This is a genomic window from Streptomyces sp. NPDC044063 (assembly GCF_056434285.1).
In genome coordinates this window covers 1-111,703 of record NZ_JBWKFM010000023.1, presented here as the reverse complement: position 1 = coordinate 111,703, position 111,703 = coordinate 1, and the positions used below count along the sequence as shown (strand labels likewise).

The 111,703-nt window shown below is 73.3% G+C and carries 107 protein-coding genes and 2 pseudogenes (1 of these 109 cut by a window edge); 64 read left to right on the top strand and 45 right to left on the bottom strand.

Annotated elements, in window-relative coordinates; genetic code table 11:
* Positions 1 to 809, top strand: partial view of an RNA polymerase sigma-70 factor gene (locus AC07BS_RS25570; protein ID WP_478649517.1) — the 3' portion only. Its footprint begins 169 nt before the window's first position; the window shows 809 of its 978 coding nt (coding positions 170-978); its start codon lies off the left edge, out of view; it ends in the stop codon at positions 807 to 809.
* 11 nt (positions 810 to 820) lie between these two features.
* On the opposite strand, the gene AC07BS_RS25565 is transcribed toward AC07BS_RS25570, so the two are convergent.
* Together AC07BS_RS25565 and AC07BS_RS25560 are read right to left on the bottom strand one after the other, a co-directional pair.
* Positions 821 to 1,504, bottom strand: a complete 684-nt coding sequence (locus AC07BS_RS25565) for a response regulator (protein WP_478934617.1) — start codon at positions 1,502 to 1,504, stop codon at positions 821 to 823.
* Positions 1,501 to 2,769 (bottom strand): sensor histidine kinase, encoded by a 1,269-nt coding sequence (locus tag AC07BS_RS25560; protein ID WP_478934616.1) that lies wholly within the window; start codon positions 2,767 to 2,769, stop codon positions 1,501 to 1,503. The genes AC07BS_RS25565 and AC07BS_RS25560 overlap by 4 nt, the downstream gene beginning before the upstream one ends.
* 161 nt (positions 2,770 to 2,930) lie before the next feature.
* On the opposite strand from AC07BS_RS25560, the gene AC07BS_RS25555 reads away from it, so the two are divergent.
* Entirely contained in the window at positions 2,931 to 3,584 is a 654-nt protein-coding gene (locus tag AC07BS_RS25555; RefSeq protein WP_478934615.1) for a hypothetical protein, read from the top strand.
* A gap of 59 nt (positions 3,585 to 3,643) precedes the next feature.
* On the top strand, positions 3,644 to 4,207 hold the full coding sequence (locus AC07BS_RS25550; RefSeq protein WP_478934614.1) for a hypothetical protein: 564 nt from the start codon (positions 3,644 to 3,646) through the stop codon (positions 4,205 to 4,207).
* Positions 4,208 to 4,370: 163 nt separating this feature from the next.
* Here the strand turns inward: AC07BS_RS25550 and AC07BS_RS25545 are convergent, their stop codons facing one another.
* Positions 4,371 to 5,354 (bottom strand): ArsR/SmtB family transcription factor, encoded by a 984-nt coding sequence (locus tag AC07BS_RS25545; protein ID WP_478649512.1) that lies wholly within the window; start codon positions 5,352 to 5,354, stop codon positions 4,371 to 4,373.
* A 56-nt stretch (positions 5,355 to 5,410) separates the two neighbouring features.
* On the opposite strand from AC07BS_RS25545, the gene AC07BS_RS25540 reads away from it, so the two are divergent.
* From AC07BS_RS25540 to AC07BS_RS25495, 10 genes are all read left to right on the top strand, one after another.
* On the top strand, positions 5,411 to 6,685 hold the full coding sequence (locus AC07BS_RS25540) for an MFS transporter (protein WP_478649509.1): 1,275 nt from the start codon (positions 5,411 to 5,413) through the stop codon (positions 6,683 to 6,685).
* Between the two features lie 164 nt (positions 6,686 to 6,849).
* The gene (locus tag AC07BS_RS25535; RefSeq protein WP_478649506.1) at positions 6,850 to 8,793 is read left to right on the top strand and encodes an ATP-binding cassette domain-containing protein; all 1,944 of its coding nucleotides are present in this window, start codon (positions 6,850 to 6,852) and stop codon (positions 8,791 to 8,793) included.
* Between the two features lie 36 nt (positions 8,794 to 8,829).
* Positions 8,830 to 9,780 carry an NAD-dependent epimerase/dehydratase family protein gene (locus AC07BS_RS25530; RefSeq protein WP_478934613.1) on the top strand — a complete coding sequence of 317 codons (951 nt, stop codon included), beginning with the start codon at positions 8,830 to 8,832 and terminating at the stop codon, positions 9,778 to 9,780.
* A gap of 136 nt (positions 9,781 to 9,916) precedes the next feature.
* Positions 9,917 to 10,357: a hypothetical protein gene (locus AC07BS_RS25525; RefSeq protein WP_478649501.1), complete on the top strand. Its 441-nt coding sequence runs from the start codon at positions 9,917 to 9,919 to the stop codon at positions 10,355 to 10,357.
* Positions 10,354 to 11,064, top strand: a complete 711-nt coding sequence (locus AC07BS_RS25520; RefSeq protein ID WP_478649498.1) for a hypothetical protein — start codon at positions 10,354 to 10,356, stop codon at positions 11,062 to 11,064. The genes AC07BS_RS25525 and AC07BS_RS25520 overlap by 4 nt, the downstream gene beginning before the upstream one ends.
* Positions 11,065 to 11,122: 58 nt before the next feature.
* Positions 11,123 to 12,010 (top strand): LysR family transcriptional regulator, encoded by an 888-nt coding sequence (locus tag AC07BS_RS25515; RefSeq protein ID WP_478649496.1) that lies wholly within the window; start codon positions 11,123 to 11,125, stop codon positions 12,008 to 12,010.
* Between the two features lie 133 nt (positions 12,011 to 12,143).
* Positions 12,144 to 13,688 (top strand): AMP-binding protein, encoded by a 1,545-nt coding sequence (locus AC07BS_RS25510; protein ID WP_478649494.1) that lies wholly within the window; start codon positions 12,144 to 12,146, stop codon positions 13,686 to 13,688.
* A 91-nt stretch (positions 13,689 to 13,779) separates the two neighbouring features.
* Entirely contained in the window at positions 13,780 to 14,577 is a 798-nt protein-coding gene (locus AC07BS_RS25505; protein ID WP_478649491.1) for a DUF1963 domain-containing protein, read from the top strand.
* 51 nt (positions 14,578 to 14,628) lie between these two features.
* A complete protein-coding gene (locus tag AC07BS_RS25500) occupies positions 14,629 to 15,378 on the top strand; it encodes an amidohydrolase family protein (RefSeq protein ID WP_478934612.1) in 750 nt (249 codons plus the stop codon).
* A 31-nt stretch (positions 15,379 to 15,409) separates the two neighbouring features.
* Positions 15,410 to 15,961 carry an N-acetyltransferase family protein gene (locus AC07BS_RS25495; protein ID WP_478649485.1) on the top strand — a complete coding sequence of 184 codons (552 nt, stop codon included), beginning with the start codon at positions 15,410 to 15,412 and terminating at the stop codon, positions 15,959 to 15,961.
* Here AC07BS_RS25495 and AC07BS_RS25490 read toward each other — a convergent pair.
* Complete coding sequence (locus AC07BS_RS25490) at positions 15,942 to 17,066, bottom strand: FAD-dependent oxidoreductase (RefSeq protein WP_478934611.1); 1,125 nt, start codon at positions 17,064 to 17,066, stop codon at positions 15,942 to 15,944. The two genes, AC07BS_RS25495 and AC07BS_RS25490, sit on opposite strands and share 20 nt — an antisense overlap.
* Positions 17,067 to 17,227: 161 nt before the next feature.
* Between AC07BS_RS25490 and AC07BS_RS25485 the strand changes: the two genes are divergently transcribed.
* Positions 17,228 to 17,845, top strand: a complete 618-nt coding sequence (locus AC07BS_RS25485) for a TetR/AcrR family transcriptional regulator (RefSeq protein ID WP_478934644.1) — start codon at positions 17,228 to 17,230, stop codon at positions 17,843 to 17,845.
* Between the two features lie 10 nt (positions 17,846 to 17,855).
* Here the strand turns inward: AC07BS_RS25485 and AC07BS_RS25480 are convergent, their stop codons facing one another.
* The 5 genes from AC07BS_RS25480 to AC07BS_RS25460 all read right to left on the bottom strand — a co-directional run bounded on the left by AC07BS_RS25480 (position 17,856) and on the right by AC07BS_RS25460 (position 22,646).
* Positions 17,856 to 18,551 carry a hypothetical protein gene (locus AC07BS_RS25480; protein ID WP_478934610.1) on the bottom strand — a complete coding sequence of 232 codons (696 nt, stop codon included), beginning with the start codon at positions 18,549 to 18,551 and terminating at the stop codon, positions 17,856 to 17,858.
* Entirely contained in the window at positions 18,551 to 20,497 is a 1,947-nt protein-coding gene (locus AC07BS_RS25475; RefSeq protein WP_478649476.1) for a hypothetical protein, read from the bottom strand. Before AC07BS_RS25475 ends, AC07BS_RS25480 begins: the two co-directional genes overlap by 1 nt.
* Complete coding sequence (locus AC07BS_RS25470; RefSeq protein WP_478649473.1) at positions 20,494 to 21,303, bottom strand: hypothetical protein; 810 nt, start codon at positions 21,301 to 21,303, stop codon at positions 20,494 to 20,496. The genes AC07BS_RS25475 and AC07BS_RS25470 overlap by 4 nt, the downstream gene beginning before the upstream one ends.
* 152 nt (positions 21,304 to 21,455) lie before the next feature.
* Positions 21,456 to 22,112 carry a Crp/Fnr family transcriptional regulator gene (locus tag AC07BS_RS25465; protein WP_478649470.1) on the bottom strand — a complete coding sequence of 219 codons (657 nt, stop codon included), beginning with the start codon at positions 22,110 to 22,112 and terminating at the stop codon, positions 21,456 to 21,458.
* Positions 22,113 to 22,154: 42 nt separating this feature from the next.
* On the bottom strand, positions 22,155 to 22,646 hold the full coding sequence (locus AC07BS_RS25460) for a Pycsar system effector family protein (protein WP_478649468.1): 492 nt from the start codon (positions 22,644 to 22,646) through the stop codon (positions 22,155 to 22,157).
* 245 nt (positions 22,647 to 22,891) lie between these two features.
* Between AC07BS_RS25460 and AC07BS_RS25455 the strand changes: the two genes are divergently transcribed.
* From AC07BS_RS25455 to AC07BS_RS25445, 3 genes are all read left to right on the top strand, one after another.
* A complete protein-coding gene (locus tag AC07BS_RS25455; protein WP_478934609.1) occupies positions 22,892 to 23,863 on the top strand; it encodes an isopenicillin N synthase family dioxygenase in 972 nt (323 codons plus the stop codon).
* An 83-nt stretch (positions 23,864 to 23,946) separates the two neighbouring features.
* Positions 23,947 to 25,524, top strand: coding sequence for a serine/threonine-protein kinase (locus tag AC07BS_RS25450; protein ID WP_478934608.1), 1,578 nt, complete (start codon positions 23,947 to 23,949; stop codon positions 25,522 to 25,524).
* Entirely contained in the window at positions 25,521 to 27,089 is a 1,569-nt protein-coding gene (locus AC07BS_RS25445) for a serine/threonine-protein kinase (RefSeq protein WP_478934607.1), read from the top strand. The genes AC07BS_RS25450 and AC07BS_RS25445 overlap by 4 nt, the downstream gene beginning before the upstream one ends.
* A gap of 397 nt (positions 27,090 to 27,486) precedes the next feature.
* On the opposite strand, the gene AC07BS_RS25440 is transcribed toward AC07BS_RS25445, so the two are convergent.
* Together AC07BS_RS25440 and AC07BS_RS25435 are read right to left on the bottom strand one after the other, a co-directional pair.
* Positions 27,487 to 28,311 carry an SDR family NAD(P)-dependent oxidoreductase gene (locus AC07BS_RS25440; RefSeq protein ID WP_478934606.1) on the bottom strand — a complete coding sequence of 275 codons (825 nt, stop codon included), beginning with the start codon at positions 28,309 to 28,311 and terminating at the stop codon, positions 27,487 to 27,489.
* A 294-nt stretch (positions 28,312 to 28,605) separates the two neighbouring features.
* A complete protein-coding gene (locus AC07BS_RS25435) occupies positions 28,606 to 28,920 on the bottom strand; it encodes a hypothetical protein (protein ID WP_478649456.1) in 315 nt (104 codons plus the stop codon).
* Positions 28,921 to 29,186: 266 nt separating this feature from the next.
* Between AC07BS_RS25435 and AC07BS_RS25430 the strand changes: the two genes are divergently transcribed.
* Entirely contained in the window at positions 29,187 to 29,657 is a 471-nt protein-coding gene (locus AC07BS_RS25430; protein WP_478649453.1) for a DIP1984 family protein, read from the top strand.
* 229 nt (positions 29,658 to 29,886) lie between these two features.
* Positions 29,887 to 30,429, top strand: coding sequence for an N-acetyltransferase family protein (locus AC07BS_RS25425; protein ID WP_478934605.1), 543 nt, complete (start codon positions 29,887 to 29,889; stop codon positions 30,427 to 30,429).
* A gap of 7 nt (positions 30,430 to 30,436) precedes the next feature.
* Here AC07BS_RS25425 and AC07BS_RS25420 read toward each other — a convergent pair whose 3' ends face one another.
* Positions 30,437 to 30,736 (bottom strand): hypothetical protein, encoded by a 300-nt coding sequence (locus AC07BS_RS25420; protein ID WP_478649447.1) that lies wholly within the window; start codon positions 30,734 to 30,736, stop codon positions 30,437 to 30,439.
* Between the two features lie 203 nt (positions 30,737 to 30,939).
* On the opposite strand from AC07BS_RS25420, the gene AC07BS_RS25415 reads away from it, so the two are divergent.
* The 6 genes from AC07BS_RS25415 (at position 30,940) to AC07BS_RS25390 (ending at position 35,367) form a co-directional block, all read left to right on the top strand.
* A complete protein-coding gene (locus AC07BS_RS25415) occupies positions 30,940 to 31,398 on the top strand; it encodes an SRPBCC family protein (protein WP_478934643.1) in 459 nt (152 codons plus the stop codon).
* Positions 31,399 to 31,519: 121 nt separating this feature from the next.
* Positions 31,520 to 31,699 (top strand): hypothetical protein, encoded by a 180-nt coding sequence (locus AC07BS_RS25410; protein WP_478649443.1) that lies wholly within the window; start codon positions 31,520 to 31,522, stop codon positions 31,697 to 31,699.
* A gap of 33 nt (positions 31,700 to 31,732) precedes the next feature.
* A complete protein-coding gene (locus AC07BS_RS25405; protein WP_478934604.1) occupies positions 31,733 to 32,956 on the top strand; it encodes a M20 family metallopeptidase in 1,224 nt (407 codons plus the stop codon).
* A 73-nt stretch (positions 32,957 to 33,029) separates the two neighbouring features.
* The gene (locus AC07BS_RS25400; protein WP_478934603.1) at positions 33,030 to 33,377 is read left to right on the top strand and encodes a darcynin family protein; all 348 of its coding nucleotides are present in this window, start codon (positions 33,030 to 33,032) and stop codon (positions 33,375 to 33,377) included.
* Complete coding sequence (locus AC07BS_RS25395; protein WP_478934602.1) at positions 33,374 to 33,811, top strand: hypothetical protein; 438 nt, start codon at positions 33,374 to 33,376, stop codon at positions 33,809 to 33,811. The genes AC07BS_RS25400 and AC07BS_RS25395 overlap by 4 nt, the downstream gene beginning before the upstream one ends.
* Complete coding sequence (locus AC07BS_RS25390) at positions 33,808 to 35,367, top strand: multicopper oxidase family protein (RefSeq protein ID WP_478934601.1); 1,560 nt, start codon at positions 33,808 to 33,810, stop codon at positions 35,365 to 35,367. Before AC07BS_RS25395 ends, AC07BS_RS25390 begins: the two co-directional genes overlap by 4 nt.
* Positions 35,368 to 35,369: 2 nt before the next feature.
* Here AC07BS_RS25390 and AC07BS_RS25385 read toward each other — a convergent pair whose 3' ends face one another.
* Positions 35,370 to 36,839 carry an MFS transporter gene (locus AC07BS_RS25385; protein ID WP_478934600.1) on the bottom strand — a complete coding sequence of 490 codons (1,470 nt, stop codon included), beginning with the start codon at positions 36,837 to 36,839 and terminating at the stop codon, positions 35,370 to 35,372.
* 122 nt (positions 36,840 to 36,961) lie between these two features.
* A complete protein-coding gene (locus AC07BS_RS25380; protein ID WP_478649426.1) occupies positions 36,962 to 37,375 on the bottom strand; it encodes an organic hydroperoxide resistance protein in 414 nt (137 codons plus the stop codon).
* A gap of 138 nt (positions 37,376 to 37,513) precedes the next feature.
* Here AC07BS_RS25380 and AC07BS_RS25375 point away from each other — a divergent pair, with 138 nt between their 5' ends.
* Positions 37,514 to 38,014, top strand: a complete 501-nt coding sequence (locus AC07BS_RS25375; protein ID WP_478649424.1) for a MarR family winged helix-turn-helix transcriptional regulator — start codon at positions 37,514 to 37,516, stop codon at positions 38,012 to 38,014.
* 36 nt (positions 38,015 to 38,050) lie between these two features.
* Here AC07BS_RS25375 and AC07BS_RS25370 read toward each other — a convergent pair whose 3' ends face one another.
* From AC07BS_RS25370 to AC07BS_RS25360, 3 genes are all read right to left on the bottom strand, one after another.
* Positions 38,051 to 38,614, bottom strand: a complete 564-nt coding sequence (locus AC07BS_RS25370) for a sugar O-acetyltransferase (RefSeq protein ID WP_478934599.1) — start codon at positions 38,612 to 38,614, stop codon at positions 38,051 to 38,053.
* Between the two features lie 39 nt (positions 38,615 to 38,653).
* Positions 38,654 to 41,440, bottom strand: a complete 2,787-nt coding sequence (locus AC07BS_RS25365) for a helix-turn-helix transcriptional regulator (protein ID WP_478649419.1) — start codon at positions 41,438 to 41,440, stop codon at positions 38,654 to 38,656.
* A 194-nt stretch (positions 41,441 to 41,634) separates the two neighbouring features.
* Positions 41,635 to 42,984: a xylan 1,4-beta-xylosidase gene (locus tag AC07BS_RS25360; RefSeq protein ID WP_478649417.1), complete on the bottom strand. Its 1,350-nt coding sequence runs from the start codon at positions 42,982 to 42,984 to the stop codon at positions 41,635 to 41,637.
* Between the two features lie 195 nt (positions 42,985 to 43,179).
* Between AC07BS_RS25360 and AC07BS_RS25355 the strand changes: the two genes are divergently transcribed.
* The 7 genes from AC07BS_RS25355 to AC07BS_RS25325 all read left to right on the top strand — a co-directional run bounded on the left by AC07BS_RS25355 (position 43,180) and on the right by AC07BS_RS25325 (position 47,635).
* Positions 43,180 to 43,353, top strand: coding sequence for a hypothetical protein (locus tag AC07BS_RS25355; RefSeq protein WP_478649415.1), 174 nt, complete (start codon positions 43,180 to 43,182; stop codon positions 43,351 to 43,353).
* Positions 43,350 to 43,781 (top strand): MrpF/PhaF family protein, encoded by a 432-nt coding sequence (locus AC07BS_RS25350; protein WP_478934598.1) that lies wholly within the window; start codon positions 43,350 to 43,352, stop codon positions 43,779 to 43,781. The genes AC07BS_RS25355 and AC07BS_RS25350 overlap by 4 nt, the downstream gene beginning before the upstream one ends.
* Positions 43,774 to 44,031, top strand: coding sequence for a Na(+)/H(+) antiporter subunit B (locus AC07BS_RS25345; RefSeq protein WP_478649409.1), 258 nt, complete (start codon positions 43,774 to 43,776; stop codon positions 44,029 to 44,031). Before AC07BS_RS25350 ends, AC07BS_RS25345 begins: the two co-directional genes overlap by 8 nt.
* Positions 44,028 to 44,786: an MnhB domain-containing protein gene (locus AC07BS_RS25340; protein ID WP_478934597.1), complete on the top strand. Its 759-nt coding sequence runs from the start codon at positions 44,028 to 44,030 to the stop codon at positions 44,784 to 44,786. Before AC07BS_RS25345 ends, AC07BS_RS25340 begins: the two co-directional genes overlap by 4 nt.
* Entirely contained in the window at positions 44,783 to 45,127 is a 345-nt protein-coding gene (locus AC07BS_RS25335) for a sodium:proton antiporter (RefSeq protein ID WP_478649405.1), read from the top strand. Before AC07BS_RS25340 ends, AC07BS_RS25335 begins: the two co-directional genes overlap by 4 nt.
* A 5-nt stretch (positions 45,128 to 45,132) precedes the next feature.
* The gene (locus tag AC07BS_RS25330; RefSeq protein WP_478934642.1) at positions 45,133 to 46,896 is read left to right on the top strand and encodes a complex I subunit 5 family protein; all 1,764 of its coding nucleotides are present in this window, start codon (positions 45,133 to 45,135) and stop codon (positions 46,894 to 46,896) included.
* Positions 46,897 to 47,089: 193 nt separating this feature from the next.
* Entirely contained in the window at positions 47,090 to 47,635 is a 546-nt protein-coding gene (locus tag AC07BS_RS25325; protein WP_478649402.1) for a type 1 glutamine amidotransferase domain-containing protein, read from the top strand.
* A gap of 17 nt (positions 47,636 to 47,652) precedes the next feature.
* On the opposite strand, the gene AC07BS_RS25320 is transcribed toward AC07BS_RS25325, so the two are convergent.
* On the bottom strand, positions 47,653 to 48,165 hold the full coding sequence (locus AC07BS_RS25320) for an EF-hand domain-containing protein (RefSeq protein WP_478649399.1): 513 nt from the start codon (positions 48,163 to 48,165) through the stop codon (positions 47,653 to 47,655).
* Between the two features lie 250 nt (positions 48,166 to 48,415).
* On the opposite strand from AC07BS_RS25320, the gene AC07BS_RS25315 reads away from it, so the two are divergent.
* The 4 genes from AC07BS_RS25315 (at position 48,416) to AC07BS_RS25300 (ending at position 50,607) form a co-directional block, all read left to right on the top strand.
* On the top strand, positions 48,416 to 48,940 hold the full coding sequence (locus tag AC07BS_RS25315; RefSeq protein WP_478934596.1) for a hypothetical protein: 525 nt from the start codon (positions 48,416 to 48,418) through the stop codon (positions 48,938 to 48,940).
* Positions 48,941 to 49,025: 85 nt separating this feature from the next.
* Positions 49,026 to 49,487: a hypothetical protein gene (locus AC07BS_RS25310; RefSeq protein WP_478934595.1), complete on the top strand. Its 462-nt coding sequence runs from the start codon at positions 49,026 to 49,028 to the stop codon at positions 49,485 to 49,487.
* Positions 49,488 to 49,628: 141 nt separating this feature from the next.
* A complete protein-coding gene (locus AC07BS_RS25305; RefSeq protein WP_478934594.1) occupies positions 49,629 to 49,970 on the top strand; it encodes a hypothetical protein in 342 nt (113 codons plus the stop codon).
* 151 nt (positions 49,971 to 50,121) lie between these two features.
* Positions 50,122 to 50,607, top strand: coding sequence for a MarR family winged helix-turn-helix transcriptional regulator (locus AC07BS_RS25300; RefSeq protein ID WP_478934593.1), 486 nt, complete (start codon positions 50,122 to 50,124; stop codon positions 50,605 to 50,607).
* A 26-nt stretch (positions 50,608 to 50,633) separates the two neighbouring features.
* Here the strand turns inward: AC07BS_RS25300 and AC07BS_RS25295 are convergent, their stop codons facing one another.
* Entirely contained in the window at positions 50,634 to 51,968 is a 1,335-nt protein-coding gene (locus tag AC07BS_RS25295; RefSeq protein WP_478649387.1) for a cation:proton antiporter, read from the bottom strand.
* 184 nt (positions 51,969 to 52,152) lie between these two features.
* Positions 52,153 to 53,559 (bottom strand): chloride channel protein, encoded by a 1,407-nt coding sequence (locus tag AC07BS_RS25290; protein ID WP_478934592.1) that lies wholly within the window; start codon positions 53,557 to 53,559, stop codon positions 52,153 to 52,155.
* 539 nt (positions 53,560 to 54,098) lie between these two features.
* Here AC07BS_RS25290 and AC07BS_RS25285 point away from each other — a divergent pair.
* Positions 54,099 to 54,431: a hypothetical protein gene (locus AC07BS_RS25285; protein ID WP_478934591.1), complete on the top strand. Its 333-nt coding sequence runs from the start codon at positions 54,099 to 54,101 to the stop codon at positions 54,429 to 54,431.
* 30 nt (positions 54,432 to 54,461) lie between these two features.
* Here the strand turns inward: AC07BS_RS25285 and AC07BS_RS25280 are convergent, their stop codons facing one another.
* Positions 54,462 to 55,127 carry a neutral zinc metallopeptidase gene (locus tag AC07BS_RS25280; RefSeq protein WP_478649378.1) on the bottom strand — a complete coding sequence of 222 codons (666 nt, stop codon included), beginning with the start codon at positions 55,125 to 55,127 and terminating at the stop codon, positions 54,462 to 54,464.
* A 351-nt stretch (positions 55,128 to 55,478) separates the two neighbouring features.
* On the opposite strand from AC07BS_RS25280, the gene AC07BS_RS25275 reads away from it, so the two are divergent.
* The 3 genes from AC07BS_RS25275 to AC07BS_RS25265 are packed head-to-tail and all read left to right on the top strand — an operon-like array spanning position 55,479 to position 58,328.
* Complete coding sequence (locus AC07BS_RS25275) at positions 55,479 to 56,483, top strand: GlxA family transcriptional regulator (RefSeq protein WP_478649376.1); 1,005 nt, start codon at positions 55,479 to 55,481, stop codon at positions 56,481 to 56,483.
* The gene (locus AC07BS_RS25270; protein WP_478649373.1) at positions 56,480 to 57,301 is read left to right on the top strand and encodes a DJ-1/PfpI family protein; all 822 of its coding nucleotides are present in this window, start codon (positions 56,480 to 56,482) and stop codon (positions 57,299 to 57,301) included. The genes AC07BS_RS25275 and AC07BS_RS25270 overlap by 4 nt, the downstream gene beginning before the upstream one ends.
* 28 nt (positions 57,302 to 57,329) lie before the next feature.
* A complete protein-coding gene (locus AC07BS_RS25265; protein WP_478649371.1) occupies positions 57,330 to 58,328 on the top strand; it encodes an AraC-like ligand-binding domain-containing protein in 999 nt (332 codons plus the stop codon).
* Positions 58,329 to 58,366: 38 nt separating this feature from the next.
* Here the strand turns inward: AC07BS_RS25265 and AC07BS_RS25260 are convergent, their stop codons facing one another.
* Entirely contained in the window at positions 58,367 to 60,616 is a 2,250-nt protein-coding gene (locus AC07BS_RS25260; RefSeq protein ID WP_478649368.1) for an endonuclease, read from the bottom strand.
* A 66-nt stretch (positions 60,617 to 60,682) separates the two neighbouring features.
* Complete coding sequence (locus tag AC07BS_RS25255; RefSeq protein WP_478649365.1) at positions 60,683 to 60,883, bottom strand: hypothetical protein; 201 nt, start codon at positions 60,881 to 60,883, stop codon at positions 60,683 to 60,685.
* 251 nt (positions 60,884 to 61,134) lie between these two features.
* Here AC07BS_RS25255 and AC07BS_RS25250 point away from each other — a divergent pair, with 251 nt between their 5' ends.
* From AC07BS_RS25250 to AC07BS_RS25240, 3 genes are all read left to right on the top strand, one after another.
* On the top strand, positions 61,135 to 62,280 hold the full coding sequence (locus tag AC07BS_RS25250; protein ID WP_478934590.1) for a PP2C family protein-serine/threonine phosphatase: 1,146 nt from the start codon (positions 61,135 to 61,137) through the stop codon (positions 62,278 to 62,280).
* A gap of 495 nt (positions 62,281 to 62,775) precedes the next feature.
* Positions 62,776 to 64,719 carry a RiPP maturation radical SAM C-methyltransferase gene (locus tag AC07BS_RS25245; protein WP_478934589.1) on the top strand — a complete coding sequence of 648 codons (1,944 nt, stop codon included), beginning with the start codon at positions 62,776 to 62,778 and terminating at the stop codon, positions 64,717 to 64,719.
* Complete coding sequence (locus AC07BS_RS25240; RefSeq protein ID WP_478649357.1) at positions 64,716 to 65,399, top strand: DUF5825 family protein; 684 nt, start codon at positions 64,716 to 64,718, stop codon at positions 65,397 to 65,399. Before AC07BS_RS25245 ends, AC07BS_RS25240 begins: the two co-directional genes overlap by 4 nt.
* Here the strand turns inward: AC07BS_RS25240 and AC07BS_RS25235 are convergent.
* Entirely contained in the window at positions 65,385 to 66,143 is a 759-nt protein-coding gene (locus AC07BS_RS25235) for a TetR/AcrR family transcriptional regulator (RefSeq protein ID WP_478649354.1), read from the bottom strand. The genes AC07BS_RS25240 and AC07BS_RS25235 overlap by 15 nt on opposite strands.
* A gap of 173 nt (positions 66,144 to 66,316) precedes the next feature.
* Here AC07BS_RS25235 and AC07BS_RS25230 point away from each other — a divergent pair, with 173 nt between their 5' ends.
* Positions 66,317 to 66,541 (top strand): hypothetical protein, encoded by a 225-nt coding sequence (locus AC07BS_RS25230; RefSeq protein ID WP_478649351.1) that lies wholly within the window; start codon positions 66,317 to 66,319, stop codon positions 66,539 to 66,541.
* Positions 66,542 to 66,544: 3 nt separating this feature from the next.
* On the opposite strand, the gene aac(3) is transcribed toward AC07BS_RS25230, so the two are convergent.
* Positions 66,545 to 67,393 (bottom strand): aminoglycoside 3-N-acetyltransferase, encoded by an 849-nt coding sequence (aac(3), locus tag AC07BS_RS25225; RefSeq protein WP_478649349.1) that lies wholly within the window; start codon positions 67,391 to 67,393, stop codon positions 66,545 to 66,547.
* A gap of 75 nt (positions 67,394 to 67,468) precedes the next feature.
* Here aac(3) and AC07BS_RS25220 point away from each other — a divergent pair, with 75 nt between their 5' ends.
* Entirely contained in the window at positions 67,469 to 68,044 is a 576-nt protein-coding gene (locus tag AC07BS_RS25220; RefSeq protein WP_478649346.1) for a hypothetical protein, read from the top strand.
* Positions 68,045 to 68,212: 168 nt separating this feature from the next.
* Complete coding sequence (locus AC07BS_RS25215; RefSeq protein WP_478649344.1) at positions 68,213 to 69,835, top strand: alkaline phosphatase D family protein; 1,623 nt, start codon at positions 68,213 to 68,215, stop codon at positions 69,833 to 69,835.
* Positions 69,836 to 69,923: 88 nt separating this feature from the next.
* On the opposite strand, the gene AC07BS_RS25210 is transcribed toward AC07BS_RS25215, so the two are convergent.
* The 4 genes from AC07BS_RS25210 to AC07BS_RS25195 all read right to left on the bottom strand — a co-directional run bounded on the left by AC07BS_RS25210 (position 69,924) and on the right by AC07BS_RS25195 (position 76,714).
* A complete protein-coding gene (locus AC07BS_RS25210) occupies positions 69,924 to 70,874 on the bottom strand; it encodes a zinc metalloprotease (protein ID WP_478649341.1) in 951 nt (316 codons plus the stop codon).
* Between the two features lie 180 nt (positions 70,875 to 71,054).
* Positions 71,055 to 73,706, bottom strand: coding sequence for a class III lanthionine synthetase LanKC (gene lanKC, locus AC07BS_RS25205; protein ID WP_478649338.1), 2,652 nt, complete (start codon positions 73,704 to 73,706; stop codon positions 71,055 to 71,057).
* Between the two features lie 218 nt (positions 73,707 to 73,924).
* Entirely contained in the window at positions 73,925 to 76,249 is a 2,325-nt protein-coding gene (locus tag AC07BS_RS25200) for an ATP-binding protein (protein ID WP_478934588.1), read from the bottom strand.
* A gap of 147 nt (positions 76,250 to 76,396) precedes the next feature.
* A complete protein-coding gene (locus tag AC07BS_RS25195) occupies positions 76,397 to 76,714 on the bottom strand; it encodes an ArsR/SmtB family transcription factor (protein WP_478934587.1) in 318 nt (105 codons plus the stop codon).
* Positions 76,715 to 76,823: 109 nt separating this feature from the next.
* Between AC07BS_RS25195 and AC07BS_RS25190 the strand changes: the two genes are divergently transcribed.
* From AC07BS_RS25190 to AC07BS_RS25170, 5 genes are all read left to right on the top strand, one after another.
* Positions 76,824 to 77,819 (top strand): zinc-dependent alcohol dehydrogenase family protein, encoded by a 996-nt coding sequence (locus tag AC07BS_RS25190; protein ID WP_478934586.1) that lies wholly within the window; start codon positions 76,824 to 76,826, stop codon positions 77,817 to 77,819.
* A 195-nt stretch (positions 77,820 to 78,014) separates the two neighbouring features.
* A complete protein-coding gene (locus AC07BS_RS25185) occupies positions 78,015 to 78,164 on the top strand; it encodes a hypothetical protein (RefSeq protein ID WP_478649327.1) in 150 nt (49 codons plus the stop codon).
* A gap of 185 nt (positions 78,165 to 78,349) precedes the next feature.
* Positions 78,350 to 81,631, top strand: a complete 3,282-nt coding sequence (locus tag AC07BS_RS25180; RefSeq protein WP_478934585.1) for a lantibiotic dehydratase — start codon at positions 78,350 to 78,352, stop codon at positions 81,629 to 81,631.
* Entirely contained in the window at positions 81,631 to 83,043 is a 1,413-nt protein-coding gene (locus tag AC07BS_RS25175) for a lanthionine synthetase C family protein (RefSeq protein ID WP_478934584.1), read from the top strand. Before AC07BS_RS25180 ends, AC07BS_RS25175 begins: the two co-directional genes overlap by 1 nt.
* A 41-nt stretch (positions 83,044 to 83,084) precedes the next feature.
* Positions 83,085 to 85,094, top strand: coding sequence for an ABC transporter ATP-binding protein (locus tag AC07BS_RS25170; protein ID WP_478934583.1), 2,010 nt, complete (start codon positions 83,085 to 83,087; stop codon positions 85,092 to 85,094).
* Positions 85,095 to 85,104: 10 nt separating this feature from the next.
* On the opposite strand, the pseudogene AC07BS_RS25165 reads toward AC07BS_RS25170, so the two are convergent.
* A pseudogene (locus AC07BS_RS25165) lies at positions 85,105 to 85,705 on the bottom strand (SDR family NAD(P)-dependent oxidoreductase); the annotation flags it as partial.
* Positions 85,706 to 85,930: 225 nt separating this feature from the next.
* On the opposite strand from AC07BS_RS25165, the gene AC07BS_RS25160 reads away from it, so the two are divergent.
* Positions 85,931 to 87,376, top strand: coding sequence for a glyceraldehyde-3-phosphate dehydrogenase (locus AC07BS_RS25160; RefSeq protein ID WP_478649315.1), 1,446 nt, complete (start codon positions 85,931 to 85,933; stop codon positions 87,374 to 87,376).
* Positions 87,377 to 87,454: 78 nt separating this feature from the next.
* Here the strand turns inward: AC07BS_RS25160 and AC07BS_RS25155 are convergent, their stop codons facing one another.
* From AC07BS_RS25155 to AC07BS_RS25135, 5 genes are all read right to left on the bottom strand, one after another.
* On the bottom strand, positions 87,455 to 87,955 hold the full coding sequence (locus AC07BS_RS25155) for a MarR family winged helix-turn-helix transcriptional regulator (protein ID WP_478934582.1): 501 nt from the start codon (positions 87,953 to 87,955) through the stop codon (positions 87,455 to 87,457).
* 106 nt (positions 87,956 to 88,061) lie between these two features.
* Positions 88,062 to 89,000, bottom strand: a complete 939-nt coding sequence (locus tag AC07BS_RS25150; RefSeq protein WP_478649310.1) for a GDSL-type esterase/lipase family protein — start codon at positions 88,998 to 89,000, stop codon at positions 88,062 to 88,064.
* A gap of 99 nt (positions 89,001 to 89,099) precedes the next feature.
* Positions 89,100 to 89,666: a GNAT family N-acetyltransferase gene (locus AC07BS_RS25145; RefSeq protein ID WP_478934581.1), complete on the bottom strand. Its 567-nt coding sequence runs from the start codon at positions 89,664 to 89,666 to the stop codon at positions 89,100 to 89,102.
* Between the two features lie 57 nt (positions 89,667 to 89,723).
* Positions 89,724 to 90,278, bottom strand: coding sequence for a MarR family winged helix-turn-helix transcriptional regulator (locus tag AC07BS_RS25140; RefSeq protein ID WP_478934580.1), 555 nt, complete (start codon positions 90,276 to 90,278; stop codon positions 89,724 to 89,726).
* Complete coding sequence (locus AC07BS_RS25135; RefSeq protein ID WP_478934579.1) at positions 90,275 to 91,708, bottom strand: DHA2 family efflux MFS transporter permease subunit; 1,434 nt, start codon at positions 91,706 to 91,708, stop codon at positions 90,275 to 90,277. Before AC07BS_RS25135 ends, AC07BS_RS25140 begins: the two co-directional genes overlap by 4 nt.
* A 220-nt stretch (positions 91,709 to 91,928) precedes the next feature.
* On the opposite strand from AC07BS_RS25135, the gene AC07BS_RS25130 reads away from it, so the two are divergent.
* Positions 91,929 to 93,041 carry an AI-2E family transporter gene (locus AC07BS_RS25130; RefSeq protein WP_478649300.1) on the top strand — a complete coding sequence of 371 codons (1,113 nt, stop codon included), beginning with the start codon at positions 91,929 to 91,931 and terminating at the stop codon, positions 93,039 to 93,041.
* A gap of 100 nt (positions 93,042 to 93,141) precedes the next feature.
* Here AC07BS_RS25130 and AC07BS_RS25125 read toward each other — a convergent pair.
* Together AC07BS_RS25125 and AC07BS_RS25120 are read right to left on the bottom strand one after the other, a co-directional pair.
* Positions 93,142 to 93,807, bottom strand: a pseudogene (locus AC07BS_RS25125) (dioxygenase family protein); the annotation flags it as partial.
* 136 nt (positions 93,808 to 93,943) lie between these two features.
* A complete protein-coding gene (locus tag AC07BS_RS25120; RefSeq protein ID WP_478649297.1) occupies positions 93,944 to 94,846 on the bottom strand; it encodes a helix-turn-helix domain-containing protein in 903 nt (300 codons plus the stop codon).
* 167 nt (positions 94,847 to 95,013) lie between these two features.
* On the opposite strand from AC07BS_RS25120, the gene AC07BS_RS25115 reads away from it, so the two are divergent.
* Entirely contained in the window at positions 95,014 to 95,856 is an 843-nt protein-coding gene (locus AC07BS_RS25115) for an SCO4651 family lipoprotein (protein WP_478934578.1), read from the top strand.
* Positions 95,857 to 95,917: 61 nt separating this feature from the next.
* Here AC07BS_RS25115 and AC07BS_RS25110 read toward each other — a convergent pair whose 3' ends face one another.
* On the bottom strand, positions 95,918 to 97,258 hold the full coding sequence (locus tag AC07BS_RS25110) for an SUKH-4 family immunity protein (protein WP_478934577.1): 1,341 nt from the start codon (positions 97,256 to 97,258) through the stop codon (positions 95,918 to 95,920).
* Positions 97,259 to 97,544: 286 nt separating this feature from the next.
* Here AC07BS_RS25110 and AC07BS_RS25105 point away from each other — a divergent pair, with 286 nt between their 5' ends.
* Complete coding sequence (locus tag AC07BS_RS25105; protein ID WP_478649289.1) at positions 97,545 to 98,711, top strand: aminotransferase class I/II-fold pyridoxal phosphate-dependent enzyme; 1,167 nt, start codon at positions 97,545 to 97,547, stop codon at positions 98,709 to 98,711.
* Between the two features lie 49 nt (positions 98,712 to 98,760).
* On the opposite strand, the gene AC07BS_RS25100 is transcribed toward AC07BS_RS25105, so the two are convergent.
* Entirely contained in the window at positions 98,761 to 99,819 is a 1,059-nt protein-coding gene (locus AC07BS_RS25100; protein WP_478934576.1) for an aldo/keto reductase, read from the bottom strand.
* A gap of 110 nt (positions 99,820 to 99,929) precedes the next feature.
* Between AC07BS_RS25100 and AC07BS_RS25095 the strand changes: the two genes are divergently transcribed.
* A complete protein-coding gene (locus tag AC07BS_RS25095) occupies positions 99,930 to 100,571 on the top strand; it encodes a TetR-like C-terminal domain-containing protein (RefSeq protein ID WP_478649283.1) in 642 nt (213 codons plus the stop codon).
* An 18-nt stretch (positions 100,572 to 100,589) separates the two neighbouring features.
* Here AC07BS_RS25095 and AC07BS_RS25090 read toward each other — a convergent pair whose 3' ends face one another.
* The 3 genes from AC07BS_RS25090 to AC07BS_RS25080 all read right to left on the bottom strand — a co-directional run bounded on the left by AC07BS_RS25090 (position 100,590) and on the right by AC07BS_RS25080 (position 102,970).
* The gene (locus tag AC07BS_RS25090; RefSeq protein ID WP_478934575.1) at positions 100,590 to 101,096 is read right to left on the bottom strand and encodes a DUF1275 family protein; all 507 of its coding nucleotides are present in this window, start codon (positions 101,094 to 101,096) and stop codon (positions 100,590 to 100,592) included.
* Between the two features lie 174 nt (positions 101,097 to 101,270).
* Positions 101,271 to 102,293: a hypothetical protein gene (locus tag AC07BS_RS25085; protein ID WP_478934574.1), complete on the bottom strand. Its 1,023-nt coding sequence runs from the start codon at positions 102,291 to 102,293 to the stop codon at positions 101,271 to 101,273.
* 89 nt (positions 102,294 to 102,382) lie between these two features.
* On the bottom strand, positions 102,383 to 102,970 hold the full coding sequence (locus tag AC07BS_RS25080; protein WP_478934573.1) for a PadR family transcriptional regulator: 588 nt from the start codon (positions 102,968 to 102,970) through the stop codon (positions 102,383 to 102,385).
* 96 nt (positions 102,971 to 103,066) lie between these two features.
* Here AC07BS_RS25080 and AC07BS_RS25075 point away from each other — a divergent pair, with 96 nt between their 5' ends.
* On the top strand, positions 103,067 to 103,456 hold the full coding sequence (locus AC07BS_RS25075) for a hypothetical protein (RefSeq protein ID WP_478934572.1): 390 nt from the start codon (positions 103,067 to 103,069) through the stop codon (positions 103,454 to 103,456).
* A 56-nt stretch (positions 103,457 to 103,512) separates the two neighbouring features.
* Here the strand turns inward: AC07BS_RS25075 and AC07BS_RS25070 are convergent, their stop codons facing one another.
* Complete coding sequence (locus AC07BS_RS25070; protein ID WP_478934571.1) at positions 103,513 to 104,205, bottom strand: TetR/AcrR family transcriptional regulator; 693 nt, start codon at positions 104,203 to 104,205, stop codon at positions 103,513 to 103,515.
* A 147-nt stretch (positions 104,206 to 104,352) separates the two neighbouring features.
* Here AC07BS_RS25070 and AC07BS_RS25065 point away from each other — a divergent pair, with 147 nt between their 5' ends.
* The 3 genes from AC07BS_RS25065 (at position 104,353) to AC07BS_RS25055 (ending at position 106,375) form a co-directional block, all read left to right on the top strand.
* Positions 104,353 to 105,057: a DUF5701 family protein gene (locus AC07BS_RS25065; RefSeq protein ID WP_478934570.1), complete on the top strand. Its 705-nt coding sequence runs from the start codon at positions 104,353 to 104,355 to the stop codon at positions 105,055 to 105,057.
* A gap of 98 nt (positions 105,058 to 105,155) precedes the next feature.
* On the top strand, positions 105,156 to 105,575 hold the full coding sequence (locus AC07BS_RS25060; protein WP_478649263.1) for an ATP-binding protein: 420 nt from the start codon (positions 105,156 to 105,158) through the stop codon (positions 105,573 to 105,575).
* A 32-nt stretch (positions 105,576 to 105,607) separates the two neighbouring features.
* Positions 105,608 to 106,375, top strand: a complete 768-nt coding sequence (locus AC07BS_RS25055; RefSeq protein WP_478649260.1) for an SDR family oxidoreductase — start codon at positions 105,608 to 105,610, stop codon at positions 106,373 to 106,375.
* A 6-nt stretch (positions 106,376 to 106,381) separates the two neighbouring features.
* Here AC07BS_RS25055 and AC07BS_RS25050 read toward each other — a convergent pair whose 3' ends face one another.
* Positions 106,382 to 107,395, bottom strand: coding sequence for a PLL family lectin (locus AC07BS_RS25050; RefSeq protein WP_478934569.1), 1,014 nt, complete (start codon positions 107,393 to 107,395; stop codon positions 106,382 to 106,384).
* Between the two features lie 308 nt (positions 107,396 to 107,703).
* On the opposite strand from AC07BS_RS25050, the gene AC07BS_RS25045 reads away from it, so the two are divergent.
* The 3 genes from AC07BS_RS25045 to AC07BS_RS25035 all read left to right on the top strand — a co-directional run bounded on the left by AC07BS_RS25045 (position 107,704) and on the right by AC07BS_RS25035 (position 111,055).
* Positions 107,704 to 108,366 (top strand): DedA family protein, encoded by a 663-nt coding sequence (locus AC07BS_RS25045; protein ID WP_478649255.1) that lies wholly within the window; start codon positions 107,704 to 107,706, stop codon positions 108,364 to 108,366.
* A 212-nt stretch (positions 108,367 to 108,578) separates the two neighbouring features.
* Positions 108,579 to 109,817 carry a 5-aminolevulinate synthase gene (hemA, locus tag AC07BS_RS25040; RefSeq protein ID WP_478934568.1) on the top strand — a complete coding sequence of 413 codons (1,239 nt, stop codon included), beginning with the start codon at positions 108,579 to 108,581 and terminating at the stop codon, positions 109,815 to 109,817.
* The gene (locus tag AC07BS_RS25035; protein ID WP_478934567.1) at positions 109,814 to 111,055 is read left to right on the top strand and encodes an MFS transporter; all 1,242 of its coding nucleotides are present in this window, start codon (positions 109,814 to 109,816) and stop codon (positions 111,053 to 111,055) included. Before hemA ends, AC07BS_RS25035 begins: the two co-directional genes overlap by 4 nt.
* 37 nt (positions 111,056 to 111,092) lie before the next feature.
* Here AC07BS_RS25035 and AC07BS_RS25030 read toward each other — a convergent pair whose 3' ends face one another.
* Complete coding sequence (locus tag AC07BS_RS25030) at positions 111,093 to 111,542, bottom strand: DnaJ family domain-containing protein (RefSeq protein WP_478934566.1); 450 nt, start codon at positions 111,540 to 111,542, stop codon at positions 111,093 to 111,095.
* Positions 111,543 to 111,703 lie beyond the last annotated feature (161 nt).

Sequence of the window (111,703 nt, the reverse complement as noted above, 5' to 3'; positions counted from 1 at the left end):
GTTCGGCCGCCGACGCGGAGGACGTCCTGCAGGAGACCTGGCTGCGGTGGGCGGGTGTCGACCTCGGCACGGTACGGGACCGGCGCGCGTACCTGGTCCGGATCACCACGCGCCAGGCGCTGACCCGGCTGCGGACGCTCGGCCGCCGCAAGGAGTCGTACGTCGGCTCCTGGCTGCCCGAACCCCTCCTGACCGCGCCCGACGTGGCCGAGGACGTCGAACTGGCCGACAGCGTCTCGATGGCGATGCTGATGGTGCTGGAGACGCTCGCGCCGACCGAGCGGGCGGTGTTCGTGCTGCGCGAGGTGTTCGACCTCGGGTACGACGAGATCGCCGAGGCCGTCGGCAAGAGCCCGGCAGCGGTTCGTCAGATCGCGCACCGGGCACGGGCACACGTCGCGGCACGCCGGCCGCGCGGGGTCGTCTCGCCGACCGAGAGCCGCCACGCGCTGGACGCGTTCCTGCGGGCGACCGAGACGGGCGATCTCCAGGGCCTGCTCGACATCCTCGCGCCGGACGTCGTTCTCCTGGGCGACGGCGGCGGCATCAAGAAGGCCGTCCTGCGGCCGGTCGTCGGGGCCGACAAGGTGGCCCGCCTGCTGGTCGGCGGGCTGGCCAAGGTCCCTGCCGCCGTGTCGCTGCTGCCGGCACAGGTCAACGGCTGCCCGGCCCTGATCTGCCGGCTCGACGGCGAGCTCGACACCGTCCTGGCGGTGCGCATGGACGACGGCCTCATCACCGGCCTGTACGCCGTACGCAATCCCGAGAAGCTGTCGCACATGCTGCGGGAGACCCCCCTGAGCCGCTGAGCGGACCGGTTTCACGGCTCGGGAACGGCCAGGCCCGTCTGCCAGGCCCATGCCGCGATGCCGACGCGGTTGGCGGTCCCGAGCTTGGTCTGGATGTTGGCGATGTGCGTCTTCACCGTTCCGGGGGAGATGAAGAGCTCGTCGGCGATCCGGGCGTTCGTCCGGCCGCGCGCGACGAGGCGGACGATGTCCTGCTCGCGATGGGTGAGGGGGCCGGCGGCGGCAGCCGGTCGGTCCCTCGCGGGGGCCGGCGGCGCGGGCGTGGCGAGCCGGCGCAGGAGCCGGACCGTGATCTGCGGGCTGATGAGCGCGTCGCCGGCCATGGCCGCCCGCACGCCCTCGATGAGCAGGGTGGGGCCTGAGCGTTTGAGGAGGAATCCGCTGGCGCCGTTGCGGAGGGCGGTGTGGACGTAGTCGTCGAGGTCGAAGGTGGTCACGACGATGACGCGGGTGGGGTGCGCGACGCCGGGTCCCGCGAGGAGCCGGGTCAGTTCGAGCCCGTCGACGCCGGGCATGCGGATGTCGGCCAGGACGATGTCCGGCCGCAGCCGGCGGACGAGGTCGAGGGCGTCGGCGCCGTCGGCGGCCTCGCCGACGACGCTCATGTCCGGCTGCGAGTCGAGGACGAGACGGAAGCCGCTGCGGATGTCGTCCTGGTCGTCGGCGAGGACGATGCGGGTGGGGGTGGTGTTCATGAGGGGGTCTCCGACCGGGTCAGTGGCAGGTGTGCCGCCAGCCGCCAGCCCCCGTCGTGCGGTCCGTGGCTCAGCGTGCCGCCGGTCGCCCGTACGCGTTCGCGCATGGCGGTCAGGCCCCGTCCGCCGTGTCCGTCGCGGTCGCGGCGCAGGGCGGCGCGGGGGCCGTTTCCCGTGGTGGCGGCCTCGGAGTTGACGACCGTGACGTCCAGGGCGGGTTCGCCGTCGGGGGTACGGGCCCGGGCGAGGGTCACCTCGACGCGGGAGGCGTCGGGGGCGTGGCGGCGGATGTTGGTGAGGGCCTCGACGACCACGCGGTAGACCGTGGCGCCGACGGCTCGCGGAAGGCCCTCCATCACGTCGGGCGGCATGGTCAGCCGGGCGTCCTGGCCGGTGCCGGTGGAGGAGAACCGTTCGACCAAGCCGGGCAGTTGGTCCACCCCCGGCAGGGGTTCGACGGTGGCGGCCTCGGACGGGGCGGCCTCCGTTCCCTCCGGTTCGGGCTCGTGCAGTGCCCCGATCATCCGGTCCATGGCGGCGAGCGCGTCGAGTCCGGCCCTCTCGATGCGCTCCAGGGCCGGCAGGGCCTGGAGCGGGTCGGTGCCGGCCACGAAACGGGCGGCTTGCGCCTGGGCCACGATGCCGCTGACGTCGTGCGCCACATAGTCGTGGAGGTCCCGGGCGATGCGCAGCCGCTGGGAGCGGCGGATCTCGGCGATCAGTCGGGACCGCCGGTACTCCATCAGCCGGGGATAGCCGCCGATGACGCACGCGCCCAGCACGGGCAGGGTCCAGAACGCCGCCGCGCCGGCCAGGGTCAGGAGCGACGGGTCCGGCAGCAGCGGCAGGGTCCAGGCCGCCACGGCCGTGCCCGTCACGGCACCGGCCGCACCGGCCGCGGCGGCTCGTCGCGGCGGAGCCCACCGGACGACGACGGTCAGCAGCACCAGCAGGCTGCCGATCTCCACAAGGCGGGCCCACGACCCCTCGGACACCGTGGGCGGCACGGCGATCGCCGTAGTGAGCAGGGAGATCGTTCCGGCGCACGCGAGGGGGACGGCGAGGCGTTCCCGGGAGCGCGGCCAGCCGGCCAACGTCCACAGGAGCAGCGCGAGGGCGGCGGTCGCCGACGGCGCCCCGTACGGCCGCGACAGGCCGTGCCGGCCGAAGGCGGTGGCACAGAGCATCGCGCAACCCGCCATGGCCACGGTCGCGGTGATCACCGCGTCCCGGCGTCCCATGCTCTTGATCGTCACGAGCTTCACGCCGTGATCCTACGGGCGGACCGCGGGCCTGTTCCTCTGCCGAACGGCAGAGGAACAGGCCCTGCGCGGCCGGAGATCCGCGGTTCGGCGGATGGCCCGGGCGCGGGGGTGGGAGCGAGAGTCGATCACACCGCATCAGGTACGAGACCGAAGGAGTTTCCATGTCGGGCAAGACCTCCCTCTCCCGTCGCAGGATCGTCACGAGAGCCGTCGGCACCGCGACCGCGTTGGCAGTGCTCTGCGGGCTCACCTCCGCCGCGAGCGCCTCCGCCGTGCGGCCCGGTACCGGAAGGACGGCGCCCCTGGCCAAGGTGTCCGGCCAGGGGCGCCTCTTCTTCGCCTACGCGCCGGACGACGACATCCGCTTCTCCGTGGAGGCGACGGCCGCGCCCTTCAGCCGGCCCCTCGACCGGCTGCCCAAGGGCATGCCCACCGATGCCCGCGGCACCGTGACGGTCTACCACTGGAAGGCCGGCGACAACGACACCCGGCGCGGGGAGGCCGCGGTGGACTGTCTGGTCACGGCGGGCGACACCGCGACGCTCAGTGCCGTCGTCACCAAGTCGGTGGATCCGGCGGAGATAGGGAAGCGGATGGGCTTCAGCGTCAAGACCGGCGGGCCCGGCAAGGGACGGTTCGGGTTCGACTGGGCCGTGAGCAACGTGGACGTCGTCGACGGCAGGACGGTGGCGCCGAGGGTCGGCACGTGCATGGCGCCGGCGCCCTTCGCCCCGGTGGTGAAGGGCGGTTTCACGGTGACCCACGCGGAGCTTCCGCCGCTGCCGGCGGGCTGGCAGCCGGGCGGGAAGGACTGACATTCACGCGTGCCCATACCCCTCTCTCTCGACACCACCGATCAGGAAGACATCCCGCCATGCCCCTTTCCGCAGCCTTCCTCGCTTCCCGCCCGCACCCGGCGCCCCCGGACCGCCCGGTCGTCCCCCGGACCGTGCGCTGGGCGGCGCACGGTGCCGCGCTGAGCCTGGTGCCCTCGGGGCTGTGGCGGTGTGCCGTCGCTCTGGGCGTGCCCTCCGGGTTCGCCGAGGGCACGCCGCTGCATCAGAGCAACTTCCCCGGCTGGACCTCCCTCTACCTGGTCGCCCTGAGCGCGTTCGCCGAGTGCCTGGGGTTGCTCACGCTGGGCCTGATACGGCCATGGGGCGAGAGGGTGCCGCACTGGGTGCCCGTCCTCGGAGGGCGGCCTATCCCGACCCCGGCCGCGGTCGTACCGGCCGCGCTGGGCGCGGTGACGGTGACCACGATCACGGTCATGGCGGCGTGCGGTGGCTGGCAGCGTGCGATGAGCGCCGCCGACGCGCCGAAGGGCGCGTCGGCGTGGTTCATGACCGCTTGCTACGCACCACTGCTGGTCTGGGGCCCGCTCCTGGGCCTGGTCACCGTGGCGTACTACCGCCGGCGCCGCGCGTCCCGTACGTGAGGAGGTGCCGGGAGGTCCCTGTCTGCTCACGGGAGCGGTTCACGCGGCGTCGAACACGTCGAGGAAATCCAGCCACTCCGGGCGGGCGCCCGTTGAAGGCGATGGACAGATGACCGTGCAGGGGATCGTGCGGCATCCGACCATGATCGCAGCGAGGTCGGGCTCACGATCCCGCCGCCACCACCAAGGTCTCTCCCGCGCGGGTGCGGGCGTACAGGACGTGGCGGCCCGCGCGGTGGGCGCTCACCAGGCCTGCTGTGCGGAGGGCCGTCAGGTGTTGGGAGACGCCGCCGGGGGTGAGGCCGGTGCGGCGGGCGAGGTCGGTGGTGGAGGCGGGGGCGGCGAGTTCGGTCAGGAGGGTGGCGCGGGAGCGGCCGACCACGCCCGCCAGGGCCTCGGGGACCGTCGCCGGACGGGCGTGCCACAGGGTGCCGATTCCGCGCGGCGGGTAGTACAGGGCGGGCTGCCACGGCTCGGTCAGCACCGAGAAGACGCGCGGCCACACGAACGCGGAGGGCACCAGCAGCAGGCCGCGCCCGTCGAGCCGGCGGGGGCCGCGGACGGTGCGGTGTTCCAGGTGCAGGGTGCCCTCGGCCCAGGCGACCTGGGGGTCGAGGTCCGCGAAGAGGTGTTGTGCTCCGCCCTCCACCAGCCGGCCGGCGCGGTAGCGGATGTCGCTCTCCAGGAAGGTGAGCACGCGTGACCAGTACGGGGCCATCGCCAGCTCCCAGTACGCCTCGATCGCCTCCGTCAGCCGGGCGAGTTCCGCCTCCGGGTCCGCGCGCAGCGCGGCCATGCGGGCGGGCGGGACGGCGGACGTGGTGCGCAGCAGCGCGTGCGGGGTGGCCCGTACCGCCGCCAGTTCCACCGACAGGGACGGCAGGGGCGTCGTGGGCGGTGGGCAGAGGAACCCCGGGACGCTGCCCGCCCACGGCGAGCGCGTCGGTACGGGCACGAGGTCGAAGAGCGGGGTCAGATCGGTGCCCGCCGCGGCCAGCCGTGGGCGCACCTGGTCCGCCCAGGGGCGGTGCAGACCCTGCTCGTCCGCGCCCTTGAGGACGCGCACGCTCGCCATCGCCTCCCAGAGCGGGGACAGCGCGAAGCGCGTACGGGCCATGTCGGCCATGCCGAACTCGATCTCGATCATTTACGCCAGGCTAAATCACTGGGTGGGGGCGGGTGGCGGCCCGCAGGGTGCACCGCATGACTCCCGCATTCGATTCCCCATGGCGTTCGCGTGACTTCCGCGCCCTCTTCGCCGCCGGCGCCTTCAGCCATCTCGGCACCCACATCGGCTACGTGGCCATGCCCCTGCTCGCGGTCACCGCGCTCGACGCGAGCCCCGGGCAGGCGGGTGCGCTGGCCGCGTTGTCGACGGCCGCCTTCCTGCTCATCGGGCTGCCCGCCGGCGCGTGGGTGGACCGGTTGCCGGGACGGCGTGTGCTGGTGGCCGCCGACGCCGCCCGCGCCGCGCTGATCGTCTCCGTGCCCGTGGCCTGGTGGCTGGACGCGCTGACGCTGCCGCAGCTGTACGTGGTGGTGCTGCTCAACGGGTGCGCCACCGTTTTCTTCGACGTCGGCTCGCAGAGTGTCCTGCCGGAACTCGTCGGCCGTGAGCGCCTCGTACCCGCCAACGCCGCGCTCGTGACCCTGATGGCCGGCGCCACCATCGCGGGTCGCGGCGCCGGCGGCTTCCTTGTGCAGCTGTGCACGGCCCCCGCGGCGCTCGCGGCCGGGGCCGTCGCCTACCTGGCCTCGGCCCTCGGTCTCACCCGTCTCACCGCCCCCGCCGCTTCCCCGGCCCCCGCCACCGCGCGGCGGCTGCGGACCGAGGTGGCGGAAGGACTCCGGCACGTCCTCGGCAGCCGCGAGCTGCGCGCCCTGGCGCTCACCGCCGCGCTCGGCAATCTCGGCGCGCAGATGGTCAACGTCATGCTGCCGGTGCTGTTCACCCGCGAACTCGGCCTGCCCGCCGGGGCGCTCGGCCTGTACTGGGCGGCGGGCGGTGTGGGCATTCTGTTGGGCGCGGCCTGTGCCCGGCGCCTGGCCGGGCGTCTCGGGTACGGCCGCGTGCTGGGGCTGGCGGGGCTGTGGTGCGCCCCGGCCGGGCTCGCCGTGGCGCTGGCCGGGCACGGGCCGTGGCTGTGGGTGGCGGGCGCCGGCTGGCTGGTCACGACGGCGAAGACCGGCGTCGACAACGTGCTCGGGGTCAGCCTGCGTCAGCGTCTGACGCCGGATGCCCTGCTCGGCCGCATGAACGCGACGTTCCGCTTCCTGCTGACCGGCGCTCTCGCCGTCGGCTCCGCACTGGGCGGCCTCATCGGCGAGTTCGCGGGCGTGCGTACGGCGATGTGGGTGGGCGCGGTGTGCGTGGCGGGCCAGTTCCTGCCCGTCTTCCTGTCCCCCGTCCGTACGTTGCGGGAGCTGCCGTCGACCACGAAAGCGACTCGTGGGACGGACCCGCATGTGAGACGGTGACCACCGCCCAAACCGCCATCACCTTGCGCCATCAACCCGTTACTTTCCGCATCTCCGGTCGGTTGAACAGTGGTTGAGGCGGCGCGTCCGCCGCCGTCCCGGGGAGGGAGACGAGGCAGGTGGAGAATTCGTCAGGGAGTACGAGGGGCCGGCGTCCGGCGCCGTTGTCCGAGAGCGAGAAGCTGCTGTTCGCCGGTGCGTTGCGGCACGACAAGTCGTGGGTCGCCCATGCCGATCCGCTGCTGCGGATGTCGTTCTGGGCGATGGCCAAGCAGTTCCCCGGCATGCTGGCGATGATCGGCCGCATCGCCTGGCGCGAGGACCCGCGCGCGCTGATGGTGCTCGCCGTCGCCGAGCTGGCCTCCGGCGCGATGTCGGCGTTCCTGCTCGTCGCGACGAACCAGGTCCTGGTCCACCTCTTCGACAACGGGCCCACCCCGGACAAGCTCCGCGAGGCCCTGCCCGCGCTGCTGCTCGCCGGGTTGTCCTCGTCGGGCTCGGTGTTGCTGGGCTGTCTGATCGTGAAGACCGAGGGGCGTCTCTACCCGAAGATCGAGCTGTCCTGCGTCACCGCGTACTACGGGATGATGACGCGGGTGGAGATGTCCGCCATGGAGGACAAGGACATCCACCGCCAGCTGGCCCTGGGCCGCTACGGCACCGACTCCGTCCAGCGCATGCTGTCCAACGCGGTCACGGTCACCAGTGGACTGATGAGCCTCGCGGCGGCCGCCGTCGTCCTCGGCGCTCTCCATCCCCTGCTGCTGGGCGCGCTGGTGCTGATCGCCGCCCCGCGCTGGTGGGGAGCCGTCGTCGTGATGCGCCGCGCCTACGCCTCCCGGCACGTGTGGAACGACCACCGGCGCGCCGTCGAGGTGCTGTTGTACCCGATCACGCGCGCGGACGCGACGCCCGAGCTGCGGGTGCACGGTGCCGGACGGCTGCTGATCCGGGCGCAGCAGGACATGGGGCGCACCGCGGCGGCGGAGAAGGCGCGGCTGGCGAGCGCGGAGGCCCGTACGGAGGTCGCGGCGGCCACGATGTCCGGCACCGCGCGCATCGGCGCGTACGGCCTGCTGTGGTGGCTGCTGGTCGCCGGGGGGATGCCGCTGGCCAGCGCCGGTACGGCCGTGCTGGCCATCCGTACCGCCACCCAGTACCTCAACCAGATCGTCACCCAGCTCAACCGCATGTGCGAGGAGTCGCTGTACCTGGCCGACATGGACCGCTCCATCAAGCTCGGCGCCCGGTACGCCATCCCGGAGCACGGCGCCCGGGTGGAGGGCGAGGGCGTCGAAGTGGTGCTGGAGGACGTGACGTTCCGGTATCCGGGCGCGGAGCGCGACGCGCTCCAGGGGGTGTCGCTGTCGATCCCCAAGGGGAAGGTGGTGGCCCTGGTCGGCGAGAACGGGTCGGGCAAGTCCACCCTGGCCGGCGTCGTCGCCGGCCTCTACCTGCCGACCTCGGGCACGGTGTGCCACAACGGGGTCGAGGTCCGCCGGGCCGACCGCGACAGCGTCTTCGACAAGGTCGCGCTCCTCCCGCAGGAGGTGGGCTGCTGGCCCATGACCGTACGGGCCAACGTGCACATCGGCGACGGCTCCCGGCCCATGGACCACGGGAAGGTGGAGTCGGCGGCGGAGCGCGCCGGCATCCGGCGGGTGGTGGAGGAACTCCCGCACGGGTGGGACTCGATCGCGCTCAAGGGGTTCGAGCGCGGGGTGCGGCTGTCGGGCGGCCAGTGGCAGCGCGTCGGGGTCGCCCGGGCCGTCTACCGGGAGCGGGACCTGCTGATCGTGGACGAGCCGACGGCCGCGCTCGACGCGAAGGCCGAGATCGACATGTTCGAGTCCCTGCGGTCCTTCACCGACGACGGCGTCACCACGGTCCTGCTCATCACCCACCGGCTCGCGGCCACCGCCACCGCCGACGTCATCTACGTCCTCGACCGGGGACGGCTGGTGGAGGCCGGGGCCCACGCCGAGCTGATGGCCATCGACGGCGGCCACTACCGCGAGCTGTACGAGCTCCAGGCCGCCCAGTACGCCACCGCCGTACCGGCACCGCGCAAGGAGCAGCCCGGGGAGGAAGCCGCCCCGGTGCATTGAACGCTCGCCACGTTGAAGATCGTCTAGTGTGCGCGGGTGAGTCTTTACATCGTCGTCGGATTCGGGCCCGCCGGGGCCGCCACCACGCGGCTGCTGGCCGCACAGGGCCACTCGGTACGCGTCGTCACCAGGTCGGGCCCCTCGGGCCGTGCCCCGGAGCCCGGCATCGAGCACATCGCGCTGGACGCGACGGACAGCCAGCGGCTGGCCGACATCGCGCGGGACGCGGCCGCCGTCTTCAGCTGCGGCGCGCCGCCCTACCACCGCTGGGCCGCGCAGTGGCCGCCGCTCGCCTCGTCGCTCCGCGCGGTGGCCGAGGCGACCGGGGCCGTCCTGGTCATGCTGGGCAACCTCTACGGCTACGGCCCGGTGGACGGTCCCCTGACCGAGGACCTGCCGCTCGCGGCGACCGGGCCCAAGGGGCGCGTACGCGCCGCCGTCTGGGAGGAGACGCGGACGCCGCACGAGCTGGGGCGGCTACGGGCGGTCGAGGTGCGGGCCTCGGACTTCTTCGGGCCCGGCGTGACCGACGGCGGGCACCTGGCCGGGCGGGTCGTGCCCCGGCTGCTGCGCGGCAAGCCGGTCTCCGCGCTCGGCGACCCGGACGCCCCGCACAGCTGGACCTACCTCCCCGATGTCGCGAAGGCGCTGGTCGAGGTCGCGGGCGAGGAGCGGGCCTGGGGACGGGCCTGGCACGTTCCCACGCTGCCCCCGCTGTCCGTCCGGGAGATGACCGACCGCCTCGCCGCCCGGGCGGGCACCGGGCCGGTCGCGGTTCGCGGCACCTCGCCCGCCCTGCTGGGCGTCGCGTCGCTCTTCTCCCCGCTCGTCCGGGAACTGAAGGAGATCCGCTACCAGTTCGACCGGCCCTTCGTCGTCGACTCGAGCGCCTACGAGGCCACGTTCGCGCTGCGCGCCACGCCCCTCGACGAGCAGATCGAGGCGACGGTGGACTGGTGGCGCGAGCGCCTGGCCGACGCCGGGTGACCTCGGCCGGCGCCTGAGGACATCCGGAAGTGCGGTGCCCTGAGAGACGGTTCGCCGAGCGTCCTCCAACGTACGGCTCACGGGGATCAAGGGGCGTACGATGCCCGCAACAACCGGATGACGGAGGGGGAGAACCATGCTCGCCGAGTCGGCGGCCGCCTTGACGGCGGCACTGGCCACCGCGATCGTCCAGTCCGCGGGTACGGACGCGTGGAGCGGTTTCCGGGCCCGGCTGGCCCGGCTTCTCGGCCGCGACGACGAGCGGCGCGAGAGCACGGAGACGGAGCGGCTCGACCGCACGGCGGCCGCTCTCGAAGGGCTGGAAGGCCGGGCGGAGGAGACCGAGCGACAGCGCCAGCAGGTGGTCTGGGAGACGCGTCTCGGAGACCTGCTGGAGGGCCTGCCCGAGGAGCAGCGCGCCCGGTTCCTCACCGAGGCGAGGGCGCTGCTGGAGGAGCGGGGGCAGGGCGCGCCCGAGGGTCCCGGAGGCATCTCCGGCAACACCTTCCACGGCCCGACCGCCATCCAGTCCGGAAACCACAACCAGCAGCGCAACTACTTCGGACGCAATGCGTGAGTGAGCCGGAGAAAGGTTCCGGCGGGGTCTCGGGGAACGAATTCCAAGGCCCCGCCGCGGCACAGAACGGCCAGTTCAACACGCAGATCAACCATTACGGCGCACCGCACAACCGATGGTGGCCGGCCGTCGTCGGCGTGGTCGCGGCGGCGGCCGCCGGGGCGGTCCTGGCCGTCTTCACCCTCGGCGGTGACAAGGGGGACCAGGAGGACGCGCGGGGGGCCGGGCCGGTGGTGCCGTCGGCGGACACCCCCGGCTCCCCCGCCACGCAGGGAGCTCCCGGCACGTCGGGGCCGACGGCCGGTTCGTCGCCGTCGGCGTCCCTGGAGGCGGTCCGGTGGACGGGCACCGTCCGCATCGGGTCGGCCGGTCCCCAGCTCGACAAGGTTCCTCCGGTGATGGACCTGAATCAGCACGACATCCACCTGTCGTTGATCAATCCGGCACGGCTCGATCCCGAGGACGTGCACCGCGAGAGAACGCTCGCCGAGTGGCAGGGATCGAAGAAGCCCACCCGCAAGGAGTGTGCCGACCTCGTCGCCTCCCAGGGCGTCAACCGTGTGGAGGTGCACCAGGGCACCGTGGTGTGCGTGCGAACGAAGGGCGGGCGCACGGCCGCACTGACCGTCACCTCGACCAGTGACAGTTTCAGCACGGGCGTCTCGGCGGAGGCCACGGTGTGGTCGGCGGTCACCGAGTCCGGCTGAGGGTCCGGGACCGGCTGAGGGTCCGGGCCCGGACCGGCGTCTCCGCGAGACTGTCGCCATGGATCTTTTGTCGTTGCGCTGTTTCCAGGCCGTGGCCCGGCACGAGCACATCAGCAGGGCCGCGGAAAAACTCCGGGTCGCCCAGCCGTCGGTGAGCCGGACCATCGCCCGGCTTGAATCGGAACTCGGAGTTCCGCTCTTTGACCGCCACGGTCGCCGGATACGGCTCAACGAGCACGGCGCGGCCTTCCTGCGCCGGGTCGAACGGGCCCTGGCCGAACTCGACGACGCCCGGCGCGAGATGGCCGACGCCGCCGGTGCGGGCCCGGGCCGGGTCGCCGTCGCCGCCGAGACCCTGCTGCAGCTGGCCGGGGTGCTGGCCGCCTTCCGCGCGCACCGCCCCGGCGTGAGCGTGCGCCTGTTCCAGGCCCCGCCGGACGCGATGCGGCACCATCTGCGCTCCGCCGAGGTGGACTTCGCGCTCGCCTCCCAGCCGCTCACCGGTCCTGGGCTGTGCTCGGTGGAGCTGGCACGGGAGGAGGTGCTGCTGGCCGTGCCGCCCGGGCATCCGCTGGCCGGCCGGGAGCGCGTCACGGTGGCCGAGCTGGCCGACGAGGACTTCGTCAGCACCCGCGCCGGTCACTGGCAGCGCGCCCTGCTGGAGCGGCTCTTCGCCCGCGAGGGGCTCACGCCGCGGGTGGTCTGCGAGGGCGACGAGGCCGCCGCCACGCCCGAGCTGATCGGCGTGGGGCTGGGCATCGGCCTGATGCCGGCCGTCGCCCGGCGGACCCTCGGCGCGCGTGCCCCGGTGTCCTGGCTGCGCCTGGACGCCGCGGACTGCCACCGGACGCTGACCCTGGTGTGGCGCGAGGGCGCCCACCTCTCCCCCGCCGCCGTGGACTTCCGCCGACTGGCCATCGAACGCCTCATGCCCGACGCGTCATGAGTACATGACGAAACTGGTCGTGGAACGCATGAGCGGGCGGCACTAGCGTCGAGGGCGACCACCGCCGTACCGGCCGGCGCCGGCTGACGCGAGCCGCGCGGGGCCCGGCACGGGCAAGCAAGGGAGCACACCGATGAGCCAGCGACCCGCCGCCGCGGAAGGCGGCTTCACCAGCTACGTGGAGTCCGTCCTCGACGCGCTGTCCGCCGAGCCGTCGCGGGCGGCCGTCACCACCGCCGAGGGGCGGGTGATCAGCGCCGGGGAACTCCGGGACCAGGTCCTGCGGCTCGCCGCCGAGCTGACGGAACGCGGGGTGGGCCGCGGCACCACCGTCACCCTGCTCACCGGCAACACCGCCGAGGCCCTCGCCGCCCGCTACGCCGCCAACCTCGCCGGAGCCCGGGTCGTCAGCCTCTACGAGGGCATGAGCCCTCCCACCATGGCCCGCATCATGGCGAGCGTGGACTCCACCCTGCTGCTGGTGGACGACCGGCGGCACGGCACCGCCGAGGAGCTGCGGCGGCTCGATGACGTTCCCCCCATGCTCTCCCTGGGGCCGAGCGCCTTCGCCGAGGACGTCCTCGCCACCGCCGCCCGGCGCCCGGCCCGGCCGATGGGCGGCCTGGTGGGCCCGGACGACGACTGGTGCGTCCGGCACACCGGCGGAACCACCGGCATCCCCAAGGGCATCCGCATGACCCACGACACGTACCGGCGGACCCTGGACCAGGGGATCGCCGACGCCGGCGACCCGCCCCGCTACCTGGCCTGCACCGCGCTCGCCCACCTCGCCGGCATCCTCGCCGACATGACGCTCCACCAGGGCGGCTCGGTCGTCCTGCGGCACGGCTTCGACCCCGGGGACGTACTGGCCACCATCGAACGCGAGCGCGTCACCCACACCTGGCTGCTGCCGCCCCTCCTCTACCAGCTGCTCGACCACCCGGACCTGGCCCGCACCGACCTGTCCGCCCTGCGCCGGATCACCTACGGCGGCACCGCCGCCTCACCGTCCAGGCTCCGCCGGGCGGCCGAGGTCCTGGGCCCCGTCCTCTACGGCTGGTACGGGCAGGCCGAGGCCCAGAACATCACCGAGACGGGCCCCGGCGAGCAGGAGGTGACCGGCAGCGGCGGACAGCTGACCGTCGGCCGGGCCCTGCCCGACGTGGAGATCGCCATTCGGGACGCCGACGGCACCACCCTGCCGCCCGGCGAGCGGGGCGAGGTGCAGGTGCGCTCGCCCTTCGTGATGCGCGGCTACTGGAAGCAGCCGGAGCTGACCGCCGAGGTCCTGCGGGACGGCTGGGTGCGCACCGGCGACGTCGGCTACCTCGACGAGGACGGCTACCTCTACATCGTGGACCGGATCAAGGACATGATCGTGGTCGTCGGCGGCCACGTCTATCCGGCGGAGCTGGAGGACCTGCTGCTGAGCCATCCCGCCGTCGCCCAGTGCGCGGTCTTCGGCAGCCGGGACGAGGAGTCGGTGGAGCACGTCCACGCCGTCGTCGTGCCCGCCGCCGGGCAGCGGCCCACGCTGGAGGAGATCCGGGACTTCGTCACCGCCCGCAAGGGCCGCCTCTACGCTCCCGAGGCCCTGCACCTGGTGACGGACCTCCCGCTGACGGCGGCGGGCAAGCCGGACAAGAAGCTGCTGCGGTCCCGGCTGTCCGGCTGAGCCACGGCCGATCCCCGGCCGAGGCATGGCGGCGGCCGGCCCGTACGACCTCCCCGACCTGCCGCCGGTGGGCCTTGAGAAGATCCCTGGCATGGAATTCGACGATCCCGCCGAACTGCGCCGGGTGTGCGACGAACGGCTCGGGGAGAAGGCGGGCCGGCAGTTCGCGACGATGGCCCGGCGCGGCTTCCGGCTGGCCCCGGCGACGGACGAAGCGCCGGCCACCGGCCGTTCCCGGCTCGGAGGCTCCGCCCTGCTCGCGCCGGGCACCCCCTGGCCCGTACTGGACGGCGTGCCGCTGTCCCTGCACGCCGTGCTCGACACCGACGCGCTGGCCACCTGGCTCGGGGACGAGCTGCCCGTCCGGGCCGGCCTGCTCAACTTCTTCCACATCGACCCGGACATCCCGTACGAGGAGTACAGCGAGCTGGACGTGTACGCGCCCGAGGCGTGGCGCGTCGTGCCCGCCGATCCCGCGCGAGCGGTCGAGACGGCGGCACCCGAGCCGGCGCGGCGCTATCCGGTGCGCCCGATCCACGCGGCCGGGGTGACCATGCTCCCCGACTGCTGGGACGTCGAGGACGACGACATCGAGTTCGACAGGGACCGGCACTGGGGTGCGACGTCGCTCCTCCTCGACACGATGGACGGCCTCGACGGGAACACCGCCGGGGGCCACCGCGCCTTCGGCTGGCCCGACACCTCGTACACGTCCGCCGTGACCGAGCGCGACGCCGACGGCCCCGCGGTGCACCTGCTCCAGCTCGCGGAGGACGTCGAGCTCGGCTGGGGCTGGGGTGACGCCGGAACGCTGTACTTCACGATCCCGGCGGGGGCGTTCGCGGAGGGCGACTTCGGACAGGCCCGGGCGGTCGGTCACTGCTGCTGAGCCGGGACGGCGCCGCGCACCCGAGCGGCGTCCGCGGCACAATGGTCGTTCATGACGCGCCGGTACTTCTTCGACGCCCACGTCCATGTGATCGACCACCGTTTCCCGCTGTTCGAGAACGATGGGTTCCTGCCCGAGGAGTTCACCGTCGAGCGGTACCGGGAGCGCACCGCCGCGCTGGGTGTCGTCGGCGGGGCGGTCGTCGCGGGCTCGTTCCAGCGCTTCGACCAGGCCTGGCTGCTCGACGCGCTCTCCCGGCTCGGTCCGGGGTTCGTGGGCGTCGCCCAGATGCCGCACGGCCTTCCCGACGAGGAGATCGTCGCACTGGCGGGGCGCGGGGTGCGGGGGGTGCGGTTCAACCTGCGCCGCGGCGGGCCCACGGCCCTCGCGCGCCTCGGCACGCTGGCCCGCCGCGTCCACGACGTGGCCGGCCTCCACACCGAGCTCTACGTCGACGCCCGCGACCTGCCCGAGCTCGCCGCAACCCTCGCCTCGCTCCCCGCCGTGAGCATCGATCACCTGGGCCTGCGCGCCGACGGACTGCCGCATCTGCTGGCGCTGGTCGAGCGCGGGGTACGGGTGAAGGCGACCGGTTTCGGCCGTGGCGACCTCGATGCCGCCGCCGCGATCCGTGCCGTACTGAAGGCCGACCCGACCGCCCTGATGGCGGGAACGGACCTCCCCTCGACGCGAGCGCCGCGTCCCTTCGCCGATTCCGACCTCGATCTCGTCGCGGAGGCGGCGGGAGAACACGCGGACGCCGTGCTGCACGGCAACGCGATCTCCTTCTACCGCACGTGACCTCCGGGGATCATCGTGCGAGGATCCGGGGATGCCCGCCGACATCCCGCGCTTCCAGCAGTTCACCGCGCCCGCCCAGGTCACGCCCCGGGTGAGGCGAGGCCTCGTCGCGTGCTGGATCGAGGTCACCAACGCGGGAGGGGCGGCGGGCTTCCCGTTCCCGCCCATCGACGAGACGCTGGCGGCCCCGGCGGTCGACCGGATCGTCGCCTCCCTCGACCCCGCCACCAGCCGCCTGCTCACGGCCACGACCTCGACCACGGCCGACGGGGACGTCGTCGGCTGGCTCAGCCTGCGCCGGGACACCGCCGGGCTGATCGCGCACTGGGGAACCGTCCACCACGTCCAGACCCGGCCGGCCGTACGGGGACGAGGTCTCGGTACCGCCCTGATGAACGAGGCCGGCAGGGTCGCCCGCGACGAGATGGACCTGGAGCAGCTCCGTCTCGCGGCACGGGGCGGCGCCGGCCTCGAAGCGTTCTACGAACGCCTCGGCTGGCGCGAGGTCGGCCGCTGGCCGGGGGCCCTGCGCTTCGGCGCGGGCGACGACCGCGACGAGGTCCTCATGCACCTTCAGCTCTGACCCCCTCCGGCGGGACGAGGTGGTCGAGCCCCTGGGCGGTGCGCGCGGCGAGGCCGGAACCGCGGGGCAGCATGACGGCCTCGTAGGCGCGGATCGCGGCGTCGATGTGCGGTTCCGTCACCAGCGCCTTGGCGAGCTGGGCGCCGTCGAGGAGCGCGAGGTTGGCGCCGACGCCGAGCGGGGGCATCAGGTGGGCGGCGTCGCCCACGAGCGTCAGGCCGGGGACGTGGTCCCAGGTGTGGGGCACGGGCAGCGCGTGCAGGGGGCGGTTGACGAACCCCTTGTCGCCCGACCGCAGCAGGTAGAGCAGGTCGTCGTGCCAGCCGTCGTACAGGCCCAGCAGGTGTGCGCGCATGGCGTCCGTGTCGGCGAGGTCGAGCCCGGCGGTGGCATGCCAGTCCTCCGGGGCACGGAAGAGGGCCATGGCGTCGATGTGGCCGTTGCTGTTGCGCTGGGCCGTCAGCACCCTGCTGCCGGACCGGGCCGACATGCTGCCCTCGCCGACCATCCGGGCGAAGGCCGGGTGGCGGGTGTCGGAGTCGTCGAAGCCGGTGCCGACGGCGGTGACGCCCGTGTAGCGGGGCATCGCGCCGGACAGGGCCTGGCGGACCCGGGACCAGGCGCCGTCGGCGCCGATGACCAGGTCGAACTCCTCGGCGGTGCCGTCCTCGAAGCGGAGCCGGTGCGTTCCGTCGACGGTCGGGGCGACGCCGCTGACCGGGCGTCCCCAGCGGACGGTTCCGGGCGCGAGGGAGTCGAGCAGCAGTCCGCGCAGCTGGCCGCGGTCGATCTCCGGCCTGGTGACCTGGCCGTCGGCGGGCCGGTCGATGTCCAGGACCTCGGCGGTGAAGGGGTCGAGCCGCCGCCACACCTCGCCCTCGGGGCGGGCCAGGGCGTGGAAACGGTCGAGCAGGCCCGCTTCGGCCAGGGCGGGCTGGCCGGTGGTGGTGTGGATGTCGAGCGTGCCGCCCTGGGTGCGTGCGGCGGGGGACGCGTCGCGTTCGAAGACGGTGACGGAGCGGCCGTGGAGTTGCAGGACGCGGGCGCAGAGCAGCCCGCCGGGTCCGGCGCCGACGACGGCGATGCGGGCGGAAGCGGAGTTCACGAAGGGCCCCTTCGAGGATGGGGAAGCGTGGAATGGAGCGTGGGTGCCGGGACGACCGGCACGCACCATCCACGGAAGCACATCTCACTACAAAAATGCAATGACTAAACTTTTGGCCTGGATCAACTCTTCGGGCTTCCGCGCGGTAGGGTGAGCCCGTGATCGAACCGACGACGACCGGACGCCGTGAGCGCAAGAAGGCCCGGACCCGCAAGTCCCTGGCCGACGCCGCCCTGACGCTCTTCCTCGACCGCGGCTACGACGAGGTCGGGGTGAAGGAGGTGGCCGACGCCGCCGACGTATCGGTGACCACGCTGTTCAAGCACTTCCCGTGCAAGGAGGCCCTGGTCTTCGACCTCGACCAGGACATCGAGACGGCCCTCGTCTCCTCGGTGCGCGACCGCGCGCCCGGCGTCTCCGTCCCACGGGCCCTGCGGGAACACCTGCTGACGGCGGTGGGCCCGCACACCCTCACCCCGGGCCCTCCCGGCGCCGACTCCGACGGCCCACGGCTGGCGGAGTTCAGCCGCATGGTGGAGAACACGCCGGCCCTGCGCGAGTACGCCCACCGGATGTGGACCCGTCACGAGACGGCCCTGGCCCGGGCCATCGCCGAGGAGGCCGGCGCGCCCGAGGACGACGTCACCTGCGCGGCGCTGGCCCGGTTCGCCCTGGACGTCCCCCTCCTGGCCCGCCGCCACCCCGACCCGCACCGCGCCGCGGAGGAGATCTTCACCCTGATCGAACAGGGCTGGGCGGCCGCCCACCCGGGCGTGTGAGCGCCCGTCGTCACAGCTCGTCGGCCAGGTCCCCCCAGTTCATCTCCCGCAGCACGACACGCGCCGTGGCCTCGAACTGCTGGTGAAGGGCCGGGTCGCTCCCCAGTCGCTCCATCACCTTCGCGAAGACGACCGCGGCGCGCATCGCCCTGGACTGCGGGTCGTCGGCGTCCCCCACGTACGGCAGCACATGGGTGTCGAACTCGTCCCACGAGATGGGGCGGTCGGCCCGCTTGTGCAGGTCGATCCACCAGGCGCGGGCGGCGTCGGCGCTGACGAGGACCCGGCGGCGCAGGTGGTCGAGCCGGTCGGCGTCGAGGTGATGCCGCAGTTGCTGCTCGCGGCGGGCGTCCTCGTACGCCTGGGAGCGCGCGCGGTCCTCGTCGGTGAGGTGGAGCGTGATGTCCGCCCTGATCTCCATCGGGCATCCCTCCGCCGCCGGCCCCCACGCGGACAGCCGGAGCGCCAGGGCGTTCCGCGCCGCGTCGAGCGCCGACGGCACGTGCGCGCCGGTGATGGGGCGGGCGATGTCGTCGAGGGCCTGCCGCGCGATGGCGCGTACGACGCCGCGGCCCCGCTCCCGGAGTTCGGGGGCGGGGCGGCAGCGCAGCACGCCACGGGCGGTGCAGTGGACGCCGAGGAGTGCGGTGGGCCAGGTGGCGGAGACGCGCAGGCGCGTGCTCCGCCGCGGCCCGAAGGAGAACATCACCCGGTCGCTTCCTCACGGCGCCTGTTGTCCCGGACGTTGTCCCGGACGATCGCCTCACGGAGGATCCGCCCCCAGAAGGAGCCCAGGAACTCCTCGTCCCTCGCGAAGAAGCGACGCCCGAAGCTGTTCCCGCGCAACTCGGGCTGGTACACGTCGGCCAGGAGGTCGATCAGCACACCGGCCGGAAGCTTCCCCTCCTCGGCGGCGGCTCCCCACCGGGTCAGCTCCGCGTCGGCGGCCTCCCGCGCGTCGTCGTCCCCGAGCAACCACTGCCAGGCCCGTACGAAGCGCGCCCGCCCCTCCGGCTCTCCCGTCGTCTCCAGCAGGAGCCGCGCGCCCGTGTCGCCGGCGGCGAGGGCCAGGAAGGCGACCAGGGCGTGCCGCTTGGGCTCCCGCTCCCCCAGCCACGTCCTGAGCGCCCTCGAGACGTCGGCGGGGCTGACCTCGACGAGCCGCGCGAAGGCCGCCACCATCGTCGGGGCGGCGTACGGGGCATGGGCGGCGGCCCTGGCCAGGCGGGTGATGGCGATCGCGGGCTGGCGGACCCCCAGTTCGCCGCCGCAGATCTCGGTGACGAGCTCGACGAGCTCGACGGGCGGCTTGCCGGCGACCATCCACTGGTACAGCCGGTTCCTGACGTACCGCCCGATCTCCGGGTCGAGTGCCGCGGTGGTGAGGGCCTCCACGGCCAGCGGGCGGCGGCGCCCGACGAGGTCCTTCCCGATGCGGTCGATGATGGTGTGGTCGTGGACCTCGGTGGCCAGGTCGAGGAGTGACCGGGTGACGAGGCGCGCGTCGTCCTCGGGCAGGCTCTGGTCGGCCGCCACGGCGACGGCCCAGGTACGCAGCAGGTCCCGCTGCGTCGGGAACTCCTCCCAGAGGTGGCGGAGCACGGCGGAGGCCAGGTCGTGCTTGCTCCTGTCGTGGAACACGCGATCGCCGTGGGACGTGAGGCGTGCGGCGTCCACGCGGCGGCTGGAGGTCGCGTCCGAGAGGATGTCCAGGGGTGCGCGGGGGACGCCGAGCCTGGCCAGCAGCGTGTCGGCCGCGTGGACGACCGACCGTCCGGTCCCGCCGTTCAGCAGCGCTCCGGCCCAGACCATGGCGCGCGTGGCCATGAGCGTGGGCTCCCCCGGCCCTTGCCGCGTCGGGCTGAGGAGGTCGCCGATGTGGCGGTGCCAGCCCAGGAACTCGTCGATGATGGCGCTGTCGTCGTGTCGCGCCGCCTCGTGGACGATGCGGGCCAGCCGGCGGGCGTCCTGAGCCGACGGGTTGGACTCCCAGATGTCGTGGTAGGCCGTGCCGTCGAGCCAGTCGGCCTTGTGGCCGGTGCCCCGCCGCCGCAGCTCCTGGGCGACCAGCGGCCTCGCGTCGGGGGACGGGAGCGCGACCGTGAACGGCCGCGTCGCCTCCGCCCACGCCCCCTGCCAGGTCTGCGGCGTGGTGAGGACGACGAGGAAACGGTCCGCGCCGCTACCGGCCTCGCCGTACCCGCGCAGCGCCTCGCCGAAGCGCGGGCCGGGCGGCTCGGGCACCTCGGAGAGGTCCAGGAGGTACCGCTGGCCCGGATCGGCCGGGAGCTTCGCCACATCGGGCCTGGACCACTCGGGTTCCAGGTCGATGGGCCGCGGGCGGGTGGCGGCGTCCGCGGCACCGACCGTACGGAGCAGGCGAAGCCCGGCCGTCCGTCGTCCGTTTCCGGGGGGCGCGGACAGGACGACGACTCCGTACTCGGCGAGGGCCTTCTGTGCCTGGGCCCATTTCTCCCCGTCGCGCGGGACGACGAAGCGGTCGTCGGCGCAGGCGCGCAGGTCGGCCAGGGGTACGGGCTGGGGCCGGACGAAGTCGGTGCCGTAGAAGTACTGCTTCTCCGCCTGGTAGCCGTGGGCGCCGGGGCCCACGTCCTGCTTGAACTCCTTGGGCGTGGGGGCGTCGTCGGTCATCGCGTTCCTCCGGTTCCGTTTCCGTTTCCGCTTCCGTCGAAGTACTGCTGCTGGGCCTGGTACTGGGTCCCGTTGCCGTGGCTGTTCTGGGTGAAGGACACCGTCGCGGGGGCGGGCGACGGCTCCTGGGCCTCGTGGGGCGGCTGTGCGGAGGCCTGCCGCACGCCGGCGTCCGCGGTCTCGAAGATCGCCGGGTCCGCCAGGCCCCAGTCGAGACCCGGCACGTGCAGCCACGCCGGCTGCTCGAAGGTCTTGACCCTGGCGAGGCTCCGCGCGTAGTGGGCGGAAAGCGTCCCGCCCGTCGCCAACCCGCTGCGGAACACGTCCTCATGGACCCGCTGCGAGATGACGACCGCCGTGTTGGTCAGCTCCGGATTGGCGCGGGCCAGCAGGTCGCGCAGCTTCTGGTGGTCCAGGAGCCGGTGGGTCTCGACCATCGGAACGCCGAGCCCGGTGGGCGGCAGCGGGCCTACGTGGATGCTGACCCGCAGTTGCAGGACCGGCTGCCCGGGGTGCCGGGTCCGGTGGTCGTGGAGGACCCGGCTCAGCGCGTCGGGGAAGCATCCGACCAGCCCCGGCAGCACCTCGGGGTCCATGCCGGCGACGTATCCGTCCCCGGTGTGCTGCGGGAAGGCGCGCTGCTCCCACCTCGCGCTCAGGCCGACCTCCGACAGCGCCCGCGCGAGGACCTGCTGGATGTCCGCGTTGACCTGCTGCATTCCGGTGCTGGTATGCGCGCTGAAGCTGCGCGCGTCGACGGCGAGGACCGCGCGGTAGGGCCACAGCGGTTCCCAGGACGGAGTCATGGAGGGTCTCTTCTCTTCGTGAGGCGTGCCGGCGACGTCGTCGCCGAAGCGGTCATCAGTGACTGTGGCGGCGGACGGCGAACGGCACCGTCCAGCGCTGGACCTTCCGGCGGTGACATGGACCACACCGGGACGTCGAGCGCCGCCGGGCGCTACTCCTCCGACAGCTCCGCGAGGGCGGCGCTGTCGTCGACCACCAGGCGGCCGCGTCCCAGGGTCAGCACGCCGGCGGTGTGGAGTTCCCTCAGCACGGCCATCACCGAGGAACGTCCCATCCCCGCCATGACGGCGAGTTCCTCCCGGTCCATGCCCAGGTGTACGTGGACGGTTCCGTCGTCCTCCCGGACGCCGACCTCGGCGGCGAGACGACCCACCACCCGCGCCACCCGGGCCCGGGGCGACAACCGGACCAGCGCGGCGCGCAGTTCCTCGTTCTCCCGCATGCGCTCGACGGCGAGCCGGTACACGGCCCCCTCCAGGCGGTGCCGGTCGAGGAAGCCGCGGAAGGCGTGCGCGGGGAGGACGACCCCCGTGCACGCGGTCACCGCGGTCACGGTGGCCGATCTGCGGTGGTCCAGCAACGCTCCCATCTCCCCCAGCACTTCGCCCGCACGACGCAGGGCGAGGGGGACGTCCCCGCCGCTCGGCGCGGACTGCGCGACCTTGACGATGCCGTCGGTGAGGGCGATGACGACGGTCGCCGTCTCGCCCTGCCGCAGCAGTACCGCACCGCGTCGGTACCGGCGGCGCTGCCCTCGGCGCACAAGGTCCGACCACGCCTCTTCCGGCACCACGTCCCGAAAGTTCATGACTCCCCCCGTCCGTACTCGCCCCTCGGCCGCGGCCGGCCCCTAGCCGAACACCGCGGCCAGCCCCAGCGCGCCCGAGCCCGTCACCGCGGCCGCGAACGACCACTGCACCCGGCGGTGCTTGGTCCAGGCGATCTCGCTCATGACCACGAGCTGCCGCGACAGCGCGCCCAGCGGGTCCCTCTCGCGCAGCGCGCCCTCCAGCTGTTCGGGCTCGAAGTGCCGCAGGTGACCGAAGAACAGGTAGTCCTCGTCGGGTTCCGGGCCCCGCCGCTCGGTCTTCAGGTTGGGGGACACGGCCGCCGCCGCGAGGCAGGCGCCCGCCAGGAGCGTCAGGACACCCACCCACCCCAGCACCTGTGCCGGGACCGGTCCCCGGCGGAATCCGTGGCCGGCTCCGGTGAGCACGCCGACCAGCGCCAGCAGGGCGGACTGCAGGCTGAGCGCGATCGACGCCTTGGTGTCCGCCTTCCCCGTCCAGTCGGCCAGGGCCGACTGGATCCTCCACGCCGCGTCCAACGGATCCGCTGCCACCTGTACTTCCGCCCTTTCACGGCTCCGGACGGCCGCAGCGGCCGACATCGGGCACCAGGATCACCCACCGTCCGCCCGAAGCCGTACGGCGTTCGTTCTTCGACCGAAAATGATCACTGGAACGTCCGTTCGTGGCCGAAGCGGTACTGGTATTCGGCGCGCGGTCGTGTGTCCGTGGTGTCCGCGTGTCCGTGTGCGGCAAGAACACAAGGTGACCCGTGACGACGAGACGAGGACACCGACACGTGAGCGACAGCACCGCGATCCCCACGATCGACCTCCGCCCCTGGCGGGAGGGCTCCCCACGAGAGCGCGCGGCACTCGCGCGGACCGTCGACGGCGCCCTTCGGAAGGCCGGGTTCCTCCTCGTCACCGGGCACGGCGTCGACCCGGCCCTGCGCACCGCCATCCGTACGGCGGCGCGGAGCTTCTTCCTGCTGCCCGAACGGGCGAAGGCCGCGTACGCGGTACGGGTCGGGGGCCGCGGCTGGCTGGGGCCGGGGGCGGAGGCGAACGGCTACGCGGAGGGCACCGAGACGCCGCCCGACCTGAAGGAGTCGTGGTCCCTGGCGGCCGACACCCCCACCGGCGACCCGGCCGTGGACGCCGCGTGGTTCCTGCCGAATGTGTGGCCCGCGGAGGTGCCCCACCTGAAACCGCTGGTGGAGACCTACGCGACCCGCATGCGCACGCTGTCGGACCTTCTTCTCGATCTGCTGGCCGGGGCCCTCGGGGAGGCGCCGGACCTCTTCACCCGTCACACCCGCAACCCCACCTGGGGCTTCAACATCAACTGGTACCCGGGGACGGACACCGTGGGAGCGCCGCGGCCGGGCCAGTTCCGGATCGGCCCGCACACCGACTTCGGGACGGTGACGGTCCTGGACCGGCAGCGGGGCAAGGGCGGGCTCCAGGTCTTCACCGACGAGCGCGGCTGGGAGGACGCGCCGTACGACCCGGAGGCCCTGACCGTCAACATCGGCGACCTGATGGCCCGCTGGACCGGCGACCGCTGGCGCTCCGGCCGCCACCGGGTGCTGCCACCGCCGTCCGACGCACCGACGGAGGAGCTGATGTCGCTGGTGTACTTCTACGAGTGCGATCCCGGCACCGTGGTCGAGTCGCTGCCCGCACCGGTGGGACGTGTGCGCCACGAGCCCGTGGACTCCCACGTCTACCTGCGGGCGAAACTCGACGCGATCTCCGTCGAACCGTAGTCGGACCGTAGCGGCCGCGGCTCCACCCGTGCGACGCGGTCCGACTAGGATCCACGTGTTTCACGGGGGAGGGTGGTCACGGCATGCGGATGCCGGAAGTGGACGGGCCGGCGCGTGTGGGGCCGTTCCGGACGGTCGGGGTGCTCGGGCAGGGTGGCATGGGCCAGGTGCTGCTCGGGGTGGCGCCGGACGGGCGGCTCGTGGCCGTCAAGCGGGTGCACGCCGACCTGGCGGAGGACCCCGGGTTCCGGTCCCGGTTCCGGCGGGAGGTGGACGCGTCGCGGCGGGTGTCCGGGGCCTACACCGCACCGGTCGTCGACGCCGATCCGGACGCGACCGTACCGTGGCTCGCCTCGCTCTTCCTGCCGGGGCCCACGCTCGGCGAGGCGGTGGAGGCGGGCGGGCCACTGCCCGAGGAATCGGTTCTCCTGCTCGCCGCCGGACTCGCCAGGGCCCTGGACGACATCCACCGGGCGGGGCTCGTACACCGCGATCTCAAGCCGTCGAACGTGCTCCTGACGGAGGACGGCGTACGGGTCGTCGATTTCGGGATCGCCCGCGCGGCCGACCACGGGACGAAACTGACGCATACCGGCGCGCTCATCGGTTCGCCCGCGTTCATGGCGCCCGAGCAGGTCCGGGGCGAGCGGCCGGGCCCAGCGGGCGACGTGTTCTCCCTCGGCGTCACGCTCGTCACGGCGAGCACGGGCCGGAGCCCGTTCGCCGGGGACTCGCCGCTCGCGCTCATGCACGCCGTCGCCCACGACCTCCCCGACCTGACCTCCGTGCCGCCCCGGCTGCGCCGGATCGTCGAACCGTGCCTGGCCAAGGACCCGGCCGCGCGACCGACGCCCGGGCAGCTCCTCGACCTCATCGGCCCGCTCGCGCCCTCCGCACGCCCCTGGCCGGAGACGGTGTACGCACGTGTCGCCGACCGCCGGGCGTGGGCGGACCGCCGGGCGGCCACCGCCGGTTCCGTACCACCGCCCGCCGCGCCGGCGGCGGTACGGGGCCCCGCGCCGCGCCGCCGTTCCCGGTGGGTGACCGCCGCGATCGCGGGGGGCGCGGTGCTCGCGGCGGTGGCGGCCGCGGTCCTGGCACTCGGACCGGCCGACCTGTACTACCGGTTCTTCCCCGAGCCCGTACCGACTCCCGGGTCGACCCCGCTCGCACGGATGCCGGACAAGTACACGAAGACGGTCCCGACCTGTGTGCAGGTACGCCGCAGCATGAAGGTCCCGGCCGGGTTCGGCGACGCCATGGGCAACTTCCCCGACCGGGTGTCGCAGCAGCCCGACGGCGACGGACTCACGCACCCGACGACGTCCTGCGTCTGGAACACCCGCTCCGGAGACGAGATCCACGTCTCCTGGGACCTCTACTCCTCCCGCGCGGGCGGCCCCACCGGCGCCGAGCGCGCCAAGCACCGCTACGAGGGCTGGTACATGCGCGGCCGTACCCCGCGCGACCCGGGGATCGGTGTCGTGGAGGAGGGCATGTGGCTGAAGGACTCCGACGACAGCAACTGTGTGCTGTACGCCCGTGACGGCAACCTGACCCTCTTCATCGCGGTCAAGGGCGTCCACTACCCGAAGGGCGGGTGCGAGGACCTCACGAAGGACATGGCCCGTCAGGGCACCGCGGCGGTGGCGGCCCTGTGAGCGCGTTCCAGCCGCTGCCGGAGAAGGCCGGACCGTACCTCCTCCTCACCGAACTCGGCCGGGGCGGCATGGGCCGCGTCCTGCTCGGGGTCGCTCCGGACGGCCGGCCGGCGGCCGTGAAGCTGGTGCACGCCCGGCACGCGGCCGACGACGGCTTCCGCTCCCGCTTCCGGCGGGAGGTGGAGGCCTCGCGGAAGGTGTCCGGCGCGTACACGGCGGCCGTCCTCGACGCCGACGCGGACGCCGAGCTGCCCTGGCTCGCCTCGGTGTTCGTGGCCGGTCCCTCCCTGGGAGCGGCCGTCGAGCGCGCGGGCGCGCTGCCGGAGGAGGCTCTCCACCGCCTGGCGGTGGGCCTGGCGACCGCCCTGGACGAGATCCACCGGGCCGGTCTCGTCCACCGCGACCTCAAGCCCGAGAACGTCCTGCTCGCCGGGGACGGCGCCCGGGTCATCGACTTCGGCATCGCGCGGGCCGCCGAGGCCGGGGACGCCACCGAACTCACCGGCACCGGCTGGGTGGTCGGCTCGCCGCCGTACATGTCGCCCGAGCAGGCGCAGAGCCGGGAGCCGACCGGGGCGAGCGACGTGTTCTCCCTGGGCTCGGTGCTCGTCATGGCGGCGACAGGCCGCAGCCCGTTCTCCGGCTTGTCCGTCCTCCAGACGCTCTACAACGTCGTCCACACCGAACCCGACCTGAGCGGTGTCCCCCGGGCCCTGTACGGGATCGTCACCCGCTGCCTGGCCAAGGACCCGGCCGACCGGCCGACTCCGGGCGAGGTGCTCGCGATGCTCGGCCCGGTGACCCCGGCGGCCCGGCCCTGGCCGGACGCCGTGCACCGGATGGTCGACGAGCAGCGGGCCCGGGTCGAGGGCCTGCTCGACGGCGACCCCGGGCGTACGGCGGTCCTGTCGCCCGGCGCCGGCCCCGCCGCCCCGCGGACGGCCGTGCTCACCGCTCCCGGCGTCCCCGCCCCGCCGGCCCTCCGCCGGCGCCCGGTGGCATGGGTGGCGGCGGGGGCGGTGCTCGCGGCGGGCATCGGCCTGGGCGCGTACCTGCTGGGCGACGACAACGACAGCGGCGGCGGCCCGCCGGACAAGTACGTGACGATGCCGGAGTGTTCGGAGGCCGTGACCAGGCTTCCGCTGCGGGAGGAGCGGAGGAAGGACAAGGACGTCGCCCGCGAGCAGGCGGGCGACGGGACGACCGAGTGCGCCTGGTACGACAGGGACCAGCCCCAGCCGGACGGCTGGAACTACTCCCCCACCGCGAGCGTCAGCTGGGAACTGCGCCGCTCGGAAGGCACCGGGAACGGCACGGAACGCCAGCGCGAGGAGTTCGCCGGCAGCGCGAAGGACGAGCGTCGCGCGACCGGCCTCGGCTTCGGCGACGCGGCGTACTGGACGACCTACAAGGACGGCGACAGGAAGGGCTGCCAGCTCAACGTCCGCGACGGCAACCTCGTGGTCCGCGTCTACCTCGACGGCACCAAGCACCCCTCGTGCGAGGCGGAGGCCCGGGCCATCGCGAAGTCCGCGCTGGCGGCCATGCCGCCGACGGCGGACTGACGCGGGCGGCGGCTGCTGTACGCCGAGGTCACCCAGTTCCCGGAGCGGCTCGACATCGCCCTGGGCAGCGGCACCCATCGCATCAAGGACGTGGCCGAGAGCGCCGTGAGCACATTCCTGCCGGCATTCTCCGCCGAGGAGTCCCGGGCCGCCTCGGCCGGCTGAATTCGACACCGAGTCGGTCGATTTCACGCGCTTTTGCAGAGACATCGATTGAAGCACCCGTGCGCAATTCAGTGGTCGAGTGGGTAGCACGCAAGGCGGTGGGGAGGTCGTACCGATGCCCAAGGTCCTTTCGCGCCGCGGACATTGGGGGCGACCCGGGGTCCGGAACGGCGAAGGCCGCCGGAACCGCCGCGATCGGCTGTTCCGGCGGTCCCGACGTCATGTCGCCCCGTCAGCGCGCCAGCATCTTCTCCGTCGCCTCGTGCAGCCGCGCGGCGTCGTCCGGGTCGAAGGACGGGTGCCCCAGGTCGATCGGCTCGGTCCGCACGTACGCGCTCAGCCGGGCCTCCGGGGGGGAGTCGATGAGGGCGGCGATCGGCACGATGCCCTCCTCCACGGGCCTGCCGGACTTCTTCATCATCTCGATGTGGGCCGCGGTCCCGGAGTCGTAGTCGCCGGAGAAGCTGGTCGACACGGTGCCCGGGTTGATCAGGACGTACCGGACGCGGCCGGCGGCGTGGCGCTCGGCGAAGGAGACGCCGAGCAGGTCGTTGGCCTTGCCGCTCTGGTTCAGGGCCTCCACACCGTGGTAGCCGCGCGTGAGGCCGAAGTCGTCCCAGTGCACCCGGCCCTCCGGGGTGCCGGGCCCGGCCACGTTCATCACGACGGGCCGCTCGGCCTTCTCCAGCTCCCCGGCCAGCCCATGACTCAGCAGGAAACGGCTCAGGTAGAAGAGCGCGAAGGTGCGCTCGAAACCCTCGGAGGTCTGCCGGCGGACGCTGCTGTAGTGCCGCGCGCACAGCACGAGGACGTCCACCACGGGGAAGTTCGCCCTGATCTCCTCGATGACCCTTCTGTTCTCGGAGACGAGGGCGAGGTCGGCCCGGAGGAAGAACGCCCGGTCGGCCGCTCCCAGTTCACGGGCGGTGTCCAGTAATGCCCGCCCCTTCTTCGCGTCGCGACCGAGGATCACCACCCTCTCACCACGTCTCAGATAGGCGAGGGCGAGCGCCCTTCCCATTCCGTCGGTGCCGCCCTGAATCACCATGGTACGCATCGGGAATCCCTCCTTGAACGGCGGCGCGCGCACGCACAACTCGCCTGCGTCAAACCTGGGTTGAGCCGACAGCCGCGTCAACGTACCACGCTGCCGAACAGGCGGTGGCGCGTGATCCGATGGGCCGGACACCGGGAATGCCATTGCTCGGCGTAATGGAGTACGGGGCACCGTCCGCGTCGGCGTGGAAATTGGCGGAAATCATTCCCGGGTGCTGTTCGGAACGTCGCCGCCCCAACAGGCCGTGCCCTCCGGGCATCGTCCGGAGGGCACGGGGTGGGGTCTACCCGTCCGTCACTGGGTGTACAGCCACCAGTAGTAGCGGTAGTCCTCGTTGTTCTGTTCGCGCTTGCACTTGTACTCGCGCCACTCGCCGTGGCTCTGGCCCTCCTTGCCGGCCTTCTTGCAGGCGTTCTCGTCGGGGTAGTGGCCGCGCTTGGTCCAGTGGCCCTTCTCCAGGTCGTTGTCCGGCTGGCTCGTGGCGCTGCTGGACGCGCTCGGCGACTCGTCCGACGGAGTCGCGGCGACCGCCCCCGCCGTGCCCGCCAGCAGCAGCCCCGCGGTGGCCGCCGCTATCGCCGGGGCAAGGCGGAAGCTCCTCGATTTCATGAGCTTTCCTCTCTCGTTGGTGCCTGCGTCGATGGTGGTCGCGGAATCCGGGCCCCAGTAGCCGGGCACCCCGGGCGTGTGGAAGCGGGATGCCCGGTCCGTCCCGCGCGGGCGGGCTCGAACCCCACGTGGCGTGGGTCCGCCGGCTCGCCCCGGCCCGCGAGCCGTGCGCTGGGGCTCCTGCGGGCGGGGGCCCCTCATGCGTTGGCAGCCCGTTTGCGTTCGTATACTCATACGAGATTCACGACGGACGGAAGGTGGGGACGGTGAAGCTCGCGGAGGCGCTGGCGGAGCGCGCGGAGGCGACGCGTCGCGTGGAACAACTCCGTGCGCGCATTGTCGGCAGCGCGCGGTACCAGGAGGGCGAGACGCCCGCCGAGAACGCGGCCGAGCTGCTGGCGGAGGCCGGTGAGGCGCTGTCCACCCTCGAGTCGCTGATCCGGCGCATCAACCGGACCAACGCGGCGGCGGACCTGGGGCAGGACGGCACGCTCACCGACGCGCTCGCGCGCCGGGACGTGCTGCGGCTGCGCCACTCGGTGATCACCTCGGCGGCGGACGCGGCGGCGGGTACGGGCGAGCGGGGCTACGGCCGCCAGCTCCGTTCCGAGCTGGTGGTGCTCTCCGCCCTCCCGGTCGCCGAACTCCGTACCCAGGCGGACGTGCTCGCGCGGGAGATCCGTGAGATCGACGTACGCATCCAGCGCGCGAACTGGGAGTTCGACCTGCTGGACTGAACGGACGATGTGGAGCGGGTAGTCGCTCCGGAGGCGTGCACAAACCGAGGGCCGGCGGTCTTCCGGCCCACACCTGGTGCGTGAAGAGCAACGCAGGGGTTCGATTCCCCATGAACACCGCAGCTCAGCAACGTGTACAGGTGACCGTGCACACCGCACAACTCATCACCATGTGCAGATCCGGGACGACGAGGGCGGGTTCGGGGTTCTCCACGTCTACCGTACGGGCATGGTGTCCGTGCGAGCGATGACAGAAGCCGACGTCGTGGCCGTGTCGGCGATCCGCGTCCGCGGCTGGAAGGTCGCGTACGCCGGGATCGTGCCCCGGTCCTATCTGGATCGCATGACGATCGAGGAGGACGCCGAGCGGCGTCGCTGCTACTTCGCGCGGTCGAGGGACAGCGTCACCAACCTGGTGGCCGTCGAGGCCGGCAGCCGGCCCGGTGTCGTGGGATGGGCCTCTCTCGGGCCCTCCCGCGACACCGGATCGCACGACCGGGCGGCCGGTGAGCTCTACGCGCTGTACGTCCTGCCCTCGCTGCTCGGGACGGGGATCGGCCGCACGCTGATCGAGGCCGTGCACGCCCAGGCCCTCGGGCGCGGCTACGACCGCCTCACGGCGTGGGTCCTCCGCGACAACGGCCGGGCGCGGCGCTTCTACGAACGGGCCGGATACGTCGCCGACGGCGCCGTTCAGACCGATGAATTCGACGGGGTGTCCGTACCCGAAGTCCGTTACCACCGGCCCCTGCAGCGTCGACGCGCGCCCTGAAGCCCGCCTAGAAGTACGACGAGAACTTCGGCTCCAGTCCGATCGACCTCAGCCAGCGCATCTCGCCGAACCTCACGATCTCCTCCCCGTTCCTGGACAGCAGCTCCAGGACGTCGTCGCCGGGCTCGCCGTCGAGGGCGGCGACGACCCGCGGGATCTCCTCCGCCTTCACGGACAGGAAGTACTCGTAGTCGCCGCGGTTGAGGTCCTGGCCCTGGATGATCAGCTGCCCCTCGCTACCGATCCGCGCGTCCACGTACAGGAGGTTCGCCGCGTACAGCCGGACCGTTCGCTCGTCCCCGTTCATTGCCGCTCCTCGCATCACATGTTCTTGATCGCTTGTTCAGCAGGAGAGTGCGTAGTGATCATTTCCGGTTCCGCTCCGGGCCCGACGGGACCGTGTGACGCGCATCACCGGCCGCGGTGTCACATTTTCGTGCCGCGACCTGTCTCCCCGGTGAAACCCAGCGCGCGAAGCCGAGAGAAGGGACCGGACGAGACATGGGGACCATGGAGACCGTGACGGTACGACGCGTCATCGCGGCGCCGATCGCCGATGTGTTCGAGTGGTGCGCCACGACCACCCACTACACCCGCAGCCCGTTCGTCCTCAGGGCGCGGCTGGCCCGGCCGGGCGAGGGCGCGCCGTACGGAGTGGGCGCCGTACGGCTGCACACGTGGCTGATCGGCTGGTTCCGCGAGCGGGTCACCGTCTACGAACCGCCGTATTCCTTCGACTACGTCGTCGAACGCAGCTTCCCGCCCGCCCGGCACGACCTCGGCCGCATGACCTTCACCGAGGTCGCCGGGGGCACCCTCGTCACCTGGACGACCAGCTTCCAGGTGCCTCTCCCCTTCGGCGCGACCGTGGCCCGCGTGCTCGCCAAACCCGTCGTCTCCCATGTCTTCGGCAGGATCCTCGACGCCGCCGGCTCGGCACTCGCGGCCGATCCCGCCGGCCGCGCCTGACACCCGCGACCGCCGGCCACCGGCCCGTTCCTCCACTTGGCCGACTCCTGCAAGCCGACCGCCGACGGAGGCTGTCCACTGTGAGGGAAGCGATCGGGCTGGATGGAAGGACGACGTCCCCGTGGCCGAGAACAAGGACGACAAGCGTCAGCAGAAACAGCTCTCCGACAACGCCAGGTTCTTCCTGAGCGGGCTGCCGAGGGCCGACCGCGACAAGGCGCTCCGCGAGCGGACGCCCGAGCAGCTCGACGAGGCCGGCAAGGAGGTACGGAGCGCCCTCGCCGAGGAGGAGAGGCGCTGACGCGGGGCGCCGGGCCCCGGCACACTGGCGCGCATGGGCGGGAACGACGAGGGTGACGCGGCGTCCGTGATCGGGCTGGCCCGGGAGCTGATCCGGCTGCCCAGCCGGGGCGGGGTCGACGACTACGGTCCCGTCCTGGGGGTGCTGGAGGCGTGGCTGACGGACCGTTCGCTGCCGCACCGCCGCCTGCGCGACGGCACGGGTGCGACGGTCGGCCTCCTGGTGGAGGTCGCCGGGGCCCGTCCCGGCCCCTGGTGGGCCCTGGACGCGTGCGTGGACACCGCTGCGTTCGGGGACGAGGCGGCGTGGTCGTTCCCGCCGACGGCGGCGGATGTCGTGGACGGCTGGCTGCGCGGCCGCGGGGCGGCCGACAGCAAACTCGCCGCCTCCCTGTTCTGCCACCTCGCCGCCGGTCTCCACGCCCGTGCCGCCGGCCTCCGCGGCGGCCTGGCGGTGCTCCTGGACGTCGACGAGCACACCGGCGGCTTCGGCGGCGCCCGCGCCTACCTGTCCGATCCGGCGGCGGCCCGCCCGGCCGGAGTGATGATCGGCTACCCGGGGCTCAGGGAACTCGTGGTCGGCGGACGGGGCCTGTGGCGGGCCGTCGTCACGGTGCACGCCCAGTCCGGACACTCGGGGGCGCGCCGCGAGGTCGTGGGCGCCGTGTCGCGCGGCGCCCGCCTCGTACGCCTCCTGGACGCGGCACCCCTGCCCGGGGCCGCCGGGGACGGTCCGGAGGGATTTCCGCTCCCGCCCAAGCTGTCGGTCACCGCCTTCCACGGCGGCCAGGGCTTCTCCGTCACGCCGGGGCGCTGCGAACTCCACGTCGACGTACGGACGACGCCCGGCTTCGGCTCCCGCGAGGCCGGGGCCCTCGTCCGTACGGCGGCGGCCAGGCTCGACGCCGAACTGCCCGGCCCCCGCCCGACCGAGGTCACTCCCGTGGCCGACTGGCCTCCCTTCCGCCTCGCGCCCCACGAACAGCCGGCCGCAGCCCTGCTGGAGGCCGCCGCCCGGGAAGGCCTGACGGTCCGGACGAAGACGGCCGGCCCGTCGAACATCGGCAACCTGCTGGCCGCCGAGGGCATCCCGGCCACCGCCGGATTCGGCGTCTCGTACGAGGGCCTCCACGGTGTGGACGAACGCGCGCGGATCGCCGACCTCCCACGGGTTCACGCCGTCTACCGCCGGGCGGTGCTCGGCCTGCTCGGGGCCGGCCGAGCCACGCGCCACGGCCCCCGCCCCCACGGCACTTGACAAAGTTAACACCTATAACTTTACCTTCTCCTCGAAAGTTAACAGCGTTAGCAATCGTCCCCGGGGAGCTCCCTTGCGCTACGGCATCGTCCTCACCTACACCGTCACCCCACGCTGGCTGGCGCTCTCCCGCGAGCAGCGCGACGCGATGCGCGCGGAGCACCTGGAGCCGGTCTTCGCCGCCCACGCGGACCGGGTGAGGGCCCGTTTCTTCGACGCCGAGGCGTTCAACGGCCGCTTCTCGGACTTCGCCGTCCTGGAGACCGAGGACCTGGGCGCGTACTACTTCCTCGTCGAGGCCCTGCGCGACACGCCGGTCATCGCCGAGGGCTATCTGACCTTCGGCGAGATCTTCCTGGGCGTCGAGGACGGCTTCCAGGCGTACGAGCGGGCCCTGCGCGACGCGGCCGGTTCCCGGTGAGCACTCGGGAGGGAGAGGGATACGAGCGCCGGTGGCCCGTACGGCTGCTGCGCGTCGCGGCCGTGCTCGTGCTCCTGGACACGCTCGTCCAGGCGGCCCTGGCCGGGCTGTTCGTCACCGGGGACCTCGACCTGCTGGCCTGGCACGCGGCGAACGCCACCGTGCTCAGCGCCCTGACCGTCGTCGAGACGGTGGCGGCGCTGGTGATGTGGCGGAGTCTGCGCGCCCCGGGCCGGCTCGCGGCGGCGAGCGCGGCGCTGGTGGCGCTGGTGAGCGTGCAGCAGGGGCTCGGCGAGGCCCGTGTGCTGGCGGGCCACATCCCGCTGGGGATGGCCGTCTTCGGCTGCGCGACGGTCCTGGCGTACTGGGCGTTCACCCATCGCGCGCCTGCCGTACGGCAGGCGGCACGGCCCGTGGCGGGAGTGGCCGAGTGAGGCGCCCGAGCCGGCGCGGGTTCCTGGGACTGACGGCGGCGGCCGGCGCGGCGGTGACGGTGGGCGCGGCGGGCTGGTCCCGGCTCGCCGGCGCGTCGACCGGCCGGGTCCTGGCCAGCGCCGGGCCGCTGCCCGAGCCGTTCGGTGTCCCGCTGCCCGTACCGCCGGTGGCCCGGCCGGTGCGCGCCGAGGGCGGCGCCGACGTCTACGAGGTCGAGCAGCGCGAGGCCCGCGTCGAGATCCTGCCGGGGCGCCGGACGACGGTGTGGGGGTACGACGGGATCTTCCCGGGCCCGACCTTCGCCGCCCGCTCGGGGCGCCGGACCGTGCTGCGGGTACGCAACAACCTCACCGTCCCGACGGTGACGCACCTCCACGGCGGCGTCACCCCGCCGGAGTCCGACGGCTACCCCACCGATCTGCTCCTCCCCGTCCGCTGCTCCCCCGCCCAGGCGCGTCAGGCGCACCAGGAGCACAGTGGCATGGCGGCCGGCCACGACGGACGGGTGGCCGTGGGCTACCGGAGCTATGAATACCCGCTGCCGCAGCGGGCCGCGACGCTCTGGTACCACGACCACCGCATGGACTTCAGCGCGCCGCAGGTCTGGCGCGGCCTGGCCGGCTTCTTCCTCGTCGGCGACGAGGAGGAGGCCCGGCTCCCGCTGCCCGGCGGCGACCGCGACATCCCGCTGATGCTGTGCGACCGCTCCTTCGAGGAGGACGGCTCCTTCCGCTACCCGGCCCACGGTCACGACGCCTTCCCCGACGGGGTCCTCGGTGACGTCCAGCTCGTCAACGGCGCGCCCTGGCCCGTCCTGGAGGTGTCCGCCACCCGCTACCGCTTCCGTTTCCTCAACGCCGCCAACGCCCGCCGCTACACGCTCCGCTTGTCGGCCGGAGGGGGCGGGAGCGGGCGGTTCGTCCAGATCGGCAGCGACGGCGGCCTGCTGGCCTCGCCCCGGCCGCTCGACGCGATCGCCATGGCGCCGGGCGAACGGTGCGACGTCCTCGTCGACTTCGCCGCCTTTCCCGTCGGCAGCCGGATCACCCTGCGCAACGAGGCGGCCGGCGGTGGCATGAGCGACGTCATGCGCTTCCACGTCGTCCGCAAGGGCAGGGACGACAGCCGCGTCCCGGCCCGTCTCGCCGCCTCCTTCGAGACGCTCGCGCCGAGCGCGGCGATGCCGGTGCGGGTCTTCGACTTCCGCCGGACCGAGGCGGAAGAGGACCGGCCGATGTGGACCGTCAACGGCAAGCCGTTCCGTACCGACACCGTGCTGGCGTCGCCACGCCTGGGCACTGTCGAGCGGTGGCGCTTCAGCAGCGACTTCCACCATCCGGTGCATGTGCACCTGGGCCGGTTCCAGGTCGTCGCCCGGGGCGGTAGGCCGCCGGCCGCCACGGACGCGGGCTGGAAGGACACCGTGGACGTCCGCCCGTACGAGGTGGTGGAGGTCCTGGTGCGGTTCGACGGGTACAAGGGGCGCTACATGCTGCACTGCCACAACCTCGAACACGAGGACATGGCCATGATGGGCAATTTCCAGGTCGTCTAGTTTCAGCGAGGCGCACGGCTCGCGGTCCGCCCCCCGAGCAGCCGTCCCGCCCGTCCCGCCGTGTCCCGTGCCCAGCGCGTGGTGACCAGGAGGCCCAGCAGGAACACCAGCACCCCGCAGCCCATGACGATCCACCACGCGGGGCGGACGGCCTCGGCGAACGCCGCCGTCCCGGGGTGGGTCGCGTTGCGCAGCCCGGCCGCCAGCACCGCGCCGATGACGGCGACCCCCAGGGCGTAGCCCATGCGGCCGCCGGTCGGGGCGATGGCCGCGGCGAGCCCGGCCTGGGCCCGCGACATCCCCGAGACGGCGAGGCCCAGGACGGGCGGCAGGACCAGCCCGGTGCCGATCCCGATGAGCACGAAGCCGCCGAGCAGCGGGGCCTGGGCGGTGGAGGCGGCGGACAGGGCCAGGACCAGCCCGCTCAGGGCGATGGCCACGCCGGCCGCGACGAGCGGCGGGCGCGGGCCGAACCTGCTCTCCAGGCGTCCGGCGACGGGCCCGCAGATCGCGTTCATCGCCGCCACCGGCAGCATGAGCAGCCCCGCGTGCAGCGGGGAGAACCCCCGGACGTTCTGGAGGTACAGCGCGCTGGTGAAGAGGAATCCGCCGTAGGCCGCGTACGCGCACAGCGCGATGGCCACCGCCCCGCTGAACGGGCAGCTGCGGAAGAACATCAGGTCGATCAGGGGCGACGCCGCCCGGCGCTCCCGCACGACGAAGCCGGCCAGGGCGACGAGGGCCGTCGCCACGCAGGCGAGGACCGCCGGCGAGTCCGCGCCCCGGTGGGGGCTCTCGATGACCGCGTAGGTGAGGGTGACCAGGAACAGCGTGATCAGCAGCTGGCCGGCCGGGTCCAGCCGCCGGGGAGCCGCGGCGCGCGAGCGCGGGACGCAGCGGAAGGTCACGGCCATCAGGGCGACGCAGACGGGGACGTTGACCCAGAAGACCCAGCGCCAGCCGACGCCGCCGACCAGCGCGCCGCTGAGCACCGGGCCCAGGGCCATGCCCAGCCCGTACCCGCTCGTCCACACGCCGATGGCCCGGGCCCGGAGCTTGTCGTCGGGGTACGCGTGCGTGACCAGTGCCAGGGACGGCGGTCCGAGCGCGGCCGCGCCCAGGGCCTGCAGGGCCCGGAAGGCGACGAGGTACTCCGTGGCGGGCGCCAGGGCGCACAGCGCCGACGCGCCGCCGAAGAGCACGAACCCCCACAGGAAGACCCCGCGGTGCCCGAACCGGTCGGCGATCGATCCCGCGAGGGGCATGAACGAGGCCAGGACGAGGTTGTAGGAGTCCAGCACCCACTGCATCCCGGTGACCGACGCGTCGAGTTCCCGTTCCATCGCGGGCAGCGCGATGGTGAGGGCCGTGAGGTCGACGCCGACGAGGAACAGCCCCGTGCAGGAGACGGCCAGGACGAGGCCGGCGCGTCCACCACCGCCGGTGGCGGGTTCGGGGCTGGGTGCGGGCATAGCTCTCCCGGGGTCTCCCGGGCTCCCGGTGGCCGCCCGTGCGAGGGGTGGGTCGAGCACGAGTGTGCCCCACGGCTACGACGACGGCGCGCCCGACGGCGACGGCACGCGGGGCCGGTGCGTCACTCGACGACGAGCTCGACGGGGACGTTGCCGCGGGTGGCGTTGGAGTAGGGGCAGACCTGGTGGGCCTGCTCGACGAGCTTGCGGCCCGTCGCGGCGTCGAGCGTGTCGGGGAGCTCCACGCGGAGCGTGACCGCCAGCCCGAAGCCCTCGCCCTCCTTGCCGATGCCGACCTCGGCGGTCACCGCGGCGTCGGAGAGGTCGACCTTGGCGTGCCGGCCGACCAGGCCGAGGGCGCTGGCGAAGCAGGCCGCGTAGCCGGCGGCGAAGAGCTGCTCGGGGTTGGTGCCCTCGCCGTTGCCGCCCATCGCCACGGGGAGGGCGAGGCCGACGTCGAGGCGGCCGTCGGAGCTGACGGCGCGGCCCTCGCGGCCGTGGGTGGCGGTGGCGACGGCGGTGTACAGGGTTTCCATGGGGACCATCCCTCTCGATCGAGGATCACGGCGGTTGGAGATCACGGCGGCCGCCTGTGCGGGCCGCCCGACGACCACCACAGTAGTACGCAATTAAGTTGTGCGCAATTAAATGCCCGCCGAGCTATCCTGGTGTCCATGACGAAGCAGCCGCCGACCGCCCCGCGCGGGAGCACGCCCCCCGAGGACTACCTCCGCCTGGACCGGCAGCTGTGCTTCTCCCTGAACGCCGCCTCCCGCGCGTTCGGCTCCGTCTACCGCACGCTCCTGAAGGACCTCGGCCTCACGTACCCCCAGTACCTGGTCATGCTGGCCCTCTGGGAGCACTCCGAGCTGCCGGTGAAGCGGCTGGGCGAGCTCCTGCGCCTGGACTCCGGGACGCTCTCCCCGCTCCTCAAGCGTCTGGAGGCGGCCGGGCTCGTGCACCGCGAGCGCAGCGCGCGGGACGAGCGCTCGGTTCTCGTCCGTCTCACGCCGGCCGGCGCGGAGCTGCGCGAGGAGGCGGCGCTCGTACCGGTCCGGATCGCCGCCGCCACCGGGTTCACCGCCCAGGAGGCCGCCGACCTGCGCGCTCTCGTGGAGAAGCTGACCCTCGCGCTCGACGGCGCGGCCCTGGACGGCACGCCACCCTGCGACTGACCCGCGCGGCGGTACGCCGGCCCCGCCGGCGACCGTTCAGTCCAGCTCCCGGACCACGCGCGCCGGATCGCCCTCGGCGAGGACGTTCGCCGGAAGGTCCTCGGCGACGACGCTGCCGGCGGTGACGATCGTATGGGCGCCGATGGTGACGCCCGGGAGGACGGTCACGCCTCCGCCGAGCCACACGCCGTCCTCGATCCGGATGGGCTTCGCGCCCCCCTGCGTGCCGGGTCGCGGCCCGGCGGCGTGGGGAGCGCCGGCCGTGTACAGCCGGCACCGGGGACCCATTCGGACCCCGGCCCCGACGGAGATCGGCGCACGGTCGAGGAAGACCGCGTCGAAGTTGATCCGGGAGCGTTCGCCGATCTCGATGAAGACCCCGAACTCGCAACGGAATCTCGGCGTCAGGCGGACGCCCGGCCCCACGCTCCCCAGCAGCTCCCGGAGGACGGTGTCTCTCTCCTCCTGGTCGTCCATGGTCGTGGCGTTGAACCGTTCCAGCAGGGCGGCACAGCGTTCGTGGTGGTGCCTCAGGGCGGGGTCGTCGGCCCGGTAGGGCTCCCCACGGGCCACCCGGCTCCTCAACTCGTCGATTTCCACGGCACAAGCCTCCTTGACGATCGATCGGAGCGGTATCAGTCAAACGACCGGTCGGACGCGGAGCGAGGACGGCTCCCCCGGCACGTCCGGCGGCATCGCGCGCAGTTGGTGCCGTGAGGTGACGCCGAGCTTGGGGAACACCTTGTACAGGTGGTAGCCCACGGTGCGGGGGCTGAGGAACAGCTGCGCGGCGATGTCGCTGTTGCTCATCCCGCGGGCGGCGAGGCGCACGATCTGCGCCTCCCGGGGCGTGAGCCGGTGCCCGCCGTCCCCGGATCCCGCGGCCGGTTCCTCCACCTGCTCGCCCGCGGCCCGCAGTTCGGCGAGCGCCATGTCCGCCCAGGGCCGGGCGCCGGCGGCCGTGAAGAGGCGCAGGGCCCGGTGGAGGTGCTCCCGCGCGGGCTTGATGCGGCGGGCCCGGCGGAGGCGTTCCCCGTGGAGCAGGTGGGTGCGGCCGGCCTCGAATCCCGACGGCGCCTCGGTGTCCAGGGCCGCCGCGAAGAGGTCGTCGGCCTCGTCGTCGGGGGCGAGGAGCGCCCGGCAGCGCCGCCACGCGGCGTGGAGGGCCGGGACGCCGGCCGGCGCGGCACCGCGTTCGAACTGTTCCAGGGCCGAGCGGGCGTCGTCCGTCCGCCCGGCGCGCACGGAGGCCTCGACAAGGTCGGGCAGGACGAGCCAGCTCATCATGAAGTGTTCCGCGGGGGCGCCGGGCGTGGTGGCCTCGCTCAGCAGCCGGGCGGCCGCCGCGGCCTTGCCCTCGGCCAAGGCGTTCAGGCCCAGGGCCCAGTGCGCGAGGGCCATGGTGGACGCGATGCGGCGCGGGGCGGCGACGTCGAGGGCCGCCTCCGCCAGTTCGGTGCACCGGTCGCGCTCGCCGCGCACGGCCGCGATCCAGGCGAGCATGGCGCGCAGGTGGGCGGCGGCGGCGAGCTGGCCGGTCTCGTCGGCGGGCAGGAGCGCCTCGGTGGCGTTGGCGGTCGCGGCGGTCCACTGCCCGGTGATGAGCTGGAGCGAGACGAGGGGCAGCACCGACAGCGGGAGGGCGCCCACCGCGCCGTTGCGGCGCAGGTCGGCGGTCGCGCGCTGGAAGGTCTCCAGGGTGGTCTCGGTGTCGCCCATCAGGTGGGGCAGGAACCCCGGCGGCCACATCCACGGCTGGGCGTGGGCGAGGCGGTGCCAGAGCGGAGCCCGGTCGTCGGCCGTCCCCGGGTCGTGGGTCCGGGCGCCGGCGCGGGGCGCCTCGCCGGACGACAGGCCGCCCAGGTAGCGCAGTTGGGCGCGGAAGTGGTCCGGGACCCAGCTCGTGGCCGAGCCGGTCCGCTCCAGCAGCGCGGCGATCCTCCCCAGCTCCTCCGGGCGGTTCGCCACCCACGCGGAGCGTGCCGCCATCACCAGCATCTCCTCGGCCAGGCAGGCGTCGCTGTCCAGGACGAGGCGGGCGCCGTCCAGGAGGGTGCGGCAGGCGGCCGCGGGGTTGCTGCTGGCGTGGATGACGGCGCCGCGCACCCTTGCCGAGCGGGCGCGCAGGGCTGGTTCCGGGGCCAGGGACTCGGCCTCGTCGAGCAGGGCGAGGGCCTGGGCAGGTTCGGAGGCCTCCCAGGCGCAGGCGGCGGCGTCGATGAGCCAGCGCGCCCGCACCCGGGGCGAGGTGGCGAACGCGGCGGCGCGGCGCAGCGCGTGGCCGGCGCTCGCCACGCCCCCGGCCCGGCGCGAGCGGTCCGCCCAGGCCGCGAGGAGTCCGGCCACGGTGTCGTCGGTGCCCATGGTGGCGGCCGCCAGGTGCCACACCCGGCGTTCGTCGTCCTCGTCCAGCACCCGGGCCAGCGCCCGGTGGGCGGCGTGGCGCGCGGGGAGCGGGGCGGACTGGTGGACGGCGGAGCGGACCAGCGGGTGGCGGAAGCGCACGCGCTGCTCGTCCAGGTCGATCAGCCCGGCCGCGGCGGCGGCGTAGAGGTCGGCGGTGGCCGTGTCCCGGTCGGCGGCGGCCGCGAGGATCGCGGCGAGGTCCCCGTCGCTCTCGATCGCCGCCAGCAGCAGGGCGTCGCTCCGCCGGCCGGAGAGCCGGCTCGTACGGCCCAGGTAGATCTGCTGGAGGCGGGCGTTGAGGGCGAGGTGCTCGGGCAGGGGGGAGCCGCCCCGGAGCTGGTCGTCGGTGAGCGCGGCGGGCAGTTCGCGCAGGGCGAGGGGGTTTCCCTCGGCCTCGCGCAGGAGGCGGTTCCGTACGGCGCGGGCGGCGTCGGGCGCCGTACGGGTCAGGAGGTCCTCGGCCGCGTCGGCGAGCAGCGGTCCCAGGACGAGTTCGGGCAGGCCGGTCGCGTCGAAGCGCCCGCAGGTGTCGCGGGCGGCGAAGACGATGGCCAGGCCCTCCGCCTCCAGCCGCCGCGCGATGAAGATCAGGGCTTCGGCGGAGGCCGGGTCCAGCCAGTGCGCGTCGTCCACGAGCACGAGCACCGGCGCCTCCTCGGCGGCGTCCGACAGCAGGGTCAGCCCGGCCAGGGCGACCAGGAACCGGTCGACGGGGGCGGTGCCCAGCCCGAACGCCGCGCGCAGCGCCCCGGCCTGGGGTTCGGGGAGCCGGTCCAGTCGGGGCAGGAGAGGTCTCAGCACCTGGTGGAGGCCGGCGCAGGGCAGCTCGACCTCGCTCTCCACGCCGACGACGCGCAGCACCCGGACGTCGGAGGGGGCGGTGCGCGCCAGGTCGTCCAGCAGGGTGCTCTTGCCGATGCCGGCGGGGCCGCGCAGGACGAGGGAGCCACTGCGTCTCCGCCGTGCGTCCCGGACCAGTCCGGACAGCCGCCGTTGTTCACGCTCCCGCCCTAAGATCATGGAATCCGTTTCCTTCCGCATCTCGCCGGTCGTTCGACAGATGCCCACGTCCCCCGCGCATCCGTGGTTTCTCTCCATGTGATCAGGACGAAGCACCGGTAGTCCGCGTTCCACCGCTCGGCCGGGTCGGGCGTCAGTGGCCGCCACTCGTCGTTCTCAGGCGCAAAGCAGCCCCCGTGCGGGCCTTCCCACCCTCAGGCGTCCAGCCAGCGGACCTCGTACGGCTCCAGGGTCAGGGGCCGGCCGTCGACCGCGGCTTCGACGTGCCGCGGCTCGGTGTTGACGACGAGCACGCCGCCCCCGCCGGCGAGGACCTCGATCCTGGCGCCGGCTCCGGCCGAGGCGGTGACCGGGCGGAAGGCGGTGCCCGGCGGGAACGCGCGGGCGAACCGGCTCAGCAGCCGTCCCATGGGCAGCTCGTGCCCTCCGTCGTCCAGCAGGGTGCTCCGCCACAGGCCGCCCGGGCAGTCGTCGCCGGGCGTCTGGGGGTTCCAGTAGAGGGCGGTGGCGGCGCCGCTCGCGGCCAGCCGCATCATCGCGGTGGCCTGGACCGCGGTACGGTGCCGCTCGCTCCAGCCGTCGCGGCCGCCCGGCCGGTCGTCGGCGGCGGGCGGTTCGACGTACCACTCGGCCCACCACACCGGGAGCCCGGTGAGGCGCCTGAGCCAGCGGGTGACGTCGGCGAACTTCTCGGTGGCGGCGAACTCGTCGGGGAGCGTCCGGTGGCCCTCACGGGTGTAGCTGGCCCCGTCCACGACGACGAAGTCCGCGCCCTCCTTGTGGTCGTTCCAGTAGCGGACGGCGTCGACGGAGCGCCGGTCGAGCGCGCCCCAGGGGCCGCGGACGTCGGGTGAGCCGTCCTCGTCGCCGGGCGGTTCGTGGTCGACCACGACGTAGGGGCCGCCGACGCGGTTCTCCGGGTTCCGCCGCTTCAGCTCGGCGTGGACGAGGTTGTACAGCTCCGTGTACCCCTCGTGGTTCCAGCGGCGCCGGTCCTCGTCGTAGAAGCCCTTCAGCTCGTTCCACACGAGGAAGTGCCGGATGTCCGGGTACCGGTCCGCCACCACGCCCGCGAGCCGCGCGAAGTCCGCGTAGTGCCGGGGGTGGGGAGCGTCCTCCAGCCGGGACCAGTCGGTGCGCCCCTTCCGCCCGCCCTTCATCCAGTCCGGGGCGCCGCACAGGGTGAGGACGGGGGTCGCGCCGGTGGCACGCATCAGCGCGACGCGTTCGTCGAGCGCCGCGAAGTCGTAGCGCCCGGGCGAGGGTTCGGGGTTCTCGGCGCCCCAGCCCATGAGGTGCTGGTTCTGCGGCATGGGCTGGGCGGCGAGCAGGGCGCCGGCCCGGCGGGTGGCGTCCGGCGCGCCGTGATCCGCGCTGTACCGGGTGTGGGTGAGGCCCATGCCCAGGTGGACGTCGTCCCCGTCGCCGTGCGTCGCGGGCGGATCGTCCCGTCCGCCTGCTCCGCGCGCGCCGGACAGCGCGTCCAGGCCCCATCGCCCCAGGCCGGACAGCGCCGACTTCCATGTCCCCTCGCCGCGCCCCACGATGGGCAAGAGTATCCGTGATCGTCCGGTTTTCCTACGGGTTGCCGTCGCACGCACGGCGCACGGCCCGCGCCGGACAGGGCAGTTGGCGCGCCCGGATGCCACCGGTGCGGCGACACGCCCCGCCGGTCCCGACGGAGCCGCCCCCCGTCGTTCGATACTGGGGCATTACGGTCATAGAGAGGTGGAGCGGGCGTGGGGAACGTCGTCAGGGCCTCGGGAGAGGTCCTCGCGTGGTGGGCCGGGCTCCTCGCGTTGTGGATCACGCTCATCAGCTCGGTCGACACGCTGGAGCTGGTCGTCGGCGCGGCGGCCGCGCTGGCGGCGGCCTGCGCCGCCCGTGGCGCGCGGCGGGCGGCCGACCGATGAACGGGTGGCTGACCGCGGCCGTCCTGCTGATCGTCGGCGGGCTGGGGCCGAGCCTGTGGGGCGCCTCGTCCGGCACGGCGGGGCGCCGGATCGTCGCCCAGAACATGGCGACGCTCCTGCTGTGCCTCGTCCTCCTGCTGCTGGCGCAGGGCTACGGGCGGCCGGCGTACGTCGACCTCGCGCTCGTCGTCTCGGTGCTGGGACCGGCCGGGACGCTCGTCTTCGCCCGCCTCCTCCTCGACCGCGAGGAGGAGGACCCGCCCGGCGCGCGGTGGCTGACCCCCGTCGTCGCGGTCGGCGTGCCGGCGACGCTCGTCCCGCTGTGCGTCGTGACCGGCCCCGGCCGGGCCATGGCCAAACTGCTCGTCATCGGCGCGCTGCTGCTCGCCGGGAGCGTGGCCACCACCCGGGCGGTGCGCCATGACTGACCTGATCGTCGACGTCTCGCTGCTCTTCGTGGCGGCGGCCGCGACGGCCGCCGTGCTCAACCGGGACCCGGCCCACCAGGCCGTGCTCCTCTCCCTGCTCGGCCTCGGGCTCGCGCTCGCCTTCACCGTGCTCCAGGCACCCGACGTCGGCCTGTCCCAGCTGGGCGTCGGAGCGGCCCTCACACCGCTGATGATCCTGCTGACCGTGCGCAAGGTGCGGCAGCGGCGGCACGGGAAGCGGCCGGGATGAGCCGCCGCGCGCGCACCTGGGTCCTGGCCGCCGGGCTGCTCGCCACCGGCGCGCTGCTCGTGGCGGCCTTCCTGGAGCTGCCGCCCTTCGGCGGCCCCTGGCATCCCTACGGCGACCGCGCGGTCGAGGCGTCCCTCCGACGGCACACCGCGAACACCGTCTCCGCCGTCAACTTCGACCAGCGCGCGCTCGACACGCTCGGCGAGGAGAGCATCCTCTTCGCCGCCGTCCTCGGCACGGTCGTGCTGCTCCGCCAGGCCCGCGACGAGCGGCGCGAGGCCCCGCGCCCCGTCCCCGTACCCCCGGCCCTGCGCCGCTACGGTCTCGTCGCCCTGCCGGTCACCCTGCTCACCGGCCTGTACGTGATCGCGCACGGCCAGCTCAGCCCCGGCGGCGGCTTCCAGGGCGGGGTCGTCGTCGCCACCGCCTTCCACCTGCTCTACGTCGGCGTCGACTACCGGGCCCTGGAGCGCGTCCGGCCCGTCGGCCTCTTCGAGATCGGGGACGCGGCGGGCGAGGCCGCGTACGTCCTGATCGGCGTGGCCGGACTGCTCGCCGGCTCGGCGTACCTGGCCAACGTCCTGCCGTACGGCACGTTCAACACCCTCTCCTCCGGCGGGACGGTCCCCCTGCTCAACGCCGCCGTCGGCATGGAGGTCGCGTGCGCGGTCGTCGTCCTGCTCGCCCACTTCCTGCGCCAGGCCCTGGAGATCGAGGGCGGCGGCGACAGGCCGCGGACGGCGCGCGCGACATGAGCCTGCTGCCCTGGCTGACGGCCGGATGGATCTTCCTGATCGGGGTGTACGGCCTGGCCACCAGCCGCGACCTCATCCACGCCGTCGGCTGCCTGTCGGTCGCCCAGTCCTCCACGTACGTGCTGCTGCTGGCCGTCGGCTACCGGCGGGGCGGCACCGCGCCCGTCTTCTCCGACACACCGGTGGACGCCCGCGTGGTGGACCCCGTCGTCCAGGCCCTGGCGCTCACCGACGTCGTCGTGGGCGCCACGGTGACCGCGCTGCTGCTCGCCCTCGTCGTCCAGACCGCCAAGCGGCACGGCACCACCGACCCCGACGCGCTCCAGGAACTGAGGGGGTGAGCCCCATGGACCGGCTGCTGCCGCTCGTCGTGGTGGTGCCGCTGCTCGGCGCCGCCCTGCTGGTGGGCACGGGCCGGCACCTGCCCCGCCCGGTCGCGGAGAGCCTCGGCTGCCTCGCCGCCGCCTCCTCCGCCGGCCTCGCCGCGGTCCTCCTCTCCCGGGGGACAGCGGTGACCTGGCTCGGCGACTGGGTGCCGGAGCACGGCCACAGCGTCGGGATCGTGCTCGTCGGCGATCCCGTCGGCCTGGGGCTGGCCACCCTGACGTCCCTGCTCGTCGTGGCCGTGCTGGCCTACTCCTGGCGGTACTTCGACGAGCCGCCGCGCGGCCACCCCGGAGCGTTCCCCGCGCTCGTCCTGCTCTTCCAGGCCGGCATGTGCGGCTTCGCCCTCACCGGGGACCTCTTCGACGCCTTCGTGTTCTTCGAACTGATGGGCGTCGTCGGCTACGCGCTGACCGGCTACCGGGTCGAGGAGCCACAGCCCGTGCAGGGCGCCCTCACCTTCGGCTTCGTCAACTCCCTGGGCGCGTACGCGTCGCTGCTCGGCATCGCCCTGCTGTACGCCCGTACGGGGGAGCTCGGCATGGCCCAGGTCGGCAGGGAGCTGGACGCGGCGCCGCGCCGGGACGCGCTCGTCGTCGCCGCGTTCGTGCTGGTCCTGACGGGGCTGCTGGTCAAGGCGGCGGCCGTACCCTTCCACTTCTGGCTGCCGGACGCCCACGCGGTGGCCCCCACCCCGGTGTGCGTGCTGCTGTCCGGGGTGATGGTGGAGATGGGGGTCTACGGCGTCGCGCGCGTCCACGCGACCGTCTTCGCCGGTCCCGGCGGCATCCCGGCGGAGGACTACCGGCGGGCCCTCGTCGTCCTCGGGGTGCTCACCGCCCTGGTCGGGGCGGTGATGTGCTGGCAGCAGCGGCACGTGAAACGCCTGCTCGCCTTCTCCACCATCGGCCACACCGGGCTCTTCCTCACCGGCCTCGCCACCGGGACCCCGGAGGGCGTGGCCGGCGTCTGCCTCTACGTGCTGGGGCACGCCGGCGCGAAGGCCTCCCTCTTCGCCTGCACCGGGGTGCTCCTCGACCGGCACGGCACCGTGGACGAGGGCGAGCTCCACGGCCGGGGACGGGACATGCCCGTCCTCGGGGCGCTGTTCGCCCTCGGGGGCCTCGTCCTCGCCGGGCTGCCGCCCTTCGGTATCGCGCTGGGCAAGGCGCTCACCGAGGAACAGGCCACCCTCCTGCCGCTCCTCTTCCTCCTCGTCTCGGCGGTCACGGGCGGCGCCGTGCTGCGCGTGGCCGCCCACGTCTTCCTGGGAGCGGGCCGGCCTCCCCGTACGACACCACCGGAGACCAGGGGCGACGAGGAACCGGAGACGAAGCGGCCGGTGCGCCGCCCGCCACGGCCGATGGTGACCGTGGCCGGGGCGCTGCTCACGGGCTCGCTGGCGGTGGGCGTGGTCCCCGCCCTGGCCCGCGGCGCCGACACCGCCGCGCGGGCCTTCACCGACCACGCGGGCTACGCCGCCACCGTCCTCGACGGCGCCCATGTGGCGCACGAGGGACCGTACGCCTGGTGGACCTGGTCCGGCGCCGGCCTCGGGCTGCTGTCGGCGGCGCTCGCCGCCGGCCTCGCAGCGGCGGCGGTGCGCGCCGCGTGGCCGGGCGGCGACTGGACCGCGCCGCTGCGCCGGCTGCACTCGGGACACATCGGGGACTACGTGGCATGGACGGTGGCGGGCATCGGGCTGCTCTCGGCACTGGTCCTGTGACCCGTGGGCCGGCCGCCCACGCCCGGCTCGGCGTGGGCGGCCCGGAAGGCCGGACGAACCGCCGTCCGCAAGGAGTAGCCCGGCTCTCCGTACGAGCGGAAAACCCCGTGGGCCGGATTCCTTCCGGGCCCGGGCGGTCACCCGTAGCAGCACGGGCCCTCCCCGTCCGCCCGACCGAAGGGACTCCACCGCCATGCGCGTCGCATTCCTGTCCGCGCCCGAGGGCGTCGAACAGATCGAGCTGACCGATCCCTGGCACGCCGTGCTGGGCCTGGGCGACAGCCCGCAGCTGATCTCCACCGCTCTCGGCCGGGTCCAGGCCTTCCACCACCTCGACAAGGCCGACACCTTCGCCGTCGACAAGGACCTGGACGACGCCCGGGCGGACGACTACGTCGCCCTGGTCCTGCCCGGCGGCGTCGCCAACCCCGACGCCCTCCGCCTGGACGAACGCGCCGTGGCGTTCACCAAGGCCTTCTTCGCCGCGGGCAAACCCGTCGCCGCCATCTGCCACGCGCCCTGGACCCTCGTCGAGGCCGACGTCGTACGCGGCCGGACCCTCACCTCCTGGCCGAGCCTGCGCACCGACATCCGCAACGCCGGCGGCACCTGGGTCGACGAGGAGGTCGTCGTCTGCACGGATGGCCCCAACTCCTTGATCACCAGCCGCAAACCCGGCGACCTGCGCGCCTTCTGCTCGGCCCTCACCGAGGCACTGGGCAGGACACCGGGCGGCTGAGGCCGGACCAGGAGGGGTCAGGAGACCGCGACGGCGTACAGCGCCTCGCCCATGGGCGAGCCCTCTCCCGTGATGTGGGCACGGATCGACGCGATGTAGTCGTCGCGGCGGACGCGCCCGTCCCCGTCGGCGTCGAGCGTCCCGAAGGCCGCCTCCGCGTTGCCGGCCGGGTTCCCCAGCGCGGTCCGCAGCACCGTGAACTCCGGCAGGGTCAGGGCGCCGTCCCGGTCGGCGTCGGCCAGGTCGAACAGCGAGCCGAGCACGGGCGCGCAGACGCCGTCGAAGGCCTCGGCCCCGGCCCAGGCCGCGTACTCGTCGAAGGTCACCTTCCCGTCGCCGTCCGCGTCCATCGCGGCCCACGCCCGCGCGCCGGCCGTGCGCGCCGTCACGACGAGGGGGTCGTCGTCGGACCGTCCGGTCGCCGCCGTCACGCGCTCGGCCCGCGCGTCGTACTCGTCCTTCGACAGGACCCCGTCCCCGTCCGCGTCCAGCATCGTGAACACGAGCCGCTTCGCCGTGATGTCGTTCACCGGTTCCTGGTTTCCCTTCCAGCCGAGGTGTGGCTGTCCACCCTCACGCCGGACCTCCGGTCCCGGCGGAAGGCTCGCCGTGGACGCCCGGTGCGCGGAGGCGCGTTCCCCGCGTACGGGTGCGACGCACGCGGTGCGGGTGCCGCCGGACGCCCGGGGGAAGCACGGCAGGCGGGGGTAGCCATGGGCCGGCAGCGCGGGGAGACGACATGTGGAGGGCTCGTTGATGCTCGGTGGTCGTGGTGCGGGAATGGCGTTGAGCGCCCTGGTCCTGGTGGGTTCGTCATGGGCCTGGGCGCCGGTCGGTCGGGCCGACGGGGGCGGGCACGCGGGGGCGGGGGGCGTCGTGTGCACCGGCCGCGGCGACGCCGTCTACGACCCGCCGTTGACGCTCAGCCCGCAGCGGACCCGCGTACGCGCGGACTCCCGGTACGTCTGCGCCGTCGCTCCCGGCCGGGCCGTCCCGGCCACGAGCCACCTCGACGCCTCGGCACCGGGCGCGACGTGCCTGGCCCTGGGCGGCGGGGCCCGCGCGAGGGAGACGATCGTGTACGCCGACGGCCGCCGGTCGCTGATCGCCTACGACCGGGCCACCACGGTCCGCGCCGCCGGCACCGCTCTCCTGCGTTTCACCGGCAAGGTCGTCCAGGGGCGCGGCGAGGGACAGCCGGCGCGGCGGACGGTGTCCGCGCGGGCCGACGGGCTGCCCACGGAGTGTCTGACCTCCGGCGTACGGGACAACAGCGGCGGGGTGCAGGTGGAGCTGGGGGTGTGAATTCCCGGGCTCCGGCGGCATGATCGGTCCCATCGCTCCGGGCCGCGTGCCCGGCCGTCCGCACGAGGGAGGCGATCACCCGACCATGGCCGGCGACGCACAACAGGGCTTCACGGCGGCCACCGGCACCGAGCGGCCGTCGCCGTGGAGTCCCGACGAGCGCGCGGCCGCCGTCCGGCAGGCCATGGACGGGCTCCGGCAGATCCGCGCCCTGATGAATCCCCCGGCCGGCAGAGACGTGTCGGTGCCCGCCGAATGGGAACGCCGGCAGCCCGTACGGGCTGCCGCCCTGGCCCTGGAGGCGGCCGGCATCCCGCCCTCCGCCACCGGGGAGGACGGACAGCCCTGCGCCACGGGCTACCGCGTCGCCGTCCACGAGGGGACCGTCCGCGTCGAATGGCTCGGCGCCCCCGGCACGGGGGCGGCCTACGAGCAGCACGAGGGCCTCCAGCGCTGCGCACGCGCGCTGGAGGCAGCGGGCTGGCAGGCCCTGGAGTACCGGGGAGCGCGCCGGCACCGGTGGCTGGAGATCGAGCCCCTCCCCTGACCGGCGCCCCCACGGCGTCCTGACGCCCACCCCCGTCACCCGTACGGCCGTACTCGATGAGCCGCTGGGAGGACGGCCGCCCTACGGTTATGGGTCCAGGTGTCCGATCGCTCGAACATCTGATCCTCGTGGAGGTCAACCATGAACCGACTTCGAGCCCACGCCCTCGCGGCGGCCCCCGTCGCCCTGCTGATCGGCCTGGCGGCCCCGGCGGCGGCCGCGGACGACCCGCTGCCGGTCCCGCCGAGGACCCCGCGCGCGGCCTGCGAGACCCCGGCCGCCGACGCCGTTCTCACCGCCCAGGAAGGCATCACGCTCAGGAACTGCGGCGAGGTGAAGGCCGCCGCCAAGACGTGGCACTGGATGGGCAACTACGGCTCGGTCTACGACGTGGTCAACACCGCGAACGGCGCGGGCATCGGGGCCGGCGAGGTCATGACCCAGTACCTCAACGGGGTGTACCCGACGTTCATGTTCTACTGAGCCCCGCGCGGCCGCTCCCGGCCTGCGGACGACGACGGAAACCTCACGCCACGGTGGCGTGAGGTTTCGGACTCCGTCCTCTTGATCTCAAGCGCGCTTGAGGTTCTACGGTGATCCCATCAGTGACCGACCCACGGGGGGGGAGAACCTCATGAACGACACCCAGGACCAGGGCCAGGACCAGCAGCAGGACCAGGAACTGGCCGCCCAGCCCGTCGCCTACTGGACCGGGGTCGCCTACGAGGAGATCATCCGGTTCATCCGCGAGCGGCAGGCCGAGCTCGGGTTCACGCAGCCTCAGTACTGGATCCTGCGGCACCTGTCGAAGGACGACATCTCCGTCGACGGACACGGCATGACCGTGCCGGAGCTGGCCGACGCCATGAAGTCCTACCTCCGGCGCGAGGACGATCTGGAGGCCGACGCCACGGTCATGGTGGACCGGGGCTGGGTCACCCGTGACGCCCAGGGGCGTCTGTGGATCACCGAGGCCGGCGACGCGGCACGTGCCGGTCTCAAGCAGCAGGCCCCCGCGTGGCGCGACACCATCCACGAGGGCATCGACGACGCGGACTACACCACCACGATCAAGGTCCTGCGGCGCATGATGCGCAACGTCGGTGCCGCGACGGCCTGAACCCGTACCCCCGCGGGACCTGTCGGTCAGTCGGCCGCCTGCGCCCCGGGGCTCGCCGTGCGCGGGCCCTTCTCCTGGGTCTCCCGCGTCTCCCGGGTGGCCTGGGCCGGCAGGAGGGCCCGGCCGGCGCGGCCGCGGGAGGTGAGGAGGCGCACCAGCGGGTTGACGGTGGCCGTGGCCAGGAGGGCCGTGATCAGGAGCGCGGTGAAGACCTCGTCGGAGATGATGCCGGCGTCGCGACCGATGCCGAGCATGACGACCTCGCTGAGTCCCCGTGTGTTGAGGAGCGTGGCCAGGAGCGCGGCGTCCGTGCCGGACATGCGGATCAGCCGTGCGCCAAGAAACGTTCCTGCGAACTTGCCCGCGCACGCCACGACGAACGCGCCGGCGATCTCGACGGCACCGGCCGCGCCGAGCCGGGTGATGTCGACGGTGAGCCCGGTGAGGGCGAAGAAGACGGGGATGAGCAGGGTGCCCGTGTGGTGCAGCGGCGCTTCGAGGGAGCGGCGCAGGTGCGGGGGCAGGTCGCGGGGCATGGCCAGGCCGAAGGCGAAGGCGCCGAGCACGGCGTGGACGCCGATCCAGGCGGTGGCGCACGCCGACAGCAGCACGCCGCTGCTGACCACGAGGATCAGCGGGAGCGGGTGTTCGCCCTCGCGGTGGCGGCCCAGGAAGCGCCGCAGCAAGGGGCGTACGACGCACGCCATGACGAGGACGTAGGCCAGGACCTGTACGAGGGACCGGAGGCAGTGCGCGAGGTCGCCGCCCCGGGCCGCGGCGAAGACCGCGGCGACGGAGCACCAGGCGGCGGCGTCGGTGATCGCCCCGCAGGCGGTGGCCGTCACACCGACGGTGCTGTGCAGGAGTCCGTTCTCCGTGGTGATGCGGATGAGGACGGACAGCGCGCCGATGGACAGGACGATGCCCAGGAAGGTCATGAAGACGCCGGTCGGTACGCCCGGCCCGGTGACGGCGGGGCGCCGCGCGACGAGGACGGCGGCGAGGAGCAGGGCCAGGGTGAAGGGAACGGCCAGGGACGTGGCGGTCACGGTGAGGACGGACCGGAAGCGGCCGCGCAGGGCCTGGAAGTCGATCTCCCAGCCGGCGATGAACATGAAGAGGGCGATGGCCACGTCGGCGATGGTGGCCAGGTGCGGCCGGACCTCCTGGGGGAAGAGGATGCCCGAGACGTCCCCGGGCAGCAGTCCCAGGACGCTGGGGCCCAGCAGCAGTCCGGCGGCGATCTCGCCGACGACGACCGGCTGGCGCAGCCGCCGCCGGACCGGGCCGATCGCCACGCCGGTGAGCAGGATGACGGCCACGCCGGCGAGCAGCGTCGTGGTGGGTGACGAGCCGTGCAAGGTCCCGATGCCTCCCCGTGTCAGGTGCGCGGACGCCGTGTGCGGATATCCGTGCCCAGTGCATGTATATGCGTCGCTTCGTCACCTTAGGGAGGGCTCGGGGTGTTCCGGGAGGGGATGCCGGGTGACCCACCCGAAAGCATGGGGGCTGAGATGACGGTGTTCTCGTGCGACAGTCGGGCGGTCATCCGGCGGTCGGCGGAGGGAGGACGACGCCCCGGCGACTGAGCTTGAGCGTGTGGATGGTGTCCCGGGACAGCAGCCTGCCGACGAGCGTCGCGACGACGACGGTGAGCGCGACGGGTGGCACCAGGACGTACTGTCCGGTGGCCTCGAAGGCGAGCGCGATCGCCGTGATCGGGGTGCCCGAGCAGCCCGCGAAGACGGCCGCCATGCCGGCCGGACCGTACACCGCGACCGTCACCGCCGACGCGGGCAGCAGCGACGCGGCCGCGCCGCCGTACGCCGCTCCGAGCGCGGTACCGACGAAGAGGCTGGGCGCGAGCACGCCGCCCGCCCCTCCTATGCCCAGGGTCACGCTCGTGGCGAGGATCTTGCCCGCCAGCAGCAGGAGCAGGAATCCCGGCAGGTACCCGTCGCCCATGACGGCCCTGATCACGGGATAGCCCGATCCGTAGAGCTGCGGCACCGCCAGCAGCAGCCCGCCCAGGGCGAGTCCGCCGACGGCCGGCTGCAACCAGCGCGGTCCGCGCCAGGCCCAGGCGCACATGTCCTCCACCCGGTACATGGTGTACGCGAACAGCACGCTGACCACCGCGGCGGCCACCCCGAGCGGGAGCAGCGACACGTACTGGACCGGCTGGACGGCGGGCAGCTCCGGCAGCGGAAGGAGGACCGGCGCGTCGAAGAGTTGCCGGGTGACGAGCGTGGCGGTGAGCGCGGCGAGGGCGACGGCGCCGAAGAGCTCGGCGGTGCAGACGCGCAGGATGAGTTCCATCGCGAAGCAGGCGCCGGTCAACGGGGCGTTGAAGGTCGCGGCGACCCCGCCGGCCGCGCCGCAGGCCAGCAGCAGGCGGCCGTGCTCCTGCCCGGCCCGGGTCAGCCGGCCGAGGAGTCCGCCGAGGGCCGATCCGATCTGGACGGCGGTACCGCTGCGGCCGAGCGACCCGCCGGAGCCGATGCACAGCGCGGCGGCCAGGGCCCGGACGGCCGCGCGCCGCACGGGAATCCGGCCACCCGGCCGCGAGGCCGCGAGCATCACCTCGGGCAGGCCGTGCCCGCGCGGTCCGGGTGCGAAGCGGTGGAGGACGGGCCCGTAGAGCAGTCCGCCGACGACGGGCGCGGCGAGGAGGACGTACGGTCCCAGGGCCGGCAGCAGAGGGTGGACGGCGGCACCGTCCACGTGGTCGGCGCCGCCGCGGAACAGCGTGGTGAGGGCGTCGGTCAACGCGCAGAAGGCGACGGCCCCGAGACCCGCGCCCGCGCCGGTGAGCGGTACGAGAACGGCGAGGATCCAGGGCGCTCGGCGTATTCGGTCGGGTATGCGCGGGCCGGGGCGGCCCGGGCGTCGTCGGGGCGGCCGGGGGTGGACGGATGCGTCGGCAGAGTGCGCAGCGGGTGTGCCGCTCATGCTCCCCTCCTCGTTCGCTTGGCAATTATGCGAACGCCGGCATGGACCGCACGGGCGTTCCGCGGAAGAGGTGCGGACCGGCTCCGCTTACAGGGGCGCACCGGCTTTTCGGTCGGATCCCGCCACGGTGCACCGCTGTGGCACTACGCTTTTGAGACACGGACTTCGGCCATCGGGGGTTGGCATGGCGCATGGGGCGGGGGACGGGCAGCCGGGTCCGGGGGGAGGTCCCGTACCGATACCCCCGGGGCCTCCGGGAGGGCAGCAGCACCGGGTGCGCAACGGCGTGATCGTCGCCGCGGTGATCACAGCGGTCGGAGGCATCGCCGCGGCGGTCATCGGGGGGGCTGCTGAAGAACGATTCGACACCCACGCCCACCCAGCAGCCGACCACGCGGGCGTCGTCCTCCGAGACGGCGTCCGGCGACAGGTCATCCGACGGTCCGATCGCGAGCAGGACCTCCTCGGCAGCCGCGAAGGTGCGGTGGCGCGGCCCCGTCACGCTGCCCCTCTCGCTCAACGTGCCGTCGCGGGAGGGGATGGAACTCGACACCGGGAATCCCGTCCTCGCGGGCGTCGACGACGACCTCCGGGGCGATTACCAGACCTCGCCCAAGATCGTGGTCTTCAGCGGTCACGCCGCGGAGATCCCCGGGGACGTCGACGGTCTGAGCCGCTCCGCGTGCGAGAAGCGGCTGCCGCCCAAGGTCCCCAAGGGGCCCGTCTGGATCGACGCGAGGCGGGGGAACGGCATGGGCGGCACCTACTGCTTCAACACCACCGAGGGGCGGGTCGCGGCGTTCTCGGTGGTCTCCGCGGATCCGATGCCCCTGCCGGAATCGATCACGCTCAAGGTGGTGCTCTGGGAGTGACACGGAGATACGGAGCGGTGTCCCGCTCCCCTATCGCACCGGGAGGCAGGCCTTCACCCCGCCCTGGCCGCCGCGGTTGAACGCGCTGATCCGTTCCTGCGCGTTGCCGTGGTCCTTGGAATTGGTCCACGGCGTCTCGTCGCTGAGCTTGGTGAGGGCGGCCGACAGTTCCTCGGTGTCGCCCGGCTCGAATCGCAGCTCGTCGGAGCCGAAGAGGGTCGCCCCCGCCAGGCAGTCGGCCTGGAGTTCCTGGGCCACGGCCTTCAGGCCCAGGACCCGGTTCTGCACGGCGTGGCCCCATTCATGGGCGATGACCAGATAGACCCAGGAGTCCCCCTCGGCGTATCCGTCGCGCATCAGCTTGGCGTCCCAGGCGAGGAAATCCCCGGCCGGGCAGTAGAAGGCATTGCCGGGAGGCGCCGGTTCACCCGCGCACGCCGGTGCGACCGGGCTCCCGGCCGTATAGGCACCGGCGACGCGTGGTGGTGCGTAGGAGCCGGTGAAGTAGGTGTTCCAGTTCTTCTTCCAGAAGTCGTTCACGGCGTTGACGGCGTCCCGGGTCTCCGACATCCACGCCGTGTCGGAACCCGGGGCGCCGGTCTGCGGTCCGCGCCTGTCGACGGCGGCGGTGACCGGCTTGTCGGCCGCTGCGTCGTCCGAACAGCCGGTGAGGCCGAAGGGAAGACATATCGTCACGGCCATAAGGCAATTGCGGTATCGGGCCACGGCTGCCTCCAACCCCCGAGCTTTGGCAGACGGACACCCATCACCGTAGCCTTCGCCGGACGCGCGGCCCCATACGAAGAAATGCGCAGCCGGAAGCTCGAAAGACGCCACGCTCCCCCGCACACACGTTCAGCGGAATTCCTTTCCCTTTGTTTCCCGCTTCCCGGCCGCTGTGGGGTGGGAGGGGGAAGCAGGACGACGACCCCCGTGCGCCGTCCTCCCCCCTTCACGGGCCCAGCATGTCCGGGGCGGGGCACCGGTGTCGTCAGCAGAGCGTCCACGATCGCTTGGCACCGCGTCCACGTGATGGGATCGGTTGTCATGGACAATCAGCGGCGCGTTCTCCTCGTGGCCTACGACGACGCGCAGATCCTCGACATCGCCTGCCCCAGCGGCGCCCTCGACATCGCCAACCGCTACGGTGCCAGCCCGCCCTACTCCATCGAGCTGGGCACCACCGGCCGCCCCACGGCCCGCAGTTCGGTCGGGATCGTGCTCGGGCCGGGGCGGGACCTGGCGGCGGTGACCGGCCGGCTGGACACGCTGATCGTCGTGGGCGGGGTCGGGTACGCGGAGGCGGCGGCCGACGAGCGGCTACTGGCGCAGGTCCGGCGGCTCGCCGGGCACAGCCGGCGCGTCGCGTCCGTGTGCACCGGCACGTTCGTCCTCGCCGCCGCGGGCCTGCTGGACGACCGGCGGGTGACCACGCACTGGGGGTACGGCGAGCGGCTCGCCTCCCGGCACCCCGCCGTGGCCGTCGACGTGGGACCGCTCTACATCCGTGACGGCCACGTCTACACCGCCGCCGGGGTCACCAGCGCGCTCGACCTGACGCTGTCGCTGATCGAGGAGGACCACGGGCCGACGCTGGCCCGCGCCGTCGCCCGCGAACTCGTCTCCTACCTCCACCGGCCCGCCGACCAGGCCCAGATCAGCATGTTCCTGGCCGCTCCCCCGCCGGAGGACCGTCTCGTGCGGGACCTCACCGGCTACATCGCCGGCCATCTGGCCGAGGACCTGACGCCGACGGCGCTCGCGGCCCGGGCCGGGGTGAGCCCCCGGCACCTGACGCGGCTGTTCACCACGCACCTCGGCACGACCCCGGCACGGGCCGTGCGCGCGGCCCGTACGGAGGCGGCCGTGCACCTCGTGCGCTCCAGCACCCTCTCGCTGTCCGCCATCGCCCGCCGCTGCGGGTTCGGGTCGGCACAGACGCTCCGGCAGGCGTTCCTCGATCACTATGGCGTCACCGGGGACAGGATTCGCAGGATGCCGGACATGCCGCGCCCAGGCCCCCCGTCGCACCAGGACACTCGGGTGCCATGAGGCATTCGATTCCCACGACGCGCAGGACCGTCCTCCGGGGGACCGCGGCCACGGCCGCGCTCGCCGCCGCGGGCCTGACCCAGGCCGGACCCGCGCAGGCCGAGAACGCGCACGCCGAGTCCGCGTCCACCGAGTCCGCACCCGCCGCCCGGACGGACGCGGGCGGCACCGGCCTGGACATCGGCATCCTGCTGTACGACGGTTACAGCCTGCTGGACCCCACCGGTCCGGCCGAGGTGCTGTCCCGGCTGCCGGGGGCCCGGGTCACCATGATCGCGGAACGCAGGGGGCCGGTCCGTACGGACACGGGGGACGTCGCCGTGGTCGCCGACCGATCGATCGCCGAGACGGACCGGCTGGACGTCCTCGTCGTCCCCGGCGCCGGCGATCGCGGCGTGGTCGCGGCGATGAAGAACCCCGCGCTCCTGAGCTGGATCCGGCGCGTGGACCGGCACACGCGCTGGACGACCTCGGTGTGCACCGGCGCCCTCGTCCTCGCCGCCGCGGGGCTGCTGAAGGGACGTCGGGCGACGACGTACTGGGCCTCGGCCGACTATCTGCGGTCCGAGTTCGGCGTGGAGTACCGCCCGGAGCGATATGTGCGCTCCGGGAAGATCATCACGGCGGCTGGGGTCTCGGCGGGCCTGGACATGGCCCTGTACCTGGCCTCCCTCATCGCCGGCGACACGACCGCGAAGGCCCTCCAGCTGGCCGTCGAATACGACCCACGGCCCCCGTTCGACTCCGGCGACGCCACGAAGGCCGACCCGGAGCTCAAGGCCCTCGCGCTGCGCCTGCTCGCGGACTCGGCCTCGTGACCGCCGCGACCGCCGCCGGGGCCGCGCCGTGCTGACCGAAACCGGCTTCCGGACCCAGGACGTGCCGGAGGCCGAACGCCTCGACAGCTGGCGCGACTACCTGTCCGGGGCCTACGCCCCCGCCGAGATCGTCAGCACCCACGCCGCCGACTTCCCCGCCGCGCAACGCGTCCTCGACCTCGGCGCCGTCCGGCTGTGGACCGTCGAGCACCCCGCGATGAGGATGCGGCGGACCCCACGGCTGATCCGCCGCTCCGACCCCGGGCTCTACCACCTGTCCCTCAACGTCCGGGGGACCAAGGGCGTCGCCCACTGCGACCGCGAGGGCACGTTCACGACGGGCGACCTGGTCCTGCTGGACACCTCGCGCCCGTACCAGCTCGACGCGGCCGCCGACCACGCCCGGGACCGGGGCCCGGGCCTCATCCGGGGAACCGGTGTCTTCCTCCCCCGGGAGCTGCTGCCGTTACCGCCGAAGGACGTCGAGAAGCTGCTGAACCGCAGGCTCCCGGGCGACCAGGGTGTCGGGCACCTGCTCGCCCAGTTCCTCACCCAGGTGGCGGCGGACCCCGGCACCTACCGGGCGTCCGACGGTCCCCGGCTCGGCGCGGTCGTCATCGACCTGCTCTCCGCGCTGCTCTCCCACGTCCTGGAGGCCGACGACGCGCTCGCGCCCGGGAACCACCGGCGCGCCCTGGTCCTGCGCGTCCGGGCGTACATCCAGCAGCACCTCTCCGATCCCGGGCTGTCGCCGCGTACCGTCGCGACCGCGCACCACATCTCCCTGAGCCACCTGCACGGTCTGTTCAAGGACGAGGAGGAGACCGTCGCGGTCCTGATCCGTCATCAGCGGCTGCGGCGGGCGCGCGAGGACCTGGCCGCCCCGGGGCTGCGGCACGTCCCCGTCCACGCCATCGCCGCGCGCTGGGGCTTCCCGCGCGCCGCCGAGTTCAGCCGTGCGTTCCGCACCGCGTACGGGGTGACGCCCTCGGAGGTGCGGAACGGCGCTGCCGACCGGCTTCCGTGACGTTCCGATGTTCCGACGTTCCGGCGTTCCGGCCCGGCTCAGGGCCAGACACCGGAGAAGTCGATCAGCGGGGCCCATTCCGGGTGGTCGATCAGGGGGTTGCGGTTGCCCTGGATCTCGGCGACGGCCGCGTTGCGGTGCCGCTCGTGCTCGTCCACCGGTTCGGCGGCGTGCCAGGTGAGGAGGAGGGGCAGCCGGTCCCTGGGGAACTCGCCCGGTGTGTCGCCGACCAGCTTGGGGTAGCGCAGCAGGAAGTACATCGTGGCCCTGGCGACGGCTCCCTTGCTGTGCTCGGGTTCGAAGCGCTCGTTCTCGCGCATGCCGCAGTCGTGCCGTACGACCTCCTGGAAGCCGGGGAAGTCGAAGTAGGGGAAGTTGCCGCGGAAGCTGTTGCAATCCGGCTCGCAGGCGAACAGGTGGTGGAGGTCCCCGCGCATCGGCTCCCGCTTCGTGAACCACGACTGCGGGACGACGTGTTCGCAGTTGAAGGGCAGCGACGCCTCCAGCGCGTCGAGTTCCGCGGTGAGCTCCGCCGGGCCCGCCGCGCTCTCGCGGCGGAGGAAGTCCTGCAGGCCCGTGATACGGGCCGCCTCGGCGGCGGCGTCGGCGCGGATCAGCTCCTCGGGGGTGAAGCCCTTGCCCGAGTAGACGCTGTGCAGCTGGCGGTCGGGGTGGAGGTCGACCCACGGGTAGAGCATCCGTGCCGGGTTGTACGAGGGCCGGCGCGCGTGGGTGCCCTCCAGCAGCCCGGTCAGCGCGCGGCGCAGGCTGTCGCCGTTCTGCCCGGGGTCGATGTGCGCGTAGTAGGCGTCCCGGGCGGCCGTGTCGGCGGTCTCGTCGTAGTAGACGCGGGTCTCGCCGAGCCGGAGGTTGACCAGGGCCGCGCTCAGGTCCCGTTCGGCCGCGTCGGCGGCGATGCCGACGCTCGTCGTGTCCGGCCGGCCGGCCGTCGGGGCCACCGGCCGGTCGGCCGGCGGTGCGGCCGTGGTGGCGCCCGCGGCCGGGGTCGTGCCCAGCGACACCGGGGCGGTCCCGGGCATGCCCGGGGACACCAGGTCCACGCTCACGTTGATCCGCAGGGGCACGGTGACCTCCACGACGCCGCCGCCGGAGGACCCGAGCCGCACCGCGCCGTCCGCCGCGAAGCCGTCGGTGGCCGGCGACGCCAGAACGGGCCGTGCCGCCTGGGGGACGCCCTCGCCGGGCGACGGGACGGCCGGCGGGGTGAGCACCTCGTCCCTGAGCCGGGCCGCGGCGCCGGTCAGCGTGACCTGGCTCAGGGCCGAGAGGACGCGGCTGATCCGCACGCCCTCGTTCGCCTTCCAGGCCAGCTGGTTCTCGCCCATCTCCCGTTGCCACAGCGTTCCGTCGACGGCCAGGGGCCGGCCCGATGCGTCCGTCTTCGGCACGGCCGAGTGGTGGAGCGCGACGATCTCCCACTGGTCGTTGAAGACCGGCGAGCCCGACGAACCCGGTGCCGTGTCGGTCTCGTAGTGGACGAAGCGGTCCAGCAGATCGATGACCTGGTTCTCGCGCAGGGCCAGTTGTTTGGGCTCGCCGTTGGGGTGCTGGATGATGTTGACGAACTCGCCGAGGATCACCTTTCCCTGCGTTCCGTCCAGCGTCAGCCAGTGGAAGTCGCCCAGCCGCGCGCCCTGCTGATTGCGTTCCGCCACCGCGACCACGCTGAAGTCCAGTTCGCGGTCGGTCACGAAGAACCGCTGGGGCTCGAGCGCGAAGGCCACCGGGGTGAGCGGGCGTCCGTCGAGTCCCGCCTGGAAGTTGAACTCGACGAGTCCGCGGCTCGCCTCCTCGGCGCTGCGCAGCACATGGTTGTTGGTCAGCAGGAGCGAGGGGGACACCATGAAACCGGTCCCGAAGTGCCCGCCCCCGGGGGAGCCGACCGCCACGCGTCCGATCGACCGGCCGGCGAGGTGGCCGCCTTCCAGGAAGGCCACTCCCGTGAGGTCGTTGCGCCCCATCAGGCGTTCCACGCCGAGCACATCGGCGCCGAAGGCGTCGGGATCCAGGGGGAGGGTGCTGCCGGTGGTCGTGGCGGGAACCGTCGGCGTCCGCTCGATGGACCTGGCCAGGGACCAGTCGGCGTTCAGCCGTGCCAGTCGCTTCCGTACGCGCTCGGGTTCGTCCGCGTAGAGCACTCCCTGGCGGGTGAGGGTCCGGCGCGTCCTCTCCCGCTCCGGCGTCCGGTTCTCGTAGCGTTCGGCGGCCCTCCTCAGCTGTGACGCGTAGTCGGTCTCCGCCTGGGACACGTATTCCGCGGTGGCCATGAGCGCGTTCCTCTCCGCTTCAGGAGATCCCTTCAGGGTTCCGGCGGGTCAGGGTTCCGGCGGGGTTCAGGGTGAGGAATCCCTGCGGTGTCCCCAGCCGAGGACGTCCGGCTCGGGTGGGTGCCGGTAGACCTCCTCGGCCGGCTCCTCCACCTGCTTCCTGGCCCGTTCCGCCTTCTTCTCCTTCCTCTCCCGCTTCTTGCGCTCGTGTTCGGTGGCGCGGGTCTCGCGGGTCTCGTGGTGCTTCCTCTTCGGCAGCCCGGCCATGACGGATCCCACTCCCTCGGAAACTCTTGGAATTCCCGGAACTCCCGGAACTCCCGGAATTCGGTTCACTTTCTTCGGATCACTTTTCGGATCCCTTTTTCAGGTTCACACGGGTGGGCGCGGCACGCATCCTCCTCCGAACGCGCCGTGTTCCGGCCCCGCGGTCACACAGCATCGCCCGCCGGCGACCGAGAGCGACGCGTCGCCCCGGACGAGTGGACCGGTGGGTTCCGGAGAGGGAGCCTGGAGCCATGCGGTCGCTCTTCCGCACGTCTCCCCGGCCGGGGAAGGGCGCCTCAAGGCGGCGTCTGATCGCCCTGGGGGAATGCGTTCCGTTCGCGATCGCCCTTCTCGTCGTGGCCATCGAGTTCTCCCCCGCGCACTTTCTGTACACCGGCCCCCTGCTCACGGCGACACCGGCGCTGGCGGCGGTGACGATGGGACCCCGGGGCACCCTCGCCGCGGCCGGCGTGGCCACGGCCGTGGGGGTGGCCACGGCGACGTACAACGACGCGTGGGGGACCCAGCAGGTGTACACCAATTTCCTGGCGCTCTTCCTGGTGTCCGTGGCCAGCATCGCGACGAGCAGTGCCGTGCGGACCCGCAGGCGGAACGAACTCGACCAGGTGCGCCGGATCGCCGCGGCCGCGCAGGGGGTCATCCTGCGGCCCGTGCCCGCCCGGCTGGGCCCGCTGGCGGCCGCGAACATGTACCTCGCGGCCGAGCAGGGGGCGCAGATCGGCGGCGATCTGTACGAGGCGCTGGAGACCCGGTACGGGGTGCGGATGATCGTGGGGGACGTCCGGGGCAAGGGGCTGCCGGCCGTACGCGCGGCCGCGGCCGTGCTGGGCGCCTTCCGGGAGGCCGCGCACTACGAGGACGACCTGGTGGAGGTGATGAACCACTGTGTGGCCGCGCTGCGCCGCGAGTCCGCCGTGCCGGACGCGTTCGACCAGGTCGCCGTGCTGGAGGGGTTCGTCACCGTCCTGGTGGCGCAGGTGCCGGACGGGCACGTGGTCGAGGTGGTCAACCGCGGCCATCCGCCGCCGCTCGTGCTCCACCGGGGCGAGGTCCGGACCCTGATGCCCGCCTCCACCCTGCCGCCCCTGTGGCTTGAGGACTTCATGATCGGCCTCACCTGCGAGGCGGAGAGCCATCCCTTCGCCCCCGGGGACCGTCTGCTGCTGTACACCGACGGCGTGATCGAGGCCCGCGACCGCGACCACCAGTTCTTCCCCCTCCCCGAGGCCATGGAGGAGGCCGGGAGACAGCTGCGCCCCGGTGCCCCGCGGGACTTCCTGGAACAGCTCCACCGCGGGCTGCTCCGGCACACCGGGGGACATCTGGCGGACGACGCGGCGCTGCTCCTCCTCGACCGGCTCACCGAGGAGCCGTAGCCTCCGATCGGAATCCCCGGATTCCGCTGCGTCAGCGGGGCGAACGGGCTGTCGATCGTGTGGCGTAAGCCCGTGTCATCACTGGCCTCATCGCGTATGCGCGAGACGCACCATGTCCACCGCACCACTGGGGTCCCAGTACTGCCGCCCCTTGCGGATGTCAATCATCCCGTCCCTTCACAACTCCCGCACAGACGCGCAGGCTTCGAGCCGGGGTCCCTCGTCGGGAGGGACCCGACTTCCCGGTCGGACGCCGCGGGGGAAGGAACGGATATGGAGAAGGACGTCATCAACAACGACCCGCTGCAGGAAGACGGCGAGGAATACCAGGGCGGCATGCGCTGGATCGACATCCCCATCCTCGCGGGAGCACCTGAGTAGTACGTCAGGGGCGGACCGGCCGGGCAGAACCGACCGGTCCGCCCTTTACTCCCCCGTTCACCCCCTCGTTCCTCCTGATTCCCAGCCCTTCGCTCCCCGTAGGAGAGGTCGAACGTGCGCGTACTCCTGGTGAACATGCCCTGGGCCTCCATCGACCTCCCGTCGCTGGCACTGGGCATCCTCAAACGCAGCGTCGACGAGCGCGTGCCGGGCGCCCGGGCCGAGGTGCTGCACGCCAACATCGATTTCGTCGACTGGGTGACCGGGCGGACCGATTTCACACTGCGCGACTACGAGTACTACTCCCTTGCCTCGTATTTCATCGGATGCGGCGACTGGGTCTTCTCCTCCGCGCTGTACGGAGACCGTGAATGGAGGCTGGCGGAGTTCACCGAGGGAACGCGCGACAAGGTCGACGGACCGCGGCTGGAACAGGCGCGCCTGCTGCACACGATGGCCGGGGAATTCGTCCGGGAGACGGCCGAGCGCATCGTGGACATGGCACCGGACGTCGTCGGGCTCACCTCGACCTTCCAGCAGAACACCGCGGCGCTGGCGCTGGCACGGCACGTCAAGGAACTCGCCCCCGGCATCCACACCGTCATGGGCGGCGCGAACTGCGACGGGAAGCAGGGGGAAGCGGTCCACCGCAACTTCCCCTTCGTCGACTTCGTGGCACGCGGCGAGGGAGAGGAATCCTTTCCCGCCCTCCTGAAAGCGCTGCGCGAGACCGGGGGCGCGGGCGAGGGGGACTTCTCCGGCGTTCCGGGGCTGTGCCACCGCGACGGGCACGGTGGTTCCGTCGTGAACGCCATGAGCACCAAACCGCTGCCGCCGGCCTCGATCCTGCCGCCCGACTACACCGGCTACTTCGAGCGCCTCGCCCGGTCCGGCGCCCGTTCCTGGGTCGAGCCCAAGCTCGTCGTCGAGAGCGCCCGCGGCTGCTGGTGGGGCGAGAAGCACCACTGCACGTTCTGCGGCCTCAACGGATCGTTCATGCAGTTCCGCAGCAAGAACCCCGCGGCCTTCCACGACGAGATCCTGGAACTCGCCCGCAGACACCGGGTCCTGGACATGTACGTCGTCGACAACATCCTCGACATGAACTACCTGAAGTCGCTGCTCCCCCGCCTGACCGAGAGCGGACTCGGCTTCCGGTTCCAGTACGAGATCAAATCCAATATGAAGCGGCACCAGCTCCAGGTGCTGGCCGACGCCGGGGTCGTCTATGTGCAGCCCGGCATCGAGAACCTCAACAGCAAGGTCCTCGCCCTCATGGACAAGGGCGTCACCGGCTGCCAGAACGTACGGATGCTGCGCGACGCCTCGACCGTCGGGCTCTGCGTCGCCTGGAACTACCTCCACGGATTCCCCGGGGAGGAGGCCGCGGACTACGACGACGTGATCGCCCAGATCCCCGCGCTGGAACACCTCAATCCGCCCGGCGGACCGGCGGGACGCATCGCCGTCGAACGCTTCAGTCCCTACTTCAACAACCCCGGGCTCGGCTTCAGCGAGCTGCGGCCCGCCGAGCAGTACCGCATCATCTACGACCTGCCCGAGGCCGAGATGTTCGACCTGGCCTACATCTTCGACGTACCGCCCCGGGGAGCCCCCACCGAGGTCATCGACCGGCTCAACGCGGCCCTCGCCACATGGCAGGACTCCTACGCCGGCAGCCGCCTCGCCCACACCGACCTCGGCGACCGGATCGTCCTCGCCAACGCGCGCCGCGCCTTCGACTGGACCGCCCTCGAACTCACCGACCCCTACGAGATCGCGCTCTTCCGCCTCCTCGACCAGCCGCACACGGTGACGGCCGCCGCGCGCAAACTCCGCCCGGCGCCGGACGAGCGGGGCGACGAGGACGAGGCCCGGGTGCGCGAGACGCTCGTCCGCTGGCGGTCCCTGGGGCTGGTCTTCGCCGACGGCGGCCAGTACGTACAGGTGGCTCCGGCGGCGGCCAACCAGGAGCTGCTGCGCATCGGCTACCTGAGGGAGCACGAGAGCCGTACGGCGGCGGACCGCGCACCGCGTCTGCAGGAGGCGTCCGCATGACGGCGACGAACGGTACGGCGACGTCCGGCACCGCGTTCACGGCGACGGCCTGGCGGGACCACGACCCGGAACTGTGCCGACTGCCCGGCATGGCCATGGGCCCGGTCGACGTACCCGCCGGGCCGGCCGTCCGGGCCGCGCGGTCCCTCTTCGACGCGGGCGTACGGCGGCTGGCCCTGCCGCGGCCGGTACGCCTGACGGACGGAGGCGCCGGCACCGACGACGACGCCTGGGCCGTACGGGCCCTGAGCCTGGTCGGTGCCCTCACCGCGCTGGCGGTCGTCGTCGACTGGGAGGTGCACACCGCTCCGGAACCGGACGCCTGGACGGCGTTGAACCACCTCCACCCGCCGACCGCCCTGCACGGCCCGCCCCGGGCCGACGAGGCACTGCGGGAGTGGCGCACCGGCCACTACCTCTGCAAGTGCGTCCACCGCCAGGGACCGGGATTCGTCCAGGTCCGCGACCGCCGCCGCCGGCAGCTGCGCCGCTTCACCATCGACGACCCCGCCTACCGCGACGCCATCACCACCCTCGCCGACGGCGCCCCGGCGTCGGCGGTCCCGGAGGCGGTCCTGGCCGACCTGATCGAGGAGGAACTGGCACTCCCGGTCGGCGGACACGTCTGGTGGGCGCCGTACCTGGTCAGGCGGTGGCCACTGGTGTCACTGGTCATCTGAACCGGGTATCCGCGGGGTCAGGCTCCGGCCGGGTGCCTCGGTCGGGAAGATCCTGGCCAGGTGGTAGTCCAGCACGCGGCGTACGTCCGCCAGGGAGCGGCGGTCGTGGAGGACGTCCGTGCCGAGGCCCGTGGCTCCTGATACCAGGAGGTCGGCCTCGTGGCGGGCGTCCAGGCCCGGGGGTGTCGTGCCCGCCGTGCGGGCCTCCTCGATGATGCGTGCGACGAGTTCCTCCAGTGGCTGCTCGGCGGCGAGGAAGACGGCCGCGAGGTCGGGGTCGGTCAGGCTGCGCGCGTAGTACGCCGCGAACACCCTTAGGGCGAAGGCACGTTGGTCGTCCAGTGGCAGGAACTCGTCCAGCAGCGCGCGCAGGAGCGTGGGCGGGTCCGTCATGTCGGCGGTGATGCGCGTCCGGGCCAGCCGCTCGTTCTCGGCGTGCAGCAGGCGCAGCGCTTCGGTGAGGAGGGCGTGCTTGCTGTCGAAGTGGTACTGGACCACGCGCAGCGACACTCCGGCCTCGGCGGCGATGCGGCGCATGCTGGCCTCGTCCAGGCCGTGTTCGGCGGCGATGCGCCACACCGCCGCGGCGATCCGGCGCCGCTGGCGCATCCGGGTGTCCGTCAGCCGTGACGACGGGGGCGCGGTGACCGGGTCGGGCAGGTACTGCTTCCGCCGGCGGTACGCGCGTCCCTGGCAGCTCCGGGAGCAGTAGACGGCGGGGCGGCCCCGCCCCGCCGGAGCCATGGGCGTACCGCAGACCCGGCACGCCGTTCCCTTTTCGTCACGCCCATCACCGACCATGGCCCCGAAAATAGTGTGACGAAACGAGAGGAGTCAACCTGATGAGCGACAATTTCGCCTCTCCCTGTTGATACGTTCGTATCGTCAGCGTCACGAGCGGAAAGGCACTCGGCACCATGAAGTACGACGTCCTCCAAGTCCTCGGCATATCCGTCACGGCGGTCTTCGGCCAGGGCCTCGTCCGGCTCCTCGTCCACCACGACGACCTGGGCTTCCTCCGGTGGCTGCCGGGCGGCTTCACCTCCGCCCTCGTCGGCCACGTGGTCCTCACCGCCGCCGGCATCCTCCTCGCCGGCTGGGCCCACACCCGCGCCAAGGCTCTCGGCCGCCACCGCGCGTAGGACTCAACACCCGAGCCTGGTCTCCATCCACCGCACGCCGAACGCCACGACCTCGCGGGCCTCGAAGAGATGGCTCTCCGCCGCGCCGACGGCTCCGCTCGCCCCGATGCCGGCGGCGAGCATGTCACGGGCGATCACCTCGAAGGGCCACACACCGTCGGGCACCACGCCGGAGTAGTCGAACGCGCCGTCCTCCGAGTCGATGTCGTGGAAGCGCCGCCAGACGCGTTCGCCGTTCACGGTGATCGGCTGCTCGTAGTCCACGAACCGCTTGCCCGGCGCCCGGGCGATCGCCTCGGCGTGGTGGAGGAGGGTCAGGGAGTCGAGCGGGGCACCCAGGAGCAGCACGCGGCCGCCCGTCGCGACCAGCCGCGCCAGGGGGCTGTCCGGGCCGTGGGGATCGTCCCACGGGTGGTCGTCCATCAGCGTGTGGGCCGCCGGGCCCAGGGCGGCGAAGCTCACGTCGGGGTGGCGGCTGCGGACGGCGCCCGGGCGCAGCCGCAGGGCCTCCGGCAGCCGTCCGTTGTTGTGGTCGGCCTCGCTGCGGGCGGGGTCGTAGGCGGGGTGTTCGGCGCGTACGGTCTCCTGCCACTCCCGGGGCCAGTCGGTGAAGTCGTACGGCGGCGCGTCGTTCCAGCCGCACGTCACCATCAGGGTGCCGTTCTCGCCGACGACGTCGCGGAGCGCGTCGATGACGGTGTGGCTGCCGCCCGTCACATAGCCGATCGCCGACATGCGGGTGTGGAACATGACGACGTCGCCGTCCGCGAGGCCCAGCGCCCGGAGGTCCCGGGCGAGTCGGCCGCGGGTGACGGGTCCGTCGGAGCGCGCGAGCAGGGCTGCCTCGTCCATGCGGCTCACGGTAGCGGGCCCGCGGCCTGCCGCTCCGAGGGGGCTTGATCATCGTCTCGGCTAGGGTGTGCGGCCATGACGGACATGACCCGCCCGGACGACCGGCCCAAGCAGCGCTTCCTCGTTCTGCACGACTACGGGATGGGGGGTTCGTGGTGGTGGGTGCACGCCCGGTCGGAGCGGGAGATCCGGGAGACGTTCGCCTGGGTCGAGGTCGTCACCGACCCCGGGACACTGTCCTGGCGCGCGGACGACCACGATCTGGACGAGACCGACATCGACGCACCGCGCATGCCGGCGGGCCTGGACGGGTTCCGCGCCCGACGGGAAGCGCAGCGCGGGCATCCGGACTTCGGCGCCCTCGCGGACCGGGACGTCGTCCACCTGCGGCGGTCGTGGGACCCGGAGGACGAGGAGGACCCCGACGCGGCCGTGTACCTGCTGGAGGTGGGCTCGGACGGACGCCGGACGCGGGAGGTGGAGCTCGCCGCGGACGGTACGGCGATCAGGAGCGGCCCCGACGACTGGCCGTTCAACCCGCCGATCGTGGACCTCTTCGACCCGGAACTGGTGGGCCAGGAGATCACCCGGGAGGAGTTCGAGGAGGGCTGGGCAGGCGCCCGGCCCTTCGATCCGGCCGTCGATCTGTAGCCGGAGCCGGGCCGTTGTCACGGACAGCGGCGGGGCGACAAATGATGCGCCCGTACGCCCCTCGGGTCCATGGGGACTCCGCCGTCGAACGGGGTAGGAATCCACGGTGGTGTCACTGGAGGCCGCAAGCGACCGTGTGAGCACGGGAGTCGGGGAAGGAGTGCCCGGATGACGGACGCGGAGGAACGGGAGCCCGACCGGCTCACACCGGAAGGCCTGTACGTCAGACGCAGATTCCTCTCCCTGACGGCCGCGACGGCGCTGGCGTTCACCGCCGGGTCGCCGCACGCGCACGCCAGGGAGCTGTCCGCCGGGGACCTCGCGGAGAACCCGTTCACCCTGGGCGTCGCCTCGGGGGATCCGCTGCCGGACGCGGTCGTGCTGTGGACGCGGCTGGCGCCGCGACCGCTGGAGCCGGGGGGCGGGCTGCCGCCCTCGGGCGTCGTTCCCGTGGCCTGGGAGATCGCCGACGACGAGCGCTTCTCCCGCGTCGCCCGCCGCGGCACGGCGCGCGCCGACGCCGACGACGGCTACAGCGTCCACGTCGACGTCCGCGGGCTGGGGCCCGCCCGGACCTACTGGTACCGCTTCCGTTCCGGTGCCTGGACGAGCCCGGTGGGCCGCACCCGTACCGCCCCCGCCGCGGGCGCGAACCCCGGCCGGCTGCGGCTGGGCGTGGCGTCCTGCCAGCAGTACGACGAGGGCTACTACACCGCCCTGTCCCATCTGGCCCGGGAGGACCTCGACGTCGTCTTCTTCCTCGGCGACTACATCTACGAGAACGCCATCGACCCCGGGGCCGGCGACCGGCGGCTCCCCGAGGGCAGGAGGCTCCCCGAGGTCTTCGGCCACGAGACGGTCACGCTGTCGGACTACCGCCTGCGGTACGCGCTGGAGAAGACCGATCCCGACCTCCAGGCCGCGCACGCCGCCCACCCCTGGTGCGTGACCTGGGACGACCACGAGGTCGAGAACAACTACGCGGCGGACGTCTCGCAGGACAACGACCCTCCCACGGCGTTCCTCGTCCGGCGCGCCGCCGCCTACCGCGCGTACTGGGAGAACATGCCCCTGCGCCCCTCGCAGCGCCCCCGGGGCGCGGACATGCGGCTGTACCGGCGCTTCCGGCACGGGCGGCTGGCCCAGTTCGACGTCCTGGACACCCGGCAGTACCGCTCGGACCAGGCCTACGGCGACGGCTGGCAGCAGCCGGGGCCCGAGTCCGAGAATCCCTCCCGCACGCTGCTGGGCCCGGCCCAGGAGCGCTGGCTCGCCGCCGGCTTCCGCACGTCCGCGGCCACGTGGAACGTCGTCCCGCAGCAGGTGGCGTTCTGCCGCCGCAGGCTCACCGCCAAGAACTCACCGCTCTCCATGGACGCGTGGGACGGCTACCCGGCCGCCCGCGGGCGGCTGCTCGACGCGGCCCGCCGCGGGGGCGTCGCCAACCTCGTGGTGCTCTCCGGCGACTCCCACATCCATCTCGCCATGGACATCAAGGACGACTTCGACGATCCCTCCTCCCCCACGCGCGGGGTGGAGATCCTCGGCACGTCGATCTCCAGCGGCTCCGACGGCATGGAGAAGCCCGAGGACTGGGAGGAACTCCTCCGGGTCAACCCGCACATGGCGTACTACGCCAAGCGCCGCGGCTACGTGGTGGTGACCCTCACCCCGTCCCTGGCCCGGGCCGACTACCGGATCCTCCCGTACGTCACCCGCCCCGGGGCACCCGTCTCCACCGGCATCAGCCTGACCTGCGAGGCCGGGCGCCCCGGCTTCGTCAGGTCGTGACCCGGGCCGGGCGGTGACACCGGCCCGCCCCGCGGCGCTCCGGCCGCGGGGCGGGGTGGTCGGTGGAGGGTGGAGGGTGGAGGGTGGATCAGCCGCCGTTGAACGACGAACGAACGGTGTCGAGGGTGGCGTTCATGCGGTCGACCTGGCCCTGGGTGAACATGAACATCCCGGCGTCGTCCGTGTAGTCCATGTAATTCACAAACATATCGCCGTTGGGGCCGTTCGAGCACGTCAGCGTGGGGAACTGCGGCTTGCCGAAGTTCGGGCCGCCGGCGTTGGGGGTGTCGGCGACGAAGTCGCTGCCGCTGCAGCCCTCGTCGTCGCCCCAGATGTGCCGCAGGTTGAGCCAGTGCCCCACCTCGTGGGTGGCCGTACGGCCGAGGTTGAACGGGGCCGTCGCGGTGCCGTTCGTACCGAAGAACCGGTGGCCGATGACCACGCCGTCCGTCGCGGCCTTGCCGCCGGGGAACTGCGCGTAGCCGAGGATCTCGTTCGGGTTCAGCGGCTCGAAGAGGCGCGGGCAGACCCAGAGGTTGAGGTACTTGTCGCGCGGCCAGGCGTCGTGGCCGCCGGTGGAGTCCGCCTTGACGTCGTCCGTGCCGACGTTGAACTTGGTCTTCGTCGTCTGCGTGCGGGTGATGCCGTCGGTGGGCTGACCGTGCGGGTCGACCGTGGCGAGGGCGAACTCGACGCGGCAGTCGGCCACGAGCGGCTTCCACACCGGCGGGACCTGGGAGACGTCCGGGTTCTGAGCCCGGTAGTCCTGGTTCAGGACGTCGATCTGGCTGGCGATCTGGGCGTCGCTGATGTTCTCCTGCGGGGTGTTGAAGACCACGTGCACGACGACCGGGATACGGGTCGGGCCCACGCGTTGGGTGGACTCGGCGCCGGTCTCGTAGGCGAAGGCCATGTTCTCTATCTCGGCGCGGGCACTGGCGTACTCCGGGTCCTCCACCATGAGCCGGTGGTGCACCGGCATCGTCCCGCAGGCCCGTCGTGCCGGCGGGCCTGGAGTGGTCACATCGTTCTCGGACACAACTGCACCTCCGGATCGGGTCGCGCGACGCGACGGTGACCGGATGAGGGGCTGACCGCGGGCCGGGCCGGTGGAGCCCGGCCGGCGGTGCACAGGATCGTTCACTAAAAGGCTAAGACCTCGTGCATACCGGGGCAAAAGATGCATGGCCTCCGTACGGTCGTCGCATGGCCGTCGTCGTCATCGCGTGCTCATCATGGACAGCGGGGCCCCGGGGTCCAGGAGGGGAAGGATCGTTCCCTTGCCGGTCAGCGCCGCGTGCAGCGCGAGCAGGATGCCGGCCGAGCCGGTGGCCAGGTCCGTCGAGAGCCGGTGCAGCTGGTGGCCGGGGAAGGCCACCCGGTCCTGGTGGCGCACGAGGTGCCAGGACAGCCGGTCGAGCTGCCGGGCGAGCCGCTCCCGGGCCCGGGCCGTGCCGGCGCCCGGCACCGCGGTGCACGGAACGGCCTCGTCCGGCGCGGCCGCCCGGGCCAGCGCCCAGATGAGGCCCGCCCTGCCGTGGACCAGCCCCGGCACGTGCACGACCTGCGTGGCGCAGGCCTCGTCCAGCAGCGGCAGCGCCTCGGCGAGCCGCGGGTCCGGCCGGTGGCGCAGCAGCGCGCGGAGGGCGAGGGCGGCCCCGGCCGAGCCGGCGCCGAGGCAGACGGCGCCGCGCCCGCCGTCGACGAGTGCCATGCCGCGGCCGGCCGTCCTGCCGTGGGACAGGTCGCGCGTGAGCGCGGCGGCGGCCATGTTCAGCCAGCGGGTCTCGCCGGTGTGCTCGTAGAGCCGGGTGAGGAAGAGGGACTGGCCGCTTCCGCCGTACAGCAGTCCGGTCCGCCGCGTCCCGGCCGGTCCGGCGACGCTCTCCGTGGCGACCGCGAGGCCGGCGTCCAGGGCCTCGTCGGCCAGCGTGCCGTCCCCGTACCGTTCGGCGAAGTGGAGGAGGCCGATCCCGATGCCGGCCAGCCCGCCGACCAGGTCGTGGCCCAGGACGCCCCGCTCGCGCCGCAGTTCCGTCAGTTCCCGTGCGCGGTCGAGGACTTCGCGCGCCTGCCCGGGCCGGCCGAGCCGGTCGAGGGTGAGGGCGGTGCCGAGCAGGCCGTCGTAGAGCCCGGGCCGTACGTCCTGCGCGGTGCCGACGGCCCGCAGGAGCCACGCGACATGGCTGTCGGGCACCGGCCGGCCGGTCTCGGCCAGGGCGTGGAGCACGCCGGACGCCCCGTGCAGCAGGTTGACCGCGCCCTGCGCGGCGAACTGCTCGGGGTCCCCCGGGTGGAGCCGGTCCTCGCGGTCCGGTGTGGCGGCGGCCAGGATGCCGTCGGCCAGCTCGTCCATCACCCGGTGCCAGTCGGCCGGCGCGGCGCCGGCGGGGATGAAGAGCTCGCGGTCCGCCGTGCCGGTGGCGGCCGTGCGGCCAGGGGGGATACGACCGCCGCAGGCCCGGCGCAGCGCGACGACCGTGGCGGCGGTGAAGCCGTGCGGCAGCCCGAACAACTGCTGGGCGGCCCTGGCCAGGTGGCCGGCCTTGGCGGGGTCCAGCTCGATGAGGTAGGTGAGCGGGATGAAGAGGGCGAGCCGCATGCAGGCCAGCGCGTAGCGGTCGACGGCCGTGCCGGTGCGGGCGGCGGGTGAGACGAAGCCGGGGGCGCCCACGGGCGGAGGGGTGCCGGTGGCGAGGTCGAAGGACGACTCGAAGTCGATCAGGGCGAGCCGCCCGTCCGGGCGGACGATGATGTTGCGGGGGTGGAGGTCGCCGAAGGCCACGCCGCGCTCGTGGAGGGCGGTGACCATGCGGTCCAGCTGGCGGAGGAAGTCCAGGGCCCGTACCCCGTGCTCGGCGAGCGCCCGGGAGTCCGGTTCGCCGGCCAGCAGCGCGTCCCGGCCGGAGAACAGGTGTCGCTCCAGGACCTCGCCGTCGATGAACTCCTCGACGAGGTACTCGTGTCCCCAGACGGTCAGGTGGTCGTGGAGGCGGGGTACGAAGTCCAGGCCGTCCAGGCGCCGGAGGGTGTCGCGTTCGCGGCGCAGCCGGGCGACGGCGTCGGTACCGTCCCGGTCCAGCCCGGCCATGGGGCGGGCCTCGCGCAGGACGACGACGCGACCGTTCCGGCGGTCCCGGGCCTGGTAGACGCCGCCCCCGTTGGAGGAGCGCAGGGTGCGTTCGATGTCGTACGGGAAGTCGTCGGGCCGGTCGTCGGCGCCGGCCGCCGCCTGTTCGGCGAGGAAGTCCGGGACGGGGACCCAGAAGGGCACGGAGTGGACCGGCCGGCGGAGGTCGGGCACCAGGCGCGCGCCGACGTCGTGCGGCGCGGGCTCGGCCGGTTCCGGCTCGTCCGGGCCGTCCGTGCGGCGGAACGGGCCGTACCGGACGTAGAGGGGGCCGTCCTGCCAGCGCAGGTCGCTGATGAGGGGCGGGCCGTTCCGCCCGGCCAGCTCCGGGGACAGTCCGTACAGCACGCGCCGGAGTTCGTCCTCGTCGCGCGGGTAGAGGGTGAGGAGCTTGCCGCTGCGACCACGCGGCGCGTGGGCGGAGTGGGCGTTCCGGACGGCCGTGCGGCTGCGCAGGAACTTGACGCCGACGTGCTGCGCGAAGCAGAAGCCGAGGACGGCCTGGATGACGTCGAGGGCCGTGTCGGGGGTGCCGGAGACGTAGACCTTCCAGCCCTGTTCGGGCAGTGTCACGTCGTCGGGACGGAGGTGGACCCATACGCCGTCGTGGCTCCGGGTCCATCCGTGGGGCACCGGTTCGAGGGCCGGGGGGTGGAGGTCCTCCGTCGCGCCGCGCCGTCCCGGGTCGTCGTAGAAGACGGGGTCCGTCTGGCAGAACGCTTCGTAGTCGGACGAACGCACGTGACGTATCTCCCTCACAGGCACGGCACCGCGCGGGGGTGGCGTACGGCGGAGCTCGGACGCCGGTCCCGTGCGGTGTTCAGCTGACCGGTTCTCTCACCGTATGTCCGGGTCGGCCGTGGCGGGAGTCGCCCGGTGTTGCCTGGTGTTGCCAGTCATTGCCAGTTCTCCCGGCGACCGCGCGCCGCTCGGGCCGGGGCCGCTACGGCCGGGTGCGCTCAGGGCCGCTCGGCGAGGTGCTGCCGGACGTCCCATTCACGGGGGTCGTCGAGCGACCGGTAGAGGTCACGCGCCGTCAGCCACGCCTGACGCGCCTGCCGGAGGCGGCCCTGGGACCGCAGGCTGATGCCCAGCTGGTGCAGCGCCTGGGCGGTTCCGGCGAGCATGCCGGTGCGCTCGTGGAGCGCCAGGGCGCGCCGGTAGCCCCGGGTGGCCTCCCGGTGCTCCCCCAGCTCGCGATGGGCCGTCGCGGTCAGCGTCGTCGCTCCCGCCTCCAGCCAGACGGATCCGTGCGCGTGGTGGAGGCCCCGGGCCCGCGACAGGGGGGCGAGGGCCTCCCGGGGGCGGCCGTGGGCGAGGTGGGCCTCGCCGAGGCAGAGCAGTCCGAACGCGATGCCCCAGTCGTCGTCCGCCGCGTCGAACAGCCCCAGGGCGCGGTCCACCAGCGCCGCGGCCTCGGCACCGCGGCGCTGGCGCAGGCACGACAGCGCGTACCCCAGCAGGACGGCTCCTTCGGCGACCGGCTCCCCGGCGGCCGTGAACAGGTCGGCGGCCCGGCGGTAGTGGACGTCCGCCCGGGCGTGCTCCCGCGACCCGGCGCGGGCGCTGGCCAGTACGGTCTCCGCGCAGGCGGCGGCCAGTGGGTCCGCCGGGGCGCCGAGGGCTGCGTCGGCGGCGATCTCCCCGGCGGCCAGCAGGTCCTCGTGATGATGGTGTAGGAAGAGGAACGACCACAGGGCGTACGGGAGTTGCCAGGCCACCGGGCTGCCCGCCGCGTGGGCGGCCCGGCAGCAGGCGAGCAGGTTCGCGCGTTCCGCCTCGCACCAGCGCAGGGCTTCGGCGAGGGTGGCGAACCGCGGGGGCCGGCAGTCCTTGGGCACGTCCACGACCGGGACGCGGTGACGTGCGGCGCCGAGCAGGTGGTCGGTGGCGGCCTCGACGGTGTGGAGGTACCAGGCGAGGATCCGCTCGGTGCACGCCTCGAGCGTCTCGATCCCCTCCTCGGCCTCGGCGCGCTCCCAGGCGTACGCGCGCAGCAGGTCGTGCATCCGGAACCGGCCGGGCCGCACCTCCATCACCAGGTTGGCCGCGCGCAGTTCGGCGAGCAGCCGGGCCGTGGCCACGACGGGCTCCCCCAGCAGGGCGGCCACGGCCTCCACGCCCGCCACGGCACCCGGGTGGAGCGCCAGCAGCCGGAAGGCGCGGGCCTGGTCGTCCGGCAGCGTCCGGTACGAGCAGTCGAAGACGGCGCGCACGCCGCCGCTCTCGCCGGGCACGGTCAGCAGGTCCAGCCGCGGCGCGGCGTACGCCCGTTCGCCCGTCAGGACGGCGGCGAAGTCCTCGCCCCATTCGGCCAGGTGCTCGGCGGCGATGCGCAGGGCGAGCGGGAGGTAGCCGCAGTAGCGGGCGACGGTCGCCAGGGTCGTCCCGTCGCCGTCGCCCGTGGCGGACTCCCGCGGGAGGTCCGGCACCGCGCCCGGTAAGTGGCCGGGCGGCGCGGCTCGTTCCGGCGCCGCTCCCCGCCCCAGTGCCCGGCGCAGGAGCAGCACCGCCTCCGCCGGGGGCAGCGGTTCGAGGGGGACGCGGAGGGCGTCGTAGCGGATGCTCAGGGAGGTCAGGCGCCGTCTGCTGGTGACGACCACGACGCTGTCGCCCCTGCCCGGCAGCAGGGGCGCGACCTGGGCGGCGCGGGCCGCGTCGTCGAGGACGAGCACGACCCTGCGCTCGGCCAGGACGCCGCGCAGCAGGGCGATCCGTTCGTCCGGGTCCACCGGCACACCGGCCGTGCCGTGCGCGCCGATCCCCAGGGCGCGCAGCAGTCCGGTGGCCACGTCCGGGGGCGACGCCTCGCCGGTGTAGGGCCCGTGGGCCCGCAGGTCGGCGTAGAGCGTGCCGTCCGGGCGGGAGGCGCCGAGGCGCGCGGCGAGGGAGACGGCGAACGTCGTCTTGCCGACGCCCGCCATGCCGTCCACGGCGATCACCGCGGGCCCGTCCCGGCCGTCCAGGAAGGCCTCCGCGCGGGCGAGTTCGCCGTCCCGGCCCCACATCCGTCCCACGACCGGCAGCCGGTCCGGGGCGGGGCCGACCGGCCGGGCGTCCGGCGGCGGGCACGGCGCGGGCGAGGCGGCCAGCGCCAGCCGGGTCAGCCGGCCGTCGGTGCCCATCGCCTCGTCGCACAGCCGCGCCAGGTCCGGGGACAGGGGCCGTAAGCCGTTCTCCACCCGGCTCAGATAGCTCTTGCTGTAGTGGACCCGCTGTGCCAGCTGGGTCAGCGACCAGCCGTGTCCGGCCCTCAGTTCACGCAGCAGCTCACCCGTCGACACCCGCGCCCCCCGCGTTCCGTAGCCCGCACCCCCGTACGTGCGGACATCGTATGCACAATCGTGCGTATCCACTGCTGTTGACGCCGGTGCGGCGGCACGGATCGGCCGGAGACCACCCGGGGACGCGTCCCGTGCACGCCCGACCCGTCAACGCCCCTTGGCCTGGGGCGTCGTGAGGGCGTCGAGGAGGCCGGGGAAGGCCTCGTCCATGTCGGCGCGGCGGAGGGTGTTCATCCGCGAGGTCCCCACGTAGTACTGGCGGATCAGGCCGGCCTCGCGCAGCACCTTGAAGTGGTGGGTGGCGGTGGACTTGCTGACCGGCATGTCGAACGTGCCGCAGGCCAGGTCCTCGCCCACGAAGTCGAGTTGGGTGACGACGCTCCGGCGCACCGGGTCCACGAGGGCCTCCAGGACCCGCTGGAGGCTGAACTGCGTCACGTCTGGATGTGGAGGCATGCGTTCCATGAAGCCCATGGTACGACACTCATCAAAGTTTGACAGCGATCGTACTCGTGGCGCAGAGTTGATCATGTCCACAGGGGGCGAAGGGCCACAGCGAGCGAGGAGCGGTGCCATGACACGGACTGTGCGGTTCCATGAGATCGGCGGACCCGAGGTGTTGCGGCTGGAGGAGCTGGAGACCGGTGAGCCCGGCCCGGGCGAGGTGCGCGTCCGGGTGGACGCGATCGGGATCAACCGGGCCGAGGTCCTTTTCCGCGGCGGCCGTTACATCGAGCAGCCCCGGCTGCCCGCCCGGCTCGGGGCCGAGGCGGCCGGCGTCGTCGAGGCCGTCGGCCCGGACGTCACCGGGTTCACGGCGGGGCAGGCGGTCAGCGTCGTCCCGTCGTTCTCCCAGAACGACTACGGCGTCTACGGCGAGCGGGCGATCGTGCCGGCCGCCGCTCTCCTGCCCCGCCCCGACGGGGTCGACGCCGTCTCCGGCGCCGCCGTGTGGATGCCCTACCTCACCGCGTACGGCGCCATGGTGGAGATCGGCGGGATGCGGGCGGGCGACGTGGCCGTCGTCAACGCCGCCTCCAGCAGCGTCGGTCTGGCGGCGATCCAGACCGCCAACCGCGTCGGCGCCACCCCCGTCGCCGTCACCCGCACCGACGCCAAGAAGAAGCAGCTGCTCGCCGCGGGCGCGGCCGAGGTCATCGTCTCCGACGAGGAGGACGTGACCGCCCGCGTCATGGAACTGACCGGCGGCAAGGGGGCGGAGTACGTCTTCGACGCCGTCGCCGGCCCGGGCGTGACCGAGCTGGCGAAGGCCGTCGCCCCCGACGGGACCCTCTTCCTGTGGGGTGCGCAGAGCGGGCAGCCGACGCCCTACCCGGGCTTCGACCTGGGCATGCCCGCCCTGAACATGCGGACGTTCACGATGCTCGAGATCACCCGGGACCCGGAGCGGATGCGGCGGGCCGTCGCGTTCATCACCTCGGGCCTGCGCACGGGAACCCTGAGCCCCGTCGTGGACCGCGTCTTCCCCCTCGACGAGATCGTGGGGGCGCACCGGCACATGGAGTCCAACACCCAGTTCGGCAAGATCGTGGTCACCGTGGACCACTGACGCCGGACAATCCTGGCGAAGTCCGAGGGAAACCTGGCCTGGATAACTCACGCGAGTGAAATTTGTGTACGCGTCTTTCCGCGGCCGTCACAGACAGCGCATTCTGCGGCCAGAGACGGAAACCATCATTTCCGGTGACCGTCGACTTCTTGCCCGGAAAGGGGTTGACCGGATATGCCGACCGTAGACGTGACAATGGACTACACACCTCAGGACGACGTCTTCGACCTGGACGTCCGTGAGATCGGAGAGAGCGTGGCGAGCGGCTCCGACATCACCGCCTACACGCTCTGCTGCACGGGCACCGGCACGGTCACCGTCTTCAGCATCGGTGGCATCTGCTGAGGATCGCACGGGTCGGACCGAGAGCGCCTCTCCCTTACGGGCGGGGCGCTCTTGCCTTTACCGCTGGTGCGACCATAGGTCGAATGGGGCACGCGAGTGAAATTCCCGATTGACGGGTTCCCACCCCCGGGACGGCGCGCGCATTCTTCGGAGGGGAGCACCGGGACAGGGGGGAGGTGGATCCCATGGACGACCGCTGGACGTTCTCCTGCGCCGGATTCGCCTTGCTGCGCGCCCCCGTACGGCCGGTGCGCTGGGCCGCGGGTGACCGGGACGAGCGGACCGGCACGGATTCCCCGAGCGAGAGTACGCGACTGCTGCGCCGTCTCCGTGACCTGGCGTCCGATCCACTGCTCCGCGAAGCGGTCGCGGTCTCCAGCGGTTCCCTGGCGCGCTCCCTCGATCGGCTTCTCGGGCCGGATCGCGGCGAACCACCCGATCTCCCGGATCTGCGGCGCAGCGTACGGGCCCTCGCGAAATACCGCACCAGAATGGCGACCCGCTGCACCCCCTTCGGGCTCATGGCGGGCGTGTCGGCGGCGGAGTTCACCGACGACCCCGCCGAGGTGAAGGTCCGGTTCGGCACGGAGCACCGGCGGTTCGTGCGTCCGGACGGCGAGTGGCTCGCGGCGCTGGTGGCCGCCTGGGAGCAGCACCCGGACGTCCTGCCGCATCTGCGCGTGACCGTCAACAACCTGTGCTTCACCCGGGGCGGGCGCCTGGTCGTGCCGTACGTGCCGGAGGCCCCCGCGCCGGCGGAGGCTCCGGGACGCGGCCGCCGTGGCACCCCGGTCACGGTCACCCACGAACTGAGCGTACGGAACACGGCGGCGGTCCGGTGCGTGACGGAGTGCGCGGGCGCCGCCGCGGTACGGGTGTCGGAGCTGGAGCGACGCCTGGAGGAAACGTTTCCCGAGGCGTCCCCGGCCACCATCCGGACGATGCTGACCCGGCTGGTCGCGAAGGAGGTCCTCCTCACCGACCTGCGCCCGCCGCTGGAGGCCACCGATCCGCTCGCCCACGTCCTGGACACGCTCGCCCGCGTGCCACCCGGCGGCCCACCCGGCGCACCGGGCTTCGGCGAACTGCGGGCCGTCCGGCGGGACCTGGCGCGCTACGCGGCCACGCCGCTGGGCCGGGGGCGGGAGGCCTGGCGGTCGGCCACCGCCCGTATGCGGCGGCTGAGCCCCGGCGACCGGCCGGTGCAGGTGGACCTGGCCCTGGACGCGGACGTCCGGCTGCCGCGCGCCGTGGCCGTGGAGGCCGAACGGGCGGCGCTGCTCCTGTGGCGGCTCGCCCCCGAGGCCCGCGTCCTGGACGCGTACCACGGCGAGTTCCTGCGGCGCTACGGCACCGGCCGGTACGTCCCGCTGAAGGAGGTGCTGGATCCCGACATCGGGCTGGGCGCGCCCGCCGGCTACCGCAGGCCGCCCGGTGACCGGGGCCCGGCGGCGGACGGGCCCCGGGACGGGGGACGCGACGCCGTGCTGTCCGCGCTCGCGCAGGAGGCGGCCGTCTCCGGCGACCCCGAGGTGGTGCTGACCGACGACGCCGCGGACCCGGTGGTGTCGCGGCTCGCCCGGGACGGCGACGCGCCGGCCGGCTCGGTGGACGTCTTCGGGCACCTCGTCGCGCCGTCCCTGGAGGCGCTGCGCGACGGACGGTTCAGGTTCGTGGTGACGGGCGGCGTGGGGCAGGCGGGAGCCGGCTCGGGCCGTTTCCTCCACCTGCTGCCGGAGCACGTCCGGTCGGCCCTCGGCGCGCTGGCCGGGGCCGCCGGCCCGCCCCACGAGAGGGCGCTGTCCGCGCAGCTCACCTACCGGGTGCCGCATCCGCGCGTCGCGAACGTGGCCCAGGTGCCGCGCCTGCTCGACCGCCTGCTGCCGGTCGCCGCGTTCGCCGACCCGGCGGCGCCGCACGTCCTGGGCGTCGAGGACCTCGCGGTCGGCGCCGACACGCGCCGCCTGCTCCTCGTGGAGCGGGCCGGCGGGCGCGAGGTCGTACCGAGCGTCTTCCACGCGGCCGTCACCGAGGGGAACATGCCCAACGCCGCCCGGCTCCTGCGCGAGATCCGCGACACCGGCGTGCGCGGCTGGAGCGCGTGGACCTGGGGTGCCGCCGAGTCCCTGCCGTTCCTGCCCCGGGTGCGGTACGGGCGGGCCGTCCTCGCGCTGGCGCGGTGGCGGCCACCCGACGGCCTCCGCGACGCGGGGCTGTCCCCCGCCGCGTGGACGGCCCGGGTCCGGGAGTGGCGCGACCGCTGGCGCGTCCCCGACCGGGTCTGGGTGAGCTTCGCCGACAACCGGCTCGAACTCGACCTCGACGACGCGGAACACCTGCTCCTGCTCCGCCACGAGCTGGACCGGCGGCCCGCCACCGTCGTCCATGAGCTGCCGACGGGCGTCCTGGCCGGCGAGGACGGCGGGCCGGGAGAGCCCGCCGCGTCCTGTCCCGCCGGCCACGGGACCGGCTGGCTCACCGGGCCCGGCGGCGTCCACCGCAATGAACTGGTCGTCTCCCTGGTCCCCCGCCGCCAGGACCTCCCCGAGACGTCCGCCGGCGCCCGTACCCGCCCTGCTCCCCCGCGCCCCGGACCCGGCGAGCACTTCCCGGGCGGCAGCTGGCTCTACGCGTCGGTGTACTGCGCGCGCGAACGCCAGGACGACCTGCTGGCGGACGAACTCCCCCGGCTGCTGGGCGCGTCGCCGGACGGCGTGGACCGCTGGTTCTTCCTCCGCTACCGCGAACACGACGAACCGCACCTCCGGCTGCGCTGGCACGGCCCGCCGGACGTCCTCCACACCCGGCTGCTGCCGGAACTGCGCGACTGGACCGCCGGCCTGCGGGCGCGCGGCCTCGCCCGGCGCCTCGTCCTCGACACCTACGACCCCGAACTGGAGCGGTACGGCGGCCCCGAGGCGATCGAGGCCGCCGAGCGGGCCTTCCACGCCGACAGCGTCGCGGTGATCGAACAGCTGAGGCTGCTGCGCTCGGGTGCGCCGGACATCGACCGGGTCCTGCTGACCGCCGCCAACCACGTCGACCTGGCCCGCCGTTTCTGGCCGCACCCGGTCGGCCGCGAGGGCGTCACCGGCGAACCGCCGTGGGCGGACTGGCTGTTGTCGGCCTTCCCCAAGGGGCCGCGGCACGCGGAGTTCCAGCGCCGGCGCCGTGACGTCACCGCGCTCATCGACCCGTACGGCGACTGGCCCCGGCTGCGCGCCCTGCCCGGGGGCGAGCGGGTGCTGCGGGCCTGGTCCGGGCGCGCCACGGCGCTCGCCGACTACGGGCGCGCCCTGCGCGCGCTGGGCGGCGGAGCATGGGCGTCACCGCCGGAGGTGCTCGCCTCCCTCCTCCACATGCACCACAACCGGCTGTCCGGGATCGACCCGGAGGCGGAACAGTCCTCGTACGCGATCGCCCGCGGCGCCGTCCAGGCGCACCGGGACCGCAGGAAGTGGGAGTGATGACGACCCCGCGCCCTCCGGCCACCGACGCCGCCCCGGACGACCTGGCCCTCCGGGCGCGGGCGGGGCACGTCGCGGCCCGGGTGGCCGAGCGCCTCGCCGACCCGGAACGGATCGTGGCCGTCGAGTCCGCCCCCGGCCATGTGGACGTGATCCCCGGCATCGGGCCCCGGTCGCCCTGGTCCCCGCTCTCCCTCGGCGAAGGACATCCGGGCGTGGCGCTGCTCTTCGCGGAACTCGCGCACGATGCGGGACCGTCCCGGGGCGAGGAAGCGTCCCCGGGGGCGGGACCGGCCCACGGCGACACCCGGCACCGGGCGACCGCGCACCGGCATCTGGCCGCCGCCGCGCGGGAGGCGGCCACGAGCGGCGGTGCCGGCCTGTTCGGGGGCGCGGCCGCGCTCGCCTTCGCCGCGCTGGCGGCGCGGCACGGCCCCGCCGACTACGCCGCTCTGCTGGACCGTGTCGACGCGGCGGTGCTCGCTCAGCTGGTGGCCGTGCTCGCCGCCGAGGACGAGCGTCTCCGCGCCGGGCGCCCCGGTGTGAGCACGCGTCACTACGACCTCATCAGCGGGGCCGCGGGCCTGGGCCGGTACCTGCTCCTGTCCCCCGCCCGGCACCGGGAGCCGCTGGGCGGCGCCCTCGCGTATCTGGTGCGGCTCACGGAACCGGTCCGCGTCCACGGCCACACCGTCCCCGGCTGGTGGGCGGACGGAACGCTGACCGCCACGGACCGCGACACCGCCTCGTCCCGGGGCCACTTCAACCTCGGCATGGCCCACGGCATCCCGGGAGTCCTGGCGCTGCTCGCGCTCGCCCTGGAAGCGGATGTGCGGGTTCCGGGCCAGGTCGCCGCGATCGAGCGGATCGCCGTATGGCTGCTCGACCACCAGGGGAACGACGGGCAGTGGGCGGCATCGGTGACCTTCGACGAGGAGGTCGCCCGGGGGACGACGGACCCGGCGACCGCCCTCTCCCGGCGGACCGCCTGGTGCTACGGCACGCCCGGCGTGGCCCGGGCGCTGTACCTCGCCGGCCGCGCCCTGTCCCGTTCCGACTGGCGGTGGGCCGCCGTGGACGCGCTGGCCGGGGCCCTGGCCGACATCCGCCGCGCGACCGACCCGTCCCTCTGCCACGGCTGGGCCGGGCTGCTCCAGACCACCTGGCGCATGGCGCACGACAGCGGCGACGAGCGCCTGGCCGGGCGGCTGCCGCGGCTGGCGTCCGTCCTCCTCGACGCCCACGACCCCGCGCTCCCCTTCGGCTACGCCTACACCGCGCCCCACGCGCCCGTCGCCCCGCACCGGGCCGGGTTCCTGGAGGGCGCCGCCGGGGTCGCGCTCGCCCTGCGCGCCTACGCCACGGACACGGCGCCCGCGACCGGGTGGGACGCCGCGCTCCTGCTGACGTGAAGGCTGAGTGAAGGCTGACGTGAACCGACGTGAAGGCTGACGTGAAGTTCGACGTGAAGGCCGCGCGGTCGCCCCGGGTGTTCGGCCGCGGTCCGGGGCGGCACCGCGGCGGAGGGCGGGGCCGGCGGAGCCGCGCCCCGGGGGACGCGGCGGAGAGCGAGGAGCTGCTGTTCGGCGGCCCGCTGCGGTTCGACCTCGGTTTCAGCCGGCACGAGCGGGACGTCTCGGCGCTGTCGTTCCGGGTGATGGCGCGCCGGCTGCCCGGTCTCGTCGCCCGGAGCATGCGGCTGGCCTGGTCGGCCGACCGATTGGCCACCTCGGTCCTGGCCCTCGCCACCCTCGGGCAGGCGGTCTGCCGCGCGGTGGGACTGCTCGCCACCAACCAGGTGCTCGTCCCGCTGTTCGCCGGCGGTCCGACGCCGGACCGGCTCATGGCCGCGCTGCCCTCGCTGCTGACCGTGGCGGCCACGGCGGCCCTCGCCTCGTCGCTGACGTCGGTGTCCACGGCGGCGACCGGCTGCCTGGAACCGCGGGTGGAGCGGATGGCCACCCTCGGGTTCCTGCGCCACGCCGTACGGGTCGAGCTGGCGGCCATCGAGGACGCCGCGTTCCACCGGCTGCTGGACTCCGCGCAGTACGCCACGACGTCGGCCCGCAGCATGATCGGCTACAGCGCCGCGGTGGTCAACGCCCTCGCCACCATGGCGGGCGCGGCGGTGGTCCTCACCACGCTCCACCCGGCGCTGCTGCCGCTGCTGGCGCTCGTCACCGTCCCCAAGGCGTGGGGCGCGATCCGCACCGCGCACCGCGGCTACCTCTCCGTGCAGAGCTGGCTGGAGCACACGCGTGCCAGCCGCCTGGTGTCGGGCCTGCTCACGCAGCAGGCGGCGGCCCAGGAGGTGCGTGTCCACGGCGCGGGCCGCTTCCTGCTGGACCACTACGCGCGGATGGCCACGGCCTCGGAGGCCGAGCAGACCCGGTTGGCCCGCCGGCAGGCCGTCACCGAACTGGCCGCCAACACCCTGTCCGGGATCGCCGTCGGCTGTACGTACGCGGCGCTGGGCCTGCTGCTGACCGGCGGGCACCTGCCGCTGGCCGTCGCCGGCACGGCCGTCCTGACCGTCCGCACCACCACGACCAACCTCTCCACGCTCGTGGTGCAGGTCAACCACCTCTACAAAGAGGCCCTGTACCTCAAGGACCTCGACGCGCTGGGCGCCGAGGCCGGGCGCCGGGCCATCCCCACGGGCGGCGAAGCGCCGGCCGCGCGACCGGGGACCGTACGCCTGGAGGAGGTCGGGTTCAGCTATCCCGGCCGGTCGCGGGCGGCCCTGGACGGCGTGAGCCTCACCGTCCGCCGCGGCCAGGTCGTGGCCCTGGTGGGCGAGAACGGCTCGGGCAAGACGACGCTGGCCAAGCTGATCGCGGGGCTGTACGCGCCGGACTCCGGCCGCGTCACCTGGGACGGCGTGGACGCGACCGCCCTCGACCGCGAGCAGCTCTTCGCCCGTGTCGCGCTCGTCACCCAGGACTTCCAGCGCTGGCCGTTCACCGCGCGGGCCAACGTCGTCATCGGCCGCTCCGCGCCGGCACCGGACGAGGAGGCGCTGCACCGGGCCGCCTCCTACGCCGAGGCGCACGCGGTCGTCGACGCGCTGCCCCGCGGCTGGGGCACCCTGGTCCACCACGCGTTCACGGGAGGCGTCGAGTTGTCCGGCGGTCAGTGGCAGCGTCTGGGCCTCGCCCGGGCCCACTACCGCTCGGCGCCCCTCCTGATCTGCGACGAGCCGACGTCGGCCCTGGACCCCAAGGCCGAGATCGAAGCCTTCGAGCGCATCCGGGGGCTGGCCGACCAGGGGCACACGATCGTCCTCATCACCCACCGCCTGGCCTCCGTCCGGCACGCCGACCACATCTACGTCCTCGACGACGGCCGGCTCGTCGAGGACGGCACCCACACCGCCCTCCTCGAACGGAACGGACACTTCGCCCGGCTCTACCGGCTGCAGGCGGCGCAGTACGCGACGGACGGCACGGCCGGGGACGGTTGACGGCCCGGGCTCAGACCAGGGTCGGGAACGCGAAGCGTACGCCGGTGAGTTCTTCGGACAGCTCCCACAGGCGGCGGCCGGTGCCGGTGTCGGCGGCCGGGTCGGACAGCCGTACCCGCATCGGCCCGCCGCGCAGTTCGGCCGGGCCGTCCGGCCCGATGAACTCGCCGCCCTCGACGCCCGGTGCGGTCGCGGCGTACAGCTGCGGCAGCGCGCCGTGCTCCGGTGTCTGGGCGAACAGCGGGTTGCCGATGCGGCCGAACACCACCCGCCACAGGCCGACGGGGGCGCTCGTCCGGAGGCTGGTGGCGGTGTGGCCGGGGTGGGCGAGGACAGGCGAACCGCAGCTCGTGGCCCTGGGCGCTCGGCGTTCGTGGCGGCGCCATGACGCCGGCGTTGTTGACGAGGACGTCGAGACGGGTGTGTTCGGCATGCAGCCGGTCGGCGAAGGCCCGGACCGAGCCGAGGTCGGCCAGGTCGAGGGGGCGTACGTCGAGGCGGGCGTCCGGCCGGCCGGACGTGATCTCCGCGACGGCCCGGCGGCCCTTGTCCTCGTCGCGCACCGCCCCGGCCGAGCTGATCGACCGGGCCTTCGCGGTCATCGCCCCGGCGAGTGGACGCCGCGGGGCGCTGACCGGGGAGTTCTCCCCCGCGGATCAGCATTCACCTCATCACCGCCGACCACCACGGCGAGCTCAGCGGTTCGACATCTCTGGCCATATCGCCATATATACGGAATAGCTCTCCCCGTGGCGCATCCCTCACCGGTACCACTTGAACGATCAAAATGCGGTGGGGTTAGCATGTGAGCGCCGTCTAGCTCGAAAGAGAAGCCTGTGACTGTCAACGACGACTCGTTCACTGACTGGAAGAACCGCGAGGAGATCGCGGAGTCGATGATCCCGATCATCGGGAAGCTGCACCGCGAGCAGGACGTCACCGTCCTGCTGCACAGCCGCTCCCTGGTGAACAAGTCGGTGGTCAGCATCCTCAAGACCCACCGATTCGCCCGGCAGATAGCCGGCGAGGAGCTCTCGGTCACCGAGACGCTGCCCTTCCTGCAGGCTCTCACCACGCTCGACCTCGGCCCGTCCCAGATCGACATCGGCATGCTCGCCGCCACGTACAAGGCGGACGACCGCGGTCTCTCGGTGATCGACTTCACCGCCGAGGCCGTCGCCGGCGCCACGGGTGCCAACAAGATCGAGCGCCGCGAGTCGCGCGACGTCGTCCTCTACGGCTTCGGCCGCATCGGCCGCCTCGTCGCCCGTCTGCTCATCGAGAAGGCCGGCTCCGGCAACGGTCTGCGCCTGCGCGCCATCGTCGTCCGCCAGGGCGGCGAGCAGGACATCGTGAAGCGCGCCTCCCTGCTGCGCCGCGACTCGATCCACGGCCAGTTCCAGGGCACGATCACCGTCGACGAGGCGAACAGCACGATCATCGCCAACGGCAACGAGATCAAGGTGATCTACGCCGGCGACCCGTCCGAGGTCGACTACACGGCGTACGGCATCAAGGACGCCATCCTCATCGACAACACCGGAAAGTGGCGCGACCGCGAGGGCCTCTCCAAGCACCTGCGCCCCGGTATCGACAAGGTCGTCCTGACCGCGCCGGGCAAGGGCGACGTCCCGAACATCGTCCACGGCGTCAACCACGACATGATCAAGCCGGACGAGCGGATCCTGTCCTGCGCGTCCTGCACCACCAACGCCATCGTCCCGCCGCTGAAGGCGATGGACGACGAGTACGGCGTGCTGCGCGGCCACGTGGAGACGGTCCACTCGTTCACGAACGACCAGAACCTGCTGGACAACTACCACAAGTCCGACCGTCGCGGCCGCTCGGCGCCGCTCAACATGGTCATCACGGAGACCGGCGCCGCCTCCGCCGTCGCCAAGGCCCTGCCCGACCTCGAGGCGCCGATCACCGGCAGCTCGATCCGCGTCCCGGTGCCGGACGTCTCCATCGCGATCCTCAGCCTCCGGCTCGGGCGCGAGACCACCCGCGAGGAGGTCCTCGACTACCTCCGCAACGTCTCGCTGACCTCGCCGCTCAAGCGCCAGATCGACTTCATCAGCGCCCCCGACGCGGTCTCCAGCGACTTCATCGGCTCGCGCCACGCCTCGATCGTCGACGCCGGCGCCACCAAGGTCGACGGCGACAACGCGATCCTTTACCTCTGGTACGACAACGAGTTCGGCTACTCCTGCCAGGTGATCCGCGTCGTCCAGCAGGTCTCCGGCGTCGAGTACCCGACGTTCCCGGCCCCGCTGGCCTGATCCCCACCGATGACGGCAGTCCCCTGCCCCCGGGTCCGCCCGGGGGCAGGGGACTGTCCGCTTCCTCGAGCGGGTTCCTCAGCGGACCTCCCGGCGCCCGTCGCGCTCGACGTTGGCGATCATTCTGCGCAGGACCTTGAGCGCGGCCACGTACTCCTCGTCGGCGATGCCCTCGTGGACGACGGCGCGCACTTCGGTCGCCAGCTCGCGCAGCCGCACCCGGGCGGCTTCCCCTTCGTCGGTGACGCGCAGGCGCCCTTCGGCGTCGGCGCCCAGCCAGCCCCGGTGGAGCAGCTGGTCGACGACGCGGGAGATCTCGTGCGGCCCGCCGGCCAGAGGCGCCAGCTGGGCGGCCACCTCGTCGCGGCTCGGTGCCACGGGCCGGTAGGTGACGGTGTTCAGCACCCAGTACTGCGGTTGCGTGACGTCGATCCTGGCCATGGCGTCCCGCAGGTGCCGGGTCACGGTCTCGTGGGCCAGGCCGCTCCAGTAGCCGATGGGCTGGCTGGGGAGCATGTCGTCGGTGGCGGCGGGATCGGCGGGAGCCTGGTCGGTGGGGACGGTGTTGGACGATTCCATGATCATTACGGTAGCCGCCGCGGCCCGGCTCCTCCCGCGCCCCTCCGGGAACCCGGACAGCCCGGCGGGGCGGGGCCGGTCGCCGAGGACCGGCCCGCCCGCCGGGTCAGCGGCTGAGGGCTTCGAGGTGGCGGTGGAGCACCTCGTGGCCTTCGGGGGTGGGGTGGAGGCCGTCGGCGAAGAGGTCGGCGCTGTCGCGCAGCGGCTCCCACAGGTCGAGGAAGTCGACGTGGTTGTCCTCGCACCACGTCCGGAGGGACGCGCGCAGGGCCAGCGCCCGCTCCCGGGTGAAGCGCAGGCCCCAGTAGTCGCCGGTGCGCGCCTCGTCGACCCAGAGCGGTCCGGCGACGACGAGCCGCGCGTTGTGGCGGAGGGCCGTCGCGGCCAGCGAGCCGAGGCTGTCCGCGATGCCCGCCAGCCCGTCATGACCGTCCGGGGACCCGGCGACCGGCTCCGCCGAGTCGTTGATGCCGGCGGCGACGAGGAGGGTGTCGGGGAGCCGGGCGGCCAGGAGCGCCGGGGTCTGCTCACCGACCTCGGCCAGGGTGCTGCCGGGGATGGCCAGGTTGAAGACCCGGTGCGCGGCCTCGTTCCCGGCGATGTGGGCGGCCGCCAGGTGCGCCGCCCAGCCGCCGCGCGGGTCGCAGCGCCCGTAGGCGATGCTGTCGCCGACGATCACGATGCGCTCCGCCGAGCGCAGCGGCTTCGCGTCCAGGTAGGCCCAGGCGCTCTCGCCGGAGGTGAGGACCACCCGCCGGCGGGCGTAGTCGTCGACCTCGTAGTCGTCGGCCGCGGCGAGTTCCTCGTCGGTGAGGTGGAGGACGCCGCCCTCGACGACCCCGCCGATCCTGCGCTCCAGCGTCAGGTGGACGTCCAGACCGCTGGCGGCGATCACCGACTCGTCGGTGATCCGCAGGGGCCTGGTGGCGTAGCCGGTGAGCGACGCCGGGGAGCTGGGGACGGGACGGCCGAAGAGCGTGGTCTGGACCCGCTCGTCCAGCAGTGTGCCGAAGGAGAACAGGATGTGGGGGCGGGACTCGGTCACCGTGAGCGCCGTGGCCTTTCTTGAAGAAACGATCACTTCTCCAAGAAATGATCACTCACACCCTGACGGCCGGGGCCGGCGGCCCCTGGGGATGGGGTGTCACCCGGCCGAGGGCGCGCGGCCCGCGCGCCATTCGGGGGCGAGCACCGACCAGACCTCCTCGTCGTACCGCGTCCCCCGGTACGCGTAGCTCTGCCGCAGTACGCCGTCCTTCGTCATCCCGAGCCGCCGGGCCACGGCGATGCTGGGCTCGTTGCCCGACGCGACCACCCACTCCACGCGGTGGATGCCCCGGACCTCGACGGCCCAGTCGATGACCACGCGCGCGGCGCGCGTCACCAGCCCCTTGCCCACCGCCGAGGGCTCCAGCCAGCAGCCCGCCTCGGCGGTCCCCTGCGCGACGTCCATCGTCCTCAGGAGGAAGCCGCCCACCAGCCGGCCGTCGGACCACATGCCGTGGATCCGTCCGGTGTCGGCCGCGGCCTTGTCCGCGTACGCCTGGAGGTACGCGCGGGCGGACGCCAGGTCGTGGACGACGTCGGGCAGCCCGTTGTGCCGCCCGATGAACTCCCGCCCCCGGTCCATGTGGGCCAGGAACTCCTCGGCCTGCCACGGCTCGAGCGGTCGCAGCTCCGCGCCGTCGTCGCCCAGGGGTATCGCGTACATCGTCACCTTCCACGGTCGGGTCGGTACGGGATCCGTGGGGTGATCTTCGCACGGCGGCTACGGCACGTCCCGCCCGGCGCTCTCCCCCGCCCCACCGGTCAGGCGCCGCGTGATGCGGGCGAGGGCGCGCAGGTCCTCGGGGGGCAGGGCCAGCAGGGCCGGGGGCGGGGTGCCGAGGATGTCCTCGGCACGGCGCGCCGCCTCCAGGCCGGCCGGTGTGACGGACACGATCCTGGAGCGGCGGTCGGCGGGGTTCTCCGAGCGTTCGACCAGGCCGCGTCCGGCGAGGTCGTCGACGACGAGTGTGGTGTACGGGCGGTCGGTGAGGAGCTCCTCGGCCAGTTCGCGGAGGGTGAGCGGGCCCCGGGCGACCCTGCGCAGGGCTTTGACGCGGAAGAAGCTCATGCCGAGGGCTTCGACGACCTCCTTGCGGCGTTCGTTGCCGCCGAGGACGACGTCCCGGAGGTTGCGCCAGGCGCGCCGGGCCTCCGCGTCGTGGTCGGCGCTGTCGTGGTCGGCGCTGTCGTGGCCGGCGCTGTCGTGGCCGGCGCTGTCGTGGTCGGCGCTGTTGTCGTCGGCTCGGTCGTCGACGGTGTCGTGGGCCGGGGTCATCGTGTCGTCACCGGGATCCTGCTGTGCTCGGGTGCGAGGCGGGCCGCCGAGCGTTCGGCGGTCCGGGCCGCCCAGCGGCCGGTGGTGATCGTACCGACGAGGAGGGCGGCCAGCGCGCACCCGGTGACGATCCACCAGCCGGTGCGCGGGGCTCCGGCGGCGACGGCCACGCCGACGACGGCGATTCCCAGGGCGCTGCCGACCTGCCGGCTGGTGGAGGCCAGGGCCGAGGCGACGCCGGCGCGGGAGCGGGGCATGCCGGAGACGGCGGTGTTGGTGACGGGCGCGTTGAAGAAGCCGAAGCCGATGCCGAAGATCACGTAGGCGACCGTGAGCAGGACGTCGGACGAGAAGGAGGAGGACGAGGACGAGCCGACGCCGAGGACGGCGAACATCGCGCCGCTCGCGGTCATCGCCGTACCCGCGAGGAGGAGCGGCAGGCGGGGGCCTCGGGCGCCCACGAGCCGGCCGGAGAGCGGTGCGCAGACGAGGCACATGAGGGCCATGGGCAGCATGCGCAGGCCGGTCTCGAGGGCCGACAGCCCGCGCTCGTTCTGCAGGTACAGGGTGTTGAGGAAGAGGAAACCGTTCAGCGCGGCGAATCCGCAGGCGGCGATGACGGTCGCCCCGGTGAAGGGCGCGCTGCGGAAGAGCCGGGGTTCGATGAGGGCGTCGGCGCGGCGTCGTTCGTAGACGGCGAGCGCGGGGAGGGAACAGGCGGCGACGGCGAAGCAGCTCAGGATGAGCGTCGAGGTCCAGCCGGATGCCGGGCCCTCGATGATGCCGTATGTGAGGGTGCCGAGCAGCGCGATGACGAGCAGCTGGCCGACGGGGTCGGCGCGGCGCGGGCGCGGCGCTCGGGACTCCGGTACGTAGCGGGCGGTCAGGACGAGGGCGGCCAGCCCCACCGGCAGGTTGAGCCAGAAGATGGCACGCCAGCCGGCCGTCTCGACGAGGGCGCCGCCGAGGATGGGGCCCGCGGCCATGCTGATGCCGATGACGCCGCCCCAGACGCCGATGGCGCGGGCCCGTTCCCGGGGGTCGGTGAAGGTGTTGGCGATGATCGACATGGCGACCGGGTTGAGCATGGATCCGCCGGCCGCCTGCACCGTACGGAACGCGACCAGCCAGCCCAGCCCCGGTGCGAGGCTGCAGAGCAGGGATCCGGCGGTGAACAGCGCGAGTCCGACCTGGAAGACGCGTCGCCGGCCGAACCGGTCGGCGGTGGAGCCGGCGAGCATCAGGAGGGAGGCGAGGACGAGGGTGTAGGCGTCGACGACCCACTGGAGTCCGGAGACGGAGGCGTCCAGCTCGCGTTGCAGGGAGGGCAGGGCGGTGTTGAGGCCTGTGGTGTCCAGACTGACCATCAGCAGGCTTGTGCAGCAGACGGCCAGGACAAGAAACCGGCGGCGCCGGGAGAGCTCGGGCACGGACCCCCCTGAGAACGTGGGACAGCCAATAGTTGCATGCCCCTAATCATTGTGATTGTAGAACTAATCTGATCGGGAGGGGAAGGTGGTCCGGGGCAGTCGCCCCCACTCGTCCCTGTAGGTGGTCTTGCGCGGCGTACGGCCGGGAGCCACGTCCCGAGGGGTATGGACGGACCGGGCCCGCGCCGGCGACCGACCGGCTCCGCGGGGCGGTGGAGAGGTGGGAGCGCTGACTGCGAACGAAGGCGCGGGCGGGACCGGCGGCCGTCCGCCGCGGCACCGGCGGACGGCGCGCGAGCGCCGCGTACGGCCGACGTCGTCCTGGTTCACCGCCGGATTCGGCGCCGGTCTGGGGCTGACGCTCGCCTACACGATGCTGGAGACGGTGCTGCACATCAGCGGCGTCCTCACCCTCCTGCTGCTCGCCCTCTTCGTGGCCATCAGCCTGGAGCCGCTGGTGGCGTGGCTGGCGCGGCACCGGCTCGGCCGCCTCTGGGCGGTGGTGGTCGTGATCGTGATCCTGCTGGTGGTGCTGGCGGGCTTCCTGGCGCTGGTCATCCCTCCGGTCACCCGGGAGATCACGGCCCTCACCGACGCGGTCCCGAAGTGGCTGGAGCAATTGCGGGACCGCCACTCCTTCCTCGGCCGGCTGGAGGACCGCTACCACCTGCTGGCCAGGGCGCGGGAGCGGCTCGGCGCGGGGGGCGGCTCGGCCGTGCTCGGCGGACTGCTGGGCGCCGGCCACGTCGTCCTCAGCGCCGTGACCGGAACCGCCCTCGTCGTGGTCCTGACCGTCTACTTCATGGCCGGGATGGAGCAGCTGAAGGGCTTCGCCTACCGCTTCGTCCCGCTGACCCGGCGGGCGACCGTGACCGCCCTGACCGAGGCGATCCTCTGGCGGGTGGGGCGCTACATGCTCGGCAACGTGGCCACGTCCGCCATCGCGGGCCTCGCCACGTTCCTGTGGTGCGTGGCGACGGACGTGCCGTACGCGGCGGCCCTGGGCGTCTTCGTCGCCGTGATGGACATGGTGCCGGTGGTGGGCTCGACCATCGGCGGCGTGGTCGTCAGCCTGGTCGCGCTCTCGGTGTCCTTCCCCGTCGCCCTGGCCACGGCCGGCTTCTACACCGGCTTCCGGCTGGCGGAGGACTACCTCATCGTGCCGAAGGCGATGCGTTTCGCCGTCAGCGTCCATCCCATGGTCACGGTCGTCGCCGTGGTCGTCGGCGGCGCCCTGCTCGGCGTGGTCGGCGCGCTCATCGCCATCCCGGTGGCGGCGGGCATCGGCATCGTCCTGGACGAGACGGTCTTCCCCCGGATCGACACGCTGTGAGGCACGGCGCGGGGTCGTGGCTCCGCACGGGCCACGGCCCCGCGCCGCGCGCGCCGGCGCGCGACGGCACCGCGCCGGCACGTGACGGTCAACTCCCGCCGATGACGAAGTCGAACGTCGCCTGCTTCGCGGGGCCCGCCTGGCGGACGTTCATCACCAGGGCCGGGTGGAAGATGGGGTCGGTGTTGTTGCGGGGCTCGCCGGGGAAGTAGAGCTGCGTGGTGAGGATCGGGCCGCCGGGGGCCTGCACCTTGACGTGGAGATGGCGGGTGCGGCCCGGATAGAGGCCGGGGACGATCGTCGTCAGGGTGAAGGCGCCGCGCGCGTCCGTGTACTGGTGGCCCCTCAGCCGGAAGCCCCGGTTGTCGTACGCGCCCGCCGCGTCCGCCTGCCAGAAGTCGAGCAGGGCGTGCGCGACCGGTCTGCACGTCAGGCCGAAGACGTAACCGCTGACCGTGAGCCTGGTACCGCTCGTCCCGGGCTCCAGCAGCGACGCGCGTTCGGGAGAGGAGGGCTTGAAGTACGGGCCCTCGATCTGCGGCGGCGTCGGGTCGTCCCCGTCGTCGCAGAACGGCGTCGGGGCGAGGGGCGCGTCCGACGGCCCGTGATCGCGGGCGAGGGCCACGCCGCTGCCGAGCAGCGCGGGCAGGGGCACCGCGACGAGTGCCGCCTTCAGCAGGGTCTTCCGGCTGACCGGCCGCCGTCCCGGGGTGCCGGGGACGCCGGGGACGTCGGGGGTGCCGGTGGGGGTACGGTCGTCCGCCATGTCCGCCTCCTGGGGTGAGTGGCTCGTCCATGAACCTAGGGACGGCGGACGCGCGGAGCGATGGACTCCGTTCGGTGAACGTGGTGATTCCCACGGGTCGGTTCACCCTCCCGGAACGCCTCCCGGCCCGGAGACCTCAGGAGTCCTCCCCCGTCGTCACCGCCGCGCGCCGGAAGGCCCCCGGGCTGATCCCCGTCTCCCGCCGGAAGAAGCGGCAGAAGTACGCCGGGTCCGCGAACCCCACGCGCCGCGCGACCTGCCCCACCCCGAGCCCGGAACCCGTCAGCAGCCGCTTCGCCTCCAGAAGGCGCGCCGCGCGCAGCAGTTCCCCCGGCGTCCGGCCGGTCGTCTGCTTCACGGCCTCGTTCAGGTAGCCGACCGACACCCCCAGGCGCGCCGCGTATCCCCCGACCGACCCCTCGGCCCCCGCCGTCTCGTGCAGGAGCCGCCCGAACTCCCGGGCCACCGCCGCCGCCCGGCCCCGCTCCGCGCCCGCCCCCCGTCCCGGCCCGGCGGGCAGGCGCAGGGCCCGTACGAGGAGGATGTGCAGGTAGGCCTCCAGTACGGAGATGTAGCCGTCCGCCTTGGCCGCGTACTCCCGCCCCATCGCCCCGACCAGCGTGCCGATGCCCGCGCCCTCCGGTCCGGGCGGCAGGTGCAGCCAGGAACGTTCGCCGAGCGCGCGCAGCAGCCGCCGGTCGCCGGGGCGGGCGAGGAGGAAGTCCTCGGCGAACAGCATCAGGACACCGCTCAGCCCGGAGGCCCGTTCCCAGTAGTGCACCTGGCCGGGCAGGATGACGCACAGGTGGGGCGGGCGCAGGGGCCGGCGGACGAGGTCGACGACATGGGCCCCCGAACCGCCGGTGATGTGGACGATCTCGTAGAACGTGTGCCGGTGGGGGTAGCCGGCCCGCGCGTCGGGGCCGAGCGAGTCGAAGGAACCCATTGCGAACGGCGGCACCTGCGGCAGCGGGACCTCCAACCGGTGCAGCGGCACGGGCTCGGTGGGCGACGTGCCGTCGTACGCGCGCGTGCTCATGGTCCACCCCTCGGCGAGCCGGACGAGCTGACGCCCCATCGTCCCCACCCGGCGGCCTGCCGCGCCACCGACGAACAGCTTCGGGATATCCTCCTCAAATCTCATCAAGTATGGAACAAAGGACAGCAAAGCCCTTGAAGGCGATACGTACGATCCGCGAGAGCGTCGTGGCAGTCACCGGAATCGCGCTCGCCCTGAGCCTGACCGCGTGCGGCGGCGGAGAAGGCGACAGCGGCAGCGGCAGCGGCAACACGAAGAGCGGTGCCGACAACGGCCGCAGGACGAGCGAGGACAGCGCCGACAAGGCGCTCGCCGCGGCGGACCCCGTCACCACGCTCAAGGCGGCCGCCGTCAAGGGCGCGCGGCAGAACACCTACCGCGCCAAGGGCAAGCGGAAGGACGCCGACGGCGCGTACACCAGCGAGGGCGTCTTCCAGGTCAAGCCCGACGCCGCCGACATGAAGGACTTCGGCCCCAAGACCGAGGACACCCCGGACGGGGTCAGCCACGTCATCAAGACGGACGGCAAGATGTACGGCAACACCGTCGCGATCCCCGGCAAGAAGTGGTGGACCTTCGAACTCAAGGGAGCCGAGAAGGAGGACGTCGCGGAGGGCTTCGTCCAGATGACCGCCGCCCTGTCCACCGCCAAGGACGTGCGCAACGCCGGCGTGGAGTCGGCCGGCGGCCGACGCGCCTCCCACTTCCGCGGCACCCTCGTCGTCTCCGAACTCGCCGCCTACAAGGGCGAGGCCATGAACGAGAAGGACCGCGACAGCTATGTGAAGCGGCTCAAGGACCACGGCCTCGACAAGGTCGAGCTCAACGTCTGGGTCGACAAGGACGGCCTCGTCGCCCGGACCGACGAGTCGGGCAAGGGCTCCAAGGGCGAGTACGGCAACAGCGACGAGTACACGGGCTTCGGCGAGCCCGTGACCATCACGCCGCCTCCGGCCGCGGACACGGCGGGCCCGCGGGAATCGATGGAGGCCCTGGCCAAGAGGAAGTAGGCCCGGGGCCTCGACGACGACGGCGACCGGCAGGCCGCCCGCCGGGCAGGCCGGTGGGCCTTCAGCCCAGCAGCCCGCCGGTGTAGTCGTCCTCGGCCATCGTGCGCCAGGAGTGGCCGGACGTGAGGAACGACTCCGGGTCGACCGCCGCCACCATCGTGTCGACCTCGTGGCGCAGGAGGTCGCGCGGGTCGAACACCTGCCAGGTGTCCCGGGCCCGGCCGTAGTCCCAGCGCCGCCATTCGGCCCGCATGCGCTCGTAGGCCCAGCAGGCGTGGAGCAGTGCCGAGACGTCGCGGTGCAGGTACGCCCGCGGCTCCCCGTCGTCGTACCAGTCCGGCAGTTCCAGCCGGCCGGTGTCGCCGTCCAGGGCGATCACCAGGTCGTGCGGCCACCAGCCGAGGGCGATGAAGTCGCGCTGGTAGGGGCGGTCCGGGATGTCCTCGCGGGAGTCCTCCTCGCGGGAGTCCTCCTCGCACGGGTCGTCCTCGTCGGAGTCCTCGTCGGAGTCCTCGTACGAGTCGGGATACGCCTCCGCCATCGTGCGCAGCGGGTCGTCCTCGCCGAAGCAACTGAAGAGCCCGCCGTCGAGCGGCAGTCCGATGTCGGTGAGCAGGCGGCGCGTGGGCGCGTGGACGAGCGCGTCCGGCAGGTCCTCCGGCGCGAAGCGGCGGACCTGGCCCTCGTCGGCCAGTTCGGCGAGCTCCCGGACGAGGGACGGCTCGATCGCGTAGGCCAGTTCGCCCGGCCCGCCCGCGGCCGCTCCCCAGCGCAGGGCGCGCAGCAGCACCACGGTGCCCCAGTGGGCGGGTGGGGTGTCGGAGGCGAAGAGCCGCGGATCGGCCTCGCGCAGGCGCTCCGTGACGTCCGCGATCACCCGCGCGACGATCTCCGGCCCCCTGCGGCCCTCGTACGGGTCGGCCTGGCCCGTCTCCGGCGTCACGGACTCGCAGACGCGCAGGAGTCCGGCGAAGGCGGGGAGCCCGGAGGCGAGGAGGTCACCGGGCGCCTCGCCCGCGGCGTCGCCCACGAGGCGGACCTCTCCGCCGGTGCCGTCGAGCACGACGTAGTGGCCGGAGTGGTCGGTCTCACCGAGGATCAGGAGCCGGCCACCGCCGGCCGCCTCGCCCGTCCCCTCGTCGGTGAGCGGTTCGAGCCGCCCCGCGTGGACGGCGGCGAGGTCGAGGCCCGCGGCGGCCTCGGGCAACCCCCGCCGGATCAGGAACTCCCGGCTGGGGCCGTGACGCAGGGCCTCCGGCAGCGCCTCCTCCACCAGCGGGCGCGGCCGGTCCGCGCGCCGCTCCTCCGCGCCGTCCACGGCGTCCGCGCCGTCCACGGCGTCCGCGCCGTCCCTGTCCTGTGTTCCGTCCGGCCGCTCGTGTCCGGGTATGCGGGTGTCCATGCCGGCTGTTCCCCCATGGTCGTGGTGGTGATCGTCGTGCGGGCCGACAGTAACCGGAGCGACTGACACCGGTCGCGGGCCGCCCCCTTCCACGCCGGTCCACGCCGGTCCACGCCGTCGCGACGCGTCGGGCGCCGCGCGCCGGGCGGCCGGCCTCCGGGGCCGCCCCGGCCGGAACAGCGCCCTCGGCGAGCCCTTTGCCGACCGGCGGGCGCCGAGGCCCTCTCGCGCGGTCTCTTCGCCGCGGGGCACGATTCCCCCAACACCGCGTGAAGGGGAGGTGGACGTGCCCGGTCGTGCGGAGCGTCTCGCGCAGACAGAGGACTGGCTCTTCTCCTACGCCGACCGTGCCCGGCTGCTCGCCGGGGACGACGACGGCGCGTCACCCGTGCCGCTGGCCGTGGGCGACTGCGACCTGCCCACCCCGCCGCACATCGTGCAGGCCATGCGCCAGGCCGTCCGCGCCCCCGAGGCGCACCACTACCCGCCGTACGCGGGCACGCCGGCGCTGCGCGAAGCGGCGAGCAGGTATCTCGTGCGGCGCTTCGGGGTGCGCGTGGACCCCCGGACCGGGGTGATGGTCACGCTGGGCAGCAAGGAGGCGATGGCGCACCTGAGCATGGCGTACGCGGAGGCGGGCGACGTGGTGCTCGTCCCCGATCCCGCCTATCCGGTGTACGCCACCTGGGCGCGCTGGTGCGGCGCCGAGGTGGTCCGCGTCCCGCTGCGGGAGGAGAACGGCTTCCTCCCGGACCTGTCGGCCATACCCGAGGGCGTCGCGCGGCGGGCGAAGCTGTTCTGGGTCTGCTACCCCAACAACCCCACCGCCGCCGTCGCCACGGCCGGTTTCTTCGCCGAACTGGCGGAGTTCGCCCTCCGGTACGACATCGTCGTCGCCTCCGACGCCGCGTACAGCGAGATCTACTACGACTGTCCCCCGCCGCCCTCCTTCCTCGGCGCGCCGGGGGCGATGGAGTGCGGCATCGAGTTCCACTCCCTGTCGAAGACCTACAACATGCCCGGCTGGCGGGTGGGGTTCGCGGCCGGCAGCACGGCGATCGTCGACGCGTTGCGCACCGTGAAGACCCACACCGATTCGGGGACGTTCGGCGCCGTGCAGCACGCCGCCGTCGCCGCGCTCCACGACACCACGGGCTATCCCACGCATCTGCGGGCCGTCTACGCCGAGCGCATGCGGCTGCTGTGCGACGGCCTCGAGGAGGCCGGCCTGTCGGTGCTGCGGCCCCGGGCCACGGTGCACTGCCTGGTCCGCTGCCCCAAGGGCCACGACAGCGGGTCCTTCGCCGACCGGCTGGTGCGGGAGGCCCGCGTCCTGGCGATCCCGGGCCACGGCTTCGGCCCGGGAGGCGAGGGGTACGTACGGCTGACCGTATGCGCCGGAACGGGCCTGATACGGGAGGCGGTGCGCCGGGTGGCGGCGGTCCACTGGTGAGCCCGGCCGCCGGCGCGCGGGGGCGGACAGCCGTACGGGGGCTGGCCGGCTACGCCGTCTCGCTCGCGGCGCGGCGGAGCGGGGACGGGTTGAGGCGGGCGAAGCCCTCCTGGCGTTCGTAGGGGAAGTACGGGTAGGGCGCCGTACGGGCGCTGGCGGCGTCGAGGCGCGCCACCTGATCGGCGGTCAGGCTCCAGCCGACGGCGCCGAGGTTCTGGCGCAGCTGTGCCTCGTCGCGGGCGCCGATGATGACGGAGGAGACGGTGGGGCGGCACAGCAGCCAGTTGAGGGCGATCTGCGGGACGGTCCTGCCGGTCTCCTCGGCGATCTCGTCGAGGACGTCGACGACCCCGTAGAGGAGCTCGTCCTCCACAGGCGGGCCGTAGTCGGCCGTGGCGTGGAGCCGGCTGCCCGCCGGGAGCGGCCGGCCCCGGCGGAGCTTCCCCGTCAGCCGGCCCCAGCCGAGGGGGCTCCACACGACGGCTCCGACGCCCTGGTCGAGCCCGAGCGGCATGAGCTCCCACTCGTAGTCGCGGCCCACGAGGGAGTAGTAGACCTGGTGGGCGGCGTAGCGCTGGTAGCCGTGCCGGTCCGCGTCGGCGAGCGACTTCATCAGCTGCCAGCCGGCGAAGTTGGAGACGCCGGTGTAGCGGATCTTCCCCGCGCGGACGAGGTCGTCGAGCGTGGCGAGCACTTCGTGGACCGGGGTGCCGGCGTCGAAGGCGTGGAGCTGGAAGAGGTCGATGTAGTCGGTGCCCAGGCGGCGCAGGGCGTCGTCGACGGCCTTGACGAGGCGGGAGCGCGAGGTTCCGGCGTCCGTCGGTCCGTCGCCCATGGGCAGGCCCGCCTTGGTGGAGAGGATGACCCGGTCGCGGCGGCCCTTGACGGCGGCGCCGAGCACCTCCTCCGAGGCGCCGGCGGAGTAGACGTCGGCGGTGTCGAACATGGTGACGCCCGCGTCGAGGCAGATGTCGACGAGCCGCCGGGCCTCCGCCTCGTCCGTGGTGCCCCAGGCCCCGAAGAGATCCCCGCGCCCGCCGAAGGTGCCCGCGCCGAAGCTCAGCTCCGGAACCATCAGCCCGGAAGCACCCAGCCTCCTGTACTCCATGACGTTCCCCTTCCCCTGGTCATCGTGTGACCTTTATCGGGACTCGTGTCCCGTTAACATTGATCTCACCCTAGCAGGGGTAGACCATCTAATGGAACAGGAGTCCCGTTATGACCTCCGACGCTTCCGGGAACACCGCGGAGACGGCACCGGGGACCGTGCGCCCCGGCGGCCGCACCGCGCGCGTACGGGCCGCCGTCCTTCAGGCCGCCGGGGACGCCCTGGCGGAGGGAGGCGGACTCACGCGCCTCGACCTCGCCGACGTGGCCCGCCGCGCGGAGGTCGGGAAGACGACCGTGTACCGCCGGTGGGGCACGCCGGCCAACCTGGTCGCCGAGCTGCTCGCCGACATGGCCGAGCAGTCGCTCCCGCGCACGGAGACCGGCACGCTCCTCGGTGACCTGCGCGCCAACGCGCGTCTCGTACGGCGCACGCTCGCCGACCCCCGTCAGGGGGCGCTGTTCAAGGCGGTGATCACCGCCGCGACCTGCGACGAGCAGACCGCCGCCGCGCTCCACCGCTTCTACGCCGTCCGCGTCGCCGAGTGGGAGCCGTGCGTCCGGCAGGCCGTCGAGCGCGGGGAACTGCCGGAGGGCACGGACACCCACGAGGTCGTCCGCGCCGTCTCCGCCCCCCTCTACTACCGGCTGCTCACCACCGGCGAGCCGCTCGACGAGGCCGCGGCGGACCGTGCCGCGGAAGCGGCCGCGGCGGCCGCGCGGGCGGGGGTGTTCGTCACCCCCGGGACGTGACGTGAGGCCGGGGCGGCCTCAGTCGGGGTGTCCGACCGGCCGGACGGCGTCCCGTCGTACAGCGGGACGTCGTACGACGGGACGCGGACGGAAGGCCGCGGTGATGGCGCGGACCATGGCGGTGGCGGTCAGCAGGGACCAGCGGAGCCCGGTGTGTTCCATGAGGGCGGCTCCGTAGCCGGCCCCGACGGCCAGGGCCGGCACGACGCCGAGCCGCCGGAGGACCTGCCCTCTGCGGCCGGCCCCCGGCCCCGTGTCCTGGACCAGGCCGATCAGCGCTCCGGGGAGGCCGAAGGTGACGACGAGCTCGGGAACGGCGAGCCTGCGGATGGTGGCGCAGCGCAGCCCCATGGCCGTCGCGAGCAGCGCGGTGATGCCGTCGCCGGAAGCCGTCGAGCCGTCAGGGGCGAGCCAGGCGCAGGCGGTGGCCAGGGCGAGAAGCACGGTCTCGGCGAACAGGGCGCAGGGGAACCAGTCCCGCCGTCCGCCCCGCGCGGCCAGCCGCTCCCCCCGGCCCGCCAGCATCCCGCCCACCGTGGTCAGCGCCAGGACGACCCGTCCATGGCGGCGACGCGGTCGTGACGCCGCGTGCGACCCGTGGCCGCGCGAACGCGCCAGGGGCTCCAGCGATCAAGCCAAACGGCTTCGACCGGTTCGCCCCCCCCGGAGCGTTTCACGCGGCCGGTACCCCTACGGCGCCTACGCGGTACCGGCTCCTTCCCGCCGGACGCCGAAGCGATCGACCAGCGTCCGCATGACGTCGAAGGCCGGCTTCGGGGTGTAGTCGTCGGTGGCGAGCCCGAACTGATGGAACAGCCCCGGGTTCGAGCTGTCCGCGTCACGGAGCGCGAAGTGCGTGTAGCCACTGAGGCCGAGGGGCCGGGCCTGGGCGGCGACGATCCGGACGACGGTCTCCAGGACGCCGGCCTGGCGGTCCGGGGAGCGGTCGGGTCCGGTCGGCCAGCCGTGTTCGGTGATGTGGAGCGGCAGGTGGCCGAGGCCGGCGGGGGTCAGCACCGCGTCCCGGTGGTGGCGCAGCAGGCCTTCGACGGCGTCGGCGAGGTCGGCCGCGGCGACGGGCCGGAAGACGTCGGGGAAGAAGTCCAGGCCGACGTAGTCGAGATCGGCGACGAACTCCGCTCCGCCGAGGTCGGTCAGCTCGGCGACGAAGGAGACGGAGGGACCGAAGAGCGGGGTGGTGTTGAAGCCGACGCGCAGGTGGGCGTGGCCGAGTTCGCGGGCGCGGTCCTTGGCCGCGGAGACACCGCGGACGATCGCCTCGCGCACCGCGGGGTAGAAGCCGTCGAGCGTCGGGTTCGAGGTGACGTTCGGCTCTTCGGTCACCTGCAGGGTGCTGGTGAACGGGCCGTACCGCTCGACCAGTTCGCGCAGGAAGGCACAGTAGCCGTCGACGTCACCGGCGACGGATTGGTACTGCGCCACCAGATCGAGCCGGCGTCCCGCGGTGGCGTACCGGGCAGCGTCGGCCGGTGTCGCGGTGGCGTGGGGCGCGCCGAGGCGGGTGGAATCGTCGAAGGTCGTATAGGCGCGTACGAGGAAGGGCCTGCCCGGTGCGCCCTGGAGGCGGTCGAGCGCGGCGGTGATGCGGGCCGGGTCGTCGGGCGGGCCGGAGGCCAGGCCTCCGGCGTCGTCCCCGGTGATTCCGCCGGGGTAGATGCCGAAGAGCAGTTCCTGCTGCCCGTCATGCGGTAAGGCCGTCATGGATCTCGTCCCTCTCTGCCGAGCTCGGACCGGCTCGGCCAGTTCAGTTCGTTCAGCTCGGCTCGTTCAACTCGGCTCGTTCAGTTCGTTCAGTGGGCTGCCGGTGCGGCGGCGGGCCAGGTCAGGACTCCCGTGCGGATGTCGTCGACGACCGAGTCGATCCAGGCCGTCTCGGAGCGGGCGAGGCTGAGCGCGTATTCGGCCTCGATGACATGGAGCCGGGGCGCTCCGGCGTCCAGCGCGTCCGCGAGCCGCTTCTCGTCGGCGGTGGTGCGCTCGCGCAGGTGCCGGGCGCGCTCGGTCAGGGCGTCCACGGCCCCCTCGGGGCCGAGGGCGCCGAGGTACGCCACGGCTCCCAGAAAGCGTGAGAACTCCCGTTCCGGATTGCGGATCTGATCGTCCAACCGCCGGACGAGCTCCTCGTAGCCCGCCGGGGTCAGGGCGTAGACGGTGCGTTCGGGGCGGTTGCCCGAGCGCTGCTGGCCCTGCTCGGCGACCCAGCCGGCCTCGGTGAGGGCGGCGACGGTGTTGTAGAGCGTGCCCCGGGTGATCACGGCAGCGTGGTTGTCGCTGCGTTTCCGCAGCTCGGCGAGCATCTGGTACGGGTGCGAGCTCTGTTCCAGGAGGAGGCCCAGCACGGCGAGGACGATCGGGTTGTCGAGAGCGCGACGTGGCATGGTCGAACTCTAACAGTCTAAATAGACTAATCGGCGAGGGTGAGATGATGATCTTGAATTCATGTCCCGCTCATCTCACGACCGCAGGAACTCCACATGCACGCCAACGACCTTCCGCTGAGCGTCTGGTGCGCCGCCGCCGGCGTCTCGCTCGTCGCACACCTGGCCTTCTGGCTGACGCTCGCGCCGTCACGGAAGGGCCGGCGGAAGGAGTGGCTCGGCTGCCTGTCGTTCCTGGTGTGCGCCGCGCTCCCCGAGATCGGCGACCCCGACCCCAAGAAGGTCCTGGCGTACTACTCCGTCATGCTCCTGGGCACGACGCTGGGATTCGTCGGCCACCGGGACGTGGTGCGGGGCTGGGCCCTGGGCTTCAAGGTGCACAACGGGGCCGCGGACGTCGTACGGACCACGCTGATCGCGGGTCAGATCCTCGCCGCGACCGCGGCCGTGGCCTGCCTCGCCCTCTGGCAGGACATCCGGCCGTAGCCGGTCACGCCTCGGGGCGGGGGGTCGGTCACGGCGCCAGGCATTTCCCGCCCCTCTTACCCTTCCGCCCCTTCCTCCCCCTCCTCCCCCTCCGGCTTTCGGGCGTAGTCACCGAGGGCCGGCGCGAGGAGGGCGAAGGCCCGCTCCGTCTCCGGCGCGAGGGTCTCCGCGATCGCGGCGTTGTCGTGGCCGGCGAGAGTGAGGTCCTGGATGCGCTGGAAGAGGACGCGATGCGTCCCGCCCAGCAAGGACGCGGCTGTACGCGGGGTGATGTCGTCGGCGGAGGTGCCGGTGGCCTCGGCGAGCGCTTCGGCGAGGGCCCCCTCGCGCTGGTCATGGAGGCCGCGCAGGCATGCCGTGAGCGTGGGGCTGTCGACGATCATGCGGGTGAACTCGGGGCCCGCGAACCCCGCCACGGCGTCCTGGGTGTCGACCGCGTCGAGGAAGGCGCGCAGCAGCGCCTCGAAGGCCGATTCGCCGGGCCCGCGGGCGGCGACCACGCGCGCCAGGCCGGACACGAAGGCGTCCTGGTGGTCGAGCGCCATGTCCTCCTTGCGCGGGAAGTAGTTGGTGACGGTCTTCTTGGCCACGCGCGCGGCGTCCGCGATCTCGGCGATGGTCGTGGCCTCGAAGCCCTGCTCCAGGAACAGCCTGGTGGCGTGGTCGGAGATCAGTTGCCGCGTCTCGCGCTTCTTCGTCTCCCGGAGGCCGCCCGTCACGGCGGCGTCGGTGCCGTTCTCATTACCCATGAGCGAATCTTACCTCGGACGTATTTTTAGGTTGACGGCAGCGGTGACGCGCCATAAAGTTACTTCCGACGTAAAGATAGCCCTGAGGAAGATCGTCGCCAGGGTGGGCCCCCCGGATGCCCACCCCGCGGCAGACAAGGACCACGCATGACGTGCCAGACCGTCTCCGCCACCACCTTCGACGCCGGTATCGAATTCGACCGTCAGCTCAGTACCCTGATCGACCTCGGCTACCCGACGGCGGCCGGGCTCGGCGTCGAGGAGTTCGCCGCCCTGCTCGCACCGCTGCGCGCGGACGCGGTGGCACACGGCACCGGATCCGCGTCAGGCGCTCCGGACGCGACCGAGGACGGCCGCGTGCCGTTCCTCGTGGTCGTCACCCGGAGCCTGGTGCCGATCGAGGAGACCATGCCGCGCACCACCCTCCACAGCACCAGGCCCCGCAAGGGCCTCCCGGGCTTCGTGGACCGTTCGTTCGAGCCCGGTTCCCTGGAGCGGTTCGTCACCACCGACGCCAGCCGCCTGTCGGACGACCCGGCCGCGTATCTGCTCTTCGACATCGAGCGCGGCGAGGAGTTCTGCGACGTCATACCCAACGACGCCATGAACACCATCACCGGACGCGGCCGCACCCTGCTCACCATCGAGGAGGGCATCGCGCTCATCACCCTCTTCCCCCAGGTGCTCGTCAAGAACAAGTGCTTCTCGCTGGGCGGCTCGCGGAACGGCGACCGCCGTGTCCCGGCACTCTGGATCAGCAAGAAGGCACCCAAGCTGGGCTGGTGCTGGGCGGGCAACCCGCACACCTGGCTGGGCATGGCGAGCGCGGGCACCCGGCGCGCGGCGGCGTAACGGACGTGTCCGGAGGCTTCCCCGGCTCGTTCTCATCCCGGAAGCCCATCTTCCGGACGTCTCTCGGACGTTTCCCCGGACGTTTGTAAGGAGTGCGCATGCGACGAGTCCTCGCGACCGCCGCCCTGGCCGCGGCCGCCCTGGGCGTCGGCACCATGGGACCGGGCGCCGCCGCCCACGCGGCCCCCCTGCCGACGGTGGTCGATCTGAACGGCCTCAACGGCCTGAGCGTCGCCGACCCCGGCAATCTGGGCGTGACGGTCGACGAGGCGGCGCAGCGGTCGACGGGGTCCGTCGGGGACATCGGCGGCCGGGCGATCAGAAAGGCGGTGCCGATGGTCGGCCGGACGGGCGGCACGGCGGTCAGGAAGACGACGTCCACCGTGCAGCACGTCGCCGGTCACGCCGCGGGGTCGGCGGGCGAGGCCATCGGGGAGACCGCGAAGACGGCCACCAGGGACGGCCTTCCTCTCGCCGGCCTCCCCCCGAAGGCTCCCCGCCCGTTCGCCCTGCCCTGAGCCACCACGCGCGACCGAGCCGAGGAGTCCAGGTGGGACATGTGAACGGAGCGCCGCTGTCGGGGTGCGCCGCGTTGGTGACCGGCGCGTCGAGCGGTATCGGGGCGGCGACCGCGCTCGCCCTCGCCCGGCAGGGCGCCGCGCTCGCCCTGGTGGCCCGCCGGGCGGAGCGGCTGGAGGAGACGGCCTCCGAGGTCCGCGGCGAGGGCGGCACGTGTGTCGTCCTCGCCGCGGACCTGAGCGACCCGGCCCGGGCGCGCGGGGTCGTCGAGGAGGCGGCGCGGGATCTCGGGCGGCTGGACGTCCTGGTGAACAACGCCGGTTACGTGGCCCGGGCTGCGGTGGAGGAGAGCGATCCGGAGAACTGGCGGCGCATGGTGGACCTCAACCTCACCACCGTCCTGAACACGTCACAGGCCGCTCTCCCCCACCTGCTCGGCGCCGTCGCGGACGGCCCGCGCGGAGTGGCCGACCTGGTCAACGTCAGCTCGGTGGCGGGCCGCGTGCCTCGCCGGAACAACAGTGTCTACTCGGCGACGAAGCACGCGGTGTGCGCCTTCAGTGAGGCCATGCGGCAGGAGGTGACCGGCCGGGGCGTCCGGGTGGGTCTGGTCGAACCCGGCATGACCACCACGGAGATGACGCGCGGCAGCGAATGGGCGACGGTCGGGTCCGGCGTGCCCCGGGACGCCTGGCTGCGCGCCGACGACATCGCGCGTTCCGTCGTGTTCATGGTGACGCAGCCTCCGCACGCCGCCGTCAACGAGATCACGGTACGGCCGACGGCCCAGGAGTTCTGATCGCTGTCAGGGCCTCAGCAGGCCGTCCATCAGTTCCCAGTTCGACCACGGGCCGCCGAGGGCGGTCTGCCAGCGGTGGTAGGGGTAGCCGCCGCTGTTGACGCCGAAGAGCTCGATGCGCCCGTCGGCGTTCGTCTCGGCCGCGACCTGGCTCAGCCCGCCGTCGAACTGCTCCCAGTTCGACCAGGGACCGCCGATGGCCGTCTGGGCACGGTGGTAGATGGCGTCCCCGCTGTTGGTGCCGAAGATCTCCAGCCGGCCGTTGGCGTTGCGGGCCGCCGCGATGGAGGTGAGGTTGCCGTCCATCTGCTCCCAGCCGGACCAGCGCCCGCCGAGGGCGGTCTGCCAGCGGTGGTAGATGTTCCCCGCGCTGTTGACGCCGAAGAGCTCGATGCGCCCGTCGGCGTTCGTCTCTACGGCGACCTGGGTCAGGGCGCCGTCGAAGGCCTCCCAGCCGGACCAGGGTCCGCCGATGGCCGTCTGCCAGCGGTGGTAGACGGTGCCCACGCTGTTGGCGCCGAAGAGTTCCAGCCGGCCGTCGGCGTTGCGCGCCACGGCGATGGACGTGAGCAGGCCGTCGAGCTGCTCCCAGTTGGACCAGGGGGTGCTGCTGTTGGGGGTCTGCCAGCGGTGGAAGATGGTTCCGGCGCCCGTGACACCGAACAGTTCCATGCGACCGTCGGCGTTGGTCTCGGCCGCGACGGCGCGCAGCGCCCCGTCGAACTGGGCCCAGGGCGACCATGCGTTGGTGCTCGCACGGTTCTGGTAGCGGTGGAAGACGCCGTCACCGCTGTTGACGCCGAACAGTTCGAGCCGCCCGTCGGCGTTGCGGGCGGCGGCTATGGACGAACCGAAGACCGTGATGCCGATCCGCTCCCCCGCGGAGCCGGCGGTGGTCCTGGTGGTCATGGCGGTGGCGGCGGGCCCCGGCGCGGCGCCCAGCAGGGTCACGGCCGCGGTCGCCGCCACGAGGGCGCCGAACAGCCGGCCGACGCGTCGGGGTCCGGGTCTCTTCCTCATCGACTGTCGTCCTTCCCGTTTCAGGAACGGAGCTCATGCCGGTACGGATCGCAGGTACGGATGCGGGTACGGATCGCAGGTACGGAAAACGCTGCGCACGGTACAGCGGGCCGGGGCCGGCGGACAGTCTCGCGCGACGCGGTGGACGCTTTCCGGCCCGCCCGTCAACGGCTGCCCAACAGCTCCCCAACGGCTCCCCGACCGCTCCTCGACTTCACCGGCAAGCCTGCGCATCTCCCGCACGTCCCCCGTGAGAAGGTTCCTCACCCCGGCCATGTCCGCCCCTCGTCACGAAAGGGCCCGCGACGATGCCCGCACCGTTGTCCGTCACGGCCGCACCGCTCGCCGTCAACCTCCTCGACGCCCATTCGCTCCTCGCCGCCTTCGGGGTGGTCGGTGTCGGTGTCGTGATGTTCGCCGAGACGGGGCTGCTGATCGGGTTCTTCCTCCCCGGCGACTCCCTGCTGTTCACGGCGGGTCTGCTGTCCGCCGGCGCCGCGGGCGGCGGCGTGCGGCTGTCGCTGGGGCCGCTGCTGGCCGTGGCCGTCCTGGGCACTCTCGCCGGGTCGCAGTGCGGCTACGTCATCGGCCGGAAGGCCGGCGCCGCCCTGCTGGCCCGCGGCCGCTCGGCCCGCCTGCGGGAGGGGGCGGAGCGCGCCGAGGCCCTTCTGCGACGCTACGGGTACGCGAAGGCGATCGTGCTGGCCCGCTTCGTTCCCGTGGTCCGTACGGTCCTCAACCCCATGGCGGGGGCCCTGGGCGTGCCGGCGCGCACCTTCACGCTCTGGCAGGTGGCCGGCGGCCTGCTGTGGACGGTGGGGCTGATCCTGGGCGGCTACGCCCTCGGCTCGTCCATCCCGAACGTCGACCGCTACCTGCTGCCCCTGGTCGCGCTGATCGTCACCGTGTCGCTCGTCCCCATCGCCGCCGAGTTCTACCGCTCGCGACGCGCCGCGGCGCGGAAGGGCTGAACCACCGACCCGCCGGCCGTGCGCGGCCTCCTCCTCGGGAAGGGGCCGGGTGGTGCCCGTACTCTCCAGGAGTACGCCCTCTGGTAGGACTCGTACCACTTTTTGTGTATCCGTTCCTGTCCCTGCCGGCGATGCGGGCGGGAGGCGCCCGGACCGACCCTGAAGGGGCGAGGGCGCGAGGGGACGCGCCCCACCACGGGGGGATTCCACAAGTGTTCGACTACGAAGGGTTCTTCGCCGAGCGTGTGGCCGGCATCCGCGAGAGCGGGCAGTACCGGACGTTCGTCGAGATCGAGCGGCTCGCGGGGCGCTTCCCGCGCGCCATCCACCACGGCCCGGCGGGGCCGCGGGAGGTCACCGTCTGGTGCAGCAACGACCACCTCGGCATGGGCCAGCACCCCGCCGTACTGGCCGCGATGCGCACCACGCTCGACGCCTCGGGCGCCGCGGCCGGCGGATCACGCAACATCTCGGGGACCACGCCGCACCATGTGGCCCTGGAGCGCGAGGTCGCCGACCTGCACGGCAAGGAGAGCGCGCTCGGCTTCATCACGGGCTACGCCGCCAACGACGCCGCCCTGTACGTGCTCGGCAGGACGCTGCCGGACTGCGCGTTCTTCTCCGACCGGCTCAACCACGCGTCGATGATCATGGCCATGCGGGCGAGCGGCGCCGAGCGTCACGTCTTCGCCCACAACGACCCCGCCGACCTCGACCGCAAGCTGGGCACGGTCCGTCCCGGACGGCCGAAGGTGGTCGCCTTCGAGTCCGTCTACTCCATGGACGGCGACATGGCCCCCATGGCCGATCTGTGCGCGGTGGCCGCCCGCCACCACGCCCTCGTCTATGTCGACGAGGCGCACACCGTCGGCATGTACGGGCCCCAGGGCGCGGGCCTCGCCGCGCAGCTCGGCATCGCCGACGCGGTCACGGTCCTGATGGGCACCTTCGCCAAGGGCTACGGCACCGCCGGCGGCTACCTCGCCGGGCCCGCGTCCGTGATAGACGCGGTGCGCAGCCTCGGCCCGGCGTTCATCTTCACCCTCTCCATGCCGCCGGCCCTGGCCGCCGGCGCCCTGGCCAGCGTCCGCCACCTGCGCGGCAGCGACACCGAACGCGCGCGACTGCACGAGCGCGCCGCCCTGCTGAAGTCCCTGCTGCGGCGGGCGGGCATCCCGCTGGTGAGCGAACAGAGCCACATCGTGCCGGTCCTGGTCGGCGACGTGGTCCGCTGCCGCGAGCTGGCCCGCGTCCTGCTGGAACGGCACGGACTGTACGCGCAGCCCATCAACCACCCCAGCGTCGCCCGGGGCACCGAGCGGCTGCGCCTCAACCCCTCCCCCGTCCACCGGCCCGAGGACGTCCACCACTTCGCGGACGTCCTGGACCGGGTCTGGGAGGAGCTCGGCCTGCCCCGTACGCCCGCGCCCGCCTACGCGGGGCCGGCGTGACGGGGCACGGCCCCGGCCCGCTGGTCGCTCCCCGTCCCGCGGTGGGGAGCGACCGGCGGGCCACCCCGTGGGCCCGCTGCGCCGTGCTCTACGCCTTCCTGTTCCTCATGGGGTGCGAGACGTTCCTGGTCTCGCCGCTCCTGCCCACCATCGCCGCCGACCTGGGGGTCGGTACGGGGGCCGCGGCCCAGGTCGTGACGGCCTACGTGCTGACGTACGCCGTCGCCGCCCCCCTCCTCGGCGGGGTCTCCGACCGCTTCCCGCGCCGGGTGTTCGTCGCCGGGGGCGGGCTGCTCTTCCTGGGCGGCAATCTGCTGTGCGCCTCGGCCGGCGACCTGGGCGGCCTCACCGCCGCCCGCGCGCTGACCGGGCTGGGCGGGGCGATGGCGGCCCCCGCGATGTGGGCCTACTTCGCCGAGGCCGCCGCACCGCACCAGCGCGGGCGCGCCGTGGCCGGCGGCGTCGCCTGCTACGCGCTCGGCCAGGTACTGGGCGTGCCGCTGGGCGGCCTCCTCGCCCAAACCGCCGACTGGTCCTGGGCGTTCGCCGCCCTGGGCATCGGGCTGGTGCCCGTGCTGGTGCTCGTCGTCCTGCTCCTGCGGGGCCCGCGACCGGCCCGGCGCGGCTCGGTGCTGGGCGGGTTCGCGGTCTGGCGGGACCGGCGGCTGGCGCTGCCGCTGCTGTCGACCGGCTTCCTGCAGGCGGGCCGGCTGGGCGCGTACACGTTCGTCGGGGCGCTGTTCGCCACGCGCTTCGGCTTCGACGCGGGGCGGCTGGGGCTGGTCGGGCTGCTGGTGGGGGCGGGTTCCCTGACCGGCTCGATACTGGCCGGCCGGGTCATCGACCGGGTACGGGCCCGCGGCGGCGACGAGAACGGGCTGTCTGCGGTGCTGGCCCTGGCCTTCGTCGCGGCGGCGGTCGTCGCCCTGCTCACCACTCAGCTCGTGGTGACCCTCGCCGCGCTGTTCGTGTGGTTCGCGGCCGGCGGTGCCTTCTACACCACGCAGCAGACCTACCTCGGCGGCGCCGACCCCGGCCGGCGCGCGAGCGTCGTCTCCTGGAACGGCACGCTCGACCACCTCGGCGTCGCCGTGGGCACCACCCTGCTGAGCCCCTGGCAGCCCGCCGGCCCGGCCTTCGTGGCCGTCACGGCGGCCCTGGGCGTCACGGCGGCCGCGCTCTCGGCCACGACGGCCCGCGCGAACGCCCGGCGGAAGGCACCGGCGGGAGCCGGGTGAACCACGCCGCCGGGCGCCGAAGGGGGGATCGATCGTGTCACCGGCCGGCGGGACCGGGGCCGGCTGCCGGGCCGGGGCCGGCTCCGTCGCGCCGGTGGCGCTCCCGCCACGTCGCGACGACCTCCTCGACGCCGAAGAGCCCCATGAGCAGCGGCGGGCCGGGCGGCGGCATCTTCAGGGCCGCACCGATCTCCTCGTTGATCTCCTCGATGACACGGCGCGCCTCCGCTTCCGAGCGGGCGGCGAGAGCCTCCGCGAAGGCGTCCTCGGCCGCCTTGCGCAGGGCGAGCGCGGGCGGAAGGAAGGAGACGTGCTCGCGCCGCATCTTCTCCTTGATCCACCAGTCCTCGTCGTACGGGGCGTTCACCCCGGTCAGGGGCTTGCCGAAGCCCGGCAGGTCACTGAACTCGCCTCGTTGCTGCGCCTCGCGGATCTGCTTGTCGACCCACGACTCGAACTCGACTCCAGGGGGCTTGCGCTCGGTCACCGTGTGCTCCTCCCGTTGTACCTCCCAGCATCCCACCGGCATGAGTGAAGGGCGCGGCTCCCTTGTGGGTGCTGCGCCCTTGGTGCGTTCTGGGTTTGGTCAGTACGCGGAGTTGACGTTGTCCATGGAGCCGTACTTGTCGGCGGCGTAGTTGCAGGAGG

Coding starts and splice junctions, on each gene's coding strand:
- AC07BS_RS25500 (WP_478934612.1), top strand. CDS start 14,629: ATGACGCGCCGGTACTTCTTCGACGCCCACGTCCATGTGATCGACCAC.
- AC07BS_RS25515 (WP_478649496.1), top strand. CDS start 11,123: ATGGATCTTTTGTCGTTGCGCTGTTTCCAGGCCGTGGCCCGGCACGAG.
- AC07BS_RS25095 (WP_478649283.1), top strand. CDS start 99,930: ATGACCTCCGACGCTTCCGGGAACACCGCGGAGACGGCACCGGGGACC.
- AC07BS_RS25475 (WP_478649476.1), bottom strand. CDS start 20,497: ATGACCGACGACGCCCCCACGCCCAAGGAGTTCAAGCAGGACGTGGGC.
- AC07BS_RS25220 (WP_478649346.1), top strand. CDS start 67,469: ATGACGGACATGACCCGCCCGGACGACCGGCCCAAGCAGCGCTTCCTC.
- AC07BS_RS25465 (WP_478649470.1), bottom strand. CDS start 22,112: ATGAACTTTCGGGACGTGGTGCCGGAAGAGGCGTGGTCGGACCTTGTG.
- AC07BS_RS25440 (WP_478934606.1), bottom strand. CDS start 28,311: ATGCGTACCATGGTGATTCAGGGCGGCACCGACGGAATGGGAAGGGCG.
- AC07BS_RS25075 (WP_478934572.1), top strand. CDS start 103,067: ATGCACGCCAACGACCTTCCGCTGAGCGTCTGGTGCGCCGCCGCCGGC.
- AC07BS_RS25300 (WP_478934593.1), top strand. CDS start 50,122: ATGAACGACACCCAGGACCAGGGCCAGGACCAGCAGCAGGACCAGGAA.
- AC07BS_RS25425 (WP_478934605.1), top strand. CDS start 29,887: ATGGTGTCCGTGCGAGCGATGACAGAAGCCGACGTCGTGGCCGTGTCG.
- AC07BS_RS25155 (WP_478934582.1), bottom strand. CDS start 87,955: ATGGAATCGTCCAACACCGTCCCCACCGACCAGGCTCCCGCCGATCCC.
- AC07BS_RS25285 (WP_478934591.1), top strand. CDS start 54,099: ATGGAACTCGACACCGGGAATCCCGTCCTCGCGGGCGTCGACGACGAC.
- AC07BS_RS25175 (WP_478934584.1), top strand. CDS start 81,631: ATGACGACCCCGCGCCCTCCGGCCACCGACGCCGCCCCGGACGACCTG.
- AC07BS_RS25045 (WP_478649255.1), top strand. CDS start 107,704: ATGCCCGCACCGTTGTCCGTCACGGCCGCACCGCTCGCCGTCAACCTC.
- AC07BS_RS25255 (WP_478649365.1), bottom strand. CDS start 60,883: ATGGCCGGGCTGCCGAAGAGGAAGCACCACGAGACCCGCGAGACCCGC.
- AC07BS_RS25140 (WP_478934580.1), bottom strand. CDS start 90,278: ATGACCCCGGCCCACGACACCGTCGACGACCGAGCCGACGACAACAGC.
- AC07BS_RS25540 (WP_478649509.1), top strand. CDS start 5,411: ATGACTCCCGCATTCGATTCCCCATGGCGTTCGCGTGACTTCCGCGCC.
- AC07BS_RS25310 (WP_478934595.1), top strand. CDS start 49,026: ATGGCCGGCGACGCACAACAGGGCTTCACGGCGGCCACCGGCACCGAG.
- AC07BS_RS25325 (WP_478649402.1), top strand. CDS start 47,090: ATGCGCGTCGCATTCCTGTCCGCGCCCGAGGGCGTCGAACAGATCGAG.
- AC07BS_RS25065 (WP_478934570.1), top strand. CDS start 104,353: ATGACGTGCCAGACCGTCTCCGCCACCACCTTCGACGCCGGTATCGAA.
- AC07BS_RS25480 (WP_478934610.1), bottom strand. CDS start 18,551: ATGTTCTCCTTCGGGCCGCGGCGGAGCACGCGCCTGCGCGTCTCCGCC.
- AC07BS_RS25545 (WP_478649512.1), bottom strand. CDS start 5,354: ATGATCGAGATCGAGTTCGGCATGGCCGACATGGCCCGTACGCGCTTC.
- AC07BS_RS25340 (WP_478934597.1), top strand. CDS start 44,028: ATGAGCCGCCGCGCGCGCACCTGGGTCCTGGCCGCCGGGCTGCTCGCC.
- AC07BS_RS25450 (WP_478934608.1), top strand. CDS start 23,947: ATGCGGATGCCGGAAGTGGACGGGCCGGCGCGTGTGGGGCCGTTCCGG.
- AC07BS_RS25510 (WP_478649494.1), top strand. CDS start 12,144: ATGAGCCAGCGACCCGCCGCCGCGGAAGGCGGCTTCACCAGCTACGTG.
- AC07BS_RS25350 (WP_478934598.1), top strand. CDS start 43,350: ATGAACGGGTGGCTGACCGCGGCCGTCCTGCTGATCGTCGGCGGGCTG.
- AC07BS_RS25415 (WP_478934643.1), top strand. CDS start 30,940: ATGGAGACCGTGACGGTACGACGCGTCATCGCGGCGCCGATCGCCGAT.
- AC07BS_RS25250 (WP_478934590.1), top strand. CDS start 61,135: ATGCGGTCGCTCTTCCGCACGTCTCCCCGGCCGGGGAAGGGCGCCTCA.
- AC07BS_RS25405 (WP_478934604.1), top strand. CDS start 31,733: ATGGGCGGGAACGACGAGGGTGACGCGGCGTCCGTGATCGGGCTGGCC.
- AC07BS_RS25145 (WP_478934581.1), bottom strand. CDS start 89,666: ATGTACGCGATACCCCTGGGCGACGACGGCGCGGAGCTGCGACCGCTC.
- AC07BS_RS25505 (WP_478649491.1), top strand. CDS start 13,780: ATGGAATTCGACGATCCCGCCGAACTGCGCCGGGTGTGCGACGAACGG.
- AC07BS_RS25470 (WP_478649473.1), bottom strand. CDS start 21,303: ATGACTCCGTCCTGGGAACCGCTGTGGCCCTACCGCGCGGTCCTCGCC.
- AC07BS_RS25345 (WP_478649409.1), top strand. CDS start 43,774: ATGACTGACCTGATCGTCGACGTCTCGCTGCTCTTCGTGGCGGCGGCC.
- AC07BS_RS25335 (WP_478649405.1), top strand. CDS start 44,783: ATGAGCCTGCTGCCCTGGCTGACGGCCGGATGGATCTTCCTGATCGGG.
- AC07BS_RS25525 (WP_478649501.1), top strand. CDS start 9,917: ATGCTCGCCGAGTCGGCGGCCGCCTTGACGGCGGCACTGGCCACCGCG.
- AC07BS_RS25315 (WP_478934596.1), top strand. CDS start 48,416: ATGGCGTTGAGCGCCCTGGTCCTGGTGGGTTCGTCATGGGCCTGGGCG.
- AC07BS_RS25080 (WP_478934573.1), bottom strand. CDS start 102,970: ATGCCACGTCGCGCTCTCGACAACCCGATCGTCCTCGCCGTGCTGGGC.
- AC07BS_RS25100 (WP_478934576.1), bottom strand. CDS start 99,819: ATGGAGTACAGGAGGCTGGGTGCTTCCGGGCTGATGGTTCCGGAGCTG.
- AC07BS_RS25090 (WP_478934575.1), bottom strand. CDS start 101,096: ATGCTGGCGGGCCGGGGGGAGCGGCTGGCCGCGCGGGGCGGACGGCGG.
- AC07BS_RS25380 (WP_478649426.1), bottom strand. CDS start 37,375: ATGGAAACCCTGTACACCGCCGTCGCCACCGCCACCCACGGCCGCGAG.
- AC07BS_RS25050 (WP_478934569.1), bottom strand. CDS start 107,395: ATGAGGAAGAGACCCGGACCCCGACGCGTCGGCCGGCTGTTCGGCGCC.
- AC07BS_RS25420 (WP_478649447.1), bottom strand. CDS start 30,736: ATGAACGGGGACGAGCGAACGGTCCGGCTGTACGCGGCGAACCTCCTG.
- AC07BS_RS25435 (WP_478649456.1), bottom strand. CDS start 28,920: ATGAAATCGAGGAGCTTCCGCCTTGCCCCGGCGATAGCGGCGGCCACC.
- AC07BS_RS25070 (WP_478934571.1), bottom strand. CDS start 104,205: ATGGGTAATGAGAACGGCACCGACGCCGCCGTGACGGGCGGCCTCCGG.
- AC07BS_RS25190 (WP_478934586.1), top strand. CDS start 76,824: ATGACACGGACTGTGCGGTTCCATGAGATCGGCGGACCCGAGGTGTTG.
- AC07BS_RS25060 (WP_478649263.1), top strand. CDS start 105,156: ATGCGACGAGTCCTCGCGACCGCCGCCCTGGCCGCGGCCGCCCTGGGC.
- AC07BS_RS25195 (WP_478934587.1), bottom strand. CDS start 76,714: ATGGAACGCATGCCTCCACATCCAGACGTGACGCAGTTCAGCCTCCAG.
- AC07BS_RS25495 (WP_478649485.1), top strand. CDS start 15,410: ATGCCCGCCGACATCCCGCGCTTCCAGCAGTTCACCGCGCCCGCCCAG.
- AC07BS_RS25330 (WP_478934642.1), top strand. CDS start 45,133: ATGGACCGGCTGCTGCCGCTCGTCGTGGTGGTGCCGCTGCTCGGCGCC.
- AC07BS_RS25305 (WP_478934594.1), top strand. CDS start 49,629: ATGAACCGACTTCGAGCCCACGCCCTCGCGGCGGCCCCCGTCGCCCTG.
- AC07BS_RS25240 (WP_478649357.1), top strand. CDS start 64,716: ATGACGGCGACGAACGGTACGGCGACGTCCGGCACCGCGTTCACGGCG.
- AC07BS_RS25550 (WP_478934614.1), top strand. CDS start 3,644: ATGCCCCTTTCCGCAGCCTTCCTCGCTTCCCGCCCGCACCCGGCGCCC.
- AC07BS_RS25180 (WP_478934585.1), top strand. CDS start 78,350: ATGGACGACCGCTGGACGTTCTCCTGCGCCGGATTCGCCTTGCTGCGC.
- AC07BS_RS25120 (WP_478649297.1), bottom strand. CDS start 94,846: ATGAGCACGCGCGCGTACGACGGCACGTCGCCCACCGAGCCCGTGCCG.
- AC07BS_RS25185 (WP_478649327.1), top strand. CDS start 78,015: ATGGACTACACACCTCAGGACGACGTCTTCGACCTGGACGTCCGTGAG.
- AC07BS_RS25275 (WP_478649376.1), top strand. CDS start 55,479: ATGGACAATCAGCGGCGCGTTCTCCTCGTGGCCTACGACGACGCGCAG.
- AC07BS_RS25365 (WP_478649419.1), bottom strand. CDS start 41,440: ATGATCTTAGGGCGGGAGCGTGAACAACGGCGGCTGTCCGGACTGGTC.
- AC07BS_RS25270 (WP_478649373.1), top strand. CDS start 56,480: ATGAGGCATTCGATTCCCACGACGCGCAGGACCGTCCTCCGGGGGACC.
- AC07BS_RS25260 (WP_478649368.1), bottom strand. CDS start 60,616: ATGGCCACCGCGGAATACGTGTCCCAGGCGGAGACCGACTACGCGTCA.
- AC07BS_RS25290 (WP_478934592.1), bottom strand. CDS start 53,559: ATGAGCGGCACACCCGCTGCGCACTCTGCCGACGCATCCGTCCACCCC.
- AC07BS_RS25385 (WP_478934600.1), bottom strand. CDS start 36,839: ATGCCCGCACCCAGCCCCGAACCCGCCACCGGCGGTGGTGGACGCGCC.
- AC07BS_RS25565 (WP_478934617.1), bottom strand. CDS start 1,504: ATGAACACCACCCCCACCCGCATCGTCCTCGCCGACGACCAGGACGAC.
- AC07BS_RS25375 (WP_478649424.1), top strand. CDS start 37,514: ATGACGAAGCAGCCGCCGACCGCCCCGCGCGGGAGCACGCCCCCCGAG.
- AC07BS_RS25085 (WP_478934574.1), bottom strand. CDS start 102,293: ATGACGGCCTTACCGCATGACGGGCAGCAGGAACTGCTCTTCGGCATC.
- AC07BS_RS25555 (WP_478934615.1), top strand. CDS start 2,931: ATGTCGGGCAAGACCTCCCTCTCCCGTCGCAGGATCGTCACGAGAGCC.
- AC07BS_RS25110 (WP_478934577.1), bottom strand. CDS start 97,258: ATGGACACCCGCATACCCGGACACGAGCGGCCGGACGGAACACAGGAC.
- AC07BS_RS25215 (WP_478649344.1), top strand. CDS start 68,213: ATGACGGACGCGGAGGAACGGGAGCCCGACCGGCTCACACCGGAAGGC.
- AC07BS_RS25230 (WP_478649351.1), top strand. CDS start 66,317: ATGAAGTACGACGTCCTCCAAGTCCTCGGCATATCCGTCACGGCGGTC.
- AC07BS_RS25235 (WP_478649354.1), bottom strand. CDS start 66,143: ATGGCTCCGGCGGGGCGGGGCCGCCCCGCCGTCTACTGCTCCCGGAGC.